General features: G+C 61.1%; 83 protein-coding genes and 2 pseudogenes. 31 read left to right on the plus strand and 54 right to left on the minus strand.

Annotated elements, in window-relative coordinates; all coding sequences use genetic code 11:
* Nucleotides 1-361 precede the first annotated feature (361 nt).
* The 4 genes from HJB84_RS00005 to mctP all read left to right on the plus strand — a co-directional run bounded on the left by HJB84_RS00005 (nt 362) and on the right by mctP (nt 4325).
* Complete coding sequence (locus tag HJB84_RS00005) at nt 362-1747, plus strand: cache domain-containing protein (protein ID WP_221114911.1); 1386 nt, start codon at nt 362-364, stop codon at nt 1745-1747.
* Nucleotides 1744-2415: a response regulator transcription factor gene (locus HJB84_RS00010; RefSeq protein ID WP_221114912.1), complete on the plus strand. Its 672-nt coding sequence runs from the start codon at nt 1744-1746 to the stop codon at nt 2413-2415. The genes HJB84_RS00005 and HJB84_RS00010 overlap by 4 nt, the downstream gene beginning before the upstream one ends.
* 247 nt (nt 2416-2662) lie before the next feature.
* Nucleotides 2663-2860, plus strand: a complete 198-nt coding sequence (locus HJB84_RS00015) for a DUF3311 domain-containing protein (protein WP_164012938.1) — start codon at nt 2663-2665, stop codon at nt 2858-2860.
* Nucleotides 2850-4325, plus strand: a complete 1476-nt coding sequence (mctP, locus tag HJB84_RS00020; RefSeq protein ID WP_221114913.1) for a monocarboxylate uptake permease MctP — start codon at nt 2850-2852, stop codon at nt 4323-4325. The genes HJB84_RS00015 and mctP overlap by 11 nt, the downstream gene beginning before the upstream one ends.
* Nucleotides 4326-4405: 80 nt before the next feature.
* On the opposite strand, the gene HJB84_RS00025 is transcribed toward mctP, so the two are convergent.
* The 9 genes from HJB84_RS00025 to HJB84_RS00065 all read right to left on the minus strand — a co-directional run bounded on the left by HJB84_RS00025 (nt 4406) and on the right by HJB84_RS00065 (nt 13655).
* On the minus strand, nt 4406-6391 hold the full coding sequence (locus tag HJB84_RS00025) for a methyl-accepting chemotaxis protein (protein ID WP_221114914.1): 1986 nt from the start codon (nt 6389-6391) through the stop codon (nt 4406-4408).
* Between the two features lie 422 nt (nt 6392-6813).
* A complete protein-coding gene (locus tag HJB84_RS00030; protein WP_207584993.1) occupies nt 6814-7038 on the minus strand; it encodes a hypothetical protein in 225 nt (74 codons plus the stop codon).
* 160 nt (nt 7039-7198) lie between these two features.
* A complete protein-coding gene (locus HJB84_RS00035) occupies nt 7199-7537 on the minus strand; it encodes a hypothetical protein (RefSeq protein WP_207584992.1) in 339 nt (112 codons plus the stop codon).
* Between the two features lie 89 nt (nt 7538-7626).
* Nucleotides 7627-8724 (minus strand): substrate-binding domain-containing protein, encoded by a 1098-nt coding sequence (locus HJB84_RS00040; protein ID WP_221114915.1) that lies wholly within the window; start codon nt 8722-8724, stop codon nt 7627-7629.
* 51 nt (nt 8725-8775) lie between these two features.
* A complete protein-coding gene (locus HJB84_RS00045; RefSeq protein WP_164012916.1) occupies nt 8776-9816 on the minus strand; it encodes an ABC transporter permease in 1041 nt (346 codons plus the stop codon).
* 18 nt (nt 9817-9834) lie between these two features.
* Nucleotides 9835-11331: a sugar ABC transporter ATP-binding protein gene (locus HJB84_RS00050; protein WP_207584990.1), complete on the minus strand. Its 1497-nt coding sequence runs from the start codon at nt 11329-11331 to the stop codon at nt 9835-9837.
* 108 nt (nt 11332-11439) lie between these two features.
* Nucleotides 11440-12333: an NAD(P)-dependent oxidoreductase gene (locus HJB84_RS00055; protein ID WP_207584989.1), complete on the minus strand. Its 894-nt coding sequence runs from the start codon at nt 12331-12333 to the stop codon at nt 11440-11442.
* Complete coding sequence (locus tag HJB84_RS00060) at nt 12323-12877, minus strand: gluconokinase (RefSeq protein WP_207584988.1); 555 nt, start codon at nt 12875-12877, stop codon at nt 12323-12325. The genes HJB84_RS00055 and HJB84_RS00060 overlap by 11 nt, the downstream gene beginning before the upstream one ends.
* Before the next feature lie 13 nt (nt 12878-12890).
* Nucleotides 12891-13655 carry an SDR family oxidoreductase gene (locus HJB84_RS00065; RefSeq protein ID WP_207584987.1) on the minus strand — a complete coding sequence of 255 codons (765 nt, stop codon included), beginning with the start codon at nt 13653-13655 and terminating at the stop codon, nt 12891-12893.
* Between the two features lie 135 nt (nt 13656-13790).
* On the opposite strand from HJB84_RS00065, the gene HJB84_RS00070 reads away from it, so the two are divergent.
* Both HJB84_RS00070 and HJB84_RS00075 read left to right on the plus strand, forming a co-directional pair.
* Nucleotides 13791-14732 (plus strand): 2-hydroxyacid dehydrogenase, encoded by a 942-nt coding sequence (locus HJB84_RS00070; RefSeq protein ID WP_221114916.1) that lies wholly within the window; start codon nt 13791-13793, stop codon nt 14730-14732.
* A gap of 10 nt (nt 14733-14742) precedes the next feature.
* The gene (locus tag HJB84_RS00075; RefSeq protein ID WP_221114917.1) at nt 14743-15774 is read left to right on the plus strand and encodes an L-idonate 5-dehydrogenase; all 1032 of its coding nucleotides are present in this window, start codon (nt 14743-14745) and stop codon (nt 15772-15774) included.
* A gap of 13 nt (nt 15775-15787) precedes the next feature.
* Here HJB84_RS00075 and HJB84_RS00080 read toward each other — a convergent pair whose 3' ends face one another.
* Nucleotides 15788-16861 carry a LacI family DNA-binding transcriptional regulator gene (locus HJB84_RS00080; RefSeq protein ID WP_221114918.1) on the minus strand — a complete coding sequence of 358 codons (1074 nt, stop codon included), beginning with the start codon at nt 16859-16861 and terminating at the stop codon, nt 15788-15790.
* 226 nt (nt 16862-17087) lie between these two features.
* Here HJB84_RS00080 and HJB84_RS00085 point away from each other — a divergent pair, with 226 nt between their 5' ends.
* Entirely contained in the window at nt 17088-18014 is a 927-nt protein-coding gene (locus tag HJB84_RS00085; protein ID WP_221114919.1) for an SMP-30/gluconolactonase/LRE family protein, read from the plus strand.
* Between the two features lie 55 nt (nt 18015-18069).
* Here the strand turns inward: HJB84_RS00085 and HJB84_RS00090 are convergent, their stop codons facing one another.
* A complete protein-coding gene (locus HJB84_RS00090; protein WP_207584982.1) occupies nt 18070-20208 on the minus strand; it encodes a VWA domain-containing protein in 2139 nt (712 codons plus the stop codon).
* A complete protein-coding gene (locus HJB84_RS00095; RefSeq protein WP_207584981.1) occupies nt 20205-20729 on the minus strand; it encodes an RNA polymerase sigma factor in 525 nt (174 codons plus the stop codon). The genes HJB84_RS00090 and HJB84_RS00095 overlap by 4 nt, the downstream gene beginning before the upstream one ends.
* Before the next feature lie 262 nt (nt 20730-20991).
* On the opposite strand from HJB84_RS00095, the gene HJB84_RS00100 reads away from it, so the two are divergent.
* Nucleotides 20992-21903: an alpha/beta hydrolase gene (locus HJB84_RS00100; RefSeq protein WP_221114920.1), complete on the plus strand. Its 912-nt coding sequence runs from the start codon at nt 20992-20994 to the stop codon at nt 21901-21903.
* A gap of 3 nt (nt 21904-21906) precedes the next feature.
* On the opposite strand, the gene HJB84_RS00105 is transcribed toward HJB84_RS00100, so the two are convergent.
* The 10 genes from HJB84_RS00105 to HJB84_RS00150 all read right to left on the minus strand — a co-directional run bounded on the left by HJB84_RS00105 (nt 21907) and on the right by HJB84_RS00150 (nt 35609).
* On the minus strand, nt 21907-23910 hold the full coding sequence (locus HJB84_RS00105) for a CocE/NonD family hydrolase (RefSeq protein ID WP_405049106.1): 2004 nt from the start codon (nt 23908-23910) through the stop codon (nt 21907-21909).
* Nucleotides 23911-23937: 27 nt separating this feature from the next.
* The gene (locus HJB84_RS00110; protein ID WP_221114921.1) at nt 23938-25569 is read right to left on the minus strand and encodes an ABC transporter ATP-binding protein; all 1632 of its coding nucleotides are present in this window, start codon (nt 25567-25569) and stop codon (nt 23938-23940) included.
* Nucleotides 25562-26389, minus strand: coding sequence for an ABC transporter permease (locus HJB84_RS00115; RefSeq protein ID WP_207584979.1), 828 nt, complete (start codon nt 26387-26389; stop codon nt 25562-25564). The genes HJB84_RS00110 and HJB84_RS00115 overlap by 8 nt, the downstream gene beginning before the upstream one ends.
* Nucleotides 26386-27393, minus strand: coding sequence for an ABC transporter permease (locus HJB84_RS00120; RefSeq protein ID WP_207584978.1), 1008 nt, complete (start codon nt 27391-27393; stop codon nt 26386-26388). The genes HJB84_RS00115 and HJB84_RS00120 overlap by 4 nt, the downstream gene beginning before the upstream one ends.
* Before the next feature lie 89 nt (nt 27394-27482).
* Complete coding sequence (locus tag HJB84_RS00125; protein WP_221114922.1) at nt 27483-29072, minus strand: ABC transporter substrate-binding protein; 1590 nt, start codon at nt 29070-29072, stop codon at nt 27483-27485.
* Nucleotides 29073-29190: 118 nt separating this feature from the next.
* Nucleotides 29191-29973, minus strand: coding sequence for a carnitinyl-CoA dehydratase (locus tag HJB84_RS00130; protein ID WP_221114923.1), 783 nt, complete (start codon nt 29971-29973; stop codon nt 29191-29193).
* Between the two features lie 6 nt (nt 29974-29979).
* Nucleotides 29980-32034: an acetate--CoA ligase family protein gene (locus HJB84_RS00135; protein ID WP_221114924.1), complete on the minus strand. Its 2055-nt coding sequence runs from the start codon at nt 32032-32034 to the stop codon at nt 29980-29982.
* 4 nt (nt 32035-32038) lie between these two features.
* Nucleotides 32039-33199 carry an acyl-CoA dehydrogenase family protein gene (locus HJB84_RS00140; protein WP_221114925.1) on the minus strand — a complete coding sequence of 387 codons (1161 nt, stop codon included), beginning with the start codon at nt 33197-33199 and terminating at the stop codon, nt 32039-32041.
* A gap of 9 nt (nt 33200-33208) precedes the next feature.
* Nucleotides 33209-34699: a carnitine 3-dehydrogenase gene (locus HJB84_RS00145; RefSeq protein WP_221114926.1), complete on the minus strand. Its 1491-nt coding sequence runs from the start codon at nt 34697-34699 to the stop codon at nt 33209-33211.
* A 7-nt stretch (nt 34700-34706) separates the two neighbouring features.
* Complete coding sequence (locus tag HJB84_RS00150; RefSeq protein ID WP_221114927.1) at nt 34707-35609, minus strand: 3-keto-5-aminohexanoate cleavage protein; 903 nt, start codon at nt 35607-35609, stop codon at nt 34707-34709.
* Between the two features lie 105 nt (nt 35610-35714).
* Here HJB84_RS00150 and HJB84_RS00155 point away from each other — a divergent pair, with 105 nt between their 5' ends.
* Complete coding sequence (locus HJB84_RS00155) at nt 35715-36707, plus strand: GlxA family transcriptional regulator (protein WP_221114928.1); 993 nt, start codon at nt 35715-35717, stop codon at nt 36705-36707.
* On the opposite strand, the gene HJB84_RS00160 is transcribed toward HJB84_RS00155, so the two are convergent.
* Entirely contained in the window at nt 36682-37557 is an 876-nt protein-coding gene (locus tag HJB84_RS00160) for a LysR substrate-binding domain-containing protein (protein WP_221114929.1), read from the minus strand. The two genes, HJB84_RS00155 and HJB84_RS00160, sit on opposite strands and share 26 nt — an antisense overlap.
* A gap of 111 nt (nt 37558-37668) precedes the next feature.
* Here HJB84_RS00160 and HJB84_RS00165 point away from each other — a divergent pair, with 111 nt between their 5' ends.
* Complete coding sequence (locus HJB84_RS00165) at nt 37669-38571, plus strand: DMT family transporter (RefSeq protein WP_207584969.1); 903 nt, start codon at nt 37669-37671, stop codon at nt 38569-38571.
* A 24-nt stretch (nt 38572-38595) separates the two neighbouring features.
* Here HJB84_RS00165 and HJB84_RS00170 read toward each other — a convergent pair whose 3' ends face one another.
* Nucleotides 38596-39030, minus strand: coding sequence for a hypothetical protein (locus tag HJB84_RS00170; RefSeq protein WP_207584968.1), 435 nt, complete (start codon nt 39028-39030; stop codon nt 38596-38598).
* A 764-nt stretch (nt 39031-39794) separates the two neighbouring features.
* Here HJB84_RS00170 and fdhA point away from each other — a divergent pair.
* Nucleotides 39795-40985, plus strand: coding sequence for a formaldehyde dehydrogenase, glutathione-independent (fdhA, locus tag HJB84_RS00175; RefSeq protein WP_207584967.1), 1191 nt, complete (start codon nt 39795-39797; stop codon nt 40983-40985).
* 80 nt (nt 40986-41065) lie between these two features.
* On the opposite strand, the gene HJB84_RS00180 is transcribed toward fdhA, so the two are convergent.
* Nucleotides 41066-41872: a transporter substrate-binding domain-containing protein gene (locus HJB84_RS00180; RefSeq protein WP_221114930.1), complete on the minus strand. Its 807-nt coding sequence runs from the start codon at nt 41870-41872 to the stop codon at nt 41066-41068.
* A gap of 101 nt (nt 41873-41973) precedes the next feature.
* Here HJB84_RS00180 and HJB84_RS00185 point away from each other — a divergent pair, with 101 nt between their 5' ends.
* Nucleotides 41974-44364, plus strand: a complete 2391-nt coding sequence (locus tag HJB84_RS00185; RefSeq protein WP_221114931.1) for an EAL domain-containing protein — start codon at nt 41974-41976, stop codon at nt 44362-44364.
* Between the two features lie 113 nt (nt 44365-44477).
* Nucleotides 44478-44648 (plus strand): annotated as a pseudogene (locus HJB84_RS00190) (isochorismatase family protein); the annotation flags it as partial.
* A gap of 115 nt (nt 44649-44763) precedes the next feature.
* Here HJB84_RS00190 and HJB84_RS00195 read toward each other — a convergent pair.
* From HJB84_RS00195 to HJB84_RS00225, 7 genes are all read right to left on the minus strand, one after another.
* The gene (locus tag HJB84_RS00195; protein WP_207584963.1) at nt 44764-45117 is read right to left on the minus strand and encodes a cupin domain-containing protein; all 354 of its coding nucleotides are present in this window, start codon (nt 45115-45117) and stop codon (nt 44764-44766) included.
* Nucleotides 45110-45778, minus strand: a complete 669-nt coding sequence (locus HJB84_RS00200) for a cysteine hydrolase family protein (protein ID WP_207584962.1) — start codon at nt 45776-45778, stop codon at nt 45110-45112. The genes HJB84_RS00195 and HJB84_RS00200 overlap by 8 nt, the downstream gene beginning before the upstream one ends.
* Complete coding sequence (locus HJB84_RS00205; RefSeq protein WP_221114932.1) at nt 45778-47328, minus strand: ABC transporter ATP-binding protein; 1551 nt, start codon at nt 47326-47328, stop codon at nt 45778-45780. Before HJB84_RS00205 ends, HJB84_RS00200 begins: the two co-directional genes overlap by 1 nt.
* A complete protein-coding gene (locus HJB84_RS00210; RefSeq protein WP_207585174.1) occupies nt 47325-48026 on the minus strand; it encodes a cysteine hydrolase family protein in 702 nt (233 codons plus the stop codon). The genes HJB84_RS00205 and HJB84_RS00210 overlap by 4 nt, the downstream gene beginning before the upstream one ends.
* 65 nt (nt 48027-48091) lie before the next feature.
* Nucleotides 48092-49018 carry an ABC transporter permease gene (locus HJB84_RS00215; RefSeq protein WP_207584960.1) on the minus strand — a complete coding sequence of 309 codons (927 nt, stop codon included), beginning with the start codon at nt 49016-49018 and terminating at the stop codon, nt 48092-48094.
* Nucleotides 49018-50142 (minus strand): ABC transporter permease, encoded by a 1125-nt coding sequence (locus tag HJB84_RS00220; RefSeq protein ID WP_207584959.1) that lies wholly within the window; start codon nt 50140-50142, stop codon nt 49018-49020. The genes HJB84_RS00215 and HJB84_RS00220 overlap by 1 nt, the downstream gene beginning before the upstream one ends.
* A 20-nt stretch (nt 50143-50162) precedes the next feature.
* Entirely contained in the window at nt 50163-51290 is a 1128-nt protein-coding gene (locus tag HJB84_RS00225) for a BMP family ABC transporter substrate-binding protein (protein ID WP_207584958.1), read from the minus strand.
* 341 nt (nt 51291-51631) lie between these two features.
* Here HJB84_RS00225 and HJB84_RS00230 point away from each other — a divergent pair, with 341 nt between their 5' ends.
* Nucleotides 51632-52306, plus strand: a complete 675-nt coding sequence (locus HJB84_RS00230; RefSeq protein ID WP_207584957.1) for a GntR family transcriptional regulator — start codon at nt 51632-51634, stop codon at nt 52304-52306.
* Between the two features lie 40 nt (nt 52307-52346).
* Here the strand turns inward: HJB84_RS00230 and HJB84_RS00235 are convergent, their stop codons facing one another.
* The 5 genes from HJB84_RS00235 to HJB84_RS00255 all read right to left on the minus strand — a co-directional run bounded on the left by HJB84_RS00235 (nt 52347) and on the right by HJB84_RS00255 (nt 57530).
* Nucleotides 52347-53144: an ABC transporter ATP-binding protein gene (locus HJB84_RS00235; protein ID WP_221114933.1), complete on the minus strand. Its 798-nt coding sequence runs from the start codon at nt 53142-53144 to the stop codon at nt 52347-52349.
* Between the two features lie 11 nt (nt 53145-53155).
* Entirely contained in the window at nt 53156-54049 is an 894-nt protein-coding gene (ntrB, locus tag HJB84_RS00240) for a nitrate ABC transporter permease (protein WP_207584955.1), read from the minus strand.
* Between the two features lie 58 nt (nt 54050-54107).
* Nucleotides 54108-55421, minus strand: a complete 1314-nt coding sequence (locus HJB84_RS00245; protein WP_207584954.1) for a CmpA/NrtA family ABC transporter substrate-binding protein — start codon at nt 55419-55421, stop codon at nt 54108-54110.
* Nucleotides 55422-55881: 460 nt separating this feature from the next.
* Complete coding sequence (locus HJB84_RS00250) at nt 55882-56886, minus strand: inorganic phosphate transporter (RefSeq protein WP_033184194.1); 1005 nt, start codon at nt 56884-56886, stop codon at nt 55882-55884.
* The gene (locus tag HJB84_RS00255; RefSeq protein WP_207584952.1) at nt 56886-57530 is read right to left on the minus strand and encodes a DUF47 domain-containing protein; all 645 of its coding nucleotides are present in this window, start codon (nt 57528-57530) and stop codon (nt 56886-56888) included. The genes HJB84_RS00250 and HJB84_RS00255 overlap by 1 nt, the downstream gene beginning before the upstream one ends.
* A gap of 95 nt (nt 57531-57625) precedes the next feature.
* Here HJB84_RS00255 and HJB84_RS00260 point away from each other — a divergent pair, with 95 nt between their 5' ends.
* Nucleotides 57626-58159: an NUDIX hydrolase gene (locus tag HJB84_RS00260; protein ID WP_207584951.1), complete on the plus strand. Its 534-nt coding sequence runs from the start codon at nt 57626-57628 to the stop codon at nt 58157-58159.
* A gap of 26 nt (nt 58160-58185) precedes the next feature.
* Here the strand turns inward: HJB84_RS00260 and HJB84_RS00265 are convergent, their stop codons facing one another.
* The 11 genes from HJB84_RS00265 to HJB84_RS00315 all read right to left on the minus strand — a co-directional run bounded on the left by HJB84_RS00265 (nt 58186) and on the right by HJB84_RS00315 (nt 69697).
* Nucleotides 58186-59097 carry an ABC transporter permease gene (locus HJB84_RS00265; RefSeq protein ID WP_207584950.1) on the minus strand — a complete coding sequence of 304 codons (912 nt, stop codon included), beginning with the start codon at nt 59095-59097 and terminating at the stop codon, nt 58186-58188.
* Nucleotides 59094-60194 (minus strand): ABC transporter permease, encoded by a 1101-nt coding sequence (locus HJB84_RS00270; protein WP_207584949.1) that lies wholly within the window; start codon nt 60192-60194, stop codon nt 59094-59096. Before HJB84_RS00270 ends, HJB84_RS00265 begins: the two co-directional genes overlap by 4 nt.
* Entirely contained in the window at nt 60194-61714 is a 1521-nt protein-coding gene (locus HJB84_RS00275; RefSeq protein ID WP_221114934.1) for an ABC transporter ATP-binding protein, read from the minus strand. The genes HJB84_RS00270 and HJB84_RS00275 overlap by 1 nt, the downstream gene beginning before the upstream one ends.
* Nucleotides 61715-61717: 3 nt before the next feature.
* A complete protein-coding gene (locus HJB84_RS00280) occupies nt 61718-62815 on the minus strand; it encodes a BMP family ABC transporter substrate-binding protein (RefSeq protein ID WP_221114935.1) in 1098 nt (365 codons plus the stop codon).
* Between the two features lie 25 nt (nt 62816-62840).
* Complete coding sequence (locus HJB84_RS00285; RefSeq protein WP_207584946.1) at nt 62841-64220, minus strand: amidohydrolase; 1380 nt, start codon at nt 64218-64220, stop codon at nt 62841-62843.
* Nucleotide 64221: 1 nt separating this feature from the next.
* Entirely contained in the window at nt 64222-64884 is a 663-nt protein-coding gene (locus HJB84_RS00290) for a glutathione S-transferase family protein (RefSeq protein WP_221114936.1), read from the minus strand.
* Entirely contained in the window at nt 64881-65726 is an 846-nt protein-coding gene (locus tag HJB84_RS00295; protein WP_207584944.1) for an aromatic ring-hydroxylating dioxygenase subunit alpha, read from the minus strand. Before HJB84_RS00295 ends, HJB84_RS00290 begins: the two co-directional genes overlap by 4 nt.
* Nucleotides 65723-66376, minus strand: coding sequence for a Rieske 2Fe-2S domain-containing protein (locus HJB84_RS00300; RefSeq protein ID WP_221114937.1), 654 nt, complete (start codon nt 66374-66376; stop codon nt 65723-65725). Before HJB84_RS00300 ends, HJB84_RS00295 begins: the two co-directional genes overlap by 4 nt.
* Nucleotides 66377-66527: 151 nt before the next feature.
* A complete protein-coding gene (locus HJB84_RS00305; RefSeq protein ID WP_221114938.1) occupies nt 66528-66794 on the minus strand; it encodes an acylphosphatase in 267 nt (88 codons plus the stop codon).
* 251 nt (nt 66795-67045) lie between these two features.
* Nucleotides 67046-68497, minus strand: a complete 1452-nt coding sequence (gabD, locus tag HJB84_RS00310) for an NADP-dependent succinate-semialdehyde dehydrogenase (RefSeq protein WP_207584941.1) — start codon at nt 68495-68497, stop codon at nt 67046-67048.
* A 324-nt stretch (nt 68498-68821) separates the two neighbouring features.
* The gene (locus HJB84_RS00315) at nt 68822-69697 is read right to left on the minus strand and encodes a GNAT family N-acetyltransferase (protein ID WP_207584940.1); all 876 of its coding nucleotides are present in this window, start codon (nt 69695-69697) and stop codon (nt 68822-68824) included.
* 242 nt (nt 69698-69939) lie between these two features.
* Between HJB84_RS00315 and argE the strand changes: the two genes are divergently transcribed.
* Genes argE through HJB84_RS00330 form a run of 3 tightly spaced genes read left to right on the plus strand, consistent with a single transcriptional unit; the run spans nt 69940 to nt 72377 of the window.
* A complete protein-coding gene (gene argE / locus HJB84_RS00320) occupies nt 69940-71067 on the plus strand; it encodes an acetylornithine deacetylase (protein WP_221114939.1) in 1128 nt (375 codons plus the stop codon).
* A gap of 15 nt (nt 71068-71082) precedes the next feature.
* Nucleotides 71083-72006 (plus strand): glyoxylate/hydroxypyruvate reductase A, encoded by a 924-nt coding sequence (locus HJB84_RS00325; RefSeq protein WP_221114940.1) that lies wholly within the window; start codon nt 71083-71085, stop codon nt 72004-72006.
* A gap of 14 nt (nt 72007-72020) precedes the next feature.
* Nucleotides 72021-72377 (plus strand): cupin domain-containing protein, encoded by a 357-nt coding sequence (locus HJB84_RS00330; protein WP_221114941.1) that lies wholly within the window; start codon nt 72021-72023, stop codon nt 72375-72377.
* A 122-nt stretch (nt 72378-72499) separates the two neighbouring features.
* On the opposite strand, the gene HJB84_RS00335 is transcribed toward HJB84_RS00330, so the two are convergent.
* On the minus strand, nt 72500-73069 hold the full coding sequence (locus tag HJB84_RS00335) for a cupin domain-containing protein (protein ID WP_259670983.1): 570 nt from the start codon (nt 73067-73069) through the stop codon (nt 72500-72502).
* Between the two features lie 528 nt (nt 73070-73597).
* Here HJB84_RS00335 and HJB84_RS00340 point away from each other — a divergent pair.
* The 3 genes from HJB84_RS00340 (at nt 73598) to HJB84_RS00350 (ending at nt 78192) form a co-directional block, all read left to right on the plus strand.
* Entirely contained in the window at nt 73598-74875 is a 1278-nt protein-coding gene (locus tag HJB84_RS00340; protein ID WP_221114943.1) for an FAD-binding oxidoreductase, read from the plus strand.
* A 126-nt stretch (nt 74876-75001) separates the two neighbouring features.
* Complete coding sequence (locus HJB84_RS00345; RefSeq protein WP_221114944.1) at nt 75002-76456, plus strand: aldehyde dehydrogenase family protein; 1455 nt, start codon at nt 75002-75004, stop codon at nt 76454-76456.
* Nucleotides 76457-76734: 278 nt separating this feature from the next.
* Nucleotides 76735-78192, plus strand: a complete 1458-nt coding sequence (locus HJB84_RS00350; RefSeq protein WP_207584933.1) for an NAD-dependent succinate-semialdehyde dehydrogenase — start codon at nt 76735-76737, stop codon at nt 78190-78192.
* 249 nt (nt 78193-78441) lie between these two features.
* Here the strand turns inward: HJB84_RS00350 and HJB84_RS00355 are convergent, their stop codons facing one another.
* A complete protein-coding gene (locus HJB84_RS00355) occupies nt 78442-79110 on the minus strand; it encodes a haloacid dehalogenase type II (protein ID WP_207584932.1) in 669 nt (222 codons plus the stop codon).
* A 394-nt stretch (nt 79111-79504) separates the two neighbouring features.
* On the opposite strand from HJB84_RS00355, the gene HJB84_RS00360 reads away from it, so the two are divergent.
* Nucleotides 79505-80338: a GNAT family N-acetyltransferase gene (locus HJB84_RS00360; protein ID WP_221114945.1), complete on the plus strand. Its 834-nt coding sequence runs from the start codon at nt 79505-79507 to the stop codon at nt 80336-80338.
* 13 nt (nt 80339-80351) lie between these two features.
* Complete coding sequence (locus HJB84_RS00365; protein ID WP_221114946.1) at nt 80352-81728, plus strand: aspartate aminotransferase family protein; 1377 nt, start codon at nt 80352-80354, stop codon at nt 81726-81728.
* A gap of 398 nt (nt 81729-82126) precedes the next feature.
* Here HJB84_RS00365 and HJB84_RS00370 read toward each other — a convergent pair whose 3' ends face one another.
* Together HJB84_RS00370 and HJB84_RS00375 are read right to left on the minus strand one after the other, a co-directional pair.
* Nucleotides 82127-82603, minus strand: coding sequence for an Lrp/AsnC family transcriptional regulator (locus tag HJB84_RS00370; RefSeq protein WP_007634620.1), 477 nt, complete (start codon nt 82601-82603; stop codon nt 82127-82129).
* Between the two features lie 201 nt (nt 82604-82804).
* Complete coding sequence (locus tag HJB84_RS00375) at nt 82805-83878, minus strand: tartrate dehydrogenase (RefSeq protein WP_207584929.1); 1074 nt, start codon at nt 83876-83878, stop codon at nt 82805-82807.
* A gap of 115 nt (nt 83879-83993) precedes the next feature.
* Here HJB84_RS00375 and HJB84_RS00380 point away from each other — a divergent pair, with 115 nt between their 5' ends.
* Nucleotides 83994-84203, plus strand: a complete 210-nt coding sequence (locus tag HJB84_RS00380) for a hypothetical protein (RefSeq protein ID WP_405049107.1) — start codon at nt 83994-83996, stop codon at nt 84201-84203.
* Nucleotides 84204-84269: 66 nt separating this feature from the next.
* Here HJB84_RS00380 and HJB84_RS00385 read toward each other — a convergent pair whose 3' ends face one another.
* Nucleotides 84270-85265 carry a LacI family DNA-binding transcriptional regulator gene (locus tag HJB84_RS00385; RefSeq protein WP_221115165.1) on the minus strand — a complete coding sequence of 332 codons (996 nt, stop codon included), beginning with the start codon at nt 85263-85265 and terminating at the stop codon, nt 84270-84272.
* A 171-nt stretch (nt 85266-85436) separates the two neighbouring features.
* On the opposite strand from HJB84_RS00385, the gene HJB84_RS00390 reads away from it, so the two are divergent.
* The 7 genes from HJB84_RS00390 (at nt 85437) to HJB84_RS00420 (ending at nt 92106) form a co-directional block, all read left to right on the plus strand.
* Nucleotides 85437-86384, plus strand: coding sequence for a sugar ABC transporter substrate-binding protein (locus HJB84_RS00390; RefSeq protein WP_221114947.1), 948 nt, complete (start codon nt 85437-85439; stop codon nt 86382-86384).
* 125 nt (nt 86385-86509) lie between these two features.
* The gene (locus HJB84_RS00395; protein ID WP_221114948.1) at nt 86510-87631 is read left to right on the plus strand and encodes an ABC transporter permease; all 1122 of its coding nucleotides are present in this window, start codon (nt 86510-86512) and stop codon (nt 87629-87631) included.
* A gap of 2 nt (nt 87632-87633) precedes the next feature.
* A complete protein-coding gene (locus tag HJB84_RS00400; protein WP_207584926.1) occupies nt 87634-88428 on the plus strand; it encodes an ATP-binding cassette domain-containing protein in 795 nt (264 codons plus the stop codon).
* 81 nt (nt 88429-88509) lie between these two features.
* Entirely contained in the window at nt 88510-89313 is an 804-nt protein-coding gene (locus tag HJB84_RS00405) for a TIM barrel protein (RefSeq protein ID WP_207584925.1), read from the plus strand.
* Nucleotides 89314-89355: 42 nt separating this feature from the next.
* Nucleotides 89356-90348: an inositol 2-dehydrogenase gene (iolG, locus tag HJB84_RS00410; protein ID WP_221114949.1), complete on the plus strand. Its 993-nt coding sequence runs from the start codon at nt 89356-89358 to the stop codon at nt 90346-90348.
* Nucleotides 90349-90487: 139 nt separating this feature from the next.
* Entirely contained in the window at nt 90488-90772 is a 285-nt protein-coding gene (locus HJB84_RS00415) for a MurR/RpiR family transcriptional regulator (RefSeq protein ID WP_207584923.1), read from the plus strand.
* A 512-nt stretch (nt 90773-91284) separates the two neighbouring features.
* On the plus strand, nt 91285-92106 hold the full coding sequence (locus HJB84_RS00420; protein ID WP_221114950.1) for an Ig-like domain-containing protein: 822 nt from the start codon (nt 91285-91287) through the stop codon (nt 92104-92106).
* A 103-nt stretch (nt 92107-92209) separates the two neighbouring features.
* Here HJB84_RS00420 and HJB84_RS00425 read toward each other — a convergent pair.
* Nucleotides 92210-92395, minus strand: a pseudogene (locus HJB84_RS00425) (dihydrolipoyl dehydrogenase); the annotation flags it as partial.

Consider the following 92395-nt stretch of genomic DNA (forward strand, 5'->3'; position numbering starts at 1 on the left):
GCGTACAACATCATCCGCCTTCCCAAATTGATCGGATCGACGGGCGAAGTGTGTCTTGAGGGAGATCAATAAGCCGATATGGCCAGAAAACCCGCCTCAATCGGCCAAAATCCCACCGCACGACAGCCAGTCTGTAAAAAAATCAGACCCACAGCAAGCAACTGCGCCAACGCAGAGCGAATTTCAGCAGCCTGCTAGAGCATGATGCCGAAAAGTGTGAGCGGTTTTCGGACGACATCATGCTCTAACTCTTTAATTCAGAACCGACATTGATCCGGTCGCGCGGCAAGCGCGACAAGCCGCTGGACTCACATTCGCCAAAGGGCATAATTCCGGCCGCAAATCCCGGGAGGAACGACCCTTGACGTTACGACACCAGATCATCGCGTTGGCGATCGTCCCGCTCGTCATCTCGATCCTTGCGATCACCACCTTTATCACCTGGCAATCGGCAAATCTCGCCAAGAACAGCATCGACACGTTCGAGCAGAACATGCTGAAGACCAAGGAAGCCGAGATCCTCAATCTGACCAACCTTGCGCTGTCGGCCATCCAGACGATCTATGACAAGGCCGGGGCCAACGACGAGGCCGCCAAGGAGCAGGTGGCCGCGATCCTGACCTCGCTCGACTACGGCAAGGATGGATATTTCTTCGTCTACGACTATGACGGCAACAATATCGTCCACCCGCGCCAGAGCTTCCGGCATGGGCACAATTGGCTCGATCTCACCGATCCGGATGGCGACAAGGTCATCGCCGAACTGATCGCCACCGCGCGAGCGGGCGGCGGCCTGCATCAGTACAAATGGCAAAAGCCATCGACCGGACAGATCGCCGACAAACTCTCCTTCGTCGTCAGTCTCGACAAGTGGCGCTGGGTCGTCGGCACCGGCGTCTATCTCGATGACGTCTTTGCCCAGAGTGCCGCCGCCAACAAGGTGATGCGCGTCAACATAAGACGGACCTTCGTCATCGTCGCGCTGATCGCCGTGCCTTCGGTGCTCGTCGTGTTCACCACCTGCATGCTGCTGACCTTCCACGAGCGCCGCATGGCCGATAGCCGGCTCAAGGCGCTGACGCAGCGGGTCATCGACACCCAGGAAGAAGAGCGCGCGCGGCTTGCCCGCGAACTACATGACGGCATTTCCCAAAATCTCGTCGGCGTGCGCTATGCGATGGATCTCGCCGGCCGCAAGGTCAGGACCAATGTCGACGATGCGGCGCTGACCATCGACCGCGGCGTCGAGGCGCTGAACGGCGCCATCAAGGAGATCAGGCGGCTCTCGCACGACCTGCGCCCACGCGTGCTCGACGACCTCGGCCTGAAGGCGGCGCTTGAGGCGCTCTGCTACAATTTCGCCGAGCGGACAGGAATCGAGACGGAAATCGACGCTTCCGCGTTCACCGACAGGCTGAAAGCCGAAGCCAACACCGCACTTTATCGCGTCGCACAGGAAGCATTCAACAATGTCGAGCGCCATGCGGGCGCCTCCCGGCTTACGGTCAAGCTCTGGAGCGACGGCGGCCGCGCCCGCATGACCATCTCCGACAACGGCACCGGCTTCGACGGCAGCAAGGACGGCGCCTCAGGCAGAGCGGGACTCGGCCTGCGCAACATGCAGGAGCGGATGGCACATTTCCGCGGTCTGTTGTTGATCAACAGCAGCGAGGCCGGCACGACGCTGACGGCCATGATGCCGAGATCGGCCAATCTTGCCGCCGGCAAGCAGGCGGAAGCCGCATGACGGCACGCCCGAAAATCAAGGTGCTGCTGATCGACAACCATCCGCTGGTGCTGGACGGGCTGAAAGCCGTGCTCGACACATTCGACCATATCGAAGTCGCCGGCACCGCCGGCTTGGCTCAAACCGGGCTCGACATCGCCCGGCAGGTTCAGCCGCAGGTGGTGCTGATGGATATCAACATGCCGAAGCTCAGCGGCATCGATGCGATCGAATTGTTCAGGAACGAACTTCCGCAAACTCGCGTCGTGATGCTCTCCATGCATGACAGCCGCGAGTATATTTCCTCGTCGGTCATGCATGGCGCCGCCGGCTACGTCCTCAAAGACGTCTCGACCGACGAGATCGTCGCAGCTATCGAAACCGTCGCCGGCGGCGGCACCTATTTCTCCTCCGGCGTCTTCGATGCGCTGATGGGCGAACGCGCGGAGGAGGGGAGCGATCCCTTGACGCCGCGTGAGCGCGACACTCTCGGGCTGATCGTTGCAGGCAGGAGCAACCGCGAGATCGCAGAGGTGCTGGGGATAAGCTCCGCCACGGCCGAAACACATCGCAAGAACCTCAAGAAAAAGCTCGGCATCGCAACGACAGCAGGTCTCATCCGCTATGCGCTCGACCACGGCATCGTCCCGAAAGTCGGCGTGGATCCGCGCCTACCCACTTCTGGGTAGAGCCCGGCACTTCAGCTCCTCGCCCATCTTGTGAGGATAAATCCGACGCCCTAGGACTCCATTCGCCGCTAGCCAAGTGCAAGCCGCTGGGAGGAATTCACATGCGTTACATCAGCTTCCGAACGTCCGGAAAAGCTCGAGCGACCCGAACAGGGCCTGCTGCCGCCGCCGGCTGACAGACCTGCCTTCCACGCCGACAACTGGAACATGGCGACCGCCGCCCGCGGCGCCTGAAAGGTATTCCGACATGGAAAAACCACGTAGCAAGGCAGCGCTCTGGCTGCTGATCATTCCGTATATAGGCCTGCTCTGGCCGGCATTTTACAATGTCCGCGAGCCGTCCCTTTTCGGCTTTCCGTTCTTCTACTGGTATCAGCTTCTCTGGGTGCCGATCACCGCGACGCTAACCTGGATCGCTTATCGGAGCACCCGCCATGACGACTGATATCAACGGCCAGGCGCTTGCCGTCTTCATCTTCTTCTTCGTCCTCGTCACGGTCATGGGCTTCGTCGCCAGCCGCTGGCGCAAGCCCGAGACGCTCGCCCATATCGATGAATGGGGCCTCGGCGGCCGCAACTTCGGCACCTGGATCACCTGGTTCCTCGTCGGCGGCGATTTCTATACCGCCTATACGGTGATCGCCGTCCCGGCGCTGGTCTATACGGTCGGCGCCTACGGCTTCTTCGCGCTGCCCTACACCATCGTCGTCTACCCCTTCGTCTTCATGGTCATGCCGGTTCTGTGGAAACGCGCCAAAGAGTTCGGTTATGTGACGGCTGCCGACGTCGTCCACGGCCAATACGGATCGCGCGGCCTCGAACTCGCCGTCGCGGCAACGGGCGTCATCGCCACCATGCCCTACATCGCCCTCCAGCTCGTCGGTATGACTGCGGTCCTGAAGGCGCTCGGGCTGCATGGCGAATTGCCGCTCGCGATCGCCTTCATCGTGCTGGCGCTCTATACCTATTCGGCGGGCCTGCGCGCGCCGGCCCTGATCGCCTTTGTCAAGGACATCATGATCTACATCGTGGTGATCGCAGCCGTCGCACTGATCCCGTCGAAGCTCGGCGGCTACGCCAATGTCTTCGCCTCGGCCGATGCGGCCTTCCAGGCCAAGGGCTCCGGCAACCTGCTGCTCGGCGGCAATCAATATGTCGCCTATGCCACGCTGGCGCTGGGTTCGGCGCTTGCCGCCTTCATGTATCCGCATACGCTGACAGGCATCTTTGCCTCCAACAGCGGCAAGACGATCCGCAAGAACGCGATCATGCTGCCCGCCTATACGCTGCTGCTCGGTCTTCTGGCACTGCTCGGCTATATGGGTCATGCCGCCAATCTGAAGCTCGACAGTGCCAATGATGTCGTTCCGACCCTGTTCAAGACGCTGTTTTCGGGCTGGTTCTCCGGCTTCGCCTTTGCGGCGATCGCCATCGGCGCGCTGGTGCCGGCGGCGGTGATGAGCATTGGTGCCGCCAATCTCTTCACCCGCAACTTCTGGAAAGCCTATGTCGATCCGAAGGTCAGCGATGCGGGAGAGGCGAAGGTCGCAAAGATCACCTCGTTGGTGGTGAAGGTCGGTGCGCTGCTCGTCATCATCTTCCTGCCGACGCAGTTCGCACTCGACCTGCAGCTGCTCGGCGGCATCTGGATCCTGCAGACACTTCCGGCCCTGGTCTTCGGCCTTTACACCAACTGGTTTCGAGCACCCGCTCTGCTGGCCGGTTGGTTCGTCGGCTTCTGCGGCGGCACCTTCCTGGTCTGGGATGCCGGTTGGAAACCGCTGCATATGATCAGCCTCGGCGGCGAGCCCTTCACCGTCTACACGGGACTGCTGGCGCTTGCGGCAAACATCGCGGTCGCAGTCGTGCTCAATGCCCTGCTTCCGGCCAAGGTTCCGGCCCGGGCGTGAGACCAATCAAAGCAAAGGGCGGCACACGCCGCCCTTTGCAATTTGCTATCCAGCAGAAGCTGACCGGAAATCAGTCCGATTTAAAACTCTTCCCAATCGCCGGCCAATGCTGCGTTCCCCTGGGCCGCATTTCCCTGGCCCGCGCTTCGCTGAAACGACCTGCCTACCTTGGCAATCATCTGGCGCGCCGGCGAGGACACCGGCTGAGCATGTTGTGCCGCGGCAGCGGGCTGCGTTGAGCGCTTCGATACCACCGCGCCCCCGATGCTGAACTGGCCTAGGAGCTGGAACAGCGCGTCGGCTTCCTTGGCGAGGTTATGGGCGGCGGCCGTCGCTTCTTCCACCATGGCTGCGTTCTGCTGCGTGCCCTGATCCATCCTGTTGACAGCGGTGTTGATCTCCTTCAGACCCGTTGCCTGCTCTTGCGAAGCGCCGACAATAGCGCCGACATTGCCGTCGACCTGCTGCACTTGTGCGACGATCTCTTGCAAGGCTTTTCCGGTCTCGCCGACCAAGGCGACGCCGTTTTTCACGTGGCCGTTCGACGCGTTGATCAGCTCTTTGATTTCCTTTGCAGCCTTGGCGGAACGTTGCGCCAATTCGCGCACCTCCTGGGCAACGACGGCAAAACCCTTGCCTGCTTCACCGGCGCGGGCGGCTTCGACACCGGCATTCAACGCAAGCAGGTTGGTCTGGAAGGCGATTTCATCGATGACACCGATGATGCTTCCGATTTCAGTAGCGGAGGATTCGATCTTGCCCATCGCGTCGACCGCACCCCGGACGACGCTGCCCGAACGCTCCGCGCTGTCCTTCGTCTTGCGAACGAGCTGCCCTGCTTCCTGGGCCTTGTTGCTCGAGTCGGCGACAGTGGTGGTGATTTCCTCGAGCGCAGCAGCGGTTTCCTCAACGGATGCGGCCTGCTGTTCGGTCCGCTTGGCGAGATCATCCGACGAAGATCGGATCTCCTGTGCGCCGGCGGCGATCGCACTTGCGTTCTGAGCAACCTTCTGCATGGCGGCGCGGAGCTTTTCGACAGCGGTATTGAAGTCGGCTCTGAGCTTTTCCAGAGACGGGATGAACGGCGTGTCGATCTGCTGTGTGAGGTCGCCGTCGGCCAGCGCCTGCAATGCATCGCCAAGCTGGCCGACAGCCCGGTCGGTCTGCTCGGCAAGAGTGCGGCGTTCATCGGCATCCTGTTCGAGCCGATGCCGTTCTGCGACAGCCCGCTTGGCTTCCGTGTCAGCTTCCCGTTCGGCCTTTGTCGAAATGGCGTCACGCAAGCCGGCCACAGCGCGCGCAAGCTTGCCGATCTCATCACCTCGCGCTTCGAGGCGACGATCGCCGTCGAGATTGCCCTCCGCCATCGCTTTCAACGAAAGCTGCAATTTTGCCAGCGGGCCGACGATCGTACGCGCGGTAATCGCAGCCGCAATGATCGAAAGAAGAGCCGCGATACCCAACGCCGTCAGCACGATCGGCTTGAAGCCGCTTGCCGTGCTGCGAACCTCGCCACCAATCGATTTGTTCAGTGCTTCCTGATAATCGATGAATTTGTTGATGGCGCCCAGCCAGGAAATGAAGGCCGGTCTTGCCTGTTCGAGCAGGATCTTGCGGGCCGCGTCGCCATCGCCCTTTTCCTGCAGCGCAATGATCTGAGCGACCAAAGGATTGGTTTTCGCCTGTATGTCGGCGATGTCGCCCAGAATGGTCTTTTCCTGATCCGTCGCACCTGCCGGAGATGCAACCATATCCGCCATGCGCTTTTCATTCTCGGCGTAGGTGGCGGCCAGCTTTTCGATCAATGCCTCGGCCGCTTTGCGTTCATCGGCAGAGGTCACCAGAGTGACGTCGCGAATGGCAATCGCCCGATCGTGCACGCTGCCGCGATAGTTGATGGCAAACCGCTGCTTGACGCTGTTGACGTCGTTGATCGTTCCAAGGTTGCTGTTGATCTCATCGACCTGTACCGCCGAGTAGATGCTCAGGCCGGCCATCAGCACAATCAGGAAGCTGAAGCCAAGAGCGAGACGCATCGCGATCCCGAAACGTTTAATAGTATCCATTGCCACGCTCCATCGTGTTGGCGAGGTTTGTCAAAGGTGTCTATGACCAGGATCTGTGCCCGAATACGTCCGCCGTGCACTACTGCGCGCGTCGCGCCTAAAGCGGGGCGAGCGTCAGCGTAACAACGTCGATTCATGCGAGATTTCGGTATACCTGGCCGGCCATCATGGCGTAGGTGACGATCCTCAGAACGTCGCTCCGATACCCTTAAAAATAGGGGGAGATATTTTAGAGAGTGTAAACGAAGCCGGCAGGGCGTCATATTGCTGCGCTTTTTGACTATTTTGTCGCATTTTTCGTCTTAAACGGCTCGACGTCCGCGCGGAAAACCTACACCAAGTTGTTGGTTTGAAGTGACGCACATCTCCTGTTGCAAACGGACGGTTTGAATCCACTTGCCAAGAGCCAAGCATTGATCTGCCTAGGCGTAGTCGATGTTCAGCGATGCAATCGGCATGAATTGCAGCTTCTGCGCCGCGTTGCTGGGCGACACTGGACAGGAAGGCTGTCTGACGATCCGGATGGGCGGCGAGGAATTCCTGCTGTTGTTTCCCGGGCGAGTGCCGGGGACACCTTTGCCGATGTCGAGCGGCTGCGGACCACGAATGGCCAAGGTGACCCCGAAGCTTGAAGTCACCTGTTCCATCGGCCGACTGCCTGGGGGCGGCGCTGCATATGGCGGACGCCAACCTTTATATCGCCAGGAATTCCGGCCGCAATCGATGAGTTGCGACGGCGACCTGACGCAGTCATCAAGACCATCACCCGGAAAACATGCGTTGCTTGCCGAAATCGATGCGCCGATCTCAGGCGGTATGCGGCGAGTATTCGTTGGCCTGGAAGACGTGATGATGCACCTTGCCGGTGAAGAGCTGGAGGAGTTCGCCGGTGACCTCGCGGCTCTCGAAGCGCACATCGGAGCGAAGCGCTGCGTTCACTGCATCCATATCCGGGTAACGAATGGCCAAGGCCATGGCATAGACCGGGGCGCCTTCGTCGCGCTCCATCCCGTCCAGCACCCGGACTTCCTCGGCGCCCGGAAATTTCGTCCAGAGCGGGACGAGCCGCTGTTTCACGAAGTCGCGGAATTCCTCTTCCCGACCGGGATGGATTTCACCTTCAAATAAAGCATAACGAATAATCATAGCTTCTCTTTTAAAAAACTCGCCGGAGCTGGATCGATGGGGATGCGAGGAAGTGAGGGCGTATCGACCGATACGCCCTGATCGGAGGCTTATTTGCCCCAGACTTTCTTGTATTGATCGCGATAGCCGTTATCGGGATCGAAGCTGTTCTTCGGTCCGCCGTCGAACTCGACGTTGGCGCTGGTCACCACATGCAGTGGCGACACGTAACCCGACCACGGAACGCCCGCAAAGGCGCGGTTAAGCTCGTCGACGAGCTGCCAGCCCTGGAGGTTGAGCGGCTCGGCGACCGTGACGGCCTGAAACTGCTTGGCGCGGATACGTTGATAGGCGCTCTCCGAACCATCGCCTGCTGCAACGTTCACCGGTTTTCCGTCGCCGGCAATGCCGGCTGAAGCGAGCGAAGGCCCCATGAAGTCGTAATAGAGGTCGTTGATCGCCAGAGAATGCGTCCACTTGGCGCCATACTTCTGCAGCAGCGACGTGGTCAATTGCGGCATGCGCTGAGAGGTTTCGGCAATCGGCGTGTCGACATATTCGAGCACCGTGCCGCCGAGATCCTCGATCTCCTTCTTCATGCGGTCGGCCTTGGCGATCGCGATCGCATAGGTGGAGTCGGTAAAGATGATGACGCCAGGCTTGCCGCCTGCGTCGACGAAGGCCCAATCGGCCGCAGACTTCGATACTTCCATCGCATCGGTCGTCACGTTAGCGAAGACGCCGACTTCGGGAACGGGGCCGACAGCCGAGGCGGCGTGCCAGGAAACCATTGGAATACCGGCCGCCTTGGCCGCTTCCATCGCCGGCTTCTGCTCGACCGCGTCGAAGCCGTTGATGATGATGCCATCCGGCTTCAGGGCCATCGCCTGGCCGAACGCCGCGGTCCGCCCGCCGATCGAACCGGCGCCGTCAAGCGCCTTGACCGTCCACCCCAGCGCGCCCGCCGCTTCCTGAACGCCATTGACCACGCCGAGAATGCCGCCATTCTTCATGTCGCCGGCCAGAATGACGATGTTCTTTCCGCTGGCGCCCTTGGGGCCGCTCGTCGGGCCATCCCAGGCGCTCACCTTGGAAGCATACTTGCCGACAACGGCCTTGGCGTCGGCCATTGAATCGGCCAATGCCGGCATGCTGAGCATAACGGCGACGGTTGCGACCGTTGCCTGCAATAATGTTCTGCGCTTCATGTCCACTCCTCCATTTTGTTTGTTGTAAGATGCCGGGATGAGCCGGCATCCTCATTTGGATGCGGGTGTGATCCTCCTCACAGCTCCGCGCTTGCGCTGGGCATACCCTGCTATGCCGATCGCAATCAGCAGGGTTACGCCGTTGAACAGCGGCTCGACGAAGAACGACCCGCCGAATTGCTGAATTCCGGATATGCCGACCGCCAGAATGATGACGCCGATCAAAGTGCCCCAGACGTTCACCCGCCCCGGCTTGATCGTCGTCGATCCGAGAAATGCGCCGACAAGCGCCGGTAGCAGATATTCGAGGCCGACGCTGGCCTGGCCGATGCGCAGCTTCGAGGCGAGAAGGACCCCGGTCAGCGCTGCCAGCAGGCCTGAGGTGACGAATGCGCCGATCACGAATTTGCGGACCGGAATGCCATTGAGGGCTGCCGCCTTGGGATTGGCGCCGATGGCGTAGAGATAGCGGCCGATCGGCAGGTATTCGAGCACGACCCACATGCAGATGGCGATCAGCAGCACGTAGAAGCCGGTGATCGGCAGGCCGAACAGCATGGTGCCATTCAGCGCATAGAAACCCTCCGGCAAGACGCCGACCACCTGCCGCCCGCCGGTGTGCCAGAGGGCAAGCGCGTAGAGAACCGTTCCCGTACCGAGCGTGGCGATGAAGCTGTCGATCTTTGCGACTTCGACCAACAGCCCGTTGATGAAGCCGGTGAGGACGCCGAGCGCCAGAACGATGATCACGGCGACCGGCCAGGGCAGGCCATAAGCGGTCTGCAGGCTGATGGCGAGAATATGCCAGAGCACGATGCCGTAGCCAACGGTCAGATCGATGCGGCCCGATGCCATCGGGATCATCGCGGCGAGCGACAGAAGCGCGATGATTGCCTTGTCTGAGACAATCGAGCGAACGTTCAGCACGGTGGGGAACGTATCCGGCAGAAGGATCGAGAAGATCACGATCAGGCCGACGGTCAGGATCACCAGCCCGTAGACCGGGATCAGGCGTCCGATCTTCTGGCCTGTGGACAGGCCGGCCATTTCGCTCTTGGTTGGCTCCAGCGCGGTGGATTCAATGGATTGCATGGCTGTTCTCCCGATGGCTCAAGCCGCTTCCGACGCGGAGGCGGCGGTGATGACCGCCTCCGTCGTGAGGGCGCTTCCAGTCAGTTCGCTGACGATTTTGCCGCGCGAGAAGACCAGCGCGCGGTGGCATATATGGGCGATTTCCTCGAAATCGGTCGAGACGACGACAACCGCGAGACCCGCCTCGAGCGCCTGGGTGATCAGACGGTAGATCTCGGCACGCGCGCCGATGTCGACGCCGGCGGTCGGATCTTCCGCGACCAGCAGCTTGCGGCCGGTCGCCAGCCAGCGACCGACGACCACCTTCTGCTGGTTGCCGCCCGACAGGGCCTCGACCGGCAGATCCGGATCGTTCGGCCGCAGGCCGACGGTGTGGCCGATCGCATGGGCAAGGTCGGCTTCGCCGCGCGGCGACAGGAAGGACAAAAGCCCGCGGCCGACGGCGCCTGGATTGAGATAGGTATTTTCCCGGATGGAAAGCGACAGAGCAACGGATTCTTCCGTCCGGTCACGGGCAATCAATCCGATCCCCGACGCCATGGCCCGTCGCGGGCTCGAAAGATCCGGGGCCTCGTCATGCAGCAGAACCGTGCCGTTGAAGGGCTCGCAACCGAACAGCGCCCGGCCGATCCGTTCCTGGCCGGCGCCACGCAATCCGGCCAGGCCGAGCAGCTCACCTTCGCGGATATCGAAGGATATCGGGCTCGTGCCGGCACAGATGAGGTCACGAACCTTGACGATCGCCTTGCCGGGCGTAATCGCGGCCTTGGAAAAGAGACTATCGCCGCTGCGACCGATGATCATCGTCACCAGCTCGTCGGGCGCCGTTTCGCTGACCGGCTTCTGTCCGACCATGCATCCGTCACGCAGAACGGCGACCCGATCGGCAATACGGAAAATCTCGTCGAGCCTGTGGGAGACATAGATCATGCCGACGCCGCGATCCTTTAGAGGACGGATCGCATTGAACAGCCGGTCGACTTCATCGGCGGGCAGGCTCGCCGTCGGCTCGTCGAGCACCAGAACGTCAGCTTCGACGGCAAGTGCGCGAGCGATGGCGACAAGCGATTTTTCGGTGCGCGACAACGTCGAGACCCGCGTGGTGGGGTCAAAATCGCAGCCAACCAGTTTCAGGGCTTCCTTGGCGCGCGCTTGCGTCCTGTTCCAATCGATCAGGCCGCGGCGCATCGAGAAGCCCTGCGACAGGCCCATATTCTCGCCGACCGTCATCCACTCGATCAAACCGAGATCCTGGTGGATGAAGGCAACCGGCTGCCGCTCGTTCGGCTTCGGGGGGCGATGGTGGTAGCTCTCGCCGCGGAAAAGGATGTCGCCGCTATCTGGCTTGTAGATGCCGGCGAGCGTCTTGATGAGCGTCGATTTGCCGGCGCCGTTTTCTCCGAGCAGCGCGAGAATTTCTCCCTCGCGCAAATCGATCGAGACATCACGCAGCGCTTGCGTGCCGCCGAAGCTCTTGGTGATCGATTGGAACTCCAGCAGTCTCCTGGCTTCCACTGTAGCTCCTCCCAAAGCTGCGGTTGTTATTGGCTGTATGTTATCGATAACATTTGCTGATGGTCAAGCGGAAAGATGACAATCTCGAATTTCGAATAAAGATTGGCGTCAGCCGGGCTGAAGCCCGTCGAGAAGGCGCATCATTTCGGCGGAGTCCTTCGGCCCGAGCCCGGCGGCGCAGAGCAGTCGGTGGATTTCGACTACCGCGCCGGTCATCGGCAAGGGCGTCTTTGTCTTCAGCGCAAAGGCCTGCAGCGAATCCAGGTCCTTCAGCATGTTGTCGATCCTGCCGGTCGGTGAGAAATCCCGGGCGGCGAATTTTGCCATGAATTCCTGCATGATCCGATTGTCCGCCCGACCGCCGGCAAGAGCTGCCGGGATGGCTGAGGGATCGACGCCGCCGGCTTCGGCAAGCTTGACGGCTTCAGCGACGGCCTGAAACAGCACGGCGCAAAACAGCTGGTTGATCAGCTTCGTGGTCTGCCCGGCGCCGGATCCGCCCATCAGCGTGTAATTGGCGGCAAGATGCCGCATCACCACGCGCGCCCGTTCGAAATCCTCAGGGCTGCCGCCGGCCATGATCGTCAGGCGCCCGCTCAGCGCACCGGGCACGCCGCCGGAAAGCGGGCAATCCACCCATGCCATGCCCGTTTCCCGGCGCAGTCGCATCGCCATGTCCGCGGTCTCGGCGGGATCGATGGAGGACATGTCGATCAGCAGCTTGTCGGCGCTCGCCGCCGCTGCAACGCCCTTCTCGCCGAAGACGACGGCACGCACGATGTTCGCATGATTGAGGCTGAGCACGCAGAATTCCGACGCCGCGACCGCATCTTGCACGGAACTCGCCGCGTGGGCGCCCTTGGCTGCTAATGCCGCAACTTTTTCGGCATCCAGGTCAAAGACCGATACTTTGTGGCCGGTTTCGATCAGTCGGCTGACGATCGCCGTTCCCATGATGCCCGCGCCGATGACGGCGACATCTGCTCTATAGTCACACTGCATGAAACCCTCCCTTGACAGCCACGCCGCTCAGCCCTTTGCAAGCCAGCGCCACAATATCGTCCAACACATTATCGATCGGCACCGTCACCACGTGAGGTTCACCGGCCGGCGGCTCCAGCGCCTGCAGTTGGCTGTCAAGCAAGGACGCCGGCATGAAATGACCCTTGCGGGCCTGCATCCGCGACAGCAATAAATCGCGAGACCCTTCCAGGAAAACGAAGGCCAGACGCCCGCTTGCCGCCTGCCGCAGCCTGTCCCGATAGGCTTTCTTCAGCGCCGAACACGAGATCACCAATCCCTGCGACGCGCCTTGCGCAGTGGTTATTTCCTCACCAATCCGGTCGAGCCAGGGCAGCCGGTCGGCGTCGGTGAGCGGGGTGCCCTCAGCCATTTTCGCGACATTTCCGACGGGGTGGAGTTGATCGCCCTCGACAAATCGCATGCCGTATTCAGCGGCGATGCGCTCTCCAACCGAGGATTTGCCGCAGCCGCTTACGCCCATGACAACGACGGCAAGAGGCGGTGCCTTTCTTTCGAAGTCCATTGTCTCGTCTCTGTCAGAGGCAGGTCGTGATGCCGCCGTCGACATAAAGCGTGTGGCCGTTGATGAAGGACGAACCGCCGCCCGACAGGAAAACGGCAGCGCCGACCAGTTCCTCGACATTGCCCCACCGTCCGGCCGGCGTCCGCTTCTCGAGCCAAGACGAGAATTCGGGGTTGTCGACGAGCGCCTGGTTGAGCGGCGTCTTGAAATAACCTGGCGCAATCGCGTTGATCTGCAGGCCGTACTTGGCCCAGTCGGCGCACATGCCGCGCGTCAGATTGCGCACCGCGCCCTTGGTTGCCGTATAAGGAGCAATGCCGGGGCGGGCGAGTTCGCTTTGAACCGAGGCGATGTTGATAATCTTGCCCTTGCCGCGGGCGATCATGGCTTTGGCGGCTGCCTGGCCGACGTAAAACACGCTCGAAATATTGGTGGTCAACAGCAGTTCCCATTTGTCCGCCGGAAAATCTTCCAGCGGGCTTCGAAACTGCATGCCGGCATTGTTGATCAGGATGTCGAGCGACCCGATATCGGCTTCGACCGCGTCAATGCCCTGTTTGGCCGCATCCTTGCTGGTCACGTCGAAGATCGCCGCATGGGCAGACAGGCCCTGAGCCTTGAGGCTCTCGACTGCGCGCTTGACGCTTTCGGGCGTGCGGCCGTTGATGATGACCTCGGCGCCGTGTTGGGCCAGGCCTTCCGCCAGGGCATAGCCGATCCCCTGGCTCGAGCCGGTGATCAGGGCAAGCCGTCCGGTCAGATCAAACAGGTTCTTCATGCAAATAACTCCTCCAGTGTCGCTGCGAATGACCGCTTATACCGCCACTCGCGGTGAAACTCACTTGACATCCCGCCTTCGAATTATATGTTATCGATAACATAATCAACTGTCAAAATGCCGGATGGAGACGGAATGCCTGAGGTAGAAATCTTGATGACCGGAGCCTATCCGGAGTGGGACATGGTGGATCTGGAGGCGAAGTATCGCGTCCATCGCCTGTGGGAAGCGGCAGACCGGCAAGAACTGATCGTAAGGGTCGGCAGGGATATTCGCGCCATCGCGACGCGTGGTGAACTCGGCGCCTCCGCCGAGCTGATGAAGCAACTGCCGAAGCTGGAGATCGTCTCCTGTTACGGCGTCGGCACCGACGCGATCGACCTGTCCTTTTCCCGCGCCAATGGCATTCGCGTGACCAATACCCCCGATGTGCTCACCGAAGATGTCGCCGACATCGCCATCGGGCTGCTGCTTGCCACGGCGAGACAGGTTCCGCAGGCCGACGTTTTCGTCCGCTCCGGCCAATGGGGCAGTGTCGCCATGCCGCTGGTGACGCGCGTCTCCGGCAAGAAGGTCGGGATCATCGGCATGGGCCGGATCGGCCAGGCAATCGCCAGAAGGGCTGCCGGTTTCGGCTGCGACATCGCCTATTTCACTCGCCACGAGCACACGGATGTCGCCTATGCCTACCAGCCGGACCTGGTGGCGCTTGCCGATTGGGCCGATTTTCTGATCGTCATCGTTCCGGGAGGGGAGGCGACTGTGAAGATCATCGACGCCGATGTGCTTAAAGCCCTCGGCCCCAACGGCATTTTGATCAATGTTTCGCGCGGGACGACCGTCGACGAAGAGGCGCTGATCGCCGCACTGCAAGACCGTAGCATTCAGGCTGCAGGCCTCGATGTCTTCCTGAACGAACCCAAGATCGATGCGCGTTTCCTGACGCTCAAAAACGTTGTGTTGCAGCCCCATCATGGCTCCGGTACCGTCGAGACACGCAAGGCAATGGGCCAACTGGTCAGAGACAATCTCGCTGCGCATTTTGCCGGTCGCCCACTTCCAACTCCCGTCGTGTAAGGATTTCGATATGAAAGCCATCGTCATTCATGCCGCCAAGGATCTGAGGATCGAAGAGCGAGAGCCGGAGGTTGTAGGCGCGGGGCAGGTTGAGATTGCCATCGAAGCCGGCGGCATCTGCGGTTCCGACCTGCACTATTACAATCACGGCGGCTTCGGCACCGTTCGTCTGCGCGAACCGATGATTCTCGGCCATGAGATTGCCGGGACGGTCAAGGCACTGGGCGCCGGCGTTGCCGATCTTGCCATGGGAGACCGTGTTGCGGTTTCCCCAAGCCGGCCGTGCAATCATTGCCAATATTGCCTGAAGGGACAGCAGAACCACTGCCTCAACATGCGGTTTTATGGCAGCGCCATGCCGATGCCGCATATTCAGGGCGGTTTTCGCCAGCGACTGGTGGCGGAGCGCTGGCAATGCCACAAGGTCACTGAGGGCATTTCCATTCATGAGGCCGCCTTCGCAGAACCCTTTGCTGTAACTTTACATGCGGCAAACCGCGCCGGATCGCTGCTGGGCAAACGGGTGCTCGTCACCGGCTGCGGCCCGATCGGGATGTTGGCAATCATTGCGGCGCGCGTTCTCGGCGCCCGCGAAATCGTCGCGACTGACGTGACGGATAGCGTTCTGGCCATCGCCCGCACCAGCGGCGCGGATCGAACGATCAATGTTGCCACCCATGCTTCCGACCTTGCGGCCTACAGTGCCGAAAAGGGATACTTCGATGTGATGTTCGAGGCGTCAGGTAATGAGCGAGCCGTGCGCGCCGGCCTGGAAACGCTGAAGCCTCGCGCCGTTCTGGTGCAACTGGGCCTTGGCGGTGATGTCTCCATCCCACAGAACATGATCGTTGCCAAAGAAATCGAGATGCGCGGGACGTTCCGTTTTCACGAGGAATTCGCGCTCGCCGTCGAGCTGATTAACGCGCGCCGCGTCGATCTGAAACCGTTGCTGACGGGCGTTTTTGCCATCGATGAGGCCGTTGCCGCCTTTGAGCTGGCAGGTGACCGCAGCAAATCGATGAAAGTGCAGATCGCCTTCTGATATCGGCATCCGACTATTGGGCGGCGCTGCGGCCCGTGCTTTCGCGCAGGACGACCCTATAGCCGGTCAATATGATCTCGTCGCCGGTCGCCTCGCCGCTGCCCTGCAGCGCGTCCAGCAGGCGGGCGGCGGCCTGGCGGCCGATGCCGTAACAGTCGACATTGATGGTCGTGATGCTGGGATGACAGATCGACGAAATCTCGTAGTCGCCGAAACCGGCGATGGCGATATCACCCGGCACTTTCATTCCCCTGCGCTTGCATTCCATGATCGCACCGAAAGCGGAAAGGTCGGAGACGCAGAGAACGACTTCCGTGTCCGGCCAGCGCTCCAAGAGGCTGACGATCGCCTGGCCGCCCTGTTCCATGGTGATCGGCGGTACGCCGAAGGAAATCATCCGCCCCGGTCCCAGGCCGAGTTCTTCGACAGCCTTCTGGAAACCGCTTCGCCGCTGACTGCCGCGCGTATCGCGTGCCGTCGTTCCGCCGATATAGCCAAACTTCCGGTATCCCTGGCCGGCGAGCGCCCGCACCAGAAGGGCCATCGCCTCGCTGTTGGAAAAGCCGACGACATGATTGATCGGGTCTTCTGGAAGCTCCCAGGTCTCGACAACAGGAATGCCGGCTTTTGCAAGCATCCGCCGGGCGCGCGCCGTGTGCGAACCACCGGTCAGGATAATGCCCTCAGGACGACGGCGCAGCATCGCCTCGATCAGCTCTTCTTCTTTCTCCGCCGCGTAGTCGGTATAGCCGAGAAGAAGCTGAAGGCCGGTATTCTCCAGCGCATCGGTGATGCCGCGCGCGGTGTCGGAAAAATTCGAATTGTTGATGGAGGGCACCAGCGCGGCGATGAAGCCGCTGCGCCTTGACGAAAGACTGCCGGCCGACAGGTCGAGCACGTAGCCGAGCGCGTCGACAGCTTCCATGATGCGCTTTCGCGTCTCCTCGGAAACGCTTGCATCCTGGCGGAAGGCCCGCGAAACGGTCATGGCGGATACGCCGACATATTTGGCAACCTCCGCCATCGTCAGCTTTTGAGCGTCTCCCGGCTTCAGACGCTTGTCTTTCGGCTCATCCTCGTTTTTCACTGGTCTCCGCTTTCAAACACGCTTCCTGCGCTCGACAATCCAGACACGATAAAGTTATCGCTATCATCGCACAATCGATATTTTCACAAGAATGCGCCACTTCCTCCGGCAAAAACCTGCGTTTCTGGTGCAATGCACAGGAACGACGTCAGGTCGGATGGCTGTACGAAGCCTACAAAACACGACATTATGATATCGATAACACTCAAGAGTAACGGAGGAACAGATGTTCGGGGAAATTGACGGTACAGGTTTTGAGGTTCTCGACCCGCGCTTTGAAAGCTGCTTCGTCGGTCACGCACGTGTCGAACGGCTTTGGACCGGCGGCCGCTGGCTGGAGGGGCCAGCCTGGTTTGCCGCCGGGCGTTATCTGGTTTTCTCGGACATCCCCAATAACCGAATGATGCGCTACGACCATACCAGCGGCCATACGTCGGTCTTCCGCGCCCCCAGCGACAATTCGAACGGCAATACCGTCGACACTCAGGGCCGGCTCATCACCTGCGAGCATCTGACGCGTCGCGTCACGCGAACCGACTTCAACGGCCAGATCAGCATTCTGGCCGACCGAATTGCCGGCAACCGGCTCAACTCTCCAAACGACGTCACCGTCAAATCCGATGGAACTATCTGGTTCACCGACCCGAGCTACGGCATCCTTCACGACTATGAAGGCGACTACGGCGAAGAGGAAATCGGCGGATGCCACGTCTACCGGCATGACCCGGCAACGGGCACGACAGACCAGATGACGTCCGATTTCGTCAAGCCGAACGGGCTGGCTTTTTCCCCCGACGAAAAGCTGCTCTATGTCGCCGACACCGGAGGTACGCATCTATCAGGCGGTCCGCGCCATATACGAAAGCTTGCTGTATCCGACGATGGAAAGCTGACCGATCTCGGTATTTTCGCCGAATGCACCTCGGGCTTTTTCGACGGTTTTCGTGTCGACCGGAAGGGAAGGATCTGGACGAGCGCCGGCGACGGTGTGCACGCTTACGATCCGGATGGCACGCTGATCGGCAAAATCCATATTCCCGAGATCGTCTCCAATGTCGCCTTCGGCGGCGAGAAATTGAATCGCCTGTTCATCACGGCAACAACGTCCCTTTATGCTGTCTACCTTACGGCCAATGGATCAAGACCCGGCTAAACACCAAGCAGGAGAGGCCGCCTTTCCGGGCGGCCTCTCCTTTGCGCTTCTCCACTTATCGTTGGCTGAGGCCATCCGCCAGCCGGACCAGCCCGAGGAAATCCGATCGATAGCCGAACGGATCCGTGCCCCGCGACGCCGCCGCGAGATCGACAATCGCCTGATAGGAATAGGCATCGAGGGCGGCGCTGCGGCTCAGTTTCTGGCCGAAGGCGGCGACGGCCACCGAGAAACGGACATCCTGAGGCGCGGCGTCGACAGTGGCGACCACGTTGCCGTTGTCGACAGGTGTGGTGATGAGGGCGCTCTTATCCTCGCCCGGCCGCTTGTAGCGCATCTTGACGAAGGCAAGCTCGCCGCCATGAGCGCTATCGGAGGCCTGTGCCGGCGCCTTGTCGGCTGCGCCATAACGCAGGTCGTCATTCATGACCGCAGGGCTTCCTTTGGGGGTAATCTCGTAGATCGCCGTGACGCTGTGGCCGGAGCCGATATCGCCGGCATCGACACGGTCATTGTTGAAATCCTCGCGGTTGAGGGCGCGTGTCTCGTAGCCGATCAGCCGGTATTCGGCGATCCGTTCCGGATTGAACTCGACCTGGAACTTGACGTCCTTGGCGATCGGAAACAGCGTCGACCCGGCCTCTTCAACGAGCGTCTTCTGCGCCTCCGCCAAGGTGTCGATATAGGCGGCGCTGCCATTGCCGTTCTGCGCCAGCGTCTGCATCAGCGAGTCGTTGAGATTGCCGCGTCCGAAGCCAAGAACAGTGAGGAAGATGCCGTCCTTGCGCCTCTCTTCGATGATGCGCTTCAAATCCTCGTCGCTTGATGGGCCGACATTGAAGTCGCCGTCCGTCGCCAGCATCACCCGATTGACGCCGTCCTTGACGAATGCCTGTTTGGCAAGGTCGTAAGCTGCCTCGATGCCCTCGGCGCCGCCGGTCGAACCTCCAGCTTCCAGCCTGTCGATTGCCGACAGGATCTTTGACTTCTCCATCACGCGCGTCGGCTGAAGCACGGTCCCGGCATTGCCGGCATAGGTGACGATCGAGACTGTATCGTCAGCCTTCAGCCGGTTGACCAGAAGGCGGAAGGCGCTTTTCAGCAGCGGCAGCTTATCCGGCTCGTCCATCGAGCCCGAGACGTCGATCAGGAAGACCAGATTGGCGTGCGGCGCAGTCGCCGGCGCGATGTCATAGCCCTTGATCGCCACATGCATCAATTCCGTGTCGTGGTTCCACGGCGTCGGCATCACCGTCACAGTCGCCTTGAAGGGCTGCTCGGCCTTATCGGGACCCGGCCAGTCATAGGGGAAATAATTGATCATCTCCTCGACGCGGACCGATTGCGGATCGGGCATCGCCCCGCCCGTTAACGACCGGCGGACGAAGGAATAGGATGCGCTGTCGACATCGGCTGAGAAAGTCGAGACCGGATCGGTCGCGACACTCTTGATCGGATTAGCCGCGGCATTGGCAAAGCGCTCGTGGCTGGGATCGAGCTGAAGCTGGACACGTCCGTCCGCCGGCGGAGCAGGGGAAGGGGCGACAGCAGCCATCGGTTCGGCTGGCTGCTGTTGGGGGGCGATGCCGGGTGCAATGGAGCGTTTGGCTTCGCCGAGCGTTGTGGCGGAACCCTCCGACTTATTCAGAAGAGTCGACATTTCATCGGCATCGAACTCAGAGGTCTGCGGCGCCTTGGCTTTCGCGGCAGCTTGCTGCTCCTTGTCCTGCAACGCTTCGGCGTTGCCGGCCGCTGACGATCGAGCCAGTTTGTTCTCTTCGGCCGCTGCCTCGGGAAGTTGAGGCGCAGCCGCAACTGGGTCTGCCGGCTTGCCTGCCGGTTCGGCCGGTTTCGACGTCCCATTCTGCGAAAGATTGCCGGCGATCTCAGTCTGGTCGATGATCGGCAATCCGTTTCGGGTCAGCTCGACTACGAGATAACCGGCGGCGGGAATGACAAGCAGCGTCGCAAGCGCTGAACCGGCAAGGAATTTCTTGTTCATGGCTGGGCTCCATATCCAGTTGATGACGGAGCTTTGACGCCAGCCTCTCGCATTTCCTTGGGCTGCCGCCACATTATTTTCTGCGCCGTCGAAGGCCTGCATCGCCGCGGCAAGGGCGCGTACGCGCGCCTCCGGATCGGCTGCCGGCGGGGTGAGGCGGGAGAGCTTTTCAAGTTCCTTGTCCACGGTCATACCTCTTCCTTGCCGAGCATGGCCTTCAACCTTTTGCGCGCCTCATGCACCTGCCAGGACACGGTCGTTTCCGAACAGCCCATGATATCGGCGGCAGCGGAATGGCTAAGGCCTTCGCCATAGACGAGCAGCACGGCGTCGCATTGCCTTTCCGGCAAGGCGCGCACGGCTGCCCATAATTCACTCGATAACTCGTCGTCGTTTGCGGCCGGCGCATCCTGCCGCGGTTCGGCGGCGAATGCGCGAAATGTCTGCTCTTCTCGCGCAAGCTTCCGTCTATGGTCGCGGGCCGCGTTGAGCGTCAGCGTATAGAGCCATGTCCTGAAGCGGCTGGCGCCACGAAAGCCGCGAATGGCTGCGCCGAGTTTGACGCAAACCTCCTGGGCAATATCGTCCGCGTCGGTGGAACTGCCCGACCACCGCCATGCCGCCGCATGGACGAAATCATAGTGGCGCGAAACCAGTTGCCCGAAGGCCTCCCGGTCGCCGCCCTGTGCTCGTTCTATGAGCTCCGCATCCAATGCGCACCTACCCCCAAGCTATCCAGCAAGATGCTATTTCGGAATTGAGACGTTTCTCCGAAGGCTTTCCTTGGGTCGATGACGAAAAAATATCGGATTTTTGAAAAAAAGCCGAAATCTGGAAATGCGGGTTCAAAATAATCGAGTGTCGCGACATTTATGGGTCGCGACCAGACAGATTGCCTCCGTCACCTTGACGCATGATGAGCGCAGAGTCGGCCAGGGACATGGGTCTGCATGTCCCAAATCGAAAGGACCTTCAATGTCCGCTCCATCGCCTGCGCCCACCGAAAAGGGCATCCTGCAGTTTCTTGAGATCTGCGATAGCTTCTATCCCGCGGACGCCGTTGACGCGTCGGCCGAGCAGCAGCGGCATTGGTACGACGCTCTTTGCGCCCGCTTCGACCGACCGTTGCCCCCGGAGATGATCTTTGCGGACGGCATGCTTCAGCGCATACCGATTCGGCGCTACCGCCCACGGAAGATCGTCACGCGGACCATCCTGCTCTATCTGCATGGCGGCGGCTTCGTTGTCGGGTCGCTCGAGAGCCACCATGCCATCTGCGCCGAGATTGCCGATTTTGCCGGCGCGGAACTCGTTTCCGTCGATTACCGGCTGGCCCCGGAATATCGCTGGCCGGCACAGACGGATGACGGCTTTACCGTGTTGAAGCATCTGCTTTCCGCCAACAGCAAGGTCGTGCTGATCGGCGACAGCGCCGGCGGCAATCTTGCGGCGGGCCTTGCATTGCGTGCACGCGACGAGGGCCTGTCCGGCCTCATTGGCCAGGTCCTGATCTACCCCGCGCTCGGCGGGGACCTTACGGCAGGCTCTTACGTCGAGATGGCCGAGGCCCCAGGGCTGACGACGGCGGATGTCGCCTATTATCGCGACATCCTGCAGGCGACGGCAGGCAGTGAGATCGCTGAGCCGCTGCAGGCAGCCTCGCTGGCCGGGCTGCCGCCGGCCTTCATCACGGTCGCGCATTTCGATCCTCTCCGCGACGACGGCCGGCACTATGCCGCCCGGCTTACCGCGGAGGGCGTCGAAGTCTGGTTTCGGGAGGAGCCGCAAATGGTGCATGCTTGGCTGCGCGCCCGCCACATCAGCGATGGCGCACGCGATGGTTTCCATGCCGTCTGCGAGGCAGTCCGGCATTTCGCGGCGCCCTGACGATCACATCAGGTCGCGTCGGATCCGCTTTTCCGCAAAGACCTTTTCGAAGATCTGCACGTCGTCCTCGAAAGCGGTGACGACGGCGCTGATGATCCAATCGGTCGCAGTGCAGGCAATCCGCGCCGTTGAGACTGTGCGGACGAACCAGCCGGGGCGGCGCATGTCGCAGGTCCAGGTCGATGTTCCTGTCATCGACAGCGGATCATCCGGTGAAATCGACCAGACTTCCTCGCGCAATTGCCGGGTTGACAGGCCCGTCTGCGGATGTTCGTGGAGCCCGGTATCCTCGTGGATGCGATAATCCGTCCGGTTGGCAGACAGGTCGCGGACGACCTGCCGTTTCGTCGCAGCCGCCGCATGTTCAATATATTTTGGCAGAGGATCGGGATTGGCCGGTTCCTCGATTTCAATCCTGCGATGGTCGCCGAGCACCGGCAGCCCCAGGCCGAGCGATGCCATATCGATCTCTACCCCTTCATCCTCAGGCGGCGGAAGGATCATCGGCCAATAGGCCGTCGAAAGCGAAAGACGGATGCGATGCCCCTTGCGGAAGCGATAACCGCAGGCGTCGAGCGCGAGCCGGATCGACACTGTCTCGCCTGGAATCAGCGGCTTGGGATCGGCATTGCCGTCACGGTGGGTAAGATTGACAACGCCGAAGGCGACACGCGTTGCCGTGCCATCCGGATGGACGTCGACGAGCCGGGCGCAGAGATTCCCACCCGCCGCGCCGGGACGTAGCGCAAGCGTCAGCACCGGCCGGCCGAGATAGTCGCAATCGCCGGCAAGCGGCATCGTATCGAAAACCAATGAGCCGGCATCGTCCGAGCGCTGATCGATCGCCATTTCGGCATCCGGCTTCAGCGTGAAATATTCACCCGATGCCGTCCCGATGTCGAGCCGAGAGCTCACATAGACGGGATGCTCGGGCGCATGCGGGATCGGCATGCCCTCCGTCAACCTGCCGAATTGCTCGACATAGAAGCATTGCATGTGCGGCGGCGTCCAGACATCCTTGGCGATCCAGAAACCCCGATCACTATCGCGGCGGGGCGCAGGGCGGATGGCATCGAGAATATAGGCGCGGGCCTGCGGCAAGCGGTCGATGCCATTGTCCTCGCCACGCAGCCACTTGTTCCACCAGGCGATCGCTTCGCCATGGAAATCCGTGCGGGGTTTCGGCCAGGCGAAGTGCGGGTATTTATGCACCCAAGGGCCGATCAACGCCTTGGCTTTATCGCCCAAGCCCTCGACCGCCATCAGCGGCGTATTGCGGTAGCCATCCGCCCAGCCGGCGATCACCAGCGTCGGGATCTCGACGCTTGAAAAATCCTCTGCGATCGAGCCGTGACGCCAGAAATCGTCGCGCCGTTGGTGGGCCAGCCACTCCTCCATGAAGAAGGGTTCGCCTGCCAGGCGCTCCAACCACATTTCCTTCCAGCGCTCGCCGACCAGCGCCGGATCGGGCGGGCGCGACTGGTAGCCGAGCATCGTCGCCGCCCAGGAGAGCTGGGCGGAGAGATGGCAGCCGTTCTTGTAGTGGATATCGTCATTGTAGCGGTCGACGGTCGAGGCGAGCGAGATGACGGCTTTCAGCGCCGGCGGGCGCAGAGCTGCGACCTGCAGGCTGTTGAACCCGCCCCAGGAGATGCCCATCATGCCGACCGAGCCGTTCGACCATGGCTGGGCGGCAATCCACGCGATCAGCTCGCAGGCATCGGCGAGCTCACGCTCGGTATATTCGCCATCGATGACGCCATCGGATTCTCCCGATCCCCGGATATCGACGCGCACGCCGGCAATGCCTGCGGCCGCAAACACTGGATAGGTCGACTCGTCCCTGAGGCAGGTTCCATCGCGTTTGCGATAGGGCAGGAATTCGAAGACGGCGGGAACGGGATCCTGCTCCGCGCCGTCGGGCATCCAGATGCGCGCGGCAAGCCGTGTTCCATCCTTCAGCGTGATCCATTCATTTTCGATCGTGGCAAAGCCGCGCGAGCCCATGTTCATTCCTTTCAGTGATCGGCCCATTCAATGGCCGGCGCTCTCCATGCGTCGCGTCGCAAGCACACGTTCCAGCCAGCCGATTTCCATTTCCGGCACGGATTTCAAAAGCAGATCGGTGTAGTCGTCGAAGGGCGGTGAAAGCGCTGTCGATTTCGGGCCGAAGCGCACCAGCCTGCCGCGATGCATCACCGCCACGCTGTCGGCGATTGCCCGGACGATCGCGATGTCGTGGGTGATGAAGACATAGGACAGCTGCTCTTCTTCCTGTAGGCGGAGCAGCAGCTTGAGGATACCCTCCGCCACCAGCGGGTCGAGCGCCGAAGTCGGCTCATCGCAGAGGATGAGTTCGGGCTTGGCGGCAAGGGCTCTGGCGATCGCCACGCGCTGCTTCTGTCCACCGGACAGTTCGGCCGGATAGCGATCGATGAAGCCGTTGCTCATCTCGATCTGGTCGAGCAATTCCTTCACCCGGGCGGTTTTCTCAGCACCTCTCAGACCATAATAGAAGGTCAGCGGGCGGCCGATGATGTCACGGACCGTCTGCCGCGGGTTCATCGCCGTATCAGCCATCTGGTAGATCAGCTGAATGCGCCTGAGGTCGTCGTTCGGCCGGCTCTTGAGGTGGGGCATCAGCGGTTTGCCGCCAAAGACGATGCGGCCGCCGCTTGGCGGCAACAGGCCGGTAATGACGCGCGCCAAGGATGATTTGCCCGAACCGGATTCGCCGACGATGGCGAGCGTCTGCCCCTTCGGCACGTGCAGCGAGACATCATGCAGCACCTTGAAGCCGTTGGAATATTCGGCGCTGACATTTTCCACCTTGAGAAGTGCGGCAGACTGGTCGGCGGCCTCCTCGCGATAGGCCTGCCTGACATTGACGAGCGCGCGCGTATACTCTTCCCGCGGCGCCTCGATGATCTGCTGGACGCTGCCATATTCCACCTGCCTGCCGTGGCGCAGCACCATGATGTCGTCGGATATCTGGGCAACGACGGCAAGGTCGTGGGTGATGTAGAGGGCGGCCGTGTGCGTTTCCTCGATGGCATGTTTGATTGCCGCCAGCACGTCGATCTGCGTGGTGACGTCAAGGGCTGTGGTCGGCTCGTCGAAAACGATGAGTTCGGGGTTGGAACAGAGCGCCATCGCCGTCATCGCCCGCTGCAATTGGCCGCCGGAGACCTGATGGGCGAAGCGCTCACCGAAGGTTTCAGGATTGGGCAGGCCCAAGACCCGGAACAGATAAAGCGCCCGTTTGCGCGCCTCCTCCCTGATCATCAACCCATGTTTGAGCGACGCTTCGATCACCTGATCGCCAAGCCGGTGCGCCGGATTGAAGGCGGCGGCGGCCGATTGCGCGACGTAGCAGACCCGGGCGCCACGAATTTTTCGGATGCCGTTCTTGCCGAGTGGCAGGATATCGGCGCCGTCGAGCCGTACCTCGCCGCCGGTGATTTCGGCGCCACCCCGGCCATAGGCCAGCGCCGCAAGGCCGATCGTCGACTTGCCGGCGCCCGATTCACCGATCAGGCCCAGAACCTTGCCCTTCTGCAGGTCGAAGGAAACGCCGTCGACGATCGTCACCCGCTTGGGCGGTTCGCCGGGGGGATAGCTGGTTGCTTCGATCTTCAGATTGCGAACGGAAAGAAGCTCAGGCATCGCCGCGCCCTCCCTTGAGGCTGGATGTACGTTTCAGGAGCCAGTCGACCACGAGGTTGACGCAGACGGCAAGCACGGCGATCGCCGTGCCCGGCACCAGCGCGGCGGAGATGCCGAAGATGATGCCGTCCTTGTTGTCCTTGACCATGCCGCCCCAATCGGCCGCCGGCGGCTGAATGCCGAGGCCGAGGAAGGAAAGCGTCGAGAGGAACAGGATCGAGAAGGCGAAGCGCAGCCCGAACTCGGCAAGCAGAGGCGACAGCGTGTTCGGCAGGATTTCGCGGAAGATGATCCAGAGCCTGCCTTCGCCGCGTAGCTTGGCCGCCTCGACGAATTCCATCACCGCGACATCGAGCGCCACGGCGCGGCCGAGGCGATAAACGCGGGTGGAATCGAGGATCGCCATCACCAGGATCAGGACGATGATGTTCTGCGGCAGGACCGCAAGAACCACCAGCGCAAAGATCAGCGTCGGGATCGACATCATCAGATCGTTGAAGCGCGAGAACACCGTGTCGATGATGCCGCGCGAAACCGCGGCGGTGAAGCTCAGGATGATACCGAGCGAGAAGGAGATGATGGTGGCCGCGGATGAGACCAGCAGTGTCGTGCGCGCGCCGTAGATCAGCCGCGAGAAGATGTCGCGGCCGAGGTTGTCGAGGCCGAAGATATAGTGATCATCCGGCAGTTGCCAGACGTCGCCGACGACCTGCGTCTCGCCATAGGGGGCGAGCCAAGGTGCAAAGAGCGCAAAGATGAAGGCGATGGCGATGCCGGTGATGCCGATCCAGGCGGTGATGGGGATGTCTCTCAATCTCATCGCGGATGCCTCAGCCGGGGATTGGCGACGATCGCGAGGATATCGGCCGTCATATTGAGGAAGATGTAGACCGCCGCGAAGATCAGGCCGCAGGCTTGCACGACCGGCATGTCGCGCACGGTGACCGCATCGACCATATATTGCCCCATGCCGGGATAGACGAAGACCACTTCGACAACGACGACGCCGACGACGAGATAGGCGAGGTTCAGCGCGACGACGTTGATGATCGGCGCCAGCGCATTGGGCGCCGCGTGCTTGACGATCGAGCGGAAGGCGCTGAGGCCTTTCAGCTCGGCGGTCTCCATATAGGCGGAAGACATCACCGAGAGGATGGCGGCCCGCGTCATCCGCATCATGTGGGCGAGCACGACGAGCACCAGGGTGGCCGTCGGTAAGGCGATCGCCTTCAACCGCTCGACGAAGCCCATGCTGTCATAGACCGTCGCCGGAAAGGTGGCGATGCCGAGGTTCACCGCGAAGAAGAGGATGAGCAGATAGCCGATGAAGAATTCCGGCAGCGAGATCGCCGCAAGCGAGATCACATTGATGATCTTGTCCGGCAGCCGGTTGCGGAAATGCACCGAGAACATGCCGAGGCCGACGGCGAGCGGCACTGATATCACCGCGGCGAAACCCGCCAGGAAGAGCGAATTGCCAAGGCGCTTGCCGATCTGCTCGCTCACCGAATTTTTGCTGGCCCAGGATGTGCCGAAGTTCCCTTGAACGGCGTTGCCGAGCCATTCGACGTAGCGCGTCGTGACCGGACGGTTCAGCCCGAGATCCTGACGAATATTGGCGACAGCCTGCGGTGTGGCCGACTGGCCGAGATAGGTGGTGGCAAAATCGCCGGGCAGGGCTTCGAGCCCGCCGAAAATCAGGATGGAAACGGCGAAAAGCAGCACGATGCTGAGCACGAAGCGCTCGAGGATGAGGGCGAGCAGCGGAAAACGCTGCCGGAACCTCAAGCCCGGCAAGATATTGCTCGGGACTGGATTGGTCATGGCGAAGGCCTCTCGTAAAACGTCAGGAGGGACCGCAGGTTTCATCCCGCGGTCCCGGCTTCGTCGGAGATCAAAGGGCGTTGCGCCCCTCAGGCGTCCAGCCAGACGCGGGTTGCGACATAACCGTTCGACATGTCGTTGCCGATGTCGTGGACATAACCCTTCACCTGCTTGGTGGAGGCGTTCACGAAGTCGTTGAACATCGGCAGAATCACCCCGCCTTCGTCGCGCACCATCATCGCCATGGCGCGGTACATGTCCTTGCGCTTGGCTTCATCCAGTTCGGAGCGGGCCTGTAGCAGCAGTTTGTCGAAGTCGGGACGCTTGAACTTGGTGTCGTTCCAATCCGCCGTCGAGAGATAGGCGGTGGAATACATCTGGTCCTGCGTCGGCCGGCCACCCCAGTAGGAGGTCGAGAAGGGCTGGACGTTCCAGACGTTGGTCCAGTAGCCGTCGCCCGGTTCGCGCTTCACCTCGATCTCGATCCCGGCCTTCTTGCAACTTTCCTGATAGAGGACGGCCGCATCGACGCCGCCGGGGAAAGCGACTTCCGAGGTGCGCAAGAGGACCGAGCCGCTATGGCCCGATTTCTTGTAGTGGAAGGCGGCCTTGTCGGGATCGTAAACGCGCTGCTCGATGCCCTCGGGGAATAGCGCATAGGTGCTGTTGATCGGAAAGTCGTTGCCGACCTTGCCGTAACCGCCGAGGATCTTCTGCACCATGGTTTCGCGGTCCATGGCGTATTTGAGGGCCAAGCGCAGGTCGTTATTGTCGAACGGCGCCTTGTCGCAGTGCATGATGAAGACGTAATGGCCGCGGCCGGCGGTCGAGAGGATCTCGACGTTGGGGGCGCGTTTCAAGAGGTTGACCGTCTTCGGGTCGACGCGGTTGATATAGTGCACCTGGCCGGACGACAGGGCCGCGATGCGGGCGGTCGCGTCATTCATGCCGATCACTTCGATCGAATCGACATAACCCCGGTCGCTGCGCCAGTCGTCCTTGTTCTTTTCGAAGGTGGCGCGAACGCCGGCCTCGAAGCTCGTCAGCTTATAGGGACCGGTGCCGATCGAGGCGAGCGGATCGTCGACGCCGCCGTTCGGCTGGATGACCAGATGGTAATCGGACAGCAGCAACGGCATGTCGGCATCGCCTTCGCTCAGCGTCAGCACGAGATTGCCGCCGTCAGCCTTGACCTCCTTGATCGACCCGAGAACACCGAGCGCGCCGGATTCCGACTTTTTATCGGTGTGGCGCTTCAGCGTCGCAACGACGTCGTCGATCGTGAGTTCCTTGCCATCGTGGAACTTGACACCCTTGCGGATCTTGAAGGTCCAGGTCACCGCGTCCTTCGACGGCTCCCAGGATTCGGCGAGCGCCGGTACGGCGGCACCGGTCAGCGGGTCGGATTCGACCAGCATGTCACCCCAGCAGCGGCCGACGCAGAACATGAACTGCGACAGGAATTTCGCCGGATCCTTGGAATCGGTGGCCGCCCCCCCTTCGAGGCCGAGCTTCAGGTGGCCGCCGCGTTTCGGTTCGGCGGCTTCGGCACTCTCGGTGAAGAGCTTGTCGGCGACGGCAAGTGTGATGCCTGCCGCCATGGCGCGTCCCATGAATTCGCGGCGGCTGAGCCCGCCTGCGGTGACGCGGCTTGCGAGAACTTTGGTATAGTCGTTCATTCCCCAGTTCCTTCTTTATTGTGCGTTGACAGAACTTCCGGGCAGATCCGCAGGCGGTTTCCTCTCCGCCTTCGGTGCCCGCATCATGCGGGAAAACATTGCGGTTGCCGCCGCCTCGTTATTGTCCTTTCCAGATAGGGTTTCGCTTCTCGGCGAAGGCCCGCGCGCCTTCCAATTGGTCTTGGCTCGAATAGAGCCTGTCGACCGTTGCAAACTGCCGCTTGGTGACCTTGTTCATGGCAGTCTGGAACGTCGAACCCTCCGCATCGCGCACGATTTCCTTGATGGCCGCATAGACGAGCGGCGGCCCGCTCGCGAGCAGGCGGGCAAGCTCCCAGGCTCTCTCCATCAGCCGCTCGGCCGGCAAGACCTCGTTGACGAAACCCCAGCGATGCGCCTCGTGAACGTCGAGCCAGCGTCCGGTCAAAAGCATGTCCATGGCGATATGGTAGGGAATGCGTTTCGGCAGCTTGATCGAGGCCGCATCGGCAACCGTACCGGAGCGGATTTCCGGCAGCGCGAAGGTCGCATGTTCGGCGGCGATGATCAGGTCGGCTGAGAGCGCGATCTCCAGTCCGCCGCCGCAACAGATGCCGTTGACCGCACAGATGACGGGCTTGTTGAGATCGCGCAGCTCCTGCAGCCCGCCGAAGCCGCCGACGCCATAATCGCCGTCGACCGCATCGCCTGATGCACCCGCCTTGAGGTCCCAGCCGGCGCAAAAGAACTTCTCGCCCGCGCCCGAGACGATGGCGACACGCAATTCAGAATCGTCGCGGAAATCCCGGAAGATCAATCCCAGAGCACGGCTGGTCGCCAGGTCGATGGCGTTCGCCTTCGGCCGGTCGATGACGACTTCGAGGATGCCGCCGTCATGTCGTACGCGAATTTGGTCGCTCAACCTATGCTACCTCCTCCGCCGTATCAGCGCATCGACTGCTGCAACGCCTTGCCCTTCGGGAAGAACCATCAATGGATTAATGTCCAGTTCCTCCAGCCATGCCGCGTTCGTTACGACATAATCTGCCGCTGCTGCGATAGCGACGACCGCGGCGTCGAGATCGCCTTTTGGCCGCCCGCGATAGCCATAGATCAATTTTGCAAGTTTGAGACGAGAAATCGCCGCGTAAATCTCGGTTTTCGTCGCGGGAAGCGGAAGAATGACCGAATCCTCAAGCAATTCAACGAGGATTCCTCCCGCTCCGAGCGTGAGCGACAATCCGAAGACAGGGTCGCGGACGGCGCCGACAATGAGCTCGGCGACCGGCGGATCGATCATCTTCTCGACGAGATAACCGGCATTTAGCGGCATGGCCGCCGCCGCGTTCGAAACCGTTTCAACATCCTTAAGGTTGAGCGCGACAGCCCCGGCCTCGGTCTTGTGAGCGATGCCGAGAGCCTTCAGGACGACGGGAAAACCGAGCCGTTCGGCCTGTTCGCCGGCATCGCGGGGAGAAAAAGCCTGCAGCCCCCGGGGAACAGGGAGGCCGCAGGCAGCAAGTTCGGTCTTCGCATCGGCTTCCGTCAGCGTCACGATCTCGCCGCCCAAGCACGACACGTTGAGCAGCGGCAGGGCAGGTGGTGCTCCCCAAGCTTGGCCGATGCCGGCCGCGACTTCCACAGCGGTGATGGTTTCGTCGATGCCTGAGAAGGCAATCATTCCATTTGCCATCAGTCGATTGGCGATCGGCTCGGGCATATTTTCCGGAAGTGTCGCCAGAATACCGGCCAGCGCGCCGGTGGCGGAGGCGGCAGTGATGACCGCGTCGGCCGTCATCGCCCATTCGGAGGCATCGCAGCGGTCACCGCGCGGGAAGTCGAGGACCACGAGATTGAGGGCATAACCGCCTTCGAACATGGCGCTGAAGGCTTCGGTCTGGCGCGCGAGATCACCCCAGACGAAGGTGTGGTAGTCGAGCGGATTGGAAAGCGTCACCATCTCGCCGAGGACCCGCCGCAGACGCGGCAATTGTTGCGGCTGCAGGGGTGGGAATTCGACATTGCGGCCGACGGCGGCATCGGCCATCAGCGAAGCCTCGCCGCCCGAGCAGCTCATCGACGAGATCGAACGGCTTGCGAGCGGGCCGGCGACATGCAGCAGCTTCAGGATTTCCAACAGCGCCGGCAAGCTCTGGACGCGGCCGAGGCCGAGACGAGCGAGTACGGCGTCTGCCACGGCATCGCTGCCGGCAAGCGAGGCAGTGTGCGACACCGCCGCGCGTTTTGCCTGCTCGGACCTGCCGACCTTCAGCACGACCACCGGCTTCCTCGATCGGCGGGCAGCGGCAGCCAAGTGTTCCAGGGAAGCAAGATCGCCGAAACCTTCGACATGGAGGCCGACCGCCGTGACGCGCGGATCGTCGATCAGCGCGCAGGCGATATCGGCAAGCGATGTCTGCGCCTGATTGCCGGCCGTGACCACATAGGCGATCGGCAGCCCACGGGTCTGCATGGTCAGGTTGATGGCGATATTGGAGGATTGCGTGAGGATCGCCACACCCCGTTCGATCCGCTGCATGCCGTGCTGATCGGGCCACAGCAGCGCGCCGTCGAGACCGTTGATCAGCCCGTAGCAGTTCGGCCCGAGGATCGGCATATCGCCAGCCGCTTCCAGCAGGGCTTGCTGCAGCTCGGCGCCGTCGCCGAGTTCGCCGGTCGCCTCGCTGAAGCCGGAGGCATAACAGACCGCGCCGCCGGCACCGGCCGCAGAAAGGCTGCGCACGATCTCGACGGTCAGCGTCCTGTTGACGCCGACGAAGGCGGCGTCCGGCGCCGACGGCAGATCGGAGACCGAGCGATAGCAGGCCCGTCCAAGCACCTCGTCGAGTTTGGGATGGACGGGCCAGATCTTGCCTGAAAAGCCCATGCGGTCGCACTGCTCGATCACCCTGCGCGCCTCACGGCCGCCGAAGACGGCGATCGTTTGCGGTCTAAGCAGGCGGTCGAGAGGGCTCGCTGTCATCGGCTCATGCTCCCAGAGGCCGAAGCAGGTCGCGGCTGATGATATGCCGCTGGATTTCCGATGTGCCGTCCCAGATGCGCTCGACGCGGGCATCGCGCCAGAAGCGGGCAAGCGGCAGATCGTCCATCAGCCCCATGCCGCCGAAGATCTGGATCGCCTCATCCGTCACCCTCGCCAGCATTTCGGAGGCGTAGAGCTTGGCCGAAGCGATCTGCCGGTCGGCCGACAGGCCGTCATCGAGCCGCCAGGCGGCTGAAAGCGTCAGCCATTCGGCCGCGTCGATCTCGGTGATCATATCGGCGAGCTTGAACGACACGCCCTGATTGGCGCCGATCGGCCTGCCGAACTGTTTGCGCTCGGCGGCATAGGGCAGGGCCATCTCGAAGACACGCCGCGCCCGGCCGACGCAGGTGGCGGCAACCGTCAGCCGCGTGCCGTAAAGCCATTGATTGGCAATATCGAAGCCGCGATGCACCTCGCCCAACACTTGGGCTTCGGGGATGCGGCAATCTGCGAAGTTGAGCGTCGAGTTGTGGTAGCCGCGATGCGAAACGGAATCGTAGCCCTTCAGGATTTCAAACCCCGGCGTGCCGCGGTCCACCAGGAAAGCGGTGATCTTCTTCTTGATGCCCTTCGGCGTTTCCTCTTCGCCCGTCGCGGCAAAGACGATCACGAAATCGGCGACGTCGGCATGGGAGATGAAATGTTTCGTGCCGTTCAAGACGAAATCGCCGCCGTCGCGGCGGGCAGCACACTTCATGCCGCGCATATCAGAGCCGGCGTCTGGCTCGGTGATGGCAAGCGCGTCGATCTTCTCGCCACGCACCGCAGGCAGCAGGTAACGCTCGCGCTGCTCGCCCTCGCAGGCCATCAGGATGCCCGAGGGCCGACCGAAAAAAACCGTCAGCCCGAGCGAGCCGCGCCCGAGCTCGCGCTCGACCAGCGTGAAGGTGACATGGTCGATGCCGGCGCCGCCGACCTCCTCGGGGAAATTGCAGGCGTAGAAGCCGAGATCGACGCATTTGCGCTGGATCTCGCGGCCGAGTTCCGGCGGGACGATGCCGGTCCGCTCGACCTCGTTCTCATGCGGATAGATTTCGGTTTCAACGAAGGTGCGGACCGTCTCGACGATCATTTCCTGTTCTTGGCTGAGACCGAAATCCATGTTGATCCTCTAGCGCTTCTGGCCGATGTGGCGGCCGACGCCTTCAGGCAGCGCCAACGCCGCATGGGCGTTCGCGATCGCCTTCGCCTTGTCGAGCAGGGCGGCCGGCGCTGGCACAGCCTTGCCGGCCTTGCTGTCGACATGCAGCAGCATGTGCTCGGCGGTTGCCAGAGCTTCGTCCGTCGCCGTGTCGTAGAGAGTATGGAAGAGATGCAGCCGCTTTTCGTCGACGGACAGAATCCGGCAGGTCGCATGGATTGCCTGGCCGAGCTTCGCCTCGCCGAGATGACGGATGTGGGTTTCCACCGTGTAATAGCTCTGCCCCGCCTCGACATAAGCGAGATCGACGCCGATGAGGCGCAGCAATGCGTCGGAGGTGTCGCCGAAAACCTGGAGGTAGCGGTGCTCGGTCATATGGCCGTTATAGTCGACCCAGGCGGGGCTGACTTTTGCCTCGATGAGCCGCAGCGGTTTCGATGGGTCGAAAGACGCGGTCGCACCGCCGCCTTCTGCCCAGAGCGATTGCTCGAAATCCTTCAGCAGCTTGCCGGCGCCCCAGCCCTTGCCGCCATCGCCGCCTTTCAGCGCCTGCAGGATGCCGACGAGGTTTTCGTCGCGGATGCGTTCGAGTTCGCGGATCGAGAGACCGGCCGCCTGTTCGTCGGATTGCCGGCCGATCTTTTCGATCAGTGCATCGTCGAGATCGACGACATCGGTGAGCTTGGTCCAGGGCCAGGCAAGGCAGGGACCGAACTGGGCGAGGAAGTGGCGCATCCCGGCCTCGCCGCCGGCGATGCGGTAGGTCTGGAACAGGCCCATCTGCGCCCAGCGCAGGCCGAAGGAATAGCGGATGACGTCGTCGAGCGTCTCGACGGTGCAGATATCGTCGTGGATGAGCCACAAGGCCTCGCGCCAGAGTGCTTCGAGCAGCCGGTCGCCGACGAAGGCCTCGATCTCCTTGGCGATATGAACGCCCTTCATGCCGATCGGGACCAGTTTTTCCATCGCCGCATGGATGGTCGCCGCCGAGGTCTTCTCTCCGCCGACGATTTCGACGAGCGGCAGCAGATAGACGGGATTATAAGGGTGAGCGACGAACAGGCGTTCGGGATGCTTCATGTCGCGCTGCAGATCGGTTGGCAGCAGCCCTGACGTGGAAGAGCCGATCAGCGCATCCGGACGCGCTACGGCATCGATCTCGGTCAGCACGCGGCGCTTGAGATCGAGCCTTTCCGGCACGCTTTCCTGGATCCAGTCCGCATCTGTGACGGCTTCCTCTAGCGTCTTGGTGAAGCTAAGCCTGCCGCGCGGCGGCAGCGGTGCGCCGGTTAGCATGGCATAGGCTCTTTCGGCATTGGCGATCACCTCGCCGACGATGCGGCCCGCTTCCGGATGCGGGTCGAACACATCAACGTCGATGCCGGCCAGCAGGAAACGGGCGATCCACCCGCCGCCGATGACGCCGCCGCCGATACAAGCCGCCTTGCTGATCCTTGTCATGCCGTCCTCAGCGCTTCGTCAGTTTGAGTTTCTTGCGCACGTCTTCCGGGCCGATGACCCGCGCCCCCATGGCTTCGACCACCTGCACGGCCTTTTCGACGAGCTGCGCATTGGTGGCGAGCTGGCCCTTGCCGACGAAGAGGTTGTCTTCCAGGCCGACGCGCACATTGCCGCCGGCAAGAACCGCTGCCGCCGGGTAGGCCATGGCGTTGCGGCCAATCGAGAAGGCCGAGAAGGTCCAGCTATCGGGCACGTTGTTGACCATCGCCATGAAGGTATTGAGATCGTCGGGCGCGCCCCACGGAATGCCCATGCAGATCTGGATCAGCACCGGGTCTTCGATGAGGCCTTCCTCGGCAAGCTGTTTGGCGAACCAGAGATGGCCGGTGTCGAAAGCTTCGATCTCCGGCCGCACGCCGAGATCCGTCATCTTCTTCGCCATCGCCCGCAGCATGGCCGGCGTGTTGGTCATGACATAGTCGCCAAGGTTGAAATTCATGGTGCCGCAGTCGAGCGTGCAGATCTCCGGCAGGCATTCGGCGACATGGCTGACGCGCTCGGTGGCCCCTGCCATATCCGTGCCCTTCGGATTGAGGGGAAGGGGGCTTTCGACATCCCCGAAAATCATATCCCCGCCCATGCCGGCGGTGAGATTGAGGACGACGTCGATATCCGCCGAGCGGATGCGGTCGGTGACTTCCCTATAGAGATCGTTGCGGCGGCTGGCGGCCCCCGTTTCAGGATCGCGGACATGGCAGTGAACAACAGCCGCCCCAGCCTTGGCGGCGTCGATCGCGGAGGCGGCGATCTGCTTGGGAGTAATGGGAACATGGCTGGATCTGGAAATCGTATCGCCGGCGCCGGTGACGGCGCAGGTGATGAAAACATCGCGGTTCATCGCAAGAGGCATGTTTTTTTCTCCCCGTCTTACCAACCATTACGCGGCAGGATCGGCGGAGATGCTTTGCATTCTCGGAACTCAACGATACATTATCGGAACAACAGGGAGGTGGCCTTGCTGCAGCGATCGACGGAACGGCTTGATATCGACCTTCTCGTCCTGCCGGATGCGAACCTGATCCTGATCGCGTCTGTCATCGAGCCGCTGCGCGGCGCCAACCGCATCGCCGGCAGTGAACTCTATCGCTGGCGGCTGCTGACGCCGGATGGAGCGCCGGTCCCGACCACCAGCGATATCGCCATCCCGGCCCAGGGGATATTCCAGGCGACGCGGGACGAGGCGCCGCTGTTCGTGCTTGCGAGTTATAATTGGCGCCGCAGCGCGACGCCGGCGCTGAAGATGCAGCTGTCGCAGGCCGCCCGCTACCGTACGACAATCGCCGGCATCGAGTCCGGTACCTGGCTGCTGGCCGAGGCAAGCCTGCTCGACGGCCTGTCGGCAACCGTTCACTGGGAAGACTATGAGGATTTTGCGCTGGCCTATCCTGAGGTGCGGGCCGTCAAGGATCGTTTCGTCATCGACGGCAAGCGGCTGACGACATCGGGATCGCTTCCGACCGTCGATCTGATGCTGGAGGTGATCAGGCAACGGCAAGGCTATTCGCTGGCGCTCGAAGTCAGCCGGCTGTTCCGCTACGAGCATCCGTCTTTCCATGCGGACGAGCCGCTTGCCGCGGCCTCGGCGGGACTGCGCATGCAGGATTCCCGCGTGACGCAGGCGGTGCGGCTGATGGAGGAGCATATCGAGCAGCCATTGGTGCTCGCGCGGCTTGCCCGCAGGGTGGGCATCAGCGCCCGGCATCTGCAGGATCTTTTCCAGCAGAGCATCGGCGCACCGCCGCATGTGCATTATTTGGCGCTACGCCTGAACGCAGCGCGCCGCAAGGTGATCGAGACGACAGCCTCCTTCGCCGACATCGCCGCAGCGACCGGCTTCAATTCGGCTTCGGCCTTTGCGAGAAGCTACCGGGCGAGTTTCTCCGAGAGCCCCTCCGAGACGAGGCGCCGACTGCGCCGCCGCATCACACCATCGCCGGCGCCGCCATAGGCTGGAAGGCTTCGCGCACCATTTCGGCAAGCTCCCGTACGGCTTCGCTGGAACGGAAAGTGCTCCGGCGAAGCACGACCTTCGAGGAATCGACCGGCGGAAAACCGTCTTCGGCGGTCAGCTCCCGGCAGCCGAGCGGGATGCTGCTGCGGGAAAGCGTCGTGACGGCAAGGCCCGCGGTCACGGCATTCTTCAGCCCCGAGCCGGTATCGGCGATGAAGGCGATCCGGTAGTTGCGGCCGATCTGCTCCAGCGACCGGAGCGCAAAATCGCGTGACCACGTGGAGTTGCGATAGGTCGCAACGGGCAGCGGATCGATGTCGTGCAGCCGGTGAACCATCGATGTGACCCAGACTGTCGGATCGACGCAGAGGACTTCGCCTTTGTTCTGGTCGCTCCAGTCGAAAACGACGGCGAGATCGAGTTCGTCCCGTTCCAGGGCGGCAAGGTTGCGGACCGTGTAGTCGCAGGACACCGTGACCTCGACCGCAGGATGGCGCACGGCAAAAGCCGCAAGGGCGGCCGGCAGCACCGTCTGGCTGTATTCCTCGGGAATTCCGATGCGCACCGGCCCGTCGAGAGGCTTGCTGCGGATCGTCGCGGCGGCCTCGTTCAGGAGATCGATCACCCTGCGGGCATAAGGCACCAGTTGCATGCCCTGGCGAGTGAGCAGCACGCCGCGGGCGCCGCGTTGGAAAAGACTTTCGCCGATCGCCTCCTCGAGCCTCTTGACCTGGGTGCTGACGGCCGATTGCGTCCGCCCGATGCGCTGGGCAGCAACGGAGAAGTTCGACGTCTCGGCGACGACCAGGAAGGTTCTCAACAGGTCGCTTTCGATCGGCTGGTGCATTGCTAGCCATAGAAAAAATCGATGATTGCCATCTCTACTATTCGTTTGTCGAATGTCAATTCTCGGCGCAGAACAGGATCGCGTTCGACTTCCTTCTTTGAGACCATCTGCGTGACCATTGAAAATCCGACCACACGCCTCGCAGGCAGCGAGCACGAGAAGGGTGTGCTTCTCATCGTTGCCGCGACGCTCGCCTGGAGTGCGAGCGGCGTTTACGCGCGGCTCCTGACCACCGACGTATGGACGGCGATCGCCTGGCGGTCGTTGTTCGGCGGCCTGTTTCTGCTGATCCCCTGCCTTTTCCTCGAAGGGGGCATCTCGCGGCGGCAATGGCGTTCCGTTTTCCATCCCTCGGGACTTGCGATGATCGCGTGCCAGACCTTCAGTCAGGGCTGCTTCATCGGGGCGCTCTATATGACCACCGTCGCCAATGTGACGATGATCTATGCTACGACGCCGTTCATCGCAGCCTTGTTCGGCTGGCTCATCCTCAAGGAGAGGGTCGCCAGGCGGACGCTGATTGCCGGCGGCGTCTCGCTCTTCGGCGTTGCGGTCATCGTCGCCTCGTCGATCGGCGGGGGCACCGGCTGGGGCGACCTGCTGGCGCTCGGCATGACCGCGTCGTTTGCGCTTGTTATCATCATTCCGCGTATCAATCCCGGCGTGCCGAGCCTGCCGCCGACTGTCGTCAGCGCTTTTCTGACCCTCGTCATCTTCGCGCCGTTCGGTTCGGTCGGCTCACTCGACCTGCACAACTGGATCGTCCTTGCCGCCTTCGGCGCGACTAACTTCTCCCTCGCGCTGGTGCTATTCCTTGCCGGCGCGAAGCGGATGCCGCCGGCCGAGGCAGCGCTGATCGGCACGATGGAAATCGTGCTGACGCCCTTCTGGGTCTGGCTGCTGTTTTCGGAGCAGCCGCCCGTCGCCACCTATTTCGGCGGGGCGATCATCCTCGGCGCCGTGTTCTGGCACACGGCGATCGACTTCAACCTGGGCCGGTGGTCACGTGACTAGATGTCAGGTGGCCGCAACAGGCCGCTAGCCAAAGAACGCACGGAGCTGAGCGAAAAAACCGCCTGGACTGCGATCTGCCATCTTTCGCACGCGACGAGCGACTGTCGCCGCGCTGACGCGTTCACCAAAATGGCAGAAGCAGACAACATCGTGCAACTGCTCGTCGCTGAGTTCGAAGAACCGTCTGGCCTCTCCATAGCTGTCATTTTCCATTCCTGCCGCCCGCAGGATGGGATCAGCGAATGCAACAGAGATCGGGGTGTCGTCATCCCGCAAGGCAAACCGATCTGCGATCGGCTGATATTCGGTTTCGTGAAGCGTTCTAAGATACGGTCTGGGGCTGCGTTCGAGACATTCAGCCCAGCGTTCAATGCGTTCGCGCCGCGTTAGTTCAAGGCGCTTACAGGTCGTGCTGACCTTTGCAACTGCTTTCAGTTGCTCCAGTGCATACTGTTCCATTCCGGCCTCCTATCTTCGCAAAAATAGATGGTCCGCTCCCAACAATAGCGTGGCTCAGGTCGAAGCCGATGTCCAATCACGATTGAAAACGTCATCTGCTGCGGGCCGAGGAGATGTGATCACAGCGCGACAGCCAATTAGCCAAATCAGGCTCCAGAGCACAAACTGAGGCTCGACAGTGGGCGACATCATGCTCAAACTATTTGATCAGAGGCCTACGATCAAATTTCTGAAGCGATCCGGAAAACCGCCCTATTCGAGGGGCCAACTTATCCGCTGGAGCGGCATGCCGCCGCGGCTTCGCCGACGTCGTCTTTGAATTGCACCCATGTCGTTTTTTTGGGCGCTGTTTTCCGCCGGGCGTGGTTTTCTTGTGGTATTCAAGGCGCCGCCTTGCAAGCTGGCGACATGAACCATTGAAAGGCCGGTCCGGCCGCTCGGCAGCTGTTATAAGAACTGAATCCGCAAGGAGATCGCCGGAGAGAGTTCCGGAAGGATATCGAGATGGATCGAAAGGAGGTTCTGGAGCCCGAAACTGGCGCTTACGCAGCAGATCGGCGATGACGAGCGGAACGACAGGCAAGACCTATCGTGTTTACTCTCTCCCTCCATCCAATCTGTCCATTCGTGAAATTCGAATATCGCCCGATGCGGCGATATCCGGCGCGTTGTGAATACCGGGCTGCAGAGGAGGCAGGCCGAAGGAAAGGTTGCCATCGACTGCATCGGTTGCAGCTCGAGGCATCAACAAGTGGGAGGAATCCATGAGCAAGAATAGAGGCGTCGTTTATTTGAGGCCGGGCAAGGTCGAGGTTCGCGATCTCGACGATCCGAAACTGGAAGCGCCCGATGGCCGCCGCATCGAACACGGCGTCATTCTGAAGGTAATATCGACCAACATTTGCGGCTCCGACCAGCACATGGTCCGTGGCCGTACCACGGCAATGCCGGGTCTGGTCCTCGGCCACGAGATCACCGGCGAGATCATCGAGAAAGGCATCGACGTCGAGATGCTCGACATCGGCGATATCGTCTCGGTACCCTTCAATGTCGCCTGCGGCCGTTGCCGCTGCTGCAAGTCCCAGGATACCGGTGTCTGCCTCACCGTAAACCCGTCCCGCGCCGGTGGCGCTTATGGTTATGTCGACATGGGCGGCTGGATCGGCGGACAGGCGCGCTACGTCACCATCCCCTATGCGGATTTCAACCTGCTGAAAATCCCCGATCGGGACAAGGCGATGGCGAAGATCCGCGATCTCACCATGCTCTCCGATATTCTGCCCACCGGTTTCCATGGCGCAGTGCGCGCCGGTGTCGGGGTCGGCTCGACCGTCTACGTCGCTGGCGCCGGCCCTGTCGGCCTTGCGGCTGCGGCTTCGGCACGCATCCTCGGCGCCGCGGTCGTCATGATCGGTGACTTCAACAAGGATCGTCTGGCGCATGCGGCGAGGGTCGGTTTCGAACCGATCGATCTCTCCAAGAGCGACCGTCTTGGCGACATGATCGCCCAGGTCGTCGGCAGCAACGAGGTGGATAGCGCCATCGATGCGGTCGGCTTCGAGGCACGCGGCCATTCGGGCGGCGAACAGCCTGCGATCGTGCTCAACCAGATGATGGAGATTACCCGAGCCGCAGGCTCGATCGGTATTCCCGGCCTCTACGTCACCGAGGATCCGGGCGCCGTCGACAATGCCGCCAAACACGGCAATCTTGCGCTCCGCTTCGGTCTCGGCTGGGCCAAGGCGCAATCTTTCCACACCGGCCAGACGCCGGTGCTCAAATACAATCGTCAGCTCATGCAGGCGATCCTCCACGACCGGCTGCCCATTGCCGATATCGTCAATGCCAAGGTCATCCCGCTCGACGATGCCGCCGCTGGATATGAGAGCTTTGACCATGGAGCCGCGATGAAATATGTCCTCGATCCGCATGGAGACGTCGCGAAAGCCGCATAGCGGCACGATCGAAGATAGCCCTGATGGGATGGTCGGCCGCTAACCGGCCATCCTTCATTTATCAAGCATTTACTGCGAAACTACTGGATGCTGAACGGGAAATATTTTGCGTTGATCATGTCATAGGTCCCGTCCGCCTTGATGCTCTTCAACGCTTCGTTCAAGCGCGTAAGACGCTCCTTGTCATCCAGGCGCAACGCGATGCCGGCACCTTCACCGAAGTATGTGACGTCGACCAGATCCGGTCCTTTGAACTCGCAGCAGGTTCCAGCCTTCGTATTGGCGATCCAGTCGTAGATGGCGAGTTTGTCTTCCAGAATGATATCGACATTGCCGTCCGACAGCCCCTTGTACAATTCAGGCGAAGACCGAAAGACCTTCTTTTTCATCTCCGGATAGAGATGGTTGGCGTAGGATTCCTGCGCTGTCGACGACGTCACCCCGAGAATCTTGCCGCTGAGGGCGGCGGGGCTGACATCGCTGATCGGCGAATCTTTCCGAGCGATGAACACGGACGGGCTGTTGTAGTATTTTTCAGTGAAAGCAACCTTTTGACGCCGCTCGAGGCTCATCGACATGGATGAGATGATCGCGTCGTATTTATCGGCAACGAGATCGGGAATTATGTCGTCCCACTTCTCGATGATGAACTGGCATTCGAACTTGCCGACTTCGCAAAGGGCGTTGGCAACATCGATGTCGAAGCCTTGAAGCTTGTTGTTTGCATCGACGTAATTAAAGGGCGGAAATGCCCCTTCGACGGCAATCCTCATCGGCGTACGATCTTGCGCGGTCGCCTGGATTGGCGCGGCCGCGATCAATAACATACCCAAGCCCCCCGCAATCAGTGCTCCGCGCAACATAGTCTGAAGGGATATGCGCAGCATCGGGAGCTCCTTGGGGCGTATTCGATCTCGCCCATAATGCGCCGTAGCTTTTAATTCTACGTGAACGCTTCTTTGTTAGCGTCGGCGAATACGCCCGTGTCGTGGTGTCCAGGGGTCTAGGCTTGCAAATCGTTGTTCCTTCCAGCTCCAATACGTTTCAGCAATCCTGGATCGCCTCGGGAAGAATTCTCTTTCTGATCGCCGTCAGCGGCCTTGGAGCGATTGGACTTGTCGTGCTTTCGGCGCTGTGGGCAGGAACCGAGAGTGACGCTGCCGCCCTTGATCGCCAACGCCAGCTTGTAAATGCGCGCCTGCGCGAACAGGTCGATCAGGTCGCGCATGTTATCGGTCAGTTCGGCAATGGCTACCTCACACGTGTTTATCCTGCCGCCCGATCGACCGGAGGCTCCTCAAGCCTCGAGGCAGTACTGACGGCGGCGGCCGGAAGTGCGATCAGCCAGACCGCAATGTCCGCCTTCGGCTACGACCAGGCTTTCGTCGTCGACGAGAAGGCTCAACTGCTCATGCTGGCGGACGCCCAGACGGAAAAGCGCTATCGCTGGATGAAGCCTCTCTTTTTGCCTCTCCTTCAGGATGCCCGCCTTGGGGTGAGACAAGGGACGGTTTCCGAACGAACGCCGTCCTCGATGGAAAGCCGCCTTGCGAACGCAACCCGCTCCAACCGTGCCTTGGCCAATCTGATGCGGCTGGAAGGCCGGCCGACGATCGTCGGCGTCGTCGCCATCAACGAGGCCGACCAGGGACAGCAGCAGCCGACGCGGCAATTCCTGATCGTCGTTCGGTTTATCGATGGTGCGGCGCTGGACGAATTGAGCCGGCAACAAGGTCTCAACGGCGCGCGCTTCGCGCGCACCGCCGATGCGGACGAAAACGAGGTTGCGTTTCAGATCGACGCCACGGCAAACGGCGAACCGATCGGCTTCATCGTCTGGCGGCCCGATCTTCCGGGTTCAAGAGTGATCGGCCGCTTGATGCCGGCGCTTTCGATTGCCGCCCTGGTGATCGCCATCCTGTTCTCGGTCCTGCTGGTGCGCCTGCGAAGCAGTCTCGGCGAATTGAAGAAAAGCGAGCTGCATGCACGGCAGCTTGCCCTGCATGATGTGCTGACCGACCTTCCCAATCGCGCCTTGTTCGCCATCCGGTTCGACGAGTGCCTGGCCGAGACAAAAAATTCGGCCGAGCGCTCGGCAGTTGCGCTTCTCGACCTCGACCGCTTCAAAGCCGTGAACGACACGTTCGGCCATGCGGCCGGCGATGAACTCATCAGGATGGCTGCGGAGCGGATCCGCTCCATACTGCGTCCAGGCGACACGCTTGCCCGGCTCGGAGGGGACGAATTTGCCCTGCTTCTCCGGGACATCAAAGACCATGATCAAGTTTTGCCGGCAATCTGCGAAGCGATCGTTGCCGAACTTGGCAAGCCCTTCCCGCTTTTGCGAGGCGAGGCGGTCGCCCGCGTCGGCGGCTCGATCGGCGTAACCGTTGTTCCGGATGCCGGCCGGAATGCCGACGACATCATGCGCTACGCCGACGTCGCGCTTTACGAGGCCAAGATGGGCGGGAGAGGTCAATGGCGCGTCTATTCGTCGTCCATGGACGGCGGCAGGAATGCGCGCGACATTCTCAAAAACGAATTGCGCGAAGTTCTGGCTAAAAGCATGGCCTCATCCGGCGACGGTCCACGCTCAGATCCGGCTGCAAACAGGCCGGATTTCGGATCGCTCGAGGTCTATTACCAAACCGTGCATCGTGCCGAGGGCGGATACTCGGCGTCGGGCGCGGAAGCTCTGGTGCGCTGGCGTCACAGTCAGCGTGGACTGTTGACGCCTGCCAGCTTCATCCCTGTCGCCGAGGAGGGTGGTCTCATCGACGCTCTCGGTTTCTGGGTATTGCGCGAAGCCTGCCGAGCCGCCTGCAAATGGCCTGAAGATACGTTCGTTGCCGTCAATGTATCTCCCGCCCAGTTAAGAAGACCGAATTTTGCCGAGGAAGTCTTCGCCGTGCTTCAGGAGAGCGGGCTGCCGCCATCCCGGCTCGAACTCGAGCTCACCGAATCCTCGCTCATCGAGGATAACTCGGACGTCTATTCGGTGCTGAAGTCGCTGCGCAGTCGGGGTATTCAGATTTCGCTCGACGATTTCGGGACCGGATTTTCATGCCTCAGCCACCTGATGCGCTTCGATATCGACCGCATCAAGATCGATCGTTCCTTCGTCTCGCTGCTCGGCACAAAAGCCAACGGGGCAGCTATCATTGGCGCTATCGTCGCGCTCAGCCGCAACCTCGGGATCTCGACGACGGCGGAAGGGGTTGAAACCGAATATCAACGCGACTTTCTGGCCGCCCTCGGCTGCACCGACCTCCAAGGCTACTTCTTCTCCAAACCAGTTCCTCTTCGTGAACTCGATTGTTTCCGGGAACCTGAAAGCACCACTCGATTACTGACGATCGCTCCGGGCGCCGTTGCCTGAAAGGCTTTTGCTCTTCCGCTGGTTAGAGGAACTTTCGCCCAGCGCGGCGGTTGACGCCTGAAAACCGAATGGAGGATGTGATGGGCGAGGTCGGGGAGTGGCGGCATCTTTGTGCCACGACACTCGGCGCCATCGATCTCGCCTATCGGGTCATCGTGCTGAAGGATGCCGTCTGCAGTGGCGCCGACGATACGCATGACGCCTCACTGGAACTCCTGCACGATCGGTTTTCCGTGCAGCTTGAACTCATGGAGACCGAGGAGTTTTTGAGAGGCGTTGCTTAAAAGCGCGTCGCACCCAGCGTCACGCCGCTTGCCTGATGGAAATCGCCCCAGTGGGTGAGACCGCTTCAATTAGCTCGACGCTGCTGTCGTTGCCATGCAGCGGCGAAGAACGGAATCATGCGATTTCCTCTTCGAGTATCTTCACCGGCCGGTCCCACTGGATCAGCACGACACAGCCGGTATCGCTCCAGACCGAATGCTCGCTGCCGGGTGCATTGACGATATAACTGCCGCTGATGTAATCGCCCGTCTCGTCGGATTGAACACCATCGAGCACCAGGATGGTCTCGAGCCCCTCGTGGAGATGGCGGGGAACGGAGGCGCCGGGCTCATATTTCAACAGCGCCACGCCCGGCTGGTCGCCCTCGAAGGGGCGGATCCAGTGAATGGTGACATTCTCGCGGAAAGGGCCGAATTCCACTTCCTTCCAGCCGCCCGATGTCAGCAGTTCGCGGGTCGTTTCAGGCATTGGCAATGCTTTCCAGAATGTCGTCGACATGGGCGGTCCAGCCGACGATAGCGCCCTGGGCGCGGATCATGGCGATGGCTGCGGCTTTGAATTCGGGGAAATAGCTTTCCGTCGCCTCCTCGGCGAGCAGGCATTCATAGCCGCGGTCGTTTGCTTCGCGCATGGTCGTCTGCACGCAGACTTCGGTGGTGACGCCGGCAAAGACGAGCTGACTGATGCCCTTCTGCTGCAACATGGCGCCAAGCTCGGTAGCGTAGAAGGCGCCCTTGCCGGGTTTTTCGATGATGATTTCCCCCTTCACAGGAGCAAGTTCCGGAAGAATCGCCGTGCCGGGTTCGCCTGAGATCAGGATGCGGCCCATCAGGCCTTCGTCGCCGATCCTGAGCGAAGGATTGCCGCGGTCGCGTTTCGCCGGCGGCAGGTCGGACAGGTCCGGCCGGTGGCACTCCATCGTATGGATCACAGGCAGGCCGGCATTGCGGAAGCCCTGGATCAGGCGTTTGACATCAGGCACGATGCGGGTGATGCGGCTGACATCGTTACCAAGGCTTGCACCGAAGCCGCCGGCTTCGGCGAAATCGCGCTGCATGTCGATGACGATAAGGGCGAGTTCATCGTGCCTCACCGGAAAGGCGAAAGGTTCGGCTTTAATCCCCACCATCAGTGATGCCCCGCCATGTGGGCGCCGATCACGCCGATATCGGCCGAACGCGCCGGTGTCTCGTAAACCAGCCTGCCTTCCGAAATGACCATGATGCGATCGGACATTTCGAGCAGTTCGTCGAGGTCTTCGGAGAGCAGCAGCACGGCAGCACCCAAATTGCGCGCCTTCATGATGCGGGCGCGGATTTCGGCAACGGCCGAGAAATCGAGGCCGAAACACGGGTTGGAGACGATGAGCAGATCGACGTCGCCGGTCAGCTCGCGGGCGAGCACCGCCCGCTGCACGTTGCCGCCTGAAAGCGCTGCAATCGGCGAGGAGGAAGAGGCGGTCCTGACCTTGAAGTCGGAGATCAGCGCCGACGCACGCTTCTTCATGCTGGCCCTGTTCAACCAGATCGCGTCCTTGCCGTCCGGCTTCAAGTCGAAGGTGCGGAACGCAAGGTTCTCGCTCACCGTCATCTTCGGCGCGCAGGCATTCTGCAACGGCTCCTCGGGGATGAAACGCACCCTGTTCTTGCGGGTCTCGTCGCGGGTTGCGCCGTAAGCCTCGCCATTGACCATGACCTGGCCGCTATCGGTCGGGCGCTGGCCGGCGAGGATTTCCGTCAGTTCCTTCTGGCCATTGCCCGATATGCCGGCGATGCCGACGATCTCGCCGAAGCGCACCGTAAGCTCGTCGATTTCGATCGTTTTCAGGCCGGAACGATCCGGGGCTTTCACCCGGCTTACGGACAGCACCGGCCTTGCCGCTTCCGCCACCGGCAGGCGGCTGTCGAGTTCGGCGAGCTTGACGTCGCCGATCATCATCGCCGCCATATCTGATGTGGAGAGCTCACCGACCTTGCCGGCGCCGACCAGTTTGCCGCGCCGCAGGATCGAGACGGCATCGGCGAATTTCGTCACTTCGTGGAATTTGTGAGAAATCATCAGCACGGTGAGTTCGCCGCGCTCGGTCATCCCGCGCACGATGCCGAGCATCTCGTCTGCCTCCGCCGGCGTCAGCACCGAGGTCGGCTCGTCGAGAACGAGAAAGGAGCGGCCGAGGTAGAGCTGCTTGACGATTTCGAGCTTCTGTTTTTCGCCGGCGGCAAGCTGGCTCACCGGCCTGTCGAGCGGGATCTTGAACGGCATGCGCTCCATGAAACCCGCCAGATCCTTGCGTTCCCCGGCCCAGTTGATCACCGCAGGTACTTCGGCACGGCTGATGACCAGGTTTTCCGCGCCGGTCAGAGAGGGAACCAAGGTGAAATGCTGGTAGACCATACCGAGCCCGTAGGTCGCGGCATCCTTGGGTGAGCCGATCGCTACCTCGCGGCCGTCGACCGACAGCGAGCCTGACGTGGCGTGATAGAAGCCCATGATGCATTTGACAAGCGTCGACTTGCCGGCGCCGTTTTCGCCGAGAAGCGCGTGAAAAGAGCCGGCCGGAACGGCGATCGAGACGTTGTCGAGCGCGGTAAAGCTGCCGAAGCGCATGGTCATGCCGAGCGTATCGATACCGATCGCCTTGCCGGCCTTGGGAAGGGGCGTGTCGCGAACGGTGCTCATGACAGCTGGCTCACAAAGGTTTCGGAATTGGAGACCGAGCCGAAGACGCCGCCCTGCATCTTCACCATCTTGATGGCGGCGAGGTGGTTTCCATAGTCCGTCGCCCCACAGCAGTCCTCCAGCAGCAGGCATTCGTAGCCGCGGTCGTTCGCCTCGCGCATCGTCGTCGAGACGCAGACATCGGTGGTGATTCCCGTGAGGATGATGTTCTCGATGCGCTTCTGGTTGAGGATGAGCTCAAGATCGGTGGCGCAGAACGAACCCTTGCCGGGCTTGTCGATGATTGTCTCGCCTTCGGTCGGGTAGAGTTCGGGGATGATGTCCCAGCCGGGTTCGCCACGCGTCAGGATGCGGCCGCAGGGGCCGGGATCCCCTATGCCGGCGCCGATCCGCCGCGAGCGCCAGCGTTTGTTGGCCGGCAGATCGGCGAGGTCGGGGCGATGGCCCTCGCGCGTATGGATGATGTGGTAGCCCTTGGCCCGCATGGCGGCAAGCACGCGTTTGATGGGTTCGATCGGCGCCTGCACCAGCGACAGGTCGTAGCCCATGTGGTCGACATAGCCGCCTTTGCCACAGAAATCCGTCTGCATGTCGATGATGATGAGGGCGGTGTTATCAGGCCTGAGAGCGCCGTTATAGGGCCACGGATACGGATCGGCGTCGATAAAACGCCCTTTGGTTTCGACCATCGCGTCCATCATTCTCTCTCCTATTCCGCGGCAGATTTGTTGAGACCGCCAAGTCCGTTCATCACAAGGCTCCGTTATTTCGTCAGCGACAGCGCGCCCGGCGCACCGGCGAGCGAGCGGGTGGGCGAGGAGGTGGCAATCAGGATGATGAGGGTGAGGACATAAGGGGCAGCGTAGAAGAGGTAGTAGCCTTGTGTGACGCCGACCGATTGCAGCGCCGGGCCGAGCGCGCCGGCACCGCCGAAAAGCAGGGCGGCGAGGAAGCAGCCGATTGGGTTCCAGCGCGCGAAGATCACTAGGGCCACGGCCATCAGGCCCTGACCCGACGAGATGCCTTCGTTCCACGAGCCCGGATAATAGAGCGAAAGGTAGGCGCCGCCGATCGCCGCCAGCGAGCCGCCCGCGGCCGTCGCCAGCAGGCGAACCCGGTCAGGGTCGATGCCCATGGCCCGGGCCGCGTCGGTGCTATCGCCGACGACGCGCAGGATCAGACCGATGCGGGTGTTCTTGAAGGCCCAGAACAGGAAGAGAGCAAGTGCGGCGCCGATGAAGAACAGCACGTTGATATTGAGCGCCGCCTGTAGCTGCGGCATGCTCGACCAGCCTCCGAGCGCGATCGAGGGCAGTTTCGGCGCCACGGGTTGAATGAAGGATTTGCCGAGGAAGAACGCCATGCCGAGACCGAACTGCATCATGGCAATGCCGATGGCGATGTCATTGACCTTGGGGAATTTGCAGATCCAGCCGTGGATGACGCCGAAGATCGCGCCGGCCATCATCGCGGCCACCACGCCGAGGGTCGGTGAGCCAGTCATGACGGCCACCGCATAAGCCGTCATGGCGCCGAAGACCAGCGTGCCTTCCAGGCCGAGATTGATGCGGCCGGAGCGTTCGGTGATCGTCTCGCCGAGGCTAACGAAGATGAACGGGGTGGAAACGCGGATGGCGCCTGCAAAGATCGCCAGCGGCACGCCCCAGATGCCGATGCCTGTCTCTTCCATCAGAGGCTCCTTTTCCAGAGATCGGGATTGAAGATCTTAAAGCGGCCGTAGAATGTCTCGCAGAAAAGAATAACGATGAAGAGCGTTCCCTGCAGCACCAGAACGGTCGCATCCGGCAGGCCCATGCGCCGCTGGATGAGGCCGCCCGAGGCTTCGATGCCGCCGAGCAGGATCGCCACTGGAATGATCGCCAGCGGATTGTGCCTGGCGAGGAAGGCGACGAGGATGCCGGTATAACCGTAGCCCGCCGCAAGCGAAGCATTGGCACTTCCCTGCACCGCCGCCACTTCGATCATGCCCGCCAGACCGGCAAAGCTGCCGGCAAGTGCGGTAAATCCCGCGATCAGCTTGCCGACCGGCAGCCCCTGGATCTGGGCGGCTCGCACGTTGCCGCCGGCGATGCGGGCGGCAAAACCGTAGCTCGTCGCCTCGATCACGATCCACGAGACCATGCAGGCGAGGATGCCGATGACAAGACCCCAATGCACGTCCATGCCGGGTATATTGCCGAGCATGTATTCCGCCGGCAGCGGCCTGGTCGACGGCTTGTTGAGGCTTGCCGGATCGCGGAGCACCCCTTCGACGAACTGGTTCATCAGGGCAATGGCGATATAGGAGAGCAGCAGCGACGATATGGTTTCGTTGACGCCGCGGTAGTGGCGCAGGAACCCGGCGAGGCCGATCCAGATGCCGCCGACCACCATGGCCGCCATCGCCATCAGAACGAGGGTGAGGAAGACCGGCGCGGTGCCGGCGAGCGGCAGAGCCATGGCTGCGGCAGCAACGCCGCCCAACACAACCGCTCCTTCCCCGCCGATGATGACGAGGCCGAGACGGGCGGGCAGGGCGACGCAGAGTGCCGTCAGGAGAAGGGGTGCGGCACGGCTTAGGCTGTTTTGCACCGAAAACCAGCTGCCGAAGCCGCCGGTGTACATCAGTTGGAAGAGGGTGGCCGGCGACTTGCCGACCGCCAGGATGAAGAGGGAGAAAAGCGCAAGACCGATCAGGATGGCCGCGAGGCCGATGACGATCGGCTCGGCTCGCCGCGCGGTCCATTCGAGGACCGGGCGCAGCGAAGCCGGTTTTCCCGCGATCGATATTGCAGGATTGGCCTCGATGGTCATGGCGCTTCTCCCTTCGCGGTTTACGATGTGGACCCGACGACGCCCTCGACCAGATAATTCATGCTTTCGAGCTCGATCGCGTCTTCAGCGTAGCTCTTGTCTGCAGCCACGGCGGTGTCGCCCTTGTTGTCCTTCAACGGTCCCTTGAAAACCGAGAAGCCGCCCTTCATCATGTCCGCCTGCGTGGCTTCGAAGGCCTTGCGGCCCTCTGCGGACACGCCGGGGCCGAGCGCGCTCATCTTGACGAAGCCGTCCTTCAGGCCGCCGCGCACGAAATTGCCGAGCTTTTCGCCGGCCTGCGCCTTCTTGACGAAGTCGCCATAGACGTTGCCCCAGGCCCATTCGGCGCCCGTGAGGTACTTTTCGGGAGCGAGCGGGCTCTGGTTGGCGTGATAGCCGCAGACGAAGGCGCCGCGGCCCGCGGCCGTCTCGACAACCACTTTCGGGCTATCGACGTGGCAGGTGATGACGTCGGCGCCTTGGTCGACCAAGGCGTTGGTGGCTTCGGCCTCCTTGACGGCGAGCGACCACTCGCCGGTGAAGATTACCTGGCAGGTGATAGCAGGGTCGACTGCGCGCGCGCCGAGCAGGAAGGCGTTGATGTTCTGCAGAACCTGCGGGATCGGCTTGGCGGCGACAAAGCCGATCTTCTTGCTCTTCGTCGCATGGCCGGCGGCGATGCCGTTCAGATACTGGCCCTGGAAGATATAGCCGAAATAGGAGCCCGTATTGGCCGGGTGCTTGCCTTCCTGCCAGAGGCCGCCGCAATGGCGGAACTGAACGTCGGGATGTTTAGCGGCCATGGCCAGCATGTGTGGGTCGAAATAGCCGAAGGAGGTCGGAAACAGCAGGGTCGCACCGTCGAGATTGATCATCGACTCCATGGTCTTCTGAACATCGACGGTCTCCGGAACGTTCTCTTCTTCGACCAGCGTCACGCCCGGCAGCGCCTTGACCACGGCGGCGCCTTCCGCATGCGCCTGGTTGTAGCCGTAGTCGTCCTTGGGGCCGACATAGATGAAGCCGATGGTCAGCGCGGTTTGGGCCGCTGCGGAGGAGCCGATCAGGCCCGGTATGGCGCTGGCCAGCGCTCCGGCAGCGGAAGCCTGCAGGAAATTGCGGCGGTTCATGGAAAGGAGTTTGGTCATTGGAATGCTCCTTGCGGCGCTGGGCCGGTTTGCGAAACAGGACAGTAAAGTGCATGCAATGCTCATGCCAGAACCCAATTTATTGTTTTTTATATATTATTTTTGGAGTAGCAGCCTGTATTGTTTAAAGTGCATGCAGATTGACCGCAGTAACGCATAAAAAATAATCATGAACTGTTTTTTACTCAATCTAGGTGCGCAGTCAGCGAGTCGACAAGCTGTTGCGGACTGTGCCTTGCATCGGAAAGTGAAAATCTAACAATATCTTCGCCACGTAGTTTGACTTATGGCGTGCTGAGCGGCATCTGTATGCAGAGTGTTGACGTGAGCAGATTCGTATCGTGAAGCAGGCCAAACGCAGAGAAATCATCCGCACCGGAACCACCGTCGAACAGATGGTGAGGGCGATCTCCGACATGATCGTCACAGGCGAAATCCTGCCGGGCGGAAAGCTGGACGAGGTGTCGCTCGCGGTTCGTTTCGACGTTTCGCGCACACCGGTCAGAGAAGCCTTGCGTGAGCTCAGCGCCATGGGATTGGTTGCGCGCGAACCAAACCGCAGTGCCGTCGTTACCAATGTCACCGAGGCTTATCTGCATTCGATGTTCGAGGCGATGGCGGAACTCGAAGCGATCTGTGCCAGGCTCTCGGCCGAGCGTATGACGGTCGATGAGCGGCGGGCGCTGGAACTGGATCATCGGGGATCGGTGAAGCTCGTGCATGCCGGCGCGGAAGAGGAATATTCGGCTCACAACACCGAATTTCACACCCGGCTTTATCGCGGCGCGCATAACGATCATGTCTTCGAGATGGTGACTCAGACGCGGGCGCGGCTCGCGGCTTTTCGGCGGGCGCAGTTCCGTCTGCCCGGACGTCTGGCGAAATCCTATGAAGAGCACGGCCGGATCGTGACCGCAATCATGCGCGCGGACGCAGCCGCCGCGGGGCAGGCGGCATATTCCCACGTGGAAATTGTCAGCGATGCCAGCGCGGTATTTGCAACGGCCGAGGAGTAAGCAGGCTGCGACCGGTCAATCACGCCGTTGTTTCCGGTCTCTACTCCGCGACTTCGATGAAGCGGTGGCGTTCGTAAAGGAACTTCAGCACGGCCTCCCGGCATTTGAGATATGTCCGGTCGGAGGCGAGTTCGATGCGATTGCGGGGACGAGACATGGTCACATCGAGCACTTCGCCGATGCGGGCCGCCGGGCCGTTGGTCATCATCACGATGCGGTCGGAGAGCAGCACCGCCTCATCGACGTCATGGGTGATCATCACCATCGTGTTGCCGAGCCGGGCGTGGATTTCCATCACTGCGTCCTGAAGATGGGCGCGGGTCAGCGCATCCAGCGCACCGAAAGGCTCGTCGAGCAGCAAGATCTTCGGCTCCATCGAAAGCGCGCGGGCAATGCCGACGCGCTGTTTCATGCCACCGGAAATTTCCGAAGGCCGCTTATCCCTCGCATGCGCCATTTGCACAAGGTCGAGGTTGGCCATGACCCAGTCATGCCGCTCGGCCTTGGTCTTCGTTCGGTTGAAGAGCTTGGAGACGGCCAGATTGACGTTCTCGTAAACCGTCAGCCAAGGCAGCAGGGAGTGGTTCTGGAAAACGACGGCGCGTTCGGGACCGGGTCCGTTGACCTCACGATTTTCGAGGAGCACGGCGCCGGCGGAAACCGGGGTCAGGCCGGCAATGAGGTTGAGCAGAGTGGATTTGCCACAGCCCGAATGGCCGATGATCGAGACGAATTCGCCCGCGGAGATCGTCAGGTTGATGTCTTTCAAAACCTCGGCGCGCACGTCGCTGCGATTGAAATGTTTGTCGATATGATCGAGCTTCAGATAGGCATTCATCGGGACGTTCCTTAGTTGGCGGTGGCGCCGCGCGTGATGAGTTTGCCGAGCGCAGCCACCAGCTTGTCGAGTGCGAAGCCGACGATACCGATATAGGCGAGCGCGACGATGATGTCCGGCAGGCGCGACGAATTCCATGCGTCCCAGATGAAGAAACCGATGCCGACGCCGCCGGTCAGCATTTCGGCCGCGACGATGGCGAGCCAAGAGAGGCCGACTCCGATCCTCAGGCCGGTGAAGATGTAGGGGGCCGCCGATGGCAGCATGATCTTCCAGAAAAACTCGAACTGATTGAGCCGCAGCACCTCGGCAACGTTGCGGTAGTCCTGCGGGATATTACGTACGCCGACGGCGGTGTTGATAATCACCGGCCAGATCGAGGTGATGAAGATGACGAAAATCGCGGAAGGGTTGGAATCCTGGAAGGCTGCGAGCGATAGCGGCAACCAGGCGAGCGGCGGAACCGTTCGCAACACCTGGAAGATCGGATCGAGACCGCGCATTGCCCAGACCGATTGGCCGATGATCGCTCCGACGATAACGCCGGTGACGGAGGCCAAGCCAAAACCATAGAGCACGCGTTGCAGCGAAACGAGCACGCGCCAGCCAAGCCCGATATCCTGGGAGCCGTTGTTGAAGAACGGATAGGCGATCAGGTCGTAGCTCTCCTGCCAGACCCGATGCGGCGAGGGCAAGGACGCATCCGGCGATGAACAGAGCGCCTGCCAGAAGAGCAGGATGAGTGCCAGCACCACGGCTGGCGGAACGACGTTGCGAAACGTGGCGGTTGCCGCATGACGAAAATCGATCCGTGATCTTTGCTTGCCGGATAATGGCAGAATTTTTGCCGCCGGCTTGGCAGAGACGGCAGTGGAGGGATTTGCTTTATTTGCCAGGGCGGACATCGACGCGCTCCTCACATGAACGAAAGGCCGGCGCGCCCGTGGCGCGCCGGAGGCGGGGTTAGGAGACAACCTTGATCGAAAGGCTGTCGAGATAGGCGGAAGGATTTTCAGGGTCGAAGATCTTGCCGTCGAAGAAGGTCTCCTTGCCACGGGAAGACGAGGCGGGAATATCGGCCGCCGCGACACCGAGATCCTTGGCGGCCTCGCGCCAGATATCTTCACGGTTCACCTGGTTGACCAGCGCCTTGATGTCGGTACTCGCCGGCAGATTTCCCCAGCGGATGTTTTCCGTCATGAACCAGGTATCGTGGCTCTTGAACGGATAGGAGGCGCCGTCTTTCCAGAACTTCATGTAGAGGTCGGTGGCCTTAACCTCGCGGCCGTTGCCATAATTGATGTCTCCCTTGAGGCGGCCGAGCACGTCCTTCGTCGGAACGTTGAACCATTGGCGCTTGCCGAGAATGTCCGCCATCTCCGCCTTGTTATCCATGCTCTCGCACCACTGCTGGGCCTCCATGACAGCCATCAGCAAGGCCTTGGCCGCATTGGGATTCTTTTCGATCCATTCGGCGCGGAGCCCCAGCGCCTTTTCGGGATGACCCTTCCAGAGCTCGCCGGTGGTAGCCGCGGTGAAGCCGATGCCTTGGTTGACGAGCTGCTCGTTCCACGGTTCGCCCACACAGAAGACGTCCATGTTGCCGACCTTCATATTGGCAACCATCTGCGGCGGCGGCACGACGATGGTCGAAACGTCCTTGTTTGGATCGATGCCGCCGGCGGCGAGCCAATAGCGTATCCAGAGGTCGTGTGTGCCGCCCGGGAAGGTCATGGCGGCCTTGATCTCCTTGCCTTCTGCCTTCTTTTTCTCGAACGCGGCCTTCAGCTTCGAGGCATCGAGCTGCACGCCGGTTTCGGCATATTCCTTGGCGACGGAAATGCCCTGGCTGTCGAGGTTGAGGCGGGCGAGGATCGCCATCGGCACCGGCTTATTGTTCTGCGTCACCTTGCCGGTATGCATGAGATAGGGCAGCGGCGAGAGGATATGGGCACCGTCGATACCGTTTGCTGCGCCGCCCAGCACGAGATTGTCGCGGGTCGCGCCCCAGGATGCCTGTTTGGCCACATCCGTTTCCGGAAGGCCATGCTTGTCGAAAAAGCCCTTCTCTCTAGCGATGATCAGCGGCGCGGAATCCGTGAGAGCGATAAAGCCGAGCTTGACGCCTTTCACTTCAGGGCCTGCTCCGGCTGCGAAGGCGCCGGACGGAAAGGCAGTTTTGACGGCGCCGATGAGGGCAGCCGCTGCGGTCGTCTTGAGCATGCTGCGGCGGGTTATGCCTATTGTCGAAATCCCAGTCTTCAAATTCGTTGTCATGCGCAGGTTCCCTCTGCTGGCTGAATTTGGACACAAAAAAACGCCGCTGGAAATTGCGTCCAGGGGATGGGAGCATCCCGGAGAGCAAAGACCTTGCGACGTCGGTGTCTGATGTAGGCGCTTATGCCGCGCCTATCCGCACCGGTCGCCGTTGACCGGTGCGTCTCAGGAGTTGCAAGCAGCGTGCCAATTTCAAGAAGAGTTGGTAACGGCATGAAGCAAAAGGAGAAATGCGAAGAATTGATAAATGCCTATTTTTTGGGCTTTGTTATTTTCTGCTTCCGTTTTGTGCGATTACTGCTATGGCCGCAGCCATGGGAGCGCTCTATTTGTGCAGTGCACGCAATATGGAAGTCGCGATGACGAGGACGGGGGAATGGATTCTGCCCGCGGTATTGCCACTGGCAAAGCTCAAGAGGGGAGGGTCAATGCGAGGTGATTGCCTCGCCGTCACCTCATTTCATTGCAGCAAAGATACGAGGCCGTAGAACGCTGCGGATATTGCCGCAGCCGCCGGCATCGTTACGATCCAGGCTATCACGATGTTGCCGGCCAATCCCCAGCGCACGGCTGAAACACGACGAGCCGCGCCCACTCCAACGATTGCTCCAGTGATGGTATGCGTCGTCGAAACGGGAATACCGAGCCACGTCGCTCCGAAGAGTGTCAACGCTCCGCCCGTCTCTGCGCAGAAACCTTGCATGGGGTTGAGCCGAGTGATCTTCGACCCCATGGTATGAACGATCCGCCATCCGCCAAAGAGCGTACCGAGAGCCATTGCCGACTGGCAGGAAATGACCACCCAGAAAGGCACGTAGAATGTCGGGCCAAGATATCCTTGGCTGAACAAGAGTACCGCAATGATGCCCATCGTCTTCTGCGCATCGTTCCCGCCGTGGCCAAGCGAGTAGAGCGAAGCGGACACAAATTGCATGACGCGAAATGTCCGATCCACCGCAAACGGCGTTTGCCGGACGAATAACCAGGAGACGGCGAGCACCAGCACGAGGGCGAGCAGGAAGCCGATGGCTGGCGAAAGGAAAATGGCACCGACGGTCTTTAGGAGGCCGTTCCAGACGATCGAACTGAAACCCACCTTTGCCAGGCCGGCCCCCACCAGCCCACCGACAAGCGCATGCGACGAACTGGACGGAATCCCGAAAATCCAGGTGAGAATATTCCAAATGATAGCGCCCATCAGTGCGGCGAAGATCACTTGAGGCGAAACGATCGCAGGATCGATGATGCCGGTTCCCAGCGTTTCGGCCACATGCAGACCGAAGAACAGGAATGCGATGAAATTGAAGAACGCCGCCCAGGCGACCGCATATTGTGGCCGCAGGACGCGGGTCGAGACGATCGTGGCGATCGAATTGGCCGCATCATGCAGACCGTTGAGAAAGTCGAAGAACAGGGCGACAACGACCAGGCCGACGAGCAGCGGCAAAGCGAGGGAGGCATCCATCAGACGTTCTCGATGAGAATGCCGCTGATCTCGTTGGCGACATCCTCGAAGCGGTCGACGACTTTCTCCAGCTCTCCGTAGATTTCGCTTCCGATCATGTAGGCCATCGCATTGCCGCTGGCGCCATAACGCACAAACAGCTCCTTCAAGCCCTGGTCGTGGAGCTCATCGGAACGTCCCTCCACTCGGGTGACCTCCTCCGCGATGGCTGCGAGACGTTGCGCATTGGCTCCCAATTTGTCGAGGAGGGGTATCGCTTCGGCGACAAGGTTTGCCGCCTTGACGATTTCACTGCCCATCTGCTGCATGAGCGGATCGAAGCAGGATTGCTCGAACAAGCGGATCGTCTTGACAGTTTTGTGCATCATGTCGATCGCATCATCCATCGACTGAATAAGGTCTTTGATGTCCCCCCGGTCGAAGGGCGTGATGAAGCTTCGCCGAACGGCAAGAAGAACCTCACGCGTGACGTCGTCGGCCTCGTTTTCCAATGTGACGATACGTTCACAGTTTTTCTGAACGTCATTGCCCTTCAGGAGTTGATCGAGGGCGTGCGCCGCGGCAACGACGGTCTTCGAATGCTTGGAAAACATTTCAAAGAATCTGTCTTCCCGTGGCATCAGCTTGCGAAAAATGCTCATCATGCCTGCGAACCTTCCTCGTGCGGCCGACTGTCATAAATGTGTCATAAACACGCTCAGGCAATTGAAGCAACAAGCAAATCGGCTACTCCATCGCTATGACGCCTAGCAAAAAAGGCAGGAAGCCTAGACTGGACAAAACCCAGCCACTACTGCGGCAGCTCGCTGCTGTTCCTGAAACGCTGTTCGCCGGCGCATTCCGCCAACAATATGGCGCTATTTGCTTCCGCCATTGCAATGCCGGATCCGAGGTCGAAATCCTGGTGATCACATCGCGCGAGAGCGCACGCTGGGTCATCCCGAAAGGGTGGCCGATGAAGGGGAAAAAGCCTTTCGAAGCAGCAGCAATCGAAGCATGGGAGGAGGCAGGCGTGCGCGGGCTGGTGAAGAAGAAGCCGGTCGGACGCTATACCTATCTCAAAGAATTCGACAATGGCGATGTGGCCCCCTGTATCGTCGACATGTTTCAGATTGAAGTCACGGAAATCAGCGGCGATTTCAAGGAGCGGGATCAGCGTATTCTCGAATGGGTCAGCCCGGATGAAGCGGCACGACGCGTTCGCGAGATCGAACTCAAGTCGCTGCTCGTCCAATTTGAAGTGCGCAGTCGCAAGAAACGCGATCGCGGCTGACCGCTGACACCTTTCCGCACGATGCTCTATCGCTCGAATGGTTCGCCCAGTGAAGCGACGCCGTTCAGTTTCAGCAGGCGGCGGTCGGCGGAGATGATGCCGAGCACGATGATCGTGACCAGATAAGGCAGGCTCGAGAGCAATTGCGAGGGAACGTCCAGCCCGCTTGCCTGGGCTGCAAGCCCCATCAGCGAGACCGCACCGAAGAGGCAGGCGCCGAGGAAGATGCGACCGGTGAGCCAGGTCCCGAAGACGACCAGAGCGACGGCGATCCAGCCGCGTCCGGCGATCATTCCGTCGGCCCAAAGTGGTGTGTAGACGACCGCCGCGTAGGCGCCGGCGAAGCCGGCCATCGCGCCGCCGAAGGCGATGGCGAGGATACGGACCGATATGACCGAATAGCCGATAGCGTGGGCGGCCTTCGGGTTCTCGCCAACGGCCCGGACGATGAGACCAAGCTTGGTGTAGGCAAGTATGGCCCAGAGAGCGAGGGTCGCGGCGAGCGAAATCCACACGACGATGTCCTGGACGAAAAGACCGCCGATGACCGGGAGTTCCGACAGCCCTGGAAGAGCAAGCTTTGAAAGACCTTTGACCGTCAGGCTTTCATAGGTCTTGCCGAAAAGCGCCGAGAGGCCCTGGCCAAGGATGCCGATGGCAAGGCCGGCGGCCACCTGGTTTGCCCGGAACCCGAGCGTGACGAAGGCAAAAAGCAGGGAAAGGGCAGCGCTGCCGAGCCCTGCGGCGATGAAGCCGAGAAAATGTCCGCCGCCATGATAAACGACGATGAAGGCGAGCACGGCGCCAAGCGCCATCAATCCCTCGACCCCGAGGTTGAGGACACCGGCGCGCTCGGCCACCAGTTCGCCGAGTGCTGCCAGAAGAAACGGTGTCGCGGCAGCAAGCATGCCGGCAAGAATGAACTCGATGGCGTTCATGGCAGGCTCCGCTGGGCGGTGCGGCGCCATTCAAGACGGTAGCGCACGAAGGCGACGGCGATCAGGTAGGCGAGCAGCAGACTGCCCTGGAAGACACGGACGGCGGCGATCGGCAGGCCGGCCGAGACCATGGCATTGTCGCCGCCGATATAGATGACCGCCATGACCAGCGCCGAGACCACGATGCCGATTGGATGCAGGCCGCCGAGATAGGCGACGATGATGGCCGCATAACCATAGCCGCTCGCGACCGAACGCTGCAGCTGGCCGAGCGGACCGGCAACTTCGGCGGCGCCGGCAAGGCCGGCAGCAAAACCGCCGATCAGCAGCGAAAGCCAGATCGCCCAACCTTCCCTGAAGCCGGCGTAGCCGGCAGCCCTCGGCGCCAGGCCGCCGACCTGCAGCTTATAGCCGATGAAGCTCTTCTGCATGAAGACCCAGGCCGCAACCGACAAAACGAGGGTGATGAGGAAGGAGACGTTGACACGAGTACCGGCAATCAGGGTCGGCACCATCGCATCGTACTGGAACATCACCGACTGCGGGAAATTGAAGCCGTTCGGATCCTTCCAGGGGCCGAGCAGCAGATAGTTCAACAGTTGCGCGGCAACGAGGCTCAGCATCAGCGAAACGAGGATCTCGTTGGCGTTGAGGCGTACGCGCCAGAAGGCGGTAAGAGAAGCCCAGAGTGCGCCGCCGATGGCGCCGAGCAGCAGCATCGCCGGCCAGATCCACTGGCCCGTCGCCTGGGGAAACCAGACCGGAATGGCGGAGGCGAAGATCGCCCCAAGGATAAACTGGCCTTCGGCGCCGATATTGAAAACCTTGGCGCGAAAGCCGATTGCCAGCCCCTGGGCGATGAGGAGGAGGGGCCCAGCCTTTAAGAGCACTTCCGAAAATGAAGCCCAGGAGAGGAAGGGCTCGAAAAGCATCGCATAGACGACCGCGACGGGGTCGCGGCCCATCAAGACATAAAGGCAAAGATTAAGTGCGATCGCCCCCCCGAGCGCGATGACGGGTGCGCAGAGGGCCGCAGCCAGCGATGCACGCTCCCGGCGGACCAGGGTGGGAACGGAAGCGGGTAACCAAGCGCTCATCACTGGACTTTCTCGGGCGAGGTATGTGCCCCGATCATGTATCGGCCGATCTCCTCGGGCTTCGTGTCCCGCGTTGCGAGCGGCGGGCTGAGCCGGCCGTGATGCAGCACCTGGATGGAATCGCAGAGCTCGAACAGTTCTTCCAGTTCCTCGGAAATGACGAGGATCGCCATGCCCTGATTGCGCAATGCGACCAGGCGGCTGCGGATGGCGGATGCAGCGCCGACATCGACGCCCCAGGTCGGCTGCGCCACGAAAAGCAATTTCGGAGACAGCATGATTTCGCGGCCAACGATGAACTTCTGCAGGTTGCCGCCGGACAGGGTGCCGGCTTCCGCATCCGGACCGGGTGTGCGGACATCATACTGACGGATACAATCCTTGGTGAATGTCATCGCTCGTGCCCTTTCGATGAGACCACGCCGTAAAAGCTTGAGTGGATGGGCCGTCAGCAAGCTGTTGAGGACGAGCGACATTTCCGGCACGGCGCCGCGTCCGAGCCGGTCTTCCGGAACGAAGGCAAATCCGAGCTGCCGCCGCGCGGCGGCATCGAGCCTGCCGACATCCATTCCCATCATGTAGATCCGGTCGCGTTGTTCGCGCCCCAGCATGGTCTCGCCCGAAATCAGCGCGGCAAGCTCACTTTGGCCGTTGCCCGAAATACCGGCGATCCCAAGGATTTCGCCGGAACGCACTTCGAGACTGAGGCCGGAGAGCGGCACCGCAAAGGGATCGTCGGGCTGGTGGTCCAAACCGATGATCTCCAGCCGCTTTTCCCCGCCAGACAGCGGCAGCGCCGAGATGGGTGCCGGCATATCGCGGCCGATCATCATCCGGGCAAGGTCATGGGCGTCGTGATCGCGCGGGTCGATATCTCCGGTCACGCGTCCGCTCCGCAGAATCGTCGCGCGGTCACAGATCGCCCGAATTTCTTCGAGCTTGTGGGAAATCAGCAGGATGGAAACGCCGCCGTCGCGCAGCCGACGCAGGGTGTCGAAGAGTTTCTCCACCAGTTGCGGCGGCAGGACGGAGGTGGGCTCGTCAAGGATCAGCAGCTTCGGATTGGTCATCAGGCTTCGGATGATCTCCACCCGTTGCCGCTCGCCGACCGACAGCGCATGCACATGGGCAAGCGGATCGACTTCGAGGCCGAACTCCCGCCCAAGCGTCCGGATACGTTCCTTGAGATCAGCTTTGCGACCCGGCACCACCAGCTGAATATTCTCGATGACCGTCAATGTCTCGAACAGCGAAAAGTGCTGGAAGACCATGCCGATGCCCTTGCGCCTCGCCTCCGCGGGGGAGGCGAGGCGCAAGGGTGTTCCTTCCCAGACGACATCTCCGTCGTCCGGCTGCTCGACACCGTAAATCAGCTTCATCAGCGTCGATTTTCCCGCCCCGTTTTCTCCGAGGATCGCATGGATCGATTGCGGAGCCACGTCCAGATCGATTGCCTGATTGGCATGGATCTGGCCGTAGCTTTTCGAAATGCCACGCAGCGACAGGAGCGGGGTGGTCATGAATTATCTCGGCAGCGGCGTCGAGACGCCCTTGACGTGCCAATTCATGGCGATGATCTCAGGGTCGGCCATGGTTGCGCCCGAGGCGGCACCTTCGCTGCCGTCGGCCTTGGTGATCGGCCCGGTGAAGGGCGAGAAGCTGCCGTCGGCGATCTTTGCCTCGACCTCTTTGATCTTGGTCATTACGTCGGCCGGAATATCTGGGTTCCAGTCGACCACTTCGACGACCTTGTCGGCGACGCCGAGGAACGTATTGGCCCCCTTGAACGTACCGGCGAGATGGGCATCGACCGAAGCCTTGAAGAAGGGCGACCAGTCCGTCGAGATGCAGCCGAGATAGGTTTTCGGCGCATACTTCTTCATCGACGAATTGAGGTTGAAGGCGTAGACGCCGGCGTCCTCACAGGCAGAGATGACGGATGGCGTGTCCTGTGCATTGGAGAAGATCACGTCGCACTTCTGCGCGATCAGCGCCTTGGCTGCCTCCTGCTCCTTGGCCGGGTCGAACCAGGAATTGACCCAGACGACGGAGACTTCGATATCCGGCTTCACCGCCTGGGCGCCGAGCGTAAAGGCGTTGATCGAGGTAATGAGCTCGGGAATGGCAAAGGCCGAGACGGAGCCGAGCTTGCCGGTCTTGGAAAGCGCCGCCGCGGCCATGCCGAGCAGATAGGTGCCCTGGAAATATTTGGCGGCGAACGGCGAGAAATTCGGAGCAACCTGGAAGCCGGAGGCATGCAGGACCGTCACGCTCGGATCACGGCGGGCGATCTGCAGGGCGCCGTTCTGATAGCCGAAGGAGCCGGCAATCAGGAACTTATTTCCGTCGGCGACGGTCTTGGTCATGATGCGGTCGGCGTCCGGGCCTTCGGCGATATTCTCAAGCACCGTGACCTTCACCTTGTCGCCGTAAGCGGCCTTGATCGGCTCGAGACCGGCGGCAAGGGCGTGCCCCCAGCCGACGTCGCCGATCGGCGAAGGGACGACGAGGGTGATGCCGAGCGGCTGGTCGGCGGCGAAGGCAAGACGGCGGCCGAGCGCGCCGGCAAGGCCGGTGGCGGCAGCGGCCGTCATCAGGTTTCTGCGGGTCAATTTGGTCATGTTCACGGGTTCCCTTTTTTGGTTTTTAGAATTTCACGGCTGCGAGTGCAGCCTCGGCGTCGGCAGAAAGCTTGGCCTCGTCGAGACCGGGGAATTCCCCCTTCTGCCAGACGATGCGGCCATTGATCATCGTCATGTCGGTCGCCATGCCGATGCCGACGCGGGCAATCAGGCTCAACGGATCGTGCCGCGTACCGACATAATCCATGCGGCGCGTGTCAATCGCAAACAGGTCGGCTGCCATGCCGGGCGCCAGCCGGCCGATGTCGCGCCTGCCGAGCAGGCTCGCACCGCCTGTCGTGCCGTAGCCGAGGAAATCGACGGGCGGCGGCACGGGATGGGCGCGGCTGGAGGAGACCAGGCACTGCAGCATATAGGCGGAGTGCAGGCAGTGCATCAGGTTGGAATTGTCGTTGGAGGCGGCCCCGTCGCAACCAAGGCCGATGCGCAGGCCGAAGGCGGCCATGGCGGGAATGTCGGTGACTTCAGCGCCGACCAGATAGACCGGCTCCGGGCAGTGCGCCACGCCGGTGCGGCTCGCCGCCATCTTCCTGAGTTCGTCGTGGCTCAACTCCCAGCAATGGGCATAGAAGGTGTCCGGCCCGGCAAAGCCGACTTCTTCCAGATAATCGACCGTGCGCATGCCATGGCGCGCATGAATGACCGGGCTTTCGCCCTCGCCGACATGGGTGTGCATCATGACGCCGCGATCACGCGCCAGCGCCACCGATTCCGCAAAGGTCTCGCGATAGCAATTCACCGGCTGGCAGGGCGCCACCACGACCTGGCGCATGCTGAAGGGGTTGGCATCGTGGTAAGTGTCGATCAGCCGGGCGCAGTCGGCGATGAATTCATCGGTCGTTTCCAGCATCTCGTCGGGAATGGTCGAGCCCTCCGACTTCGGCAGGGTATTGCCGCCGCGGCCGGCGTGGAAGCGCATGCCGAACAGTTCGGCTGCTTCGAACTGGCGGTCGATCAGCCGCTTCCCGGCGTGCCGCGGGAAATTGTATTGATGGTCAAAAGCCGTGGTACAGCCATGTTTGATCATCTCGGCCATCGCCGTGACGGAGGAGTGGTAAAAACACTCCTCGTTGAGCTGCGAAAAGATCGGGTAGATCCAGTCCAGCCACTCGATGACCGAAAGCTTCGTCCAGTCGAGATCGGCGCGATTGCGCACGAAGCATTGGAAAAAATGATGATGGGTGTTGACGAGGCCGGGATAGACGAACCAGCCGGCAGCATCCTGAACAGTCGTGCCGGCGAAAAGCGCGTCCGCCGCCAGATTTTCGCCGATCGCCACAATCGCCGAACCGTCGGTCAGGAGATCGACATGGCGACGGACGACCGGCCCCTTGCCCTCGTCGACGATCACGGCCGCGCAGTTCTTCAGGAGATAGCCGGTCATGTCACGCCTCGCCCGGTTCTTCGATATGAGGTTCGGGCTTCAATTCGTGCAGCCGGTGAATACCCGGCATTTCGATAAACTTGTCGAGGGCTCGCAGCGCCCGCGACCAGAGCCGGATGGCGGGATAAGCATCCAGCGTCACGCCCCCATCGGGCGCCAGCGCCACATAGGGAAAGCAGGCGATGTCGGCAATTGTCGGCCGGTCGGCGGCAAGAAAGCGCACGCCGCGAAGACCCTGCTCGACGAGCCCGGCCTCGAGCTCGCGAAGTGCGGCGATACCCTGGGCCTGCAGCGCGCCGATATCGCCCGGCCGCAGCAGCATCTCATGAAGTCGCGCGCCGCCGAGGCTTGCCGTCAGCCGGCCGGAGAACGACAGCCATTGCTGCACCTGGGCCGCTTCCCACGCCGCGCCATTACCAAGCCATTCGGGTGCTGCCTTGGCGGCGAGATAGACGAGAATCGCCGACGACTCGGTCAGGATCAGATCACCATCCTCCAGGATCGGAATGGAGCCTGCCGGATTGAGGGTGAGAAGCTCGGGGCCGCGATGCTCGGCGCCGGGATGGAAATCCACCGGACGAAGTTCCAGCTTCACGCCGGTCAGCGCCGCCATCAGGCGCACCTTGTAGCAGCTGGGGGAAAGAATGTAGTCGTAGAGCCTCATTGCGCCACCAGCTGTGCGCCGTAAGTATAATTGTGACGCTTGAGCCAACGCCGGTAAGCGATCGATGTCAGATCGGCCCGCGTCGGGATTTCCATACCGGGATCAAGCGGCAGGAGCCGCGGGATCTGGTTTTCGAGGATCGAACGGTCTTGCAGGAAGATCGTCTGCTGGAAGTGGATGAGGTCGGTCATCGCAGTTTCGTCGTCGAAGAGCGCCATCCACGGCCAGACGTCGCACAGGTCCTCGGCCAGCGGCTGCACGAAGAGCGTGATGACATCCCATTCGCTCGGGCGCGGCGGGCAGGTCTTGTAGAGCACGGAACAGGTCGGTGCCGGCACGCGGTACATATACTCCGTGGTGATCCCGCCGCTTGCCGACTTGGAGGCCTGCGGCTGGTAAAACTTCACCTGCGTTGCCCAGACTTCGTCTTCCTCCTCGCGGATCTCGACCTTGTAGTTCTGAACCTCCGTGTGCGGCTCTGCACCGAGAATGTCGGTGTGGACGAAGGGGAAATGGGCAATGTCGAGGAAGTTCTCGACGGCGCGCAGGGGCGAGCAGCGTACCCGCACCACGCCGACGTCGACGAAACGGCGGCCGGGCTGGTCGGCCTCGGGGATCGGGAAAATATCCTTCTTCGGCTCGCCGAGGGAAGACCAAACATGGCCGTAACGTACGCGCACCGGCAGAACACGGCCGTCGCCGGCCGTTACCCGCGCATTGCCATCGGCGTCGCTCGCCACTTCGATCGGCTCGCCCATCAACGCCGTCCTGCGACCGGGGCTCTCAAGCTGACTGAAAAGCCCGACCGGATACCATTCGTCGATCATCGCCTGCATCCTCACCGCGCGATCTCCTTTTTCTGAAGACCTTCAGCCCGGCGGCGCAGGCCTTCGGCGGCCCGCGAAGCGCCGATGGCGACGGCGGGGCCGACGTCACCCTTCAGCAGCACATGGATCAGCGTCTGCCCATCTTCCTGAGCGGATAATAGCAGACAGAAGCTGCCCGTGGATGCGTCGATCTCGATAAGACCGTCAGGGTTCGCCTTCACGCCGGCTGCCGCCTCGATCGCGGCAGTGCCGGCAAACGCCGTCAGCGAGCGCAGGGGCATGAGGCTGTCAAGCCTCGGCGGCTTCGAAGTGGGCGTGCCGACCGCCACCCAGATCACGCTGCCCGCTTCCTCGACGTCATGGGTGGCGACACGGATGGTTTCCGGCGGCGCCAGCCCCGGATGGGCGGGAATGCGCAGACAGTTTCCGGCCTGACCATAGCTCCAGCCGTGATAGATGCAGGAAAGTGCCTCGCCGCGCACGAAGCCATGGGACAAACGCATGCCGCGGTGCGGACAGCGATCCGCCGATGCCGATATACGCCCCAAAGCGCTGCGCCAGAGGGCTATCGATCCAGATGCCGTCCGGGCCGGCATGACGGTTGCGGCCGGCAGATCCCGGGAAAGGGCGACTGGCGTCCAAAAGCCGGTCGTATCGGATGGCATGACTAGACTTCCTGAACCATACTATGTTTTGTAGAGCACGCTCCACCTTGGCCTCAAGGCAGTTGCGCTCAAGGCCTCACGTTTGCATAGTTATTTCGCATTGGCAATATTGATTAAATAATATGCACATCGCAAAAAACCGCATTTGGTGTCAGGCCGTTTCTCCGATGATCGCCGTGCGTTCTATGCTCTCGACCCATACGTCGATTGGCCCCAGCGAGCACCCCACCTCCATCATGTCGATCAAATCCTCCGGTCCTGAAAGCTCGAGTTCGATCCGCATCGAACTTGTATGAGATATGCTGTGCGAGAGCCCGAGCTTGGCGGCATGGCGCCGGATCCAGGGGACAAAGGACGCAGCCTCGAGATCACCGACAATCGTCATCCGCTCCTGAAGGTGGCTTGTATCTTGTCCCATGCTCGCCCTTGCTTTTCCTGCACCATAGCGCCTGGATGAACTTGCGAAAGGGTCATCATCGAATCGAGGATACGCCGTCGGAGTTTGCTCTGCAAAAGGCCGGTGACCCTCCACGATGCTCAGCTTGCACCGTGGTGAGCCGACAGGTCGATGACGCCGCCTCGACGGCAAGCCCATAGCCATGACGGCCGTTTCTCGAAAAGAACAGAAATCGTGGATGGGCTATGCTTGTCTTGGGCCTTGTTTTGGCCTCAGGCGATGCCGCCGAGGCAGACATATTTGATTTCGGTGAATTCCTCGATGCCGTATTTCGAGCCTTCGCGGCCGAGGCCGGAGAGCTTGACGCCGCCGAAGGGGGCTTCGGCCGTCGAGATCAGCCCGGTATTGACGCCGACCATGCCGTATTCCAGCGCTTCGGCGACCCGGAAGACCCGGGCGAGATCCTTGGCGTAGAAATAGGAGGCGAGACCGAACTCGGTGTCGTTGGCCTGGGCGATCACATCGCCTTCGTCCTTGAAGCGGAAGAGTGGAGCCACCGGTCCGAACGTCTCTTCCTTCGCCACAGCCATGCCAGCGGCGACGTCGGCCAGCACCGTCGCCTCATAGAAGCGCCCGCCGAGCCGATGGCGATGCCCGCCGGCAATGACCCGGCCGCCCTTGGAAAGCGCATCGGCGACATGCTCTTCGACCTTGGCAAGTGCTGCCTCGTCGATCAGCGGGCCGAGATTGATGCCCTCGTCGAAGCCGTTGCCGGTCTTCAGCGCTCCGACGGCCTTCGACAACTTCTCGGCAAAGGCGTCATAGACACCCTCCTGCACATAGAGGCGGTTGGCGCAGACGCAGGTCTGGCCGTTGTTGCGGAACTTGGCGATCAAAGCACCTTCCACGGCCGCATCGAGATCGGCATCGTCGAAGACGATGAAGGGGGCGTTGCCGCCGAGTTCCAGCCCAAGCTTCTTGATGGTCGCGGCGCTCTGCCTGTAAAGCTCGGTGCCGACTTCGGTCGAGCCGGTGAAGGTCAGCTTGCGTACGACGGGGCTTGCGGTCATCTCGCCACCGATGGCGCGCGCCGAGCCGGTCAAGACGCTGAACAGGCCTTTGGGGAAGCCGGCGCGCTCGGCAAGGATGGCAATGGCAATTGCCGAAAAGGGCGTCTGCGAGGCCGGCTTCAACACCATGGCGCAGCCGGCGGCAAAGGCCGGCCCCGCCTTGCGGGTGATCATCGCATTCGGGAAATTCCACGGGGTGATGGCGGCAACGACACCGATCGGCTGCTTCATCACCAGAATGCGCTTGTCCTTCTGATGGCCGGGAACGATGTCGCCGTAGACACGCCGCGCCTCCTCGGCAAACCATTCGATGAAACTCGCGCCATAGGCGATCTCGCCCTTGGCTTCAGCAAGCGGCTTGCCCTGTTCTGATGTCAGGATGCGGCCGAGATCGTCCTGATTGTCCATCATCAGCTGGAACCAGCGCCGCAGGATCACCGACCGTTCTTTGGCGGTGCGGGCTGCCCATTCCTTCTGCGCAATCTCGGCTGCGGCAATCGCCGCCTTGGTTTCCGCAGCCCCCAGATTGGGAACGCGGCCGATGATCTCGCCGGTCGCGGGATTATCCACGGCGATCGCATTGTCCCCGGCCTCGATCCAATCGCCGCCGACCAATGCGGCCTGCCGAAACAAAGTTGCGTCCTTCAATTCCATGACTGTCTCCTCAGATAGACCATTTCTGTTTCTTCGAGTCGCGGGGATGCTCTATCTCTTTTCGTGTTTGTGCAATCCACCACACAATTTTGCGGGAATGCGCTCGACACCTCAGGCACGCGATCGCCGACAACTGCCCATCCGGCTGCCGCCACCGACCGGGGTCGAGCCACGGGTCTCGACCCGTCCTTCGAACCCCCGTAAACGGGCGAATGCCGCAGCCTCTCCGTCACCAGGGTCTTGTAGGGCACGTCCCTTCTGCCCGTCAGTACGGGGGAGAAGGTAATCCATCAGCGTAAAATTAGATTTCGCCAGTCCATTACACTAGCTTAGCGCATGGCCGGCCAAACCATAAACCGCCGGTTCGCCGCTCTGCCTATTTAAGAAATTACGCCCCTTGGACATGGTCGTAACGGTATCGGAGACGGCGAGCCGGCTCTGTTGAAGGAACTCGGCGAACAGGCCTTTCTCTCGGGTATCAACACGTGCGAACCCGCCTGCCAAATCCTTGAGATGCACGGCGGCAAGATTGATCGCGTCCTGATCATTGCTTGCCACGATCGGACCAATCACATGGCCACGCCCGAACTCGCGGCACATGGAATAGCCGACGATTTCGTCGCCTCGCCGGAGTGTGCAAATGGACGCCCCCTCAGCAAGCAAAGCGATCAACTTGCCGCGATCGGTGCCGAAGGCTCGCGTATCGAGAGCGTTGATCTCCTCGATTTTGTCGCTGGACAGTTCGCTCAACTGCCCATTCAGCTCCGGCAGGGGAGGAAGCTTCGGCCCAACATCTCCCTGGTATTGATAGACAATCGCTTCCTTGGTGAAATCGAGCGAAACATAAAGTCTGTAAGCTGCATGGGTCGAATTCAAGCTCAGATTGCGGTCGCCGCACTGCTCGAACACTTGGTCCATGAGCCATCGCCCGGTCCCTTGCGCCTGCGTGCGAGGCGAGGTGATCACCAGCCCGATCGTGGCGAAATCATCGCCATGCGGAAACCACATCGCACTTCCGAAGACGCGTCCTATGCCATCGACCGCAACGATGCCAAGCCCAGCGCGCCGCAGGAGATCCCAGTCTTTGGGCCGGTGCGGCCAGCCGACGCCGATCGACAGCGCGTGAAGCAGGCTGACATCGACACTGTTTATATCCTGCGCGATCAATTCGAATGATTTCAGGCGCACTGATTTTTGCATTTTCGGATATCCGCTCCGTTCGCCGGATCACCAAGCTCCACTGGAGGTAGACAGTGTCTTTGATCATGCGCCGATTGCAACCAAGTCACAATATTGCACACCAAGGCCGGCAGGATTGGCTTGTTCATCGCAACAATTCGAAATCTTCAGCTGAACCGAAGCCCTACTCAGCAGGTAAAACGCATCCCTGCGCTTAGGCTTAGTAACATCTAGACCACTCTGAAGGCAACTTGGTCACTCGCATGGACGTCAAAGAAATTCTCGCAAGGTTGATCGCATTTCCCTCCGTTGTCGGCACGCCGAATGGCGCGATTGCCGACTGGATACGTAACTATTGCCGGAAGGCGGGAGCCGATGTGACGGTCCATCTCGGCCCGGAAGGTGACCGGTACAACCTTTTCGCGACTGTCGGACCGCGCGAAGGCCAGGGTTACATTCTGTCCGGGCACATGGATGTCGTGCCGGCCGGCGAACGGGAATGGAGTTCGGATCCTTTCGTTCTGCGCGCTGAGGGAGACAGACTTTTCGGACGTGGCACCAGCGACATGAAAGGCTTTCTCGCCTGCGCCTTGGCCGCATTGCCGAAGCTTGCCGCCATGAACCTGCGGCGGCCAATTCACCTTGCCTTCTCCTATGACGAGGAGGCAGGCAGCCGCGGCGTACCGCATCTCATCGCTGAGCTGCCAAACCTGTGCAATGCCCCGCTGGGCGCAATCATCGGTGAGCCGAGCCGGATGCAGGCCGTCCGGGCGCACAAAGGCAAAGCAGCTGTCCGCCTCGAGGTGATCGGGCGCTCGGGGCATTCTTCCCGTCCGGATCTCGGACTAAACGCCATTCATGCCATGGCCAATCTGATCACCGAGGTTGCGGAATACGGCAAGTCCCTGACGAACGGGCCCTTCCACGATGATTTCGCGCCTCCCTACTCGTCATTGCAGGTTGGTGTCATTACCGGCGGCCAGGCGGTCAATATCATCCCGGATCGCTGCACCGCCGATATCGAGGCCCGCGCTGTGCCCGGTATCTCCCCGTCATCTCTGCTGGAGCCGGTAAGGGCGAGGCTCGCTGCTCTCAAAGTCCAGGGTTTCGAGGTGGGCTGGCACGAGCTGAGCGCTTACCCCGGACTGGCGCTCCCCGCAGGCAGCGACCTCGCAGCGCTGCTGATGAAATTGACGGGGCAGGAGCCGCTTGCCGCCGTAAGCTATGGCACGGAGGCCGGGCTCTACCAGCAGGCTGGCATCGATTCCATCATCTGCGGTCCTGGGGATATTGGTCGCGCACACCGCCCTGACGAATACATCGAGCTTGGCGAACTCGCAGCATGCCAGACGATGATCGAAGAACTCGGCGCCCATCTTGCCGAAGGCTGAAAGAAGGCGATTCTCATGGCGTTTCTCTTCAACTCCGATGCCACACGCGGTGCGATCTTCCAGGAGATTTTTGCGCGCGAACTGCCGGATCTGGAGTTCGTCGGGCGGGGCCAGCCGGTGGATCCGCAAAGGGTGCGGTATCTTCTGACATGGACGATCCCCAGCGATATCTCGCGTTACCGCAATTTGGAAGTTTTGTTTTGCATCGGCGCCGGCGTCGATCAGCTCAAACAAGACAGCCTACCGGACCACGTAGCGGTCGTCCGCATGGTCGAGGACGGCATTATCCGGATGATGCAGGAATACGTCACTCTGGGCGTCCTGACGCTCCACCGCGATATTCTTGCTTACCGGGAGCTGCAGCGACAGTCTGTTTGGCAGACGCTCGCCGCGCCGCAGGCCGCACAGCGCCGAATAGGTTTCCTGGGCCTCGGCATCCTGGCGCAGGCGGCGATCGAACGCTTGAAGCCCTTCCAATTTCCACTCGCAGCATGGAGCCGAAGCAAGAAGCAAATCGACGGCGTCACCTGCCATCATGGCACGGATGGACTGGCCGACTTTTTGGCGAAGACCGACGTCCTGGTCTGTCTGCTGCCGCTGACCGACGAGACGCGCGGCATCCTCAATGCCGAGCTCTTCGCACAGCTGCCGGGCGGCGCACGGCTGTTGCATGTGGGCCGCGGGCCGCACCTTGACCACGCGGCTTTGATCGAGGCTCTCGATAGCGGCCGTCTTGCCGCGGCGATTCTCGATGTCACCGATCCCGAGCCGCTGCCGGCAGAACATCCACTCTGGCAACATCCGAAAGTAGCGATTACGCCGCACATCGCCTCCGTCACGCAACCGGAAACGGCAGCGCAATCGGTCACTGAAAATATTCGGCGCCACCGCGCCGGCGAAAAGCTGATCGGCCTGGTCGATCGGACACGCGGTTATTAAACGAGGAAAATGACATGTCGCTTCTTCTGACTATCGATATCGATCCAAATTTCACCCCCAAACAGGCCTTGCCGGACGCAGAACGGCTGATTTCAGGCAATCCCGCCTACAAGACCTGGGCGCAAGATGCCTCAAAAGGCGAGAAGGTGCTGACCGGCATTTGGGAAGCGACGCCCGGCGAGCACCATTCCATCAAGGGCACGGTCTACGAGTTCTGTCACATCATTTCCGGTGTCGTTGAAATCGACGAAAAAGACGGCGAGACGAAGACTTACCGTGCCGGCGATAGCTTCGTGATGAAGCCCGGTTTTGTCGGCGTCTGGCGTACCATCGAGACCGTGCGCAAGATCTACGTCTGCGTTTACGACTGAGCGACTGCCAACGGCGCTCGCCCGAAAGATGGGCGCGCCTGCCGCATAGAAGCACCGAAGGCCGGCAGAAGGGTAAGCCTCAACATTCGGCGTTCTATCCGCAGACGAGGCCGCTGATCCGGTTAAATCTCCAGGCCTTCGACGATGGCGAAGATCTTCTTGAGGTTGCCGTGGATCGATAGGCGGTTGATCGTCCCGCGACCGACGAAGATCGCGTCTCCCGCCTCGACTGACGTTTTCGTACCGTCTCCATCGGTCACATCAGCCTGCCCCTCCAGGATGTACATCAATTCATGGACGGGATGAGGGCGCGACAGCCGGACGTGCGGAGTCGTCGCCCAGACACCTGTTCGAAAGCCGACCGCCTCGTCGGAAAATGCCCTGAAGTGACTGCACTGAGGTGTGTCCCCCTCCACGAACTGCGCCGGAGGCGGCGGGGAGGGGGCAAGTGCAACCTGCCTATCGATCGCAACGACGCCTTGCGTGCTCAATGTTGCCGCGGTCGTCGCACAGAAGATCCAGCGGGTGCCTTTTTCCGCTTCCGCCGTGATGTCGCTGCCCCGGCCGATGACCACGCTGTCGCCGGATGTGAGATCAAATGTTGAGCCGCCCGAATGCAGGACAAGTCGCCCTGCCAAGACAACCAGGGATTCCGTATGGGGAAAGCTGGCGATCGAGGTCTTTCCGTTCAAATGCACGGATCCGGCGGAAACCCCGCCCGAAGCGCTCCAGACGATATCGCGGCCGGCTCCGAATATGTCGTCTGGCCCTAAGGTGCGTCGCTGGCCTTCCGGAGCAGATCCGCTTTTCGCCTCGAAGAGGAGGATGGTCTTACCGGTCATCGTCTGACTCCCAATTTGGTGCGACATTCATAGGTCTGGTGCTGGTGCCGACGGGCCGCAAGCCGATTTATCAGGCCAGGCCAGGCTCGTTCCCAGTCCTTTGGAGTCGGCCCGATGCAGCAGCACTTCGGCAACAGCAGAGCATCATCGGACATGGTCTACTCCTGGAAGCACCTCGGGACCGAATTCTGCGTAGATCCTAATCTGTGGCTTCAAGGGGTGGGCTGCGGAGTTGGCGCATAAACAGAATATCCTGTGGTTTGCTGCCCCCAACACAGGCAATTGTTGCGAAACAAGGCCGCCTGCGCCGCACCTCTCCAGCGCAAGCAGGCATATACTTCAGGCATTCGGATCAGACGAGCATAAGGGCATGCGCCAATGAAATTTGCTTCCTACTGGCATGACACCTCAATCCCATTCGCAGGAGGCATCGTCGACCCCGTCTCGGGAGATTTCGAGGTTGCAGTGATCGGCGCCGGCTTCACGGGGCTCAACGCCGCGCGCACACTGGCGCAATCCGGTGTGAAGGTCGCTCTGTTGGAAGCCGAGCACGTCGGGTATGGTGCCTCCGGCCGCAATGGAGGGCACCTTAACAGCGGTCATTTCGCAAGCTTCAGTGCCGCCAGGCAGCATCTCGGAGAAGACCGGGCGCGGCGCTTGTGGCGAGCCTATGATGACTCGATCGACATGATCGAACGGATCATCGAGGAAGAAAAGATCGCCTGCGATTTCCGCAGGGGCGGCAAGCTCAAGCTTGCCTCGAAGCCCTCTCATGTCGGCAAGCTGCAGGCGATGTCAGACGAAATCCGTCGCGAGGTCGACCCGTCAGCCGAATGGCTCACGCGTGAGGACCTCCGCAAGGAGGTGCTATCGGATGCCTTCCATGGTGGGATTCTCTATCCGAAATCCGCCATGATGCACATGGGACGCTACGCCAACGGCGTGGCGCAGGCGGCCCGTCGCCATGGTGCTGCGATCTGGGAGCGAAACCCGGTCACCGGCCGCGAACGCGTGCCGAATGGATGGCGGCTAACCACACCGACCGGCTCGCTTACTGCGCGCCAGGTCATCCTGGCGACCGATGCCTATACGCCAAGCGTCTTTAACTATTTCCGCCGGAGGCTCATGCCGATCGCTTCCTTCATCATTGCGACGCGCCCGCTCACGCCGCAGGAGGTCGCCGCGACGGTTCCGGGCAACCGCAACTTCACCAACTCGCTCAACATCGCCAACTATTTCCGCCTGACGCCCGACAACCGCATGCTGTTCGGGGGGAGGGCAAGATTTTCGACTGTGTCGAACCAGAAAACCGACGTCAGCTCTGGCCAGCTTCTGCGCCAGCAGATGCTCGGCATGTTTCCGCAGCTTGCCGACGTCGAGATCGACTATTGCTGGGGCGGCCTCGTCGGTTGCACGCAAGACCGTTATCCCCGCGCGGGCAGCGCCGAGGGTGTGATTTACAGCATGGGCTATTCCGGCCACGGAGCCCAGTTGTCGACCTTCATGGGTAACGCCCTGGCGAATATGGCGATGGGGCGCAAAGACGCCAATCCACTCGACGGCTTCGCCTGGCCCGCCGTTCCGATGCATACCGGGAATCCGTGGTTCCTGCCGATCGTCGGCACCTATTACCGCATGAAGGACCTGCTGCCCTGACCGATCCTGGCGCCGCCCCGGTCGCGGCTAGACGGCCTCACCTGGGGACGGCCGACGACGTCATGGACGGCCACCCCTGGTCCCTGCCGATCCTCCGCGCAATTGCCGCATGAAGGACCTTGTAAGATGATCACGCCTCTCGAACACCTGTCCCGCAACGGTCGTCTGGACAAGTTCTTCATCGACGGTCGATGGCTCGAACCCAAGGGCACCGCCAAGGGCGTCGTGGTCAACCCTGCCACGGAAGAGGTGGTGACCCACTTTGCGCTCGGAAACGCCGAGGATGTCGATGCGGCTGTTTCCGCCGCCCGACGGGCCTTCGCCACCTGGAGCCGCACCAAACCGGAATACCGCGCGGGCCTGCTTGAGCGCCTGCAGGCGCTGCTCGAAGCCCGTAGCGAACTGTTTGCGCAGTGCCTGAGCCTCGAAATGGGCGCGGCGATCGGATATTCGCGCACCGCGCAGGTGCCGCTGGCGGTCGCCCATGTCAAGGTCGCTCGCGAGGTCCTGGAAGCCTTCCCCTTCGTCAAGCAGCGCGGCCACACCGCCATCACCCACGAACCGATCGGTGTCTGCGCACTGATCACGCCATGGAACTGGCCGCTCTACCAGATCACTGCCAAAGTTTCGCCGGCACTCGCCGCAGGCTGTACTGTCGCGCTGAAGCCCAGCGAGCTTTCTCCCCTCAACGCGCTGCTGTTTGCTGAGGCGATCGAGGACGCCGGCTTCCCCTCCGGCGTCTTCAACCTCATCAATGGTGACGGCCCGTCCGTCGGTTCGGTCCTCGCGTCGCATCCCGATGTCGACATGATTTCCATTACCGGCTCAACCCGCGCCGGTATCGCGGTGGCTCAGGCTGCCGCGCCGACTGTCAAGCGCGTCGCGCAGGAGCTTGGCGGCAAGTCACCGAACGTGGTCCTGCCGGACGCCGATCTCGATCGAGCCGTTTCCTTAGGCATAGCGGCTGCTTTCCGCAATCTCGGCCAATCATGCAGCGCGCCGACGCGGATGATCGTACCGTGCACGCGGCTCTCCGAGATCGAGTCGCTTGCCAAGAGGGCCGCAGATGAGATCGTCGTCGGTGATCCCCGTTCAAACGCCACCACGCACGGTGCGATCGCCAACCGCGCCCAGTTCGATCGGATCCAGACCATGATCGGCGTCGGAATTGCGGAAGGCGCTACGCTCGTTGCCGGCGGAGAGGGTCGCCCAGCCGGACTGAATGCCGGGTTCTACGTTAAACCGACGGTTTTCTCGGACGTGCGCACAGACATGCGCATCGCCCAGGAGGAAATCTTCGGCCCGGTCCTCTGCCTTATTCCCTACGACACGGTGGACGAAGCCATCGCCATCGCCAACCATACCGTCTACGGCCTGGCTGCGCATGTGCAGGGCAAGAATATAGACATTGTCAAGGACGTCGCCTCACAGATCCGCTGCGGACAAGTGCATCTCAACTATCCGGCCTGGGATCCACACGCGCCTTTTGGCGGCTTCAAACAATCTGGAAATGGACGCGAATTCGGCATTGAGGGCATGCTCGAATACCTCGAAGTCAAATCCATCCTCGGATACTTCTAGGGCATCCGTCAACGCTGGCCGATGGCTCCTTCTGCACGTCCTCCCGACCTTTGAAGGCCATCAGCCGAAGCGTCAAGGCAACAACCGAATCTGACTGTCGCCTCGCGCAAAACGTTATTTTCCACCGCTCTGGCACCCGCAGTCGATGCATGCTGCTTGCCCTGTTTCGCTAAGCTCAGCCCGGGAACACGTCGAGGGCTGCGATGGCGGCACGGGACGAAATTCATTCATCACGGTGGCTCTTGCAGCCGACGACCAATGGTCCGAGAGGAAACGATATGCTTGAGTTGAAAGACAAAGACCTTTTTCAGCAGGCCGGCCTGATCGACGGGATCTGGTCGAGGGCAGCGTCGGGCAAAACGGTGAGCGTCGCCAATCCGGCCACCCAGGCAAGCCTTGGCACTGTCCCGGATATGGGAACCGCCGAGACCCGCGCGGCGATCGGCGCAGCCCAGGCCGCTTTCACCCTATGGAAGAAGAGGACGCATGCCGAGCGTGCGGTTCTGCTCGAGCGTTGGTATGCGCTGATGATCGAAAATCTCCAGGATCTTGCGCTGCTCATCACGCTCGAGCAGGGCAAGCCTCTCGATGAATCTCGCGCCGAGGTCCGTTACGGTGCCTCCTTCGTCAAATGGTTTGCCGAAGAAGCCCGCCGCATCGGCGGCCACACCATTCCCTCGCCAACACCGGATCGCCGCATCATCGTCCTCAAGGAAGCGGTCGGCGTCTGCGCGATCGTCACCCCGTGGAATTTTCCGATCGCGATGATCACCCGAAAGGTGGCGCCCGCCTTGGCGGCCGGCTGCACGGTTGTCATCAAGCCTTCGGAATTCACCCCCTATTCGGCGCTTGCCATGGGTATCCTTGCCGAGCGCGCCGGCATTCCGGCAGGGGTGATCAATATCGTCACCGGCATGCCGACTGAGATCGGCAACGAGTTCATGGCAAACGCGACGGTGCGGAAAATCTCCTTCACCGGCTCGACCCGGATCGGCTCGCTTCTGATGCGCGGCGCCGCCGACAGCGTCAAGCGGCTCTCCCTCGAACTCGGCGGCAATGCGCCGTTCATCGTCTTCGATGATGCCGATCTCGATCTCGCGGTCGAAGGCGCAATCCTGTCCAAGTTCCGCAACGGCGGCCAGACCTGCGTCTGCGCCAACCGCATCTTGGTACAGGCCGGCGTGTATGATGCCTTTGCCGAGAAACTCGGCGCCAGCGTCAACGCCATGAAGGTCGGCCCCGGTACGGAGCCGGGCAATGTCATCGGCCCGATGATCAACGCTGCGGCGATCGAGAAGATCAACCGCCATGTCGACGACGCTCTGGCCAAAGGCGCCAAGATCGCCGCACGGGGCAGCACGGTGGCGGAAGGCAGGCAATACGCCGCGCCGATGGTGCTGACGGAGGCGACAACCGACATGCTGCTTGCCAGCGAAGAGACCTTCGGCCCGGTTGCACCGCTCTTCCGCTTCGAGACGGAAGACGAAGCGATCACAATCGCCAACGGCACACCCTTCGGCCTTGCCGCCTACTTCTACACCGAAAACCTGAAGCGCTCCTGGCGCGTCGGCGAGGCGCTCGAATTCGGCATGATCGGGCTCAACACCGGCGCGATCTCGACCGAAGTCGCCCCTTTCGGCGGCGTCAAGCAGTCTGGCCTCGGCCGGGAGGGAGCCCAGGTTGGCATCGAGGAATATCTCGAAATGAAGAGCTTCCACATTGGTGGGCTGAGCTGAGCCCGAAACGATCATGAGGTGAGAACCAGCAGCAATGTGGCGCACGCGGGAGCGCCACATTTTTACTTCACGGCGGGCGAACGGATACGGATTAGGCACCGGCCGGGCGGTCGACAATCGACCTTGCCAGTACCGGCAACACGACTTCATGACGTTACCGCAACGAATTGCCTTGGCGGCCTGCGAGCCCGGCCGATACTTAAAAACAAGCGCGGGCGGAAAAGCCGCCCGCGCTTTCCTTCGTTGGCTTTAGAGACCGAAAACACCGGGGAGGCCGGAGATGTCGGCGATCTCGACGTAACCATAGAACGGGTTGGCGGGCTCGTGGCCGCGGTTCACCCACACCTTGTTCTTGATGCCGATATCGTTAGCCGACATATGATCGTAACGGAACGAGGAGGAGCAATGGACGACATCTTCGGGGTCGCAGCAGAGCATGTCGAACAGGTATTCAAAGGCCTGCAGGCGCGGCTTGTAGGCCTGCGCCTGTTCGGCCGTGTAGACCGCATGGAAGGGCGCACCGAGCTTTTCGACGTTCGACATGATCTGCGAATTCATCGCGTTCGACAGGATCACCAGCGGGATCTCCTTGGCAACCTTCGCAAGACCCGCCGGCACATCCGCATGCGGCCCCCAAGTCGGCACCCGCTCATAGACCGTGCGGGCATCTTCGTCGTTGAACTTGACGCCGTTGCGCTTGCAACTGCGCTCGATCGAATTGTGAACGACCTCGGCATAGGGTTTCCAGTCGCCCAGGACCTCGTCGAGGCGATAGGCGGCGAAATTCCGGATGAACTCGGCCATGCGGGGTTCATCGAGCTGGTCGCGGTAAAGGTCGTGTGCCGCTTCCGCCATCTGGAAGTTGGTCAGCGTACCGTAGCAGTCGAAGGTGATGTATTTCGGACGCGACAGGGTCATGGGCATATCCTTTGGAGAGTGGACCGGGGCATTTGAACCCATGATAGACGCGGCCCGCCCCTCGGCTCGCCTGAATGTGGCGGCTAACGAAGCAGATTATTTCGTATCGAAAGGTGGCTTTGGCAGATGGTTGCGGACCCCCGCCGGCTGGCGGGCGCGGAAGGGCGGCGGACGATTGACTACGTCACCCATGCTATATCCCACTGTTTCACCGGCTCGTTGCGGCGAGTGCAGCGAATTTTGCGCGAGATCCGCCCCGTGGAGCCTACATGCCAGCATAAGATGCGGCGGGCGACAAAGGGAAAACGATAAGATACCGCTCAGAGCGTAGCCTTCAGACGATTAGCCAACCCGCACTCCTTCACACTTCCACCCAGGAAATGAAGGAAGTGTCATGCAGACAAGCCAGATCGATTTCGCCGCTTTCGGCACCGAACACCTGGGTGCCGCTCTCAACCTGTCGCGGCAGGCAGGCTGGCCCCATCGCCCTGAGGATTGGCAGATGGCGCTTGCCTTGAGCGAAGGCGTTGTGGCGATCGAGAACGACCGGGTGGTCGGCACCGTGCTCATGACCCCCTACAAGCAAGAGTGCGCCACGATCAACATGGTCATCGTCGATGAAGCCATGCGCGGCCGCGGGCTTGGCCGCAGGCTGATGGATGCCGCAATAGAGCTTGCCGGCAAACGCCCGCTCCGGCTTGTTGCGACCGCCGACGGCCTTCCGCTCTATGAGAAGCTCGGCTTCCGCCAGACCGGCCGCATTCTGCAGCACCAAGGCATCGCAGCAGAACTCGCCGCGCCGATGGCGACGTCAGCCGCCGCCATTGCCGATTCTCCCGTGATCACCGAACTCGATCGACAGGCCTTCGGCGCCGATCGCGCCGATCTGATCGCATATCTCGCCAAGGTCGGGGAATTTGCCGTCATCCGCCGTAGCGGAGGCGTCACCGGTTTTGCGGTCATCCGCACCTTCGGCCGGGGCGAGGTCATCGGCCCCGTCGTTGCCGGGAACCTGGAGGACGCCAAAGCGCTCGTCGCTCATTTCATCGCCCGGCGGCCCGGCGTGTTTCTCAGGGTCGATACCACCGCCGCCGCCGGCCTGTCCGACTGGCTGGTCGAACAGGGCTTCGCCCATGTCGGTGGCGGCATCGCCATGATGAAGCCATCGATTCCAGACGCCGATTCCGTCGCCACCATCTTCGCCCTCGCCAACCAGGCGCTCGGCTGATCCGGAGAGTATGATGTACAGCAATTCCCTTGCCGAACTCGACCGCGCCCATCTCGTGCATCCGGTCGCCTCCTACCGCAATCATGAAAAGCTCGGCGTGCGTGTGCTCGCTTCCGCCAAAGGCGCGACGGTGACCGATGCTTCCGGCAAGCAGCTGGTCGACGGCTTTGCCGGCCTGTGGTGCGTCAATGCCGGTTACGGCCATGAATCGATCGTCGAGGCAGCAACGCGGCAGATGCGCGACCTGCCCTATGCGACAACCTATTTCGGTCTCGGCTCGGAACCGGCGATCCGGCTTGCCGCGGCATTGGCCGAACGGGCTCCAGGCGACCTCAACCATGTCTACTTCACCCTGGGCGGATCCGATGCCGTCGACAGCACGATCCGTTTCATCCGCTATTACTGGATCGCCCGCGGGCAGCCGCAGCGCGACCAGTTCATCTCCCTTGAGCAAGGTTATCACGGTTCTTCGACTGTCGGGGCAGGGCTGACGGCACTTCCACTGTTCCACGCCGGCTTCGGCATTCCCTTCGACTGGCAGCATAAAATTCCCTCCCACTACGCCTATCGCAACCCCGTCGGCCAGGACCCGCAGGCGATCATCAACTCCTCCCTCGCAGCCCTGCGTCGCAAGGTCGAAGAGATCGGTCCCGAACGCGTCGCCGCCTTTTATGCCGAACCCATCCAGGGTTCGGGCGGCGTGCTGGTGCCACCGAAGGGCTGGATGAAGGCGATGCGCGCGCTTTGCAGCGAGCTCGGCATCCTCTTTGTCGCCGACGAAGTGATCACCGCTTTCGGCCGCACCGGCCCACTCTTTGCATGCGAGGAGGACGAGATCGTTCCGGACTTCATCACCACGGCAAAGGGTCTGACCTCCGGCTATGTGCCGATGGGGGCGGTCTTCATGGCCGACCACGTCTACCAAACCATTGCGGATGGCGCTGGTGGCGCGGCCGTCGGTCACGGCTATACCTATTCGGCCCACCCCGTCAGCGCCGCCGTCGGCCTCGAAGTGCTGAACCTTTATGAAACCGGTCTCCTGGCGAACGGCCGGAAGGCCGGCGCAAGGCTGATGCAGGGGCTTGAAGGCCTCAAGGACCATCCGCTCGTCGGCGATGTGCGCGGCCGCGGCATGCTCGCCGCCATCGAACTGGTGATCGACAAGGAGAAGAAGACGCCGTTGCCGGCAGCCGCCGATCCGGCGCGCCGGATCTTCGACCGCGCCTGGGAAAACGGCCTGGTCATCCGTGCCTTTGGCAACGGCGTCCTCGGTTATGCGCCGCCGCTCTGTTGCACCGACGCCGACATCGACGCGATCATCGAGCGCACGCGCAAAACCTTGGACGACACCCTTGCTGACCCCGATGTACGCGCGGCCCTGAAGGGCTGAGCGGGCAGGCAGCCGTTTCCGTGATCCCTGCGATAAAACGAAACATATGGCAAAGGCCGATGCCATGTGAGCATCCGGCCCTTGTCACCCCCGCGGCCGCGCACCCTTGACGGGGTCGACCACCAAACTAGAGCCTTTCCTGGTCAGATTGAATCATTCTGTTGGCTCAAACGGAGTCGGATGCTCGACCGGCCGGCGCGCGTCGTAGCTCAGCTCTACGGCCAAGCCGGCCGGTCGAGCAGGCGGCCCGTTTCAGCCAACCCGAAGGGCCGGGCATCTTTCCGCCAGGATCAGAGGCGATCGGCTCGGACGTACCAAAGGGTATGCCCGTCGCCAATCGCCTCTGCCCTGTCGAAAACCTGCTCCGGCAGAATGCTTCAAGCTGACCAGGAAAGGCTCTAGAGCGGAAATAGGCTCGTCAATGGCATGTGCGCCTTGACGATCGGCGATTTCAGAACGACGAAGCTGAAATACTTGTCGATGCCGATCTCCATGTCGGAGAGCCGCTCCATGATCGTCTGGTACTCGCCGATCCCGGCCGTCACGAATTTCAACAGATAATCGTAGCCGCCGGAGACCAGATGACATTCGATCACCTGGTCGATCTTCTCGACCGTCGTCAAAAACCGGGCGAAATCGATCTGCCGGTGGTTCTTCAGGGTGATCTCGGTGAAAACGGTCAACGTCTGTCCGAGCTTGGCGACATTGATCTGTGCGGAGTAGCCCTCGATATATCCTTCCGACTGCAGCTTCTTCACCCGCATCAGGCAGGGGCTCGGCGACAGGTTGACGAGCTCGGCGAGCTCGACATTGGTGACGCGGCCATTCTTCTGCAATTCATGCAGAATTTTTATATCGATCCGGTCGAGTTTCATCGCTCCACTCCGCCTGTCGAACCTGCTAACGCCGCAGCATATTGTGCCGCCACTTTCCCAACACTAACACATTGGAGGTTCGAGTCGATCGCGTTTCGGGGGCTCGGGGAGGGACGAACGGGATGCGGCTTGGCCTAAGACAGCATTTTATGCTGCCCCTGACCGGAGACGCAACGATGTGTGACACCCCGCGGCCGTGTTCTAGATATTGGAGGAATGGATCGCGTCGCAGACGGCCTCCGTGACCTCTTTGGTCGTGGCGGTGCCGCCGAGGTCGGGGGTGAGGATGCCCGCGCCGGTGACCGCTTCGACGGCGCGCATGAGACGAGCCGCGGCCTCCTGCTCGCCGAGATGGTCGAGCATCTGCGCGGCGGTCCAGAAGCTCGCGATAGGGTTGGCGATGCCCTTGCCGGTGATGTCGAAGGCCGAGCCATGGATCGGTTCGAACATCGAGGGAAAACGCCGCTGCGGATCGATATTCGCAGTGGGGGCGACACCGATGCTGCCGGCCAGCGCACCGGCGAGGTCGGAGAGGATGTCGGCATGCAGGTTGGTCGCGACGATCGTGTCGAGGCTCTGCGGCTTCAGCGTCATCCGCACCGTCATGGCGTCGACCAGCATCTTGTCCCAGCTGACGTCAGGAAACTCTGCAGCCACCTCAGCAGCGATCTCGTCCCACATGACCATGCCGTGGCGTTGGGCATTCGACTTGGTCACGACCGTCAGCAACTTGCGCGGCCGCGCCTGCGCCAGTTTGAAGGCGTAGCGCATGATGCGGGTGACGCCGACGCGCGTGAAGATGGCGACCTCGGTCCCGACTTCCTCGGGCAGGCCGCGATGGGCGCGGCCGCCATGGCCGGAGTATTCGCCTTCGGAATTCTCGCGGACAATCACCCAGTCAAGATCGCCCACACCGCAGTTGCGCAGCGGAGGGGTAATGCCCGGAAGGATCCTGGTCGGCCGGACATTGGCATATTGGTCGAAGCCTTGGCAGATCGGCAGTCTGAGCCCCCAGAGGGTGATGTGGTCGGGAACATCCGGCGCGCCGACGGCACCGAAATAGATCGCGTCGAATTTTTTCAGCCGCTCAAGTCCGTCGGACGGCATCATCACGCCGTGCTTCTTGTAGTAGTTGGAACCCCAGTCGAAATTTTCGATGGCGAACCTCACGTCGCCGAGACGTTTTTCCAGACTTGCAAGCACCGTGCACCCGGCAGCAATGACCTCAGGTCCGATCCCGTCGGCGGGGATGGCTGCGATTGAGTATTCACGCATCGATTTTCTCCCGTAACATCTTCCGCAGGTCTTATCCGCTGAGGCCTGCGCGCTCCTGTTTGCGGCAGCCGGCCTGCACCGTGATATCACCCAGGTCGCCGATGAAAAGCAAACCATCGTCAGCATGGTTGCGGCCGGCCTCGGCCTCGCCGTCGTCCCACGATGGACATCCTCTCTTGCCTCTGCCGTGCAAGAGGAAGCCGGGCGACCGACGCCGAAACTGCCGCTGGCGGTGGCCTGGATGAAGGCAGCCCGTGATCCGCAGAGAGATGCGCTGCTCGATCTCCTGAGGCCCAACCGCGAAAGATATTCGGCATCGGCCTGAGCATGTTCATTCGCGATCGCGCCATCGCCGAATGCCGTTAAAAAGGCTCGCGGGCTAGCGGGCAATTCACGCCGATGATCTCGGCACAAGACGCCCAGGCAGAATAATCGTTTCGGCTTCGCGCTTGCCCGTGATCATTGCGACCATGGTGTCAATCATCTCATCGGCAGGCTGCTCGTAAGACGTCAGTTGATAAGCGGGAGCGGCGCCGAGCTCGATATTGTCGAAGCCGACGATCGCCAGATCATGTGGAACGCGAAGCCCGAATTCGCTGCGGACCACATCCATTGCTCCGAGCGCCAGAATGTCGTTCTCGCACATCAGCACATCGATGCGCGAGGAGGGGGAGGTGGCGTTCAGATAGGCGCGCGCCACCTCAGCACCGGCCTCGGCGCTGTAGCGCTCTGCAGTCAGCTCAACGACGCCTTCGACACCTTTCCGCTGCCAGAATTTCAAATAGTGATGTCGTCGGCCGAGCGCGGTCGACAGGGTCTGTCCTCCCGTCATGAAGCCCGGACGGCGATACCCCCTCTCGAACAGGTAATTCACAATTTCGCCGAGAGCGAGTTCGGCATTGCAGGCGACGGCGGGAACGCCGGGGATTTGGCTATCTCGCGCAAGGACGAACATCGGCGGAAAACCGGGGCCAAGCCGTTGACTACCCAGCGTTTCCTCACGAAAGGCGGTTCCGAACAGAATGACGGCGTCGAACTGGCGCTGATCGGCGTTGATCAACGCATGAATGTGATCGAAATGGCGATTGATATTGATCAGGACGGTCAGCAGACCCTCCGCCTGCAAACGCTCGGTCAGCATCTCCAGAACGGGGAGCTTATGTGGGTTGGCGAAGTCGTCGACGAAGACGGCGACCTGGTGCGTAATGTTCGTCGCAAGGCTGCGGGCAAGCAGGTTGGGTGAGTAATTCAGAGCCTCTGCCGCCTGAAGCACTTTCTGTCGGCTGGCATCTGTAATCGACGCACCGGGAGTGAAGGCGCGGATGACCGTCCATTTCGATACGCCAGCGGCTTCCGCCACCTCTCTTGCTGTCGCCCGCTTGCGCATTTGCCGCCTCCTTGATTGGAATGAATATTCCACAAAAAAATAAAAATGGAATGGATGCTTGATTTTTGTCGAGGATAAAGTAATTTTGCCGAGCTTGCTACCGGGTGCAAATGGAGTTGCAACCGGTAGCATTGGGAAGATCCACCCGGTGGATCGTTTTGGGAGGGTAAAATGAAATTTGGTCTGAAATCACTTTTCGCAGGCGCCGCCTTTGCGGCCGCGATCATCGGGTCTTCGGCACTTGCCACTGCCGCCGACATTCGCATCGTTGCCGTCACTCACGGTCAGGCCAACGATCCATTCTGGTCCGTCGTCAAGAACGGCGTGAGCGCAGCGGCCAAGGACATGGGTGCCAGTGTCGAATATCGTGCTCCGGAAACTTTCGACATGGTGTCGATGGCGCAGCTTATCGATGCTGCCGTCAATCAGAAACCCGATGGGCTGATCGTCTCCATTCCAGACGCCTCGGCGCTCGGTCCTTCCATTAAGAAAGCCGTCGCTGCCGGGATCCCGGTCATCTCAATCAATTCCGGCTCCGATGTTTCGAAAGAGTTGGGCGCGCTTCTGCATGTCGGTCAGGACGAATATACCGCCGGCAAAGCCGCCGGCGCAAAGCTCCACGATCTCGGCGGCAAGGAAGGCCTGTGCGTGAACCAGGAAGTCGGCAATGTTTCGCTCGATCTGCGTTGCAAGGGCTTTGCCGATGGTTTCGGCGGCAAAGTCACGGTGCTTCCTGTCAGCAACGATCCGGCCGATGTTCGGGCGAAGGTCAAGGCAGCGCTGAGTTCCAACTCGACCGTCGATACCGTTATGGCGCTCGGCGCCAGCACAGCTGGTGAGCCGGCCTTGGCAGCCGTCGAAGATGTCGGCATGACCGGCAAGATCAAGGTGGCAACCTTCGACCTTTCGGCTGATTTTCTGAAGGCGGTGGCAGACGGCAAGGCCGCTTTCGCGATCGATCAGCAGCAATTCCTTCAGGGTTATATGCCTGTCGTGTTTCTGGCCAATTACGCCAAATACGGGCTCATCCCAGGTGGCAACGTCCCCTCCGGTCCGAACCTGATCACCAAAGAAAAGGCCGCTCAGGTAGTCGATCTTTCCGCTAAGGGGATCCGCTGACCGAGATTGCCGAAAGGCATCCTCCCCGAAGTTCCTCCCCGTTATCGGGGAGGGGCTTTGGTTTGATGGAACGCGCTGCGAGGCAGCGCAGATGAAGCGCTAAATTACATTCACAGGGAGGAATCATGGCTTCGCTTGAGCAGAAAGCGGCGGTCGCGCCGAAAGCCGATGAGCGTATCAAGCAGGTGGGCTTTCTGACGCAACTGATGCGTCGGCCCGAGCTTGGAGCCGTGGCCGGCCTGGTGCTCGTCATCGTATTTTTCTTTCTCACCGCAGACCCCACAATGTTTTCGCTTTCGGGCGTAATGACGATCATGGCGCCGGCTTCCCAATTGGGGATCCTCGCCATCGCGGCCGCACTTCTAATGATCGGCGGCGAGTTCGATCTCTCGATCGGTTCTATGGTCGCGTTCGCTGGACTGGTCTTTGGTGTCATCCTGACCAACTTCGGTCAGCCATTGTCGGTCGCCATCGTGATGACGATGCTTTTCGCCGCCTTCATGGGCGCGATCAACGGACAGATCGTGATCCATACGCGTCTGCCATCCTTTATCGTGACGCTGGCGTTCCTCTTTATTCTCCGCGGTCTGACGCTCGTCGGCCTGAAATGGGCAACCGGTGGCTCGACACAGCTCCGCGGCATCAGCGACCATGTCAAAGACAGCCCGCTGCTTGGAATTTTCTCCGGCGAAGCCCTGAAGGGCGCCTTCCTATGGCTCGCGGATCATGATCTGATCGACAAGTTCCCCAATGGCGTGCCGAAGGTCACGGGCGTTCCGGTTTCCGTCTTGTGGTTCGCAGCCCTTGCCCTGCTGGCGACCTGGGTCTTATTGCGTACGCGCACCGGCAACTGGGTCTTTGCGGCCGGCGGCGATCCCAATGCGGCGAGGAACTCGGGTGTCCCGGTCCACAGGGTTAAAACCGGCCTCTTTGCGCTGACGGCATGTGCGGCGGCACTCGTTGCGATCATCACCGTACTCGATGCTGGTTCCACCGACGCCAGGCGCGGATTTCAGAAGGAATTCGAAGCCATCATCGCAGCCGTTATCGGCGGGTGTTTGCTCACCGGCGGCTACGGCTCGGCGATCGGCGCCTTCTTCGGTGCGATTATCTTCGGCTCGGTTTCGATCGGTCTGACCTATACCAAGTTCGACTCCGACTGGTTTCAGGTGTTCCTGGGCTCAATGCTGTTGCTGGCCGTGCTCTTCAACAATTTCATTCGCCGCAAGGTTACTGGGGAGCGCTGATCATGGTTGACGTCAACATCCGAACTCCGGTCATCGAAGTGGCCGATATCGTCAAGCACTACGGTTCGGTGATCGCATTGAACGGCGTGTCAATGCAGGTCTCAGCCGGGGAGGTGCTTTGTCTTCTGGGAGACAATGGCGCGGGCAAATCCACGCTGATCAAGACGCTATCCGGCGTTGTCCGCCCGAGTGGCGGCGAGTTCCGGGTGGAGGGAAAGCCGGTCGATTTCAGAAGCCCCAGGGATGCACTCGATGCCGGGATCGCGACCGTCTACCAGGATCTTGCGATGATCCCCCTGATGTCGATCACCCGCAATTTCTTCATGGGGCGGGAACCTCGTAGAGGCGTCTTCCCATTCCGCCACATCGACTTCGATCACTGCAATGATGTCACGCGCGAGGAAATGCGCAAGATCGGCATCGATATCCGCGATCCCAACCAGGCCGTCGGCACGCTTTCCGGCGGTGAACGCCAGTGCGTGGCCATCGCACGAGCCGTCTATTTCGGCGCCAAGATCCTCATCCTGGACGAACCGACCTCGGCGCTCGGTGTGGCTCAGACCTCAATGGTGTTGAAATACATCCATCAGGTCCGGCAGAAAGGATTGGGCGTTATCTTCATTACCCACAATGTCCGCCACGCCTATGCGGTGGCCGACCGTTTCACCATCCTCAACCGCGGTCAAACGCTTGGCACATACGCAAAGGCGGACATCGCCATGGACGAACTCCAGAACCTGATGGCCGGTGGCAAGGAGCTGCAGCAGTTGTCCGAGGAACTCGGCGGTACGATCTAGACCGCGGTCACACCACAAGCGGTTCGACCGTTGCAAAAAAGCAATCGCCTCTCATTCACGCAATAACGATGGAACACGATCATGAACGATCGATCACGAGATGACTTGCCAACGTTTACACTCGCCGCCTGCGCGGAAATGCTCTGGCGCGACAAGGCGATCGAGTGGCGGGCCTCCCGCCTTAAGGAAATGGGCTTTGGCGTTGGTCTATGGAATTGGCCGGATCACGATCTGAGCAAGTTGGAAGCAACCGGCGCGACTTTCACAATTATGAACGGCTATCTCTCCGGCCGTCTGACCGACGACGAAGGTGCCGCCGAACTTCTCAAGACGGCACGCGAAACGGCGCAGATCGGTAAGCGGCTCGGCGTGCAAAGGCTCAATCTGCACGGCACAGGCCTGGGAGATGGAGGCCTGCCGGTCCAGCCGGTCGAAGTCGTGACCGGCGCCATGTGGTTGAAGGCGCGCGACACCCTCTGCCGTGTCGTCGACATGGCCGAAGAAGAAGGCGTCACCTTCACGCTCGAGAACCTCAACCTGCCGGTCGATCATCCGGGCGTGCCATTCGGGCGCGCCGAAGACACGCTGGCGCTTGTCTCGAGCGTCAATCATCCGCGGCTCCGCCTTAATCTCGATCTCTACCATGCCCAGATTGGCGAGGGAAACCTGATCGAGCTTTGCCGCAAATGCCTGCCTTGGATCGGCGAAATCCAGGTGGCCGATGTGCCCGGCCGCTGCGAGCCAGGGACTGGCGAGGTCAATTATAAGATGATCGCACGCACGCTCAAGGACATGGGCTATCGCGGCGCCATCGGTATGGAGGCCTGGGCGTCCGGCGACGATGAGGCGGCGCTCGACCGCTTCCGCGATGCCTTCACGGTTTGAACGATCCGACAGTTAACGCTTACAGATAACGGAGAAATATCGATGATCAGGTTTGGAGTGATCGGCGCCGGCCGGATAGGCAAGGTACATGCCGCCACCATCGCGGCGAACCCGAAGGCAAAGCTCGTTTATGTGGCCGATGCTTTCAGGGCCACGGCAGAGGCGCTTGCTGCCCAGACGGGCGCCGAGGTCGCTGACGCGGAGGATATCATCAAGTCTCCAGCGGTGGATGCGATCCTCATAGCAACGCCGACGCCCAGTCATGCCGATCTCATCGAGGCGGCCTCGAAGGCCGGCAAGGCGATCCTCTGCGAAAAGCCGGTATCCTTGTCGGTCGAACGCATCAATGCCTGCCTCGACGTTGTCGAGAAGAACAATTCCACGCTGATGATCGGCTTCAATCGCCGCTTCGATCCCAATTTTGCCAGTGTGGAGGCGCGGCTGCGTCGCGGCGATGTCGGCGACATCGAAATCGTCACCATCACCAGCCGTGATCCCGCCCCGCCGCCAGCCGAATACGTCAAATCCTCCGGCGGCTTGTTCCGCGACATGATGATCCACGACTTCGATATGGCCCGCTTCCTCATGGGCGAGGAATTCGTCGTGGTAAACGCGCTTGGATCGTCTCTCGTCGACAAGGCGATCGGGGCCGAAGGTGATGTGGATACTGCCGCCGTGCAGATGCAGACGGCGTCGGGTCGTATCGCTGTCATCACCAATTCGCGCCGGGCAACCTATGGCTACGATCAACGCATCGAAGTCCATGGCGCTGCCGGCATGCTTGCGGCGCGGAATATCCAGGCAACCAGTGTGGAGCTTTCCAACGCAAGCGGTGTCAGCGGCGATCCCGTCCAATATTTCTTCCTTGAGCGCTACGCGCAGGCCTACGCCAACGAGATCAATGCCTTCATCGACGCAATCGACAATGGCCATCGGTCGCCGCGGCCGAGCGGGTTTGACGGATTGCAAGCTCAGAAACTCGCGGAAGCCGCAACCAAAAGCTGGCAGACCGGCAAACCGGTGACGGTCGATTGATGGAAGGGAACGGGTGCGAACCAATAGTGCTTCACGCGTTATCGGTTCGCACCCGACGCACCGGCTAACCTTTGCAGATCGTCGGATGCTACGCATGACCGGCAGATCCTAGATAGCGACCTTCAGGAGGCAGAAGCCAATGAAGCAGGCTAACGTTGGTCCTCCTCAGACATTGGAGGAGTTGAAATCGCTGATCGCGAGGCGTCAGATTGTCTTTCCCGATCGACTTGAGCAGGTTGCCAGACAAATCATTGAACGACCGGAGATGGTCGCTTTCGAAAGCGCGGCAGCGATCGCGCGAAGTTGCAAGGTATCTCAGACAACCGTTTTGCGCTTGGCTCAGCACTGTGGACTGCAGACATTCGCCGAATTGCGGTCGATGATGAGAAATCATGTTCGGAAGGCTGCCATCACTCACAGGTGACTCGGAGATCGAAAACTTGCGCGACTATCCCGGGCTGGGTTGATCAATAGAAGCCGCCAATCGCCGTTCGTTGCGAAGTTGAGAGCGATCGGCATGCAGAACGGCAACTTTAAAAGAGTGGGACGTTGAGATGGATGACAATGGCATACCATTGTAATCAAACGGCATATTGTTGTTCCATAATACAGATTACGCCACTTTCTTTGTAGGAAGGTGGGTTCGAGTTTAAAGTGCGACAGTTGGGCCAGCTAGAGATGCGACAGTCTCGCCTCTCGACGTGCTGGTCAATTGGCGGTGTCGCGCCGCTAATCGGCTTTGACAAAGGTTCCCTCCCTCCGGTTGCGCGTCCCTTCTTAATCGCTGCAAGTTTGCAGTCGCAGCGACGGTCCGCGCACCAATTCCCTTGCAGCGTGTAGTTTGTTGCTTGACTCAAAGTGGAGTAGAAAGTTTATTTGGGGCGTTCGGGTCGCTGCCCGACATCCTTTCCACGCTCATCTTCAGGGAGGCGAGCCATGGCAAATCACAAACCAACCGTGCCCAGCGTGTCCATCCACGACTACTCCCCAACGGAAGCCGTCGAAGGCAACCTGCTCGAAAGCGCTTCGGACGCAGATGGCGATCTGCTTCAAGTTCAGTTCGTCAACGGCATGAGAATCCCCAGCAAAGCCGGTGAGCCGGGATATCTTACGGTAGCGGGCGAGCACGGAACGCTGACGATTTGGAGCAACGGCAGCTACGCTTACAACGTCAACGACCCGGCAAGCCTCGAGCCTGGTGGCGTATTTTCGGAGAATTTTTCATTCAAGACCTCCGATGGAAAAGGCGGTACTGACGTCAGCAACCTCCACATCGCCGTCAACGTCCCGCCGCAGGGGATGTATTCTATCGATTTTGAAAACGCCCCCAGGGAATATCCCGGGCAGTCCGATATCGCCTCGGGCTATGCAGGCTTCAAGTTTGGCGACAAACTTGACGGCAATCTCTGGGCGGTCGCCGAAGCGAACGGCAACGAGTACGTCGTCAGCAATCCCTACAATCCCTTTTTCAATCACGCTGACGGCAAGCTCTTCACGATAGAGGGCGTCGACGTCGCGACCAATTTCGACCCTGGTTACGAAGGGGTCGACGCCCTTGTAACCTTTGAGGGCTATATCGGTGGCAACAAGGTGAGCGAGATGGCCGTTACGGTTTATGGAGACACGATTGCCGACGGCCAGCATATCTCATTGGAAGCCCTCGGAGCAGTCGACTTCGTCCGCTTTGATATTCATCCTGACGTAGAGCCTACAGGCTTTCCGCAGCTCGCGTTTGACAACTTCACAGTTCTGGTCTGACCATGAACAGAGAGGCGGCTTCGCGCGATCCGCACCAACAGGCGTTCGCTTGGCAATAACCACTCATCATCGCCTGCTCCTCGTCAAATATGCAAAGCGCTTCCAAAGCTTTCAGCGCCGCCTCCATGACTGCTTCACTGCGGGTCGGATGGGCGTGGATGGTGCCGGCAATATCTTCCAGGCGCGCACCCATTTCGATCGCCAGCGCAAAGGCCGCCGAGAGTTCGGAGACCCCTGCTCCCACCGCCTGCAGGCCGAGAACGAGATTGGTGTCGGCGCGGGCGACGAC

This window comes from Rhizobium sp. NZLR1b (assembly GCF_019685155.1).
In the GTDB taxonomy this organism is placed as follows: domain Bacteria; phylum Pseudomonadota; class Alphaproteobacteria; order Rhizobiales; family Rhizobiaceae; genus Rhizobium.

What these genes read in the sequence shown, in the direction of transcription:
- HJB84_RS00120 (WP_207584978.1), bottom strand. Translation starts at nt 27,393, where the DNA reads ATGACCAATCCAGTCCCGAGCAATATCTTGCCGGGCTTGAGGTTCCGG.
- HJB84_RS00075 (WP_221114917.1), top strand. Translation starts at nt 14,743, where the DNA reads ATGAAAGCCATCGTCATTCATGCCGCCAAGGATCTGAGGATCGAAGAG.
- HJB84_RS00220 (WP_207584959.1), bottom strand. Translation starts at nt 50,142, where the DNA reads ATGACCATCGAGGCCAATCCTGCAATATCGATCGCGGGAAAACCGGCT.
- HJB84_RS00180 (WP_221114930.1), bottom strand. Translation starts at nt 41,872, where the DNA reads ATGCTGCGCATATCCCTTCAGACTATGTTGCGCGGAGCACTGATTGCG.
- HJB84_RS00375 (WP_207584929.1), bottom strand. Translation starts at nt 83,878, where the DNA reads ATGCGTGAATACTCAATCGCAGCCATCCCCGCCGACGGGATCGGACCT.
- HJB84_RS00200 (WP_207584962.1), bottom strand. Translation starts at nt 45,778, where the DNA reads ATGGTGGGGATTAAAGCCGAACCTTTCGCCTTTCCGGTGAGGCACGAT.
- HJB84_RS00010 (WP_221114912.1), top strand. Translation starts at nt 1,744, where the DNA reads ATGACGGCACGCCCGAAAATCAAGGTGCTGCTGATCGACAACCATCCG.
- HJB84_RS00045 (WP_164012916.1), bottom strand. Translation starts at nt 9,816, where the DNA reads ATGCAATCCATTGAATCCACCGCGCTGGAGCCAACCAAGAGCGAAATG.
- HJB84_RS00055 (WP_207584989.1), bottom strand. Translation starts at nt 12,333, where the DNA reads ATGCAGTGTGACTATAGAGCAGATGTCGCCGTCATCGGCGCGGGCATC.
- ntrB (WP_207584955.1), bottom strand. Translation starts at nt 54,049, where the DNA reads ATGTCCGCCCTGGCAAATAAAGCAAATCCCTCCACTGCCGTCTCTGCC.
- HJB84_RS00100 (WP_221114920.1), top strand. Translation starts at nt 20,992, where the DNA reads ATGTCCGCTCCATCGCCTGCGCCCACCGAAAAGGGCATCCTGCAGTTT.
- HJB84_RS00345 (WP_221114944.1), top strand. Translation starts at nt 75,002, where the DNA reads ATGATCACGCCTCTCGAACACCTGTCCCGCAACGGTCGTCTGGACAAG.
- HJB84_RS00170 (WP_207584968.1), bottom strand. Translation starts at nt 39,030, where the DNA reads ATGGAACAGTATGCACTGGAGCAACTGAAAGCAGTTGCAAAGGTCAGC.
- HJB84_RS00035 (WP_207584992.1), bottom strand. Translation starts at nt 7,537, where the DNA reads ATGATTATTCGTTATGCTTTATTTGAAGGTGAAATCCATCCCGGTCGG.
- HJB84_RS00385 (WP_221115165.1), bottom strand. Translation starts at nt 85,265, where the DNA reads ATGCGCAAGCGGGCGACAGCAAGAGAGGTGGCGGAAGCCGCTGGCGTA.
- HJB84_RS00275 (WP_221114934.1), bottom strand. Translation starts at nt 61,714, where the DNA reads ATGACCACCCCGCTCCTGTCGCTGCGTGGCATTTCGAAAAGCTACGGC.
- HJB84_RS00255 (WP_207584952.1), bottom strand. Translation starts at nt 57,530, where the DNA reads ATGATGAGCATTTTTCGCAAGCTGATGCCACGGGAAGACAGATTCTTT.
- argE (WP_221114939.1), top strand. Translation starts at nt 69,940, where the DNA reads ATGGACGTCAAAGAAATTCTCGCAAGGTTGATCGCATTTCCCTCCGTT.
- HJB84_RS00210 (WP_207585174.1), bottom strand. Translation starts at nt 48,026, where the DNA reads ATGGACGCGATGGTCGAAACCAAAGGGCGTTTTATCGACGCCGATCCG.
- HJB84_RS00400 (WP_207584926.1), top strand. Translation starts at nt 87,634, where the DNA reads ATGGTTGACGTCAACATCCGAACTCCGGTCATCGAAGTGGCCGATATC.
- HJB84_RS00245 (WP_207584954.1), bottom strand. Translation starts at nt 55,421, where the DNA reads ATGACAACGAATTTGAAGACTGGGATTTCGACAATAGGCATAACCCGC.
- HJB84_RS00340 (WP_221114943.1), top strand. Translation starts at nt 73,598, where the DNA reads ATGAAATTTGCTTCCTACTGGCATGACACCTCAATCCCATTCGCAGGA.
- HJB84_RS00365 (WP_221114946.1), top strand. Translation starts at nt 80,352, where the DNA reads ATGTACAGCAATTCCCTTGCCGAACTCGACCGCGCCCATCTCGTGCAT.
- HJB84_RS00250 (WP_033184194.1), bottom strand. Translation starts at nt 56,886, where the DNA reads ATGGATGCCTCCCTCGCTTTGCCGCTGCTCGTCGGCCTGGTCGTTGTC.
- HJB84_RS00065 (WP_207584987.1), bottom strand. Translation starts at nt 13,655, where the DNA reads ATGAAGAACCTGTTTGATCTGACCGGACGGCTTGCCCTGATCACCGGC.
- HJB84_RS00415 (WP_207584923.1), top strand. Translation starts at nt 90,488, where the DNA reads ATGAAGCAGGCTAACGTTGGTCCTCCTCAGACATTGGAGGAGTTGAAA.
- HJB84_RS00025 (WP_221114914.1), bottom strand. Translation starts at nt 6,391, where the DNA reads ATGGATACTATTAAACGTTTCGGGATCGCGATGCGTCTCGCTCTTGGC.
- HJB84_RS00395 (WP_221114948.1), top strand. Translation starts at nt 86,510, where the DNA reads ATGGCTTCGCTTGAGCAGAAAGCGGCGGTCGCGCCGAAAGCCGATGAG.
- HJB84_RS00125 (WP_221114922.1), bottom strand. Translation starts at nt 29,072, where the DNA reads ATGAACGACTATACCAAAGTTCTCGCAAGCCGCGTCACCGCAGGCGGG.
- HJB84_RS00105 (WP_405049106.1), bottom strand. Translation starts at nt 23,910, where the DNA reads ATGGGCTCGCGCGGCTTTGCCACGATCGAAAATGAATGGATCACGCTG.
- HJB84_RS00370 (WP_007634620.1), bottom strand. Translation starts at nt 82,603, where the DNA reads ATGAAACTCGACCGGATCGATATAAAAATTCTGCATGAATTGCAGAAG.
- HJB84_RS00085 (WP_221114919.1), top strand. Translation starts at nt 17,088, where the DNA reads ATGTTCGGGGAAATTGACGGTACAGGTTTTGAGGTTCTCGACCCGCGC.
- HJB84_RS00040 (WP_221114915.1), bottom strand. Translation starts at nt 8,724, where the DNA reads ATGAAGCGCAGAACATTATTGCAGGCAACGGTCGCAACCGTCGCCGTT.
- HJB84_RS00315 (WP_207584940.1), bottom strand. Translation starts at nt 69,697, where the DNA reads ATGCAAAAATCAGTGCGCCTGAAATCATTCGAATTGATCGCGCAGGAT.
- iolG (WP_221114949.1), top strand. Translation starts at nt 89,356, where the DNA reads ATGATCAGGTTTGGAGTGATCGGCGCCGGCCGGATAGGCAAGGTACAT.
- mctP (WP_221114913.1), top strand. Translation starts at nt 2,850, where the DNA reads ATGACGACTGATATCAACGGCCAGGCGCTTGCCGTCTTCATCTTCTTC.
- HJB84_RS00070 (WP_221114916.1), top strand. Translation starts at nt 13,791, where the DNA reads ATGCCTGAGGTAGAAATCTTGATGACCGGAGCCTATCCGGAGTGGGAC.
- HJB84_RS00305 (WP_221114938.1), bottom strand. Translation starts at nt 66,794, where the DNA reads ATGGGACAAGATACAAGCCACCTTCAGGAGCGGATGACGATTGTCGGT.
- HJB84_RS00290 (WP_221114936.1), bottom strand. Translation starts at nt 64,884, where the DNA reads ATGAGGCTCTACGACTACATTCTTTCCCCCAGCTGCTACAAGGTGCGC.
- HJB84_RS00390 (WP_221114947.1), top strand. Translation starts at nt 85,437, where the DNA reads ATGAAATTTGGTCTGAAATCACTTTTCGCAGGCGCCGCCTTTGCGGCC.
- HJB84_RS00110 (WP_221114921.1), bottom strand. Translation starts at nt 25,569, where the DNA reads ATGCCTGAGCTTCTTTCCGTTCGCAATCTGAAGATCGAAGCAACCAGC.
- HJB84_RS00215 (WP_207584960.1), bottom strand. Translation starts at nt 49,018, where the DNA reads ATGGAAGAGACAGGCATCGGCATCTGGGGCGTGCCGCTGGCGATCTTT.
- HJB84_RS00115 (WP_207584979.1), bottom strand. Translation starts at nt 26,389, where the DNA reads ATGAGATTGAGAGACATCCCCATCACCGCCTGGATCGGCATCACCGGC.
- HJB84_RS00265 (WP_207584950.1), bottom strand. Translation starts at nt 59,097, where the DNA reads ATGAACGCCATCGAGTTCATTCTTGCCGGCATGCTTGCTGCCGCGACA.
- HJB84_RS00285 (WP_207584946.1), bottom strand. Translation starts at nt 64,220, where the DNA reads ATGACCGGCTATCTCCTGAAGAACTGCGCGGCCGTGATCGTCGACGAG.
- HJB84_RS00160 (WP_221114929.1), bottom strand. Translation starts at nt 37,557, where the DNA reads ATGCACCAGCCGATCGAAAGCGACCTGTTGAGAACCTTCCTGGTCGTC.
- HJB84_RS00405 (WP_207584925.1), top strand. Translation starts at nt 88,510, where the DNA reads ATGAACGATCGATCACGAGATGACTTGCCAACGTTTACACTCGCCGCC.
- HJB84_RS00280 (WP_221114935.1), bottom strand. Translation starts at nt 62,815, where the DNA reads ATGACCAAATTGACCCGCAGAAACCTGATGACGGCCGCTGCCGCCACC.
- HJB84_RS00270 (WP_207584949.1), bottom strand. Translation starts at nt 60,194, where the DNA reads ATGAGCGCTTGGTTACCCGCTTCCGTTCCCACCCTGGTCCGCCGGGAG.
- HJB84_RS00325 (WP_221114940.1), top strand. Translation starts at nt 71,083, where the DNA reads ATGGCGTTTCTCTTCAACTCCGATGCCACACGCGGTGCGATCTTCCAG.
- HJB84_RS00060 (WP_207584988.1), bottom strand. Translation starts at nt 12,877, where the DNA reads ATGGACTTCGAAAGAAAGGCACCGCCTCTTGCCGTCGTTGTCATGGGC.
- HJB84_RS00140 (WP_221114925.1), bottom strand. Translation starts at nt 33,199, where the DNA reads ATGGATTTCGGTCTCAGCCAAGAACAGGAAATGATCGTCGAGACGGTC.
- HJB84_RS00300 (WP_221114937.1), bottom strand. Translation starts at nt 66,376, where the DNA reads ATGCCATCCGATACGACCGGCTTTTGGACGCCAGTCGCCCTTTCCCGG.
- fdhA (WP_207584967.1), top strand. Translation starts at nt 39,795, where the DNA reads ATGAGCAAGAATAGAGGCGTCGTTTATTTGAGGCCGGGCAAGGTCGAG.
- HJB84_RS00015 (WP_164012938.1), top strand. Translation starts at nt 2,663, where the DNA reads ATGGAAAAACCACGTAGCAAGGCAGCGCTCTGGCTGCTGATCATTCCG.
- HJB84_RS00225 (WP_207584958.1), bottom strand. Translation starts at nt 51,290, where the DNA reads ATGACCAAACTCCTTTCCATGAACCGCCGCAATTTCCTGCAGGCTTCC.
- gabD (WP_207584941.1), bottom strand. Translation starts at nt 68,497, where the DNA reads ATGGAATTGAAGGACGCAACTTTGTTTCGGCAGGCCGCATTGGTCGGC.
- HJB84_RS00330 (WP_221114941.1), top strand. Translation starts at nt 72,021, where the DNA reads ATGTCGCTTCTTCTGACTATCGATATCGATCCAAATTTCACCCCCAAA.
- HJB84_RS00205 (WP_221114932.1), bottom strand. Translation starts at nt 47,328, where the DNA reads ATGAGCACCGTTCGCGACACGCCCCTTCCCAAGGCCGGCAAGGCGATC.
- HJB84_RS00195 (WP_207584963.1), bottom strand. Translation starts at nt 45,117, where the DNA reads ATGCCTGAAACGACCCGCGAACTGCTGACATCGGGCGGCTGGAAGGAA.
- HJB84_RS00350 (WP_207584933.1), top strand. Translation starts at nt 76,735, where the DNA reads ATGCTTGAGTTGAAAGACAAAGACCTTTTTCAGCAGGCCGGCCTGATC.
- HJB84_RS00030 (WP_207584993.1), bottom strand. Translation starts at nt 7,038, where the DNA reads ATGGAACAGGTGACTTCAAGCTTCGGGGTCACCTTGGCCATTCGTGGT.
- HJB84_RS00150 (WP_221114927.1), bottom strand. Translation starts at nt 35,609, where the DNA reads ATGCCTCTTGCGATGAACCGCGATGTTTTCATCACCTGCGCCGTCACC.
- HJB84_RS00355 (WP_207584932.1), bottom strand. Translation starts at nt 79,110, where the DNA reads ATGACCCTGTCGCGTCCGAAATACATCACCTTCGACTGCTACGGTACG.
- HJB84_RS00235 (WP_221114933.1), bottom strand. Translation starts at nt 53,144, where the DNA reads ATGAATGCCTATCTGAAGCTCGATCATATCGACAAACATTTCAATCGC.
- HJB84_RS00090 (WP_207584982.1), bottom strand. Translation starts at nt 20,208, where the DNA reads ATGACCGTGGACAAGGAACTTGAAAAGCTCTCCCGCCTCACCCCGCCG.
- HJB84_RS00360 (WP_221114945.1), top strand. Translation starts at nt 79,505, where the DNA reads ATGCAGACAAGCCAGATCGATTTCGCCGCTTTCGGCACCGAACACCTG.
- HJB84_RS00260 (WP_207584951.1), top strand. Translation starts at nt 57,626, where the DNA reads ATGACGCCTAGCAAAAAAGGCAGGAAGCCTAGACTGGACAAAACCCAG.
- HJB84_RS00145 (WP_221114926.1), bottom strand. Translation starts at nt 34,699, where the DNA reads ATGACAAGGATCAGCAAGGCGGCTTGTATCGGCGGCGGCGTCATCGGC.
- HJB84_RS00135 (WP_221114924.1), bottom strand. Translation starts at nt 32,034, where the DNA reads ATGACAGCGAGCCCTCTCGACCGCCTGCTTAGACCGCAAACGATCGCC.
- HJB84_RS00420 (WP_221114950.1), top strand. Translation starts at nt 91,285, where the DNA reads ATGGCAAATCACAAACCAACCGTGCCCAGCGTGTCCATCCACGACTAC.